Raw genomic sequence first — 115,343 nt, 5'->3', positions numbered from 1 at the left:
TAACCCGGGGCCGCTGCGCACCGTACCGGCGGCCATGTAGCCGGGGAACTCCGGGAACCGGGAACCGGCGGTCGGACGATCCAGCAGGATCGCGCGTTCGGTACCGGGTGACAGGACGCTCACGGCGACATCGACCACGACATGTCCGGGGCCGCCCTGCGGTTCGTCCTGTTCGACGACCTCGCACCTGCCGCGACCGGGTAGGACCACCTGTCTCATGCACGCCTCCACGGGAAATTCAGAGATTTCGATCGGGGATGATCCCCGATTGCGGAATGGATGCCCGAATACCATTGCCCACAGGCGGTGTTGACCGAACGTTGATTCTCAGGCACGGTAAAGCGCGTGATATCTTTGACACTGCGAAAGATGAATTTCGATCCCCGGACCATCGCACTCGTCGAGCATGATTTCGCCCGCTTCCTCGCGCGGTTCAGGCAACGCCGCCGCGTACGGAAGCCGGAAGGCGTCCCACAACACCGCAGAATCCATTTGGGCTGTGGCGACCGGCGCGTTCCCGGCTGGCTCAACTGCGATGTCGCCGGCTCCGAGTTCGACATCGATCTGGCGGCCGGCCGGCTGCCGTTCCCGGACGGCTCGGTATCGGTGGTGGTGATGCAACACGTCGTCGAGCATCTGGAACTGCACGGGCAACTGATCCCGCTGTTGCGGGAACTGCACCGGGTCTGCGCGGACGATGCCACGCTCTGGCTGTCCTGCCCAGATCTGGCCAAGGTCTGCGCCGCCTACGCCGTGGACCGGGGGCAGGCCCTGAAGGAGGACCGCTGCAGCCGTTGGCCGGACTACTCCCTCGGCGGAGCTCCCGTCCAGCACTTCATCAACGACCTCTTCCAGGCGCGCGGCAGACACCGCAACCTCCTCGATCTCGAACTGCTCGACTGGGCGCTCGGCCAGGCCGGCTTCCTCTCCGGCGAACGGATCATGGAAGCCGACCTGCTCGCCGCGCACCCCGAGTTCCCGGCACGACACGACGACGCGCAGTCTCTTTACGTGAGGGCGTGCAAGTCCCGGTAGTGGCACCACAGGTCGTAGAGAGGGATCTCCGCCGGGTCGGCCCGGGTCGGTTTGACCGGATCCGTCCAGTGAACCATCAGCGCCGGGGGGACGGCGGGGTGCACGATCCCGCCGTCCTTCGCCTGGACGCCGGGCGCCCAGGCGAAGACCTCGGCCGGAATGGTCCGGTCGCCGGTGGCGGTGCGCAGTTGATGCAGGCTGGTGTAGGGCAGCCCCGATGTGACGATGAGGTAGTTCAGGAACGGCTGCTCGTAGCCGAGCTTCATGTGCGGCGCCAGCTCGCGGGCCGCGGGAAGCGCGGCAGTGATTCCAGCCAATGAGAGCGCGCCTTTCCGGGAGGTCACGAATCCGGTGTTCGCGGCGTATTCATACTGCTTCGCCGTCAGCTTTCCGGACTTCCTGATGGATTCCAGCCAGGCGCGCCCCGGAAGGTTCGACGTGGCGGTGACGAAACCGTAATCCGCGAGGTAGTCGAAGACGAAGTCGATGTTCCGCAGGACGGCCGTGTCGCTGTCGATATAGAGAAACTCGTCGAACTCGCCCTCCCACGCGGCGAGTTTCCTGAAATGCCCTTTTCGCCGCTGGTGGAACGAGAGGCTGATCTCATCACACCGTGACAGCAGCCGCTCGTCCTCCCACACCGTGAACCCGTACCGGTCGCCCAGCGCGGCGACCTGTCCGTACTCTCCGTCGAAGGGGATCAGCCGGAGCGGAATGTCGGGGTTGGTGCGGCGGAAGCTGTTGAGGAACACGGTGACCAGCTCCACCACACGGTCGTTGGCCACGAAGTACACGCCGCGTTCGGGCATGGCGTCTCGCCCCTTCTCGTCAAGGAGTGCCGGGTCAGGAGTCGGTGCGGGCAGTTCGCGGATCAACGCGGACGGCCTCGGGGACGAAGTCGTCAGTCGTCCGAGACGAAGCCGTCCGGGCCGGCCGGGTGATCGCCCCGAAAGCGGCAAGCACACCGGCAACCGTGACCTGCGGCAATGATGGAAAGCGGTAGGACGCGCACTCGGAAAAGTCACTGAGTCGTTCGGGACGGACGGCGGCAGCGCGCTCTCCCATCCTCCGGATTGCACATGCCCAGTCAAGGGTGCGCACTACCCGACGCACCGATTCGGACACCCGGCGTAGTGGACTGCCGGCGCGGGGGACCGCGGACGTTCCCGCCATTCCCCGCATGCTGACCGACAACACGACCGCCCGGCGCGACAGCGCACGGGCATCCCCCCTCCTCAGCGCTTCCGGCTACCCGGCGCCGCCCATCCATCCGTAGGCCTTCGCGCAGGTCTCGGCGCCGGCCGCGCGCCACGGTCCCTCGACCGCCCGCCTCGACCCGCTGCCCACACCCACGGCGCCGTGGCGCGCGAAACCGCGCGAACCGGTCCGGCTCCTGCCGCGACGAGAACCTCGACCGGACCCCCGTTCCCCGCCGCGCCCGGCACCCGGTACGGGCCCAGGCCGAATGACTGGAAGAGGACGAGGCCCGGCACGGAACCCCGCACGGCTCGGGACCGGACAGGACACGGCGGGTCGCCGAACGGACCTTGCCTGGCTCCACCAGCTCGAACGGCTCAGCCGGGCCACAGCGAGCGGGCCGTCAAGGTAACGGCATTCACGCAGGTCAATGCGTGGGTGACGCCGGCAGCCAGGCGTCGCAGCACGGTCGGCCGGCGTGAAGTCGTTGCCAGGGCCCTGATGTGCGGGACGGCGGCCGTGCAGGCTACTTTGCTCGGATGAGTCTCCTTGATGATGTGGCCGAGCGCGACGGCTGGCGGTGCTGGGTGTGTGACGAAGCGGTCGACCCCGACGAGTCGGTGAACGACCCGCGGGGGCCCAGCGTCGACAGCCGGACCGCCGACCGGAAGGCCAAGGTCGCCGAGCGGCTCGCGCACCGCGGATGCAACACCCGCAAGGGCGCGGTCAAGGTGGTCATCGCCTGGCCGGACCGCCTGTACGTGGTCGAACCCGCGCCGCTGATCACCGTTGCCGGGAGGCTGGAGCGAAAGGGGGGCCGCGAGATGGTGGGCCGCTGCCCGACCAGGCGGGACGCCCAGGAGGCGGCGGACTGGCTGGTGGACCGGTTCTCCCGACTGGTACCGGGACTGCCGGTGACCGCCGACATCGAGCCGGGCGGCGGCCAGTTCCTCATCACCCTGGCCACGGGCCGCCGCTGACCAGGGATCACCGGCGCGTGCTCGCGTGGGCTGAGCCGTGGGCGTTCGGCATCGACCTGTCCACCGGCCAACTTCCCGTCGGGCGCTTGTGCAGCCGTGTGAGAAGCTCAGGCCGCTCGATCAGCACTCCGGACGAAGCCTCTGACGAGCCGCCTCAAGACGCTCGTCATAGTCGGATGCGAACAGCTCAGGAAGCGTCTTGTCGAGCGTTCCGGCGATCCTGTGGATCGGCGCCCAGACCGCCGGATCGTCGACAATCTGGCTGAGGTCCGTCATCTGGAGTTTCTCCAGCCAGTGCGACAGCACCAGCGCCTCGTCACTCGTGAGTTTGATCGTGACCCGGCCATCGCTCATGCACACCCCCTCGGCTCGGCCCACCCTCGACGCACGAACCCACTGGTCTTCGACCTTGACCAAACACATAGGGGCCCCGGCGCACAGGAACTCAGGTGCCGGTCGGCTCACTCGCGGCGGTCCCCTGTGCGAAGTTCCACGCATCTAGGACCATCTCGGAGAGGTCCGAGCGGCACGGCGTCCATCCCAGTCGTTCCCGGGCACGGGCGGAGGAGGCGACGAGCGTCGCAGGATCACCGGGCCGGCGCGGGGCGGCGACTTCGGGAAGGGGATGGCCGGTCACCTTGCGCGCCGCGGCAATCACCTCGCGCACGGAGAAGCCGTTGCCATTGCCGAGGTTGCAGACAAGGTGCTCTCCGGGCAAGGCGGCGTCGAGAGCGAGCAGATGGGCTTCGGCAAGATCCGCGACATGGATGTAGTCGCGGACACACGTGCCGTCAGGCGTGGCGTAGTCGTTCCCGTAGACGGAGATCGCCTCGCGCCGGCCCTGTGCGACCTGTAGCACCAGGGGTATGAGGTGGGATTCCGGATCGTGGCGCTCTCCGCGGGAACCGACCGCGCCGGCGACATTGAAGTACCGCAGCGACACCGCGGTGAGACCGTGAGCGGCACTCTCACCGGCGATCATGTGATCCACCGCGAGCTTGGACGCACCGTAGGGGTTCACGGGGACGGTCGGCGTGCTCTCGGAGATCACGGCGGTCGCCGGTTCCCCGTAGACGGCGCAGGTCGAGGAGAAGACGAGCGTGCCCACGCCCGCCTTGCGCATCGCCCGGATCAGGGCGAAGGAACCGAGAACGTTCGTGTCCCAGTATTTCTCCGGGTTGATCATCGATTCGCCGACCTCGGCGACCGCAGCAAGGTGCATCACCGCCGTATACGACGAATCGAGCACCTCGGCGGCATCCTGGATGCGCCCCTCCACGAACGCGGCACCAGCCGGTACTGCCTCTCGGAAGCCGGTGGACAGATCGTCCAGGACGGTAACCCGGTATCCGGTCTCGATCAGACGTGCGGCAACGACAGAGCCTATGTAGCCGGCCCCGCCGGTCACCAGGATCCGCCCCAGCAGGTTGCTCATGTGTGTACGTCGCCTCTCTCGTTCGCGGGCTTCCACAGAGGTAGCCCGGACAACTGCTCACCCACGGCCCCTCCCTTGGGCAGACGCCGAGTTGCAGCTCATCAGTATCACTGGCGAGCCCGTCCGGAGTGATAACGCTCAAGGTGTCCTCCTTCAGCCCCCCTTCAGCCGTTGAACCGACTGGGACGGGCGCGTTTCAACGTGGCACGCCACGGCTCTCCACGTGTACCGCGTCGACGGGTCAGGACCGTCGGGCACTGCGAGATCCTTGCCCCGGACCGGAAGAGGATGCCCAAGTACCAAGGGAACGTGGCCACTCACGGATATCCGGTGGAGGAGACGATGTCATGCTCCTCGCCTCCGGCATCCAGGCTTCGCATCTGCGCCTGCCACTCCGCCAGGCGGCGCCTTTCAGGGAGTTCACCGATGGCGCCGCCCAACTAGCCTGCCTCTGACGAGTGCGAGAACGACGTCACTGACAAGCCGACATTAGGACAAGCCAGTTGAAGCATGATCAGCTATCATCGAGACGTTCGATTAGCTGATGCCAACGGGGGCAAAGTGAGAAGAGCAGTCATCACAGGCGGCGCCGGGTTCCTTGGGTCACACCTGTGCGAACGCCTGCTGGACTCTGATTACGAGGTCGTGTGCCTCGACAATTTCCTGACGAGCGACCCTGACAACATCGCCCACCTTATGGATCACGAGTCCTTCCGGCTCGCCCGCGCCGATGTCACCGGGTACATCCATGTGGTGGGGGGCGTGGACGTCGTGCTCCACTTCGCGTCGCCCGCGTCGCCGATCGACTACCTCCAACTGCCCATCGAGACCCTGAAGGTGGGCTCGATCGGAACCCTGCACGCTCTGGGGCTCGCGAAAGAGAAGGGCGCTCGCTTCCTGCTGGCGTCCACCTCCGAGGTCTATGGCGACCCGCAGACCCACCCCCAGCCGGAGGACTACTGGGGGCACGTCAATCCGGTCGGTCCTCGCGGCGTCTACGACGAGGCCAAGCGATTCGCCGAAGCGATGACCACGGCCTACCGAACCCATCACGGGCTCGACACCGCGATTGTAAGGATCTTCAACACCTACGGCCCCAGGATGCGCGCCCACGACGGCAGGGCCATCCCCACGTTCATCAGGCAGGCCCTGGCCGGCGAACCCATCACCGTGTCGGGGGACGGCAGCCAGACCCGTTCCGTGTGCTACGTGGACGACCTGGCCAGAGGCCTGATCCAGTTCCTGGAGTCGGACGGTCACGGCCCCATGAACCTGGGCAACCCGTACGAGTTGTCCGTCCTCGAACTCGCGCACGAGGTGAAGCGACTCACTGGCTCGGACTCTCCCATCGAGTTCATCGCCAAGCCTCAGGACGACCCTATGATCCGGCGCCCCGACATCAGCCTTGCCGAAAGGAACCTCGGCTGGAAGCCGCAGGTCCCGCTCAAGGAAGGGCTGATCCGGACCATCGAGTGGTTCCGTCGGCACGCATCGGAAGAAGAAGGGGCCCTGGAGCGGGTTGCCGCTCTCTGACATGGACTGCACGCCGATATCGCTGGTCCTGGACATTCAAGCGGCTTCGGATCAACTCAGCCCACTCGGCCGGATGTTGCTGAAAGACGATCTTGAAGTGCTGGCTCGGACCCTGCGGGACCTGGCCTCCGTACACGGATGGAACGTCATCGATCACGGGCACTTCACCGAGTGGACCGCGTCCCGGGTGGAGAAGTACGACGAGGTTCTTGTCCTGGACAAGCTCTTCGTCGCACCCCCCGGCGGGGATGGTCCCAGGTACCATCGCGTCGCCGCACACCGGCGGCTGGCGGCCGGAGGGCGGCTGGTTCTGGATGTCTCGGGACTGCCCGACAGCCTGGCTGCCGGGGACCCCGCAGTACGCGTGGCCCTCGTGGACGATGCGGCATACAGCGGTGGCACCCTGGCCGGAGTGGTGGACCGTCTCGCCACATGCGGCTTCGTCGTCGACCGCGTGTTCGTCTCCGCGACGACCGATCGGGCACGTCAGCGGCTGGAGATGCGAAGTGGTGTGCCGATGGAGGCCTGCTTCCCCGATCCGGTCCGTGGCGACGTGATCCATGCCCACGACGTCTATCCGTGGCTTCCCCACTCGGGACGGCGCGCAGAGCCAATCGGGACGCAGGTGCCTGCGCGGCGGATCTCACCACTCCTGCACCGGGACGGTGCCTGGCTGAGCGATCCCGCGCTGGCCCAGGCACCGGCTCTGCGGAGGATTGCCGCCTCTGCGGTGGACCTGCTCCGGGACCACCTCGGCCGTGAGCCCGTGGCCGCGGATGTCGCCCTGCTGGGCAGAGATGTCGCGGTCCCCTTGCCGTCTGCCGCGGACGTGGCGGACACCACGCCTCTGAGGCAGCTTCTGGCCTCTCTCTTCTGAACGGCCCACACCCAAAGAACTTTGCATACGCAGCGCGTTCGTGAACCGGGCGCTTCACCCTCAGGGACTTCTCCATGCAAACAGCCTGGCCCCCGGCGGCTTCGGTATTCACTCTCGAAGGATTCATCTCCGCAGTTCTGAGCCGACCCGGCCACGAAGGGGGCTTCTGTTGTTGAACCAGGCCGCTTCCCACTTGCAGTTCGCCACCGACACAGGGCAGGTCCGTACCGTCCTCGTCGTCGTTCTCGACAGTCTCCGCTGGGACTCCTTCCAGGAAGCCCGGACCCCCGTGATCGACGAGGTCTGCTCGTTCACCGAGCAGCGGATGAGTTACGCCAGCTGGACTCTGCCCAGCCATTCCTGCCTCTTCTCCGGGCTGCTCCCCTGGCGCCCCGAGCCCGGCCGGGCGGCAGCCGCGACGTACCGCGACGACTTCCTGTTCTGGTCCCACCTCCTTACCGGCGATGGCAAGCACGCCGGCAACTTCCATCCGACCATGAGCCTCGCGGGCATGGCGGAGGAGTGCGGTTGGTCGGCTCACGCACGGGTGTCCATGCCGGTCCTTCGGCCTGAAGCAGGGCTGCGCCACGGTTTCCCCGACTACGTCCTGTCGCCGCAGGGCAGCGGCCTGGGTGCTCAGGTCTCCAGCATCCGGCTGGCCGACGACCGGCCGAACCTGGTGTTCATCAATGCCGCGGAGACGCACTACCCGTTCATGCTCCCCAAGTCTCGTCTGCCCAGGCTCCCCGGAGCCCACGGTGTGGCCGGCCGCGACCTCGCCGCAGGGTCCACCGGTCCGAGCGACGGCTACCTGCTGACGTTCTCCGACGACGACTACCTGGAGATGAAGGCGGCGCAGATACGGGCCGTCGAAGTGGCGGACCGCCGACTGGGCGCTGTGATCGAGCAGCTCCCCAAGCCCCTCGCGGTCGTCGTCACAGCTGACCACGGTGAACTCTTCGGGGAGGACGGCATGTTCGGCCACGGACCCTACTTCCATCCTGCCCTGTTCCAGGTGCCTCTGACGATGGGAGTGGTCTCTTGAGTACGGCAGTTTCGTTGCACTCCGCCGGGCACGGGCCGCACGACGGCTCCGGCGCCGACCCGCTGCTCTCCACTCTGGCTGCGGACGTACACGATGCGCGCGGGCGTATCGCCCCGCATTCCGTCCGCACGCCCACCGTGCGGCTTCCCTGGCTGGACACGGAGCATCGCGAGGTCTGGGCCAAGCTGGAGTGCTGGCAGGTCTCCGGCAGCTTCAAGGCCCGAGGAGCGCTGAACGCACTGGCAGGGTTCGAGCACGGTCAGATGTCGGTGACCGCCTCGGCGGGCAACCACGGCCTCGGGGTGGCCTTTGCCGCCCGGACCCTCGGCCAGCAGACTCGGGTCTTCGTTCCCGCCACGGCCTCGGAGCTCAAGGTCCGGCGGATCGCCGCAGCCGGTGCCCAGGTGACGGTGGTAGGCCGCGATCTCAAGGAAGCGACCGACCACGCAGTGGAGTACGCGCAGCGCCACAAGCTGCCGTTCATCTCTCCGTACGCCGATTGGAACGTTGCGGCGGGTCAGGGCACCTGCATGGCCGAAGCCATCGAGGACGCGGGAGACTTCGACACCGTCGTCGTACCCCTCGGCGGTGGGGGTCTGCTGAGCGGGGTCGGCGCCTACGCCGTGCAGCAGTCCCCGGACACACGGCTCATCGCCACGCATCCTGAGGTATTCAACCGGCCCTTCGGCCAGGACTCCGTAGACAACTGCCTGCGCAGGGCAACTCCGCCGACCTATGCGGACGGTCTCGCGGTGCAGCACACCTTCGCCAATCCGCTGGCCGATGTGCTGGATCGGCTGCTGGGCGAGGTCTGTTCCGTCTCCGAGAACGAGATCGTCCTCGGTATCTACGCGCTACTCCATGAGCACAGCCTTCTGGTCGAGGGAGCAGGCGCAACGACCGCAGCCGCGCTCCTGAGCGGAAAGGTGCCCGGCGACACGGGACGCACTCTCCTCATCCTGTCCGGCGGCAACATCTCCTCCTCCGCTCTGGCCCGTGCCATCGTTGCCGAGGTCCACGATGAGCATCTGCGCATCGGCCTCGGGCTCCGGCGGAATGTGCCGGTCCTGGAGAAGAACGAGGTTGCCGGGCTTCCCAGGCAGCGGGCGACGGGCCTGCCGCAGGACAGCACGGCAGTCGGCTCACCGGTGACCGGTTCCCCGGACACCCGCTGGGCAGAGCGTTCGCTGTCGCTGGACGACACAGCGGCACGGGCAGAGGACCACCAGCGCTACCTCGAAGCCGTCGCCCTGCCGAAGGGCAAGGTGGCGCACGAGGCCCTCGACCGGCTGCGGGACCTGGCGGACGACCTGGCCCAGGAGCTTCGCTCACCCGACTCCGGTCTTCCGGACGTGGCACCTGGGGCCCAGGAGGACACGCTGCGTCTGTTGCTCCGTGTGCGCGAGACGCTCACCAACGGACTGGAGTGGGCGAGCCCTGCGTACGACCAGAGCCAGCGGGTGAACTTCTACGACACCTCCGCTCAGGCCGCGGGCGGTGTCAACTACGCCCGGTACGGGACGAACGACCTGCGCACCCTGGAGCTCGGGCTCACCGAGATGCTCGGCCTGACCCACGGTGCTTCCGAACTGCTCGCCACCTCAAGCGGCATGGCCGCCTACCAGGTGGTCGAGAGCCTGCTGCTACGCCACGCGGTCGAGCCCGGCGACACGGTCGCCTATGCGCCGTACATCTACTTCGAGGCCGCGGAACAGCTTGAGGGGCTCCGCTTCCTGAACCATGTGCGCGCCGACAGCTACGACGCGGACCGGTTGGTCGAAGTCGTCGAAGAGCGCAACGCAAAGGTCCTGTTCGCGGATCCCGTGAACAATGTGGCCGGCCTTCCCGTGGTGGATCTGCACCGGCTCGCGGAGCTCACCGAGGGCAGGGACGGCTGGGCGGACCGGTGGCTGGTCGTCGACGGCACCATGATCTCCGGCGGACTGAACGTCTTCGACCTGTTCGGGAAGCCGGGGCATCCGCAGGTCCTCTACTACGAGAGCGCCAGCAAGTACGCCCAGTTCGGACTGGACCTGCAGATGGCAGGCCTCGTGGTAGTCCCCAGCCACCTCGCAGCCCCGGCCAGGACGATCCGCCGCAACACGGGCACCATCCTCTACCCGGATGCACTCGCCCGCTTCCCCCGGGCCGATCGCAGCGCCTATCTGGCCCGCATGGTCCAGATGTCGGCGAACACGCGCGTCATTGCGGATGTACTGCGCGGCGACCCCCGCATCGCCGAGCACATCCGGGTCGGCTGCGCGGACGACTGGGCGACTCGGGGCTGGGCGCACGGCGGCGCCGTGCTGACGGTCGAGTTCGGTCGTGCCGGACTGAACAACCGGGACGGTCTGGAAGCCGTCATCGAGCGCATGCTCGGCAACGCCCGGTCACGGGGAGTGCCGCTCGTCAAGGGACTCAGTTTCGGGTTCTCGACGACCCGCATCTCTGCTGCATCGGCCATGGCGCAGGGCTCGGACCCCTTCCTGCGCTTCTCCGTCGGGACGCATGACCGGCAGGAGATACGTGAGCAGGCCGCCGCTGCCGCCGACGCCGTCTTCGAGTACCTGCGCACGTTCGATGTATCGATGAGTGAGGGCTGATCCACCATGAAGAAACTTCTGGTCGTCGGTCTGGACGGCGCCACGTTCGACGTCATGGACCGCTATGTGCAGGAGCATCCGGACGGAGCTCTGGCCCGGCTCTACCGGTCGGGGACGGTACGGACGCTGAAGTCCACCCTCCCCTTCTTCACCGGTCCGGCATGGACCACCTGCATGACCGGGCTCCGCCCTGACCAGCACGGGGTGTTCCACTGGCGTGGCCGATTCGACGCCGATCGCGGAAACCGGCCGCTGGTCTCGACACGTCACCTGGAGGAGGCCTTCCTCTGGTGGTACGTGCAGCAGCAGGGCGGCCGGGTGTCGGTCACCAACTTCCCCATGGCCTACCCTGCACCGCCCACGGAAGGCGTGTTCGTGTGCGGCACGCTGTCGCTGGAGGATGCACCGGGCCAGACCTGGCCGCCCCACCTGGCGGAGGATCTGAAGGAACGTCTTCCTGGCTATCGCTACGAGATCGAGAAGGGCTTGTCGTTCGTCGACCGCCCGGCCGAGCTGCGGAAGCACATCCTCGAGGTGGGCACCAACCACCTTGCCGCCGCCGTGGACTTCGCGCAGCCGTCCGGTGCCGACCTGGCCGTGCACGTGGTCACGGTGACGGACCGCATGCAGCACTTCTTCTGGGATCACGAGGACGGTGCGGGCAGCGCCGTCCGGGATGCGTACGCCTTCGCCGACGATGCTCTCGCCAAGCTGCTCGCCCAGCAGGACTGGGACAACGTCGTGGTCGTCAGCGATCACGGGGCGGGACCGTCCCGGCAGGTGTTCCAGACCGATGACTGGCTGGTCGAACACGGCTGGGCGCAGCGGAGCGGCAACGGCTGCGAAGTGGACATGCACAGGTCCTGGGCGTATGCCGGTGAAGAGCCGGAGATCGCCATCTACGTCAACCGGCAGGACCGGCAGGGCTACGGCGTTCCGACCGAGGAGTACGCCGGGTTCCTGAAGCAGCTCCAGGACGGACTGCTGGCTCTGCGTGTGCCGGACACCGGGCAACCGGTGTTCCAGCAGGTCCTCGTCGCCGAAGACGTGTACGACGGCCCTCTCCGGGACCTGGGCCCCGACCTGATCCTGATTCCGACCGATGGAATCCACCCACGGCCTGGACTTGCGGGCACGCTGTTCACCCAGCCCGGGGGCCTGATCAGCGGTCACCGGATCGACGGCATCTTCCTGGCCGGCGGCGCTGACTTCCCGCTGTCGCCGGACCGGGCCGCGAACCGGTCGCTGGAGATGGCGGAGGTGTTCTCCGTGCTCTGCGCCGCGCAGGGCGTGGCCATCCCCGACGGCATCCCGGTCAGCCCTCTCCTTGCGGAGCTCGGCGTGCAGTACACCGTCGACGAGGGGCTGCACTGGATCGATCAGGTGGACGGGGAGCCCGCACAGCAGGCGGATTCACCGGACATGCTGCGCCGTCTCGCGGAACTGGGCTACCTGTGATGCGCGGCGGAGTGATCCGGCATGCGACCGGGGACGACCGGGCTCCGGCCCTGCGCCGCATGGCCGCGGCCGGGCCCGGCGCCACATGGCTGGATCCAGAGATCTGTCTGCGCAATCCGCTCTTCGCGGTGCGGCTGCGGCGCAGCATCCTGTTGCGCTGTTACAACGGCGACTACCACACGGACGTCTTCGATGAGGAGCGCCTGGCCGACCGGATAGCCGACGGATCGGAGCGGGTGTTGTTCTGGGGGCCCGCGGACCATGTGGCTCGCGCGGCCGAGCTGTTCCACGCCCCGGGGTGCCCCCCCGAGGAATCCCTGGACGGCCTGTCCCTCGGCACGCACACCACCCTCCCGGGAGACGGTCTCTACGGCCCGGGGCACATCGAGGTCGCGCGCACTGGCAGTACCCAAGGCGACTCGGCGGGCGCGGCAGACGCCATCCTGTGGGACCTGGGACGGGTTCTGTCGGGAGCGCGGAAGGGCGAGGCGTTCCACACGATCTCCTGCGTACCGCGCAATCGCCGTTCGGCCCACGGGATCCCCGGAGGGGCAGCCATCCATCGTCTCCACACACGGGCGGTCGGCTCTCGGCATTGGGGAGTCGCCCCTTTCTACGTGATGGCGGGTGGCTCACTGGAGGTCCTGGACTACCGGGAGTTGAGCTCCGAGGACGCCCACGTGAGCGAGGGTTTCGCAGTATGTGGCACCGTGCATGTGAGTGATGCCGAGTCCGCAGGCCTGGTGGCGGGCCTGTGTGAACTGAACGGGTTCGCCGTGGATATCCGCACGCATCAGGCGGAGCCGCTCGCACCGCTCGGTGCGGGGACGCCGGCCATGGACGGGGATCCGCACGGGCCCCGGGTGGTCCACATGGATCCGGACAACCCCGAGAGCGCCCTGGCCGAGGTCCTCACCGATCGCGGTGAGGCGTGCACCGTGGCGGTGTGCGACCTGAGCGACGAGCGCTACGTTCCATTGCAGGCCGCATTGGTCCGGAACGGGTTCCGGCTGACATACATCAGCCCACCCAAGCTGGTCCCTCTCCGGGCGCCCCGCAGGATTCCGCTGCGCGGCGGCTTCTGCCGGATTCGTACCAGTGCTCCGCTCGCCGCGCCCTACTACCTGGAGGGCGGGCCGTTGTCCGCTGCCGAAAAGACGCTCGTCGCGCAGTACCGGGACCTGCTCGGCGTCTGGAGAAAGGAAACAACCCACCATGAATGAGACCGAGACCGTCTCTGCTGCCCCTGCCGCCGTGTCCCCGTCCATTCCGGAAGAGACAATGCGTGACGCCGTGTCCGCGGTTCTCGCCGTGCGTCTGCCCGGTGGGGAGAGCCACGTACCCGACTTCACCGTCAGCGGTCCGCAGTCCACTCAGCTGGAGAGCGTCGGCGTGGACAGCCTGCTGATCGCGGAAGTCATCGTGGAGCTCGAGGAACGCCTTGAGACCCTTCTCGAACTCCGCTCCGGTACTCGGCTCGAAACGTTCGCCGACCTGCACTCCGCGCTCACCCCGGCCAGTCCGTCATGACCTCGGGACTGGGCCACGTCCGCTCCACCACTCTGTGGGAAGCAGGACGCGTGATCGGCTGGGACGCGACGACCCGGCAGGCCGAGCGGTTCAGGGAACAGGTGACAGCGGCCCGGCCATCCGCTGTTGCGGCAGCGGTGCCCACCGGACAGGCCCTGGTGACGGTGCTCGTCGCCGCGCGCGGCCTGGGATCCAACGTGGTGATCACCGGTCCCACGGTCTCCGACACCCACCTCGCCGCACTCGGTGTGGACACCGTCGTGGAGTGGCCGGACCCGTCGGGGGACTGCACCGTGCGCAGGGTCACCGGCGCCATGACGCCTTCCGTCCCCGCGGAGCCGGGGCTTTGGCTCCTCTCGTCGGGGACCACCGGCGAGCCGAAGCCGACCCACTGGCCGTGGCGCAGCCTTGCGCACGGCGAGTGGGGCAGGGGAAACGAGCACTGGGCGATCGGTTACGCGCCGCACAGCTTCGCCGGCGTTTCGGCGACGTGTCAGGCTCTGGGCCGGGCTGCCACCCTTGAGTTCGTCCGCCCGGCGGAACTGGCCGCTCCCCGGCCGGACGCCGCTCCGCTCACGGTCGCGGCGGCCACGCCGTCCTTCTGGCGGCTCGCTGCCATCGCGACCCGGGACCCCGCCGAGTTTCGCCGGGTGGACACCGTGACCATTGGCGGGGAACCCACCGACGCGTCGCTCCTGCGTCTGCTGAGCAGCACCGTCGCGCCCCGGCGCATCAAGCAGATCTTCGGAACGACGGAGCTGGGTACGGTCATCCACGTCGATGACGGACAGGCCGGACTTCCCGAGGAACTGCGGGGACGCCGGCTGCCGAGCGGCGCCGCGTTCGATGTCCGCGACGGGAAGCTGTGCATCTCGGTCGCTCCGGATGCCCCGTTCGTCGACACCGGGGACCAGGTTCGGATCGACGAAGGGCGCGTGCACGTCGTGGGAAGGGCCGGGGTGTTCGTGAACGTCGGTGGTCTCAAGGCGAATCCCTACCGGGTTGCGCAGGTGCTGCAGCAGCACGAGTCGGTCCTGGCCGCCCGGGCCTACGGGCTGCGGAACCCGCTGCTCGGCCAGGTGGTCGCCGCCGACGTCGTGCTGCGGCGAGACCGCGATCCCCTTCTTCTGATTCCCGAACTCAAGAGATACAGCGCCGGCCTGCTGGACGCCCATGAGCGCCCCCAGCGCATCAGAAGCGTCGAGAGCCTGGCGGTCGCCGAATCCGGAAAGGTTCAACTTTGAGCACATCCACCGCCGAGCGAACTGTCGTCATAACCGGTGGCACCCGCGGCATCGGTCTGGAGATCGGCCGCGTCCTGCTCCAGGAGGGCTACGGTGTGATCGCCGTGGCCCGGAACCTCACGGACGAGTACGAGGCACTGTCCGCACACCACGGCGCGCGGGCCGAATTCATGGCAGCCGACCTCAGCTCTCAGGAGGGGGTCGACTCCGTAGCCCGCCGGATCCGCTCCTGCACGGGGCTCTACGGGCTGGTGAACAACGCGGCGGTGGCGTTCAGTGGTCTCCACGCGGGCCTCCCGCGCGCGGGTATGGAATCCATGCTTGCAGTCAACCTCCTGGCGCCCATGGTCCTGTCACAGGCAGCCATCAAGGCCATGATGCGCGCGCGCACCGGACGCATCGTGACCATCAGCTCCATCTGCGCACAGCGGCCCTATCGCGGCCTCGGGGTGTACAGCGCCACCAAGGCTGCTCTGGAGGGTTTCACCCGCGTACTCGCGGCGGAAGCCGGTCCGTGGGGTATCACAGCCAACTGCGTGGCCCCGGGATTCATCGACACGGCTATGAGCGAGGGCCTCGACGAGGTGGCGCGCGACCGTATCCGGCGCCGCTCCATGCTCCCGCAAGAGACGTCGGCCGGCGATGCCGCGGCGGCCGTCTCCTTCCTCATGTCGCCTGCCGCAGGGGCAATCACCGCCGAAGTCCTCCGCGTGGATGCGGGGGCCGCCGCATGAGTTACCGTCAGAAAGGCGTTCCCGTGCGTACCCACTTCCTCGTGCTCGCCTATGAGCGGCCGAAGGGCCTGACGAGTCTGCTGGCCAGTATTCGTGCTCAGCACGGGTTCTCCGGCTCGGTCGACATCACTGTGCTCGACAATGCCTCACGCCCCCATGTGAGCGCGCTGCTGGAGGCCGCGTGCCTCACCTATGACGCCCGGTACGTACGCCACACCGAGAACGCGTTCATGCGGGGCAAGAGGCTGCTGGAAGACCTCGTGCTCGACGAAGGCCCGGTTCCCGATGTCGTCGTGCACCTCGACGACGACGTCATCCTCGAACCCGGCTGGCTCACCGAGACGACCGCGGTGCTCAGAGGCGGCCGCCACGCGGCCTGCGGATCGGTGGAGCACTGGCAGGGAGAACTCGTGTACAGCGGGCAGACGGAGCTGCGGTTCACCGAGATACCACGGCCATCGGGCGGGCAACTGCGCTGCTGGGAGTGGGAGTGGCAGCCCGTGGGCACCACCACGGGCATCGTTCCGGTGGAGTTCGCCGGTCATCGCGCAATGGCGGTACTGGGCGAGGTCGCCTCCGCAGTGCGGCACGACGAGGCGTACCGGATCGGTGGCGAGGATCTCGACTACAGCCTGGAGCTGCGTCGCGATCTCGGCAGTGACGCGCTTGCCATCGCCACGTCCGCACTGATTCAGCACCGGGCCAACGGCGAGGAGGACGCCCCGGGATTCCGGACGCCCGACAACGTGATCAGCTCATGGGAGCACTTCTATGCCAAGTGGGGATTCCTGCGGACGAACGCGTGCACCGAGGCGGGGATGACGATCGATCAGTTCGTCACGGCCGTGACCGGCAGTGGAACCGGAGCATGACGGGTCTGTCCTGGAAGGCGGTGCTGTTCGACCTCGACGACACGCTGATCGACTACTCGTCCGCTGCCGCCGTCGAGCGTGAGGGCACGGGCCGGCTGGTTCAGCCGCACCTGCCCGCCGGGGCCATGCCCGAATTCTGGAAGAGGTTCCAAGAGCACCTGGCACGCCATCATGTCGAGGTCGACACCGGCCGCGTGACCGTGGACGACTACCGCCGGCGCCGACTCCGTCACGCCTTGAAGCCGTGGTGCGAGCCGTCTCCCGAGCTCACTGTTGCCGTCGCCTCCTGCGCCGACGCGACAGCGGCACGGGTGGAACTGCACCAGGGCGTCATCGGCATCCTCAGGTCTCTGCGGTCCGCGGGTGTGCTCATCGGGATCGTCACCAACGGACCCGAAGGCATCCAGAACGCCAAGTGTGCCCGGCTCGGACTGACCGCGGCCGTGGATGCCGTGGTGACCTCGCAGGACGTCGGACGCACCAAGCCGGATGCCGCCGTCTTCCACACGGCGCTGGAGCGCTTGCGCACCCTTCCCCACCAAGCGGTCGTGGTCGGGGATTCATGGGAGAACGACGTGATGGGCGGCCTTCGGGCGGGTCTCGGCGCTGCCGTGCACATCTGCCGGCCCGACGTCCCCGTCCTGACCGCTCCTGGGCTGCTGGGACGACTTGCACATGTGGACCGCGAACTACTCGGAATACTGGAGGTACGACATGGTGGGAGCTGAGCGGGGCGAACCCCTGACTGCGACGCCCGACGTCGGCTCGCTGGGACGGCCCATGCGCGTGTGCCTTGTGTCGCCTGCGTACCCGCCCATGGTTGGCGGCATCGGCCGCAACACCTGGGATCTTGCCCGCGGCCTCGTGGATCGCGGCCATGAGGTGGTGGTGCTGGTGGCATGCAGCCGCATGCCGGAAGGCGCTGAATCCGGCACCATACGGAAGAACCTCACCGTCCACTGGCTGGAGGACGGCCATAAGAGCGCCGGGCCACTCGGGGCCTTGCCCGGGGTATCGGATCTGAGGCGCAGCCTTCGGGTCCGCCGGGCACTCACCACACTCCAGGCCGAGCGCCCGTTGGACTTGGTCGAATTCGCCAGCTGGCGAGCGCTCGGTGCCATGCACTCGATCGCGAAGGTGGCACCCCAGCTCTTGCGGGCCACCACGGGGATCGCGCAGGTCCCGAGGGACCAGGGTGGTTTGGTCGACCGGGCCCGTGACCAGATCGGCCGCTGGGTGCTGGGCGGCGCGGAATGGGTGTGCCTGGTCAAGAGCGACGTCGTGGTGGCCCCCACGACCGCGCACCTGGAGCACGTGCCCTCACAGGTCCGCCGGAGCACCAAGATCATGCCCTTCGGCGTCTCCGTGCCCGACGGCACCCCGCGCCGCACGGGCGACACCGTGCTCTTCGTCGGCCGCCTCAGCCGGCGCAAGGGCTTCGACCTCTTTGCGAAGTCGGCAGATCTGCTTCTCACCGCGAGGCCGACCGCACGGATCGTCCTGGTCGGCCAGGATCTCGTGGAGGCGACCGGCAGCACGTGGGAGCGGTACGGCGAACCGCTCAAGCGCAAGTACGGCGACCGCATCGACTGGCATCCTGAAGTCAGCGATGCCCACCTGGACGAGCTCTACTGGACCAGTGACGTGTGCGCGATGCCGTCGAGGTACGAGTCCTTCGGGCTTGTTTTCGCGGAAGCGAACCTCCGAGGCATGCCGGTGGTCGCCTGGGACACCGACTTTGCCCGCGAGGTCGGCGGAGAAGCGGCCGCACTCGCCCCCCGCTGGGATGTCCAGGCGTACGCCGACGTGCTCGGCGACACCCTGGACGCAACGACGGACGGGCGTATCGATGGCGAAGCCATCCGAGGCCTCACCAAGGATCTCTACGGCCTGGACCGCTGGGTCGAGCGCACGGAATCGCTCTACGCGACCACCGCAGCCGCATCCCGTGGCGGACACATCACCACACCGACATTCAAAGCGAAGGGCACGTGAATGCCACAGGATTTCCTCTTCGTCACCGGCGCGCCGCGCAGCGGGACCACCTACGTCAGCGACTGGCTGACTCAACTGGCTGATGCCTACTGCGTCCACGAGGTTCTCACCGACCTCCGGGGTCGCTCTGCGGAGGAGGCCTTCGCAGCACTCAACGCGTACGCATCGTCGGGGGCGGACCGGCTCGACAAGGTGCGGCAGCGGGAATTCCTCTCCTGGCCGAGCCAAGGGCTTGAGACCCGCGATCTCGGCCTCCTCGCGTGGAAGGAGCCCGTGGCGTGGGAAGGAGGCGGGTTGGACGCGGTTCCCGACCCCCTGGGCACCCTGCTCCGAACGCACTGCAGCCAGGCGGTGGTGACAGTGCGACACCCCTTCGACGTGGTCGCCTCGGGGCGTCGCCGCGAGGCGACCACGAGCAACTGGCGCCCGCTGTCGGTGGAGGCGCACTGCGCCCGCTGGCTCAGCACCCTCCAGCTGATCCGCGACCTTGAGCGGCAGGGATGTGCCGTCCTCGTGCTGCACTGGGAGGGCCTGCTGGCCGATGCGGGCGTCCAGGCGGTACGCCTGGGCGAGTTCGTGAAACGGGAGCTCCCGGCATTCGAGGGGTACGAGCGCGAGCCGGAGGAACTGGCCTCCATGCGGGCATGCGTTCATCCGGAGCGTGGACTCGTCGGTCATGCCTCCCGCACGTACCTGACAGACGCCGACAAGGAGGAGATCACTCGGCTTCTGCTGGCCGAGGCGATGGAACTTGGTTATGAGCTCCAGGAATTCTGACCGGACAGCGGCAGGGTCGGTGGGCAGCATCCACACACGAACGCAGGATGATGCCCGCCGCTCCGGCGCCACGGTGTGGCTCACCGGACTGCCGAGCGCGGGGAAGACGACGATCGCCCACGGGTTGTCCGAGCGGCTGCGTGCCGAGGGGCATCGTGTGGAAGTCCTCGACGGTGACGAGATCCGCGGGTTCCTCTCCGCGGACCTGGGTTTCTCCCGTGAGGACCGGCATACCAACATCCAGCGCATCGGTTTCGTCGCCGAGCTTCTCGCAAGCAACGGTGTCAAGGCGCTCGTCCCGGTGATCGCGCCGTTCGCGGACCGCCGCGCGGCGGTCCGCAAGCGGCACGCCGCCGAGGGCACCACTTACCTGGAGGTGCATGTCGCGACTCCGGTCGAGGTGTGTTCCGTACGTGATGTGAAGGGCCTGTACGCCAAGCAGGCGGCGGGCGAGATCTCCGGTCTGACCGGGGTCGACGACCCGTACGAGGCCCCGGAATCACCGGCCCTCCGTATCGAGTCGCACACGCAGACGGTGCAGGAGTCGGCCTCGGCCCTGCATGCGCTGCTCACCGAGAGGGGTCTGGCATGACCACGGCCGCACACCTGCACGCCGATTCCGGCTCCGCCGCCCCGTACGCGCTGTCGCACCTCGACGCGCTGGAGTCCGAGGCGGTGCACATCTTCCGTGAGGTGGCGGGCGAGTTCGAGCGGCCGGTGATCCTGTTCTCCGGCGGCAAGGACTCCATCGTCATGCTGCACCTGGCGCTGAAGGCGTTCGTGCCTGCGCCGGTGCCCTTCACGCTCATGCACGTCGACACCGGGCACAACTTCCCCGAGGTCCTGGAGTACCGCGACCGCGCCGTCGAGGAGCACGGCCTGCGCCTGCACGTGGCCTCCGTCCAGGAGTACATCGACGCGGGCAGGCTCCGCGAGCGCCCCGACGGCACCCGCAACCCGCTCCAGACCCTCCCACTGACCGAGGCCATCCAGAGCCTGAGGTTCGACGCCGTGTTCGGCGGCGGCCGCCGCGACGAGGAGAAGGCCCGCGCCAAGGAGCGCGTCTTCTCCCTGCGCGACGAGTTCTCCCAGTGGGACCCGCGCCGCCAACGCCCTGAACTGTGGCAGCTCTACAACGGCCGCCACGCCCCCGGCGAACACGTACGCGTCTTCCCCCTCTCCAACTGGACCGAGCTCGACGTGTGGCAGTACATCGCCCGCGAGAACATCGAACTCCCCGGCATCTACTTCGCCCACGAACGCGAGGTGTTCCTCCGCAACGGCATGTGGCTCACCGCCGGCGAGTGGGGCGGCCCCAAGGAGGATGAGACACCCGAGAAGCGCCTCATCCGCTACCGCACCGTCGGTGACATGTCCTGCACCGGCGCCGTCGACTCCGACGCCGCCACGCTCGACACCGTCATCGCCGAAATCGCCGCCTCCCGCCTCACCGAGCGGGGCGCGACCCGCGCCGACGACAAGATGTCCGAAGCCGCGATGGAAGACCGTAAGCGTGAAGGGTACTTCTGACATGACCAGCGCCACCGATCAGGTCGCCGGGCTCGACGACCTCGCGACGACCACGCATCTGCGTTTCGCGACCGCCGGTTCCGTTGACGACGGCAAGTCCACCCTGGTGGGCCGGCTGCTGCACGACTCGAAGTCGGTCCTGACCGACCAGATGGAGGCCGTCGAGGCCGCATCGGCCCGCCGCGGCCAGGTAGCGCCCGACCTCGCGCTCCTCACCGACGGCCTGCGCGCCGAACGCGAGCAGGGCATCACCATCGACGTCGCCTACCGCTACTTCGCCACCGCCCGCCGCCGGTTCATCCTCGCCGACACCCCCGGGCACGTGCAGTACACCCGCAACATGGTTACCGGCGCCTCCACCGCCGACCTGGCCGTGGTCCTCGTCGACGCCCGCAATGGCGTCATCGAACAGACCCGCCGCCACGCTGCCGTCGCAGCCCTCCTGCGGGTCCCCCACGTCGTCCTGGCCGTCAACAAGATGGACCTCGTCGCATACGAGGAGAGCGCCTTCGCGGCCATCGCCGAGAAGTTCACCGCATACGCCTCGGACCTGGGCGTCCCCGAGATCACCGCGATCCCGATCTCGGCACTGGCCGGGGACAACGTGGTCGAGCCGTCCGCGAACATGGACTGGTACGGCGGCCCCACAGTGCTGGGCCACCTGGAGACGGTCCCGGTCAGCCACGGCCTCACCGCCTGCCCGGCCCGCTTCCCCGTCCAGTATGTGATCCGCCCGCAGTCTGCCGAGCACCCCGGCTACCGCGGCTACGCGGGCCAGATCGCCGCCGGCGTTCTGCGCGTCGGCCAGGCCGTCACCGTCCTGCCCTCCGGCCGGACCTCCGTCATCGAGGGCATCGACGCCCTCGGCGAGAGCGTCGACATCGCCTGGGCCCTCCAGTCGGTGACCCTGCGCCTCACGGACGACATCGACGTCTCCCGCGGCGACCTGATCGCGCCGTCCACGAGTGCCCCGGCGACCACACAGGACGTCGAGGCGACGGTGTGCCACATGGCGGACCGGCCCCTGGTCGTCGGAGCCCGGGTACTGATCAAGCACACGACGCGGACGGTGAAGGCGATCGTGAAGGAGATCCCCTCCCGGCTGACCCTCGACGACCTGACCCAGCACCCGGATCCCGGGCAGCTCGTCACCAACGACATCGGCCGCGTCGTCGTCCGCACCGCCGAGCCCCTCGCGCTCGACGCCTACGCCGACTCGCACCGTACCGGGTCCTTCCTGCTCATCGACCCGGCCGACGGAACCACGCTGGCGGCCGGCATGGCGGGCGAGTCCTTCACCTCCCGGGCGCGGACGGTCACCCCGGCGGACGAGGAAGGGTGGGGCTTCCAGAGATGACCGGCAGACACAGCTGCCCGGTACCGGTCGAAGAGCACGACGGCATTCCGGCCCCGCCGTGGTCCTGCCGGGGCAGCGTGGCCGCCGGGCCAACGAGAGGACGCCCTCCCATGCTTGCCGGCACCCTGCGCCGCGGCCTGGCCGCCGCAGCCCTCTCCTTCCTCGGATTGGTGGCCACCGGCTGCGGCTACGGATCCGCCGCGGAGCCCACGGAACACGACCGCAGTCAGGTCACCGGTGGCGGCAAGAAGATCGACGGTCTCGACACGGTCAGGATCGGCTACTTCCCCAACCTGACGCACGCCACTGCGCTGATAGGCCGCCGACAAGGCCTTCTCCAGAGGGAACTGGGCGGCACCGAGTCCGAGTACTCGGTCTTCAACGCCGGCCCGTCCGAGATCGAGGCCATCAACAGCGGCTCTCTCGACATCGGCTTCATCGGCCCCTCGCCCTCGATCAACGCCTACATGAAGTCCAGTGGCAGGAACCTCCGGATCATCTCCGGTGCCGCCTCGGGCGGCGTGAAGTTCGTCGTCAACCCCGACAGGATCAAGTCGCTGGACGACGTCAGGGGCAAGCGCATCTCCACCCCGCAGAAGGGCAACACCCAGGACGTCGCGTTCCTCAACTGGATCTCCGAGAGGGGCTGGAAGGTCGACCCCGAGAGCGGCAAGGGCGATGTCTCGGTATTCCGCACGGACAACAAGGTCGCGCCCGCCGCTTACAAGTCCGGATCGATCGACGGCGCCTGGGTGCCGGAACCGACCGCGTCCCAGCTCGTCGCCGAGGGCGCGAAGGTGCTGATCGACGAAGCCGCCTTGTGGCCGGACGAGAGGTTCGTCGTCACGAACCTCATCGTCTCGCAGACGTTCCTCAAGGAACACCCGGACGTCGTCGAGGCCGTCCTGCGCGGCACAGTCAGGACGACCGCCTGGATCAAAGCCAACCCCGACACAGCGAAGGCCGCAGCGAACACCCAGCTCAAGGCCGACACCGGTAAGGAGTTGCCGGCGGACATCCTAGCTCCGGCGTGGAAGTCCATCCGGTTCACCTACGACCCCCTGGCAGCCACCCTCACCACGGAGGCGGAGCAGGCCGTCAGGGTCGGTCTGCTGGACGAGCCCGACCTGCAGGGCGTCTTCGACCTCAGGCTGCTGAACAAAGTCCTCAAGAACGAAGGACGGCCGCCGGTCCAGGACGCCGGCCTCGGCATCAAGTAACCGGCCCCGGATCACGTTCCCAGGAGATGACGAACCCCATGGCCACCACCTTCACCAAGGCTGCCTGCGGCATCGGCACAGCCGGCCCGGCCGCGCAGATCGAGCACGTCTCGAAGTCCTTCTCCGGCCCGGCCGGATCCCAGCTCGTCCTGGACGAAATCAGCCTCGATGTCGCTTCCGGCGAGTTCGTCACCATCCTGGGGGCCTCAGGGTGCGGCAAGTCCACCCTGCTCAACCTGGTCGCCGGCCTCGACAAGCCGTCCGCCGGCGCCATCGGGACGCCCGGCGGCCGCCCGGCCTTGATGTTCCAGGAGCACGCCCTGTTCCCGTGGCTGACCGCGGGCAAGAACATCGAACTCGCCCTGCGCCTGCGCGGTGTGGCCAGGACCGACCGTAAGCCCGAGGCCGAGCGCCTGCTGGAGCTCGTCCGGCTCGGCGGCGCGTACGGCAAGCGCGTGCACGAGCTGTCCGGCGGCATGCGCCAGCGCGTCGCCCTGGCCCGCGCGCTCGCCCAGGACAGCCAACTCCTGCTTATGGACGAGCCGTTCGCGGCCCTGGACGCCATCACACGGGACGTGCTGCACGGCGAGCTCACCCGCATCTGGGAAGAGACGAACCTCTCGGTCCTGTTCGTCACCCACAACGTCCGCGAGGCCGTCCGACTCGCCCAGCGCGTGGTGCTCCTCTCCTCCCGCCCCGGACGGGTCGCGAAGGAGTGGACCGTGGACATCCCGCAGCCGCGCCGGATCGAGGACGCGGATGTCGCCGAGCTGTCCCTTGAGATCACTGAACACCTGCGTGGGGAGATCCGCCGCCATGGCCAGCACTGACACCACCTCCGAGGCACCCGCCCGGCGGAAGGGCGACGACCTCGCCGGCCTGGAAGCGGGCCTCGACGCCCTCGACACGATCCAGATCCGCCGTACGCCGGTCCGCGAGGTCCTCGTCAAAAAGGTCCTGCCTCCGCTGCTGGCCGTCGGCCTGGTGCTGGTGGTCTGGCAGATCCTCGTCGCGACGAAGGTCACCGACGAGACGAAGCTCCCCGCCCTGTCCGCGGTCTGGGACAGCCTCAGAGACATGTGGCTCAAGGGAACCCTGCTGGACGTCGTCTGGACCAGCGTCTCGCGCGGCATGCTCGGATTCCTCCTCGCCCTGGCCATCGGCACGCCGCTCGGCCTGCTCGTGGCCCGGGTGAAGTTCGTGCGCGCCGCGATCGGCCCGATCCTCCAGGGCCTGCAGTCCCTGCCGTCAGTCGCCTGGGTGCCACCGGCTGTGCTCTGGTTCGGCCTGAACGACGCCATGATGTACATGGTGATTCTGCTGGGGGCGGTGCCGTCCATCGCCAACGGCCTCGTCTCCGGCATCGACCAGGTCCCACCACTGTTCCTGCGGGCCGGCCGCACGCTGGGCGCCACCGGCCTGCGCGGCGCCCGGCACGTGGTCATGCCGGCGGCCCTGCCCGGTTACCTGGCCGGTCTGAAGCAGGGCTGGGCCTTCTCGTGGCGCTCCCTGATGGCCGCCGAGATCATCGCCTCCTCCCCCGACCTCGGCCTCGGCCTCGGCCAGCTCCTGGAGAACGGCCGCAACAACATCGATCTGCCCGGCGTGTTCCTCGCGATCATCCTCATCCTCGTCGTCGGCATCGCCATCGACCTCCTCATCTTCAGCCCGATCGAGCGCTACGTACTCCGCAGCCGCGGCCTGCTGGTGAGGAGCTGACCTGCCGCGCTGTCCGAGTGCCGTTCTCGTGCGTGCCGGCCGAGGCGGGCTATCGCTGTGACCCGCGGCTTCGGGCCTGGCCCCACGGGCGAAAGGTGCCGGATGCGTTCGGCATTACTGTCACCGGCCGGCCTGGCGAGCCGCGCCGGCCGCCGTGGGAGCGCGCAGGTGCCTCTGCTCCGCTACAGAGACGTCCGCGACCAGTAGGAACGCCGCTCCTGCGGCGACGGCGCCAATGGCGAGCGCCTCTACGACTGGACGGCCCTCGCCGTGCAGGTCAAGGGCGAGAGCCGGCCAGCCGCTTCACGCACATCACCGAATCTGTAAGTCAGTCGTCCTTCTTCACAGGCTCCAGGATCGCCACGCACTCCACGTGATGCGTCATCGCGAAACATGTGGAACAGGAACGTGTGGAAGGAGTCGCAGGTCAACGGCCCACACGAGAGAATCGGGACAAACTGACCGTGTGCGTTACGTGCACTGCGTGCGTTACGTGCGGCTTCTTGACGCACGAGGCACCCAGCCTGCCATTCAAACATTGAGCGTTTTCAGCGTTGCCTTTCCAGGGTGAGGATGGATTTGGCGATGACGCTCATGCGGTTGGGGCTGGTACGGGATCTCCGGAAGATCTGCCATGACTTCAGTCGTGCCATGCCTCGTTCGACGGGTGCATGGGCTGCGGACAGGCCCGGTTTACGGTCTGCTTGGTGGTTGTGAGTTCGCCGCCTGGTGGGCGGCGCTTGGCGGTGGTGACCCAGTCGGCGGCGCATATGTAGGCCATGTCGGCGAGGATCGGGACGCCCTGCCGCGCACAGATCCGAAGGATCTTGTGGGTGCGGGCGGCTGTCAGATCGTGGGTCCGGCCCGGCAATGCCGGCGACAGCCAAAGGATCTCTCCGCCGGGGTCTGTGACGACCTGCACGTTCACCCCGTGCCGCTTGCACTTCGAGGAGTAGTCGGCCCTGCCGTCACCGACGCGGTCGCACTCCGCGAGCGTGCCGTCCAGGAGAACGAAGTCCGGATCGTGTGCGCGCAGCGTCTTCAGCAGGCCCGGTGCCTGCTCGGGGAGCAGCCCGGTGACCGCAGTGACGTGGGCGTGAGCGGTGCCAACCGATATCCCGAAGGCCGAGGCGATATGGGCCAGGGTCTCGTGGCGGCGCAGGTACACGAGTGCGATCAGCGCACGCCGTTGCGGCGGGAGTTCGCACCGGCGGTCACCTTCACGGGTGACGATGAGCCTCTTCCAACCTGACGGGTGGTTGGGCTGGCAGCCCCGGCGGCGGGCATGAAGAAAGCTCCTGGTAGACGGGTTCACGACCAAGATCACCAATCCGCCAGGAGCTTTCGCGTGCTCGTCTACCCGTCCGGCATCGATCTGTCCAGCCGCACTCTGAGGCATCTCTCCGGTCTTCTCGCAGGTCACCGTCGTCGGATCGGTTCACGCTGGCGTCGCCTGACCCGTGGCCGGCAGGCCCTGCTCGTCCTGGGCCACCTGCGCTGCGGCGACACCTACGCCCGTCTTGCCGCAGGCTTCCGCATCGGGATCGCCACGGCCTACCGCTACATACGCGAGGCCGTCGACCTCCTGGCCGCTCTCGCGCCCACGCTGGAACACGCCATGACGACCGTCCACAAGAAGGCGTACGTGATCCTTGACGGCACCGTGCTCCCGATCGACCGCATCGCCGCCGACCGGCCGTACTACTCGGGGAGGAAGAAGCACCACGGGATGAACGTGCAAGTCCTCGCCGATCCCACCGGCCGCCTGATCTGGGCCTCGGACGCACTGCCGGGAGCCACACACGCCCTGACCGCGGCACGGCTCCACGGCATTCCCGCCGCCCTCGCCGAAAACGACATCAAGTGCTGGGCCGACAAGGAGTTCCAGGGTGCCGGCCCTGCGATCCGTGTCCCGATCCGGGGCAAGCACCTGCGCGGCTGGCGGCGACGTCACAACCGCGATCACACCAAGATCCGCAGCCTCGGCGAACGCGCCATGGCCATCCTCAAGTCCTGGCGGCTCCTGCGGAAACTCCGCTGCAGCACCACCCGGATCGCCTCCCTCGTCGAGCCGTCGTCGCCCTCGAACTCGCCACCTGATCAAGACGGAAGGGACTCGATGAGTATCGTGACCCACTCAACCAGGGCGTGAGGCAGGTCGAGTGCGGCAGGATACGGAACCAACAGGGCTCCTGCGTTTTTGAGTTGAGATGTCGAACACCTCCCTCAACGGCACGGGAGCCCTGTTCGTTGTGCACTCCGACCCCACACCGCCCTGTCACCCGATCAGTGACAACGCTGAAAAGGCTCAATCTTTGCGCGACGAACCTCTATCCAGTCGTTGAAATGGTGCATGGGAACTCCTCGCTACACCGGCGGACGGCAAAGGAACCGACCTTCCGTCGGTACTTGCTGAGGGCCTGCTTCGCTTCGCGCGAGAAGCCCTGAGCGGAGGCTGTCTGGCCGAACTGCGGTCTCCAGCTTGCCAGTGCGCTCCAGGACGACAGCCATGCAACGGAGGGCCTCGGCACTCACGATCGCCTTGAAGGTGACCGGGGGACTCGTGCGGTCCCAGCGGCCTGTGCAGTAGTCGGTCACGAAGGCGGAGGCGTCCTCGATGAACGCCAGCACGCGAGGTTACTCATCGCCTGAGAGGGGCCGGCCCAGCCGGGCGGCGATGTCTTCAGGGGTCGCCAAGGGTAGGGCTCCAAGGGGACGAGGTGGGTTACAAGCCGTCAGAACGGCTGCTGCCTGCGGCTGTTGCCAGCTACCGTGTGTACTCACGGGCCTCACCCGAGGCCCGTGCTACCCCGGAACCCTTACCGGGAGGACTGTGCATCTTGCAGTTCAAAACTGAGGAGAGAACCACATGAAGAACGGCCCGTAGCCGGTGACATAAGGGAGCCGGGCGGAATAGTGACCCCCAGGCTCCAGTCATCCAGTTAAGGACGTGGTTATTCATGGATACCTAAGGAGATAAAAGAAATGACTGTTATTGCCCCACCTAGTCCACCCGCCCCTACTTTCCCGCCCCATAGATGGTGGGCCATTGCCGTATGCCTCGCGTTGGGTGCAGTCTGCGGCCTTGGGGCCGTCGTACTACTACTCGCGCTAAAGGCTTCTGTATTGGCCGTTCTGGCAGGAGGGTTCGGGGTGTTCAGTGCAGGCACCGCGCTCTTCGTGAACCTTGCTAAGGCAGGTGGCCTGGTCTGCTGACGGCGGCCCCGGGACACCCAGTCCCGGGGCCGAAAGCGTCTGGGTTACTGAGGTTGAACTCGGGATGTCATGCTGCTGGCCCGGCGGGTCTAATGGTCAGGGCGGTCTCGGTGAGACAGCCGTCTATGAGGTGGCTGCGGTACTGGATGTGTCGCAGGCCGCGCCGGACGGCCCGGACGACGTGTTCCGGGGTGCTGAAGGCGACGTGCGAGAGTCATCCGCGCCGTAGAAGTGACCAGATACCTTCGACGGGGTTGAGGTCGGGTGCGTAGGGCGGCAGGTAGTAGATGGTCAGCCAGTCGCGGGTTTCGGCGAACTCTCAGACCCCGGCCCCGGACGTTGCCCCATCAGTATCACAGTTGTCCCAAATGAGCACTATGGGGCCGTCGAGCTGTTGGTGGGCGGCGATCAGCAGGTCCCGGTAGTCGCGCCAGGAGAAGCCTTTGCGCCCGTCACGCTTGCCGTCGTCGCGGCGGGGCCGATAGATCAGCCTCGACCGGTGGCCGGGTTTGTAGCAGGCCAGCGCGGCAATGGAGATGCGTCTGCGGGAACGGCCGCGGACCCGGACCACCGGGTCCGGCCGCGTGGCGACCATGTCTTTAGGTGCGGCGGCATCATGGAGAAGCCGGCTTCGTCCTCGAAGACCAGCCAGGCCCCACGGGCCGCCGCTAACCTTCCGCGCGGGGCCACACCTCCCTGACCCACCCCACGGACCGCATCGTCGTCCCGCTCCACGGCGCGACGGGCCGGCACCTGACAGGACCAGCCGTTACGCACCAACAGTTTCCGCACACCCTGGATCGTGTACGTCAGATGGAAGCGTCGGCCGATCAACGTCTTCACGCGGCTCAGAGTCCAACGCTGGTCCTCCCAGCCATGCGCGGCCAGCCCCTTGGCCAGCTCCGCCTCCAGCTGAGCGAACTGCCGATCGCTCAGCCTCGGCAGGGACGCAGGCCCCTGCGACCGCAAGTATCGAGGGCGGCCCTCGGCCCACGCGTGACGCCATCGCTGGACCGAACGGACACTGACCCGCAGATCTCTGGCGATCGCTGTACTGCCCTCACCCCGGGGCCAGGCGTACCCGCCGAGAACGCCGAACGCGTCTTTGAACCTTCGTCCGGCTCAAGGACGCCCGCTTCCGCGACCGCGAGGCCACCGGGCTGGGCTGCAATCGCACGCGAACTCACCCACCACCAAGGCACTTTCGTCCTCGTCCCCTCCGCCACCGGCGCATGCGTCCAACTGCGCCTTCCCCACCCGCCTCCTCCGGTCAAGAATGAACCCACCTCACCTACACCCTGACCAGCTGGAGAAGCCACACCATGGCCGATCATGAGCATGCCCCCTGGCGTTAGCGCGACTACGAGCGCTGAGGCCGCGGACGAAGGTGCGCGACATCGCGGGAACCGCGTTCGGGGAGTTCCTGTCTCCTGCCCTGTCACCGAATCGGACAAGATCCAGAGTTGTGTTGGGGTCGGTCAGGCTCGCCCGGACTACCAATCCGGCAGACTGCCGGTTCGAAGGCGGGCAGCAACGGGGAGACAGTTCCTGGGAGTCCTGGTCGTCTAGCACGCTTTGCGCCGTACCCGCGGATAGGGTGGGCGGCCCGGGAGCGAGGAGGAAGACCATGGCGCTGACCACGTCGCTGGCCGGCAGGGTCCGGAACACGAGCCTGCCGAAGAGTCATGCCCTGCTGCCGCTCCTGGAGGCAGTGGTCAACGCGATCCAGGCGATCGACGCGCGGTTCGGTGACGATACCGAGTCCGGTCGCCTGAGGATCAGGATCCGCCGCAGCCCGCAGGAAGCACTCGACTTCAGCCACGCCGGCCCGGGGCGTGCGGCTCTGAAACCCATCGTGGGCTTCACCGTCGAGGACAACGGGGTGGGCTTCACTCCGGAGAACATGACATCGTTCGAGACCTTGGACAGCGACCACAAGGCCGACATGGGCTGTCGCGGCGTGGGACGCCTTCTCTGGCTGAAGGCGTTCGACAGGGTCTCCATTCGCAGCACCTACGAGGACGAAGCCGGACGCCTCGACGGGCGGCAGTTCCGCTTCTCCGTTCAGGGAGAGGTCGAGCTGGACCCGGAGGCGGACCTGCCGGCCGAGGTCGGCGCGGTCGTGAGCCTCGATGGGTTCAAGAAGCCCTACCAGCAGAGCGCGCTGAAGTCCGTCGATGCCATCGCCCGTGAGGTTTTCGAGCACTGCATCTGGTACTTCCTGCGTCCCGGCGGCGCGCCCCACATCATGGTGGCCGATGACGACGGGGCGGTCTCGCTCAACAGTCTCCTGCACGACTTCGTCTATTCCGACCTGCAAAGGACTTCGATAGACGTCAAGGGTGAGAGGTTCGACATGGTGAGCCTTCGCCTGAAGTCCTCGCCGCGGAATCACGCGCCACGGCTGTACTGGTGCGCTGCGAACCGTGTGGTGCTGGAGGAGAACCTCACCAGCAAGGTGCCCGGACTCTATGGGAGGCTCAAGGACTCGGAGTCCTCCCCGTTCACGTACGTCTGTTATCTGTCTTCAGACTTCCTGGACAGCCACGTGCGCGCCGACCGTACGGCCTTCGACATCAGCGAACAGGCACAGGGCACGCCTCTGATCGAGGACGTGTCGGTGGACGAAATCAGGGAGAGCGTGCTCAAGGAAGTCGAGCGGATCCTCGCCGGACCGCTCAGCGCAGCGCGCGAGGAGGGCAAGGCCCGGGTCCACGAGTTCGTCAGCAACCGTGCCCCGAGGTACCGGCCCGTCCTTTCGCGGCTGGAGCCGCTCGGCGTGACCGTGGACCCGTCCATCAAGGATCAGGAACTGGAACTGCTGCTCCACAGCAACCTCCAGAAGCTCGAAGCGTCCGCGCTCGCCGAGGGCCATGCGGTCTTGGGCCAAGCAAATTCCGCCCCACCGGAGGGGTAGGACGATCGGTTGGCCCGGTACCTGAATACGGTGACCGATATCAACCAGTCCGACCTGGCCGCCTACGTCTCACGTCGACGGTCGATCCTCGACGTGCTCCAGCGGCTGGTCGAGGTGGATGACCAAGGCAAGTACAGCAGAGAGGATGCGATCCACTCGCTGCTGATGCCGATGCGGACCGACTCCAATGAGGTCGGCACCGATGCCTCGAACCTGTGGATTATCGACGAGCGGCTCGCGTTCCACGACTACCTCGCCTCAGACAAGACTCTCAAAAGCATGCCGATAACGGGTTCCGATTCGACGAGGGAGCCCGACCTGCTCGCGACCCGGCTCGTAGGCTCGCCGGTCCTGGCCTCGGAGGGGCAATCGCTGCCGCTGCCGTCCATCGTCGTGGTCGAAGTCAAGCGGCCGATGCGCAATGACGCCTCGGAGGACAAGGACCCCATCCAGCAGTGCCTGGACTACGTCAAGCGTGTGCGCGCCGGCGGAGTGAAGACCGCGCTCGGGCGGCCGATCCCCCCTACGCGTGAAGCACCTGCCTTCTGCTACGTCCTCGCCGATCTGACGAAGACGATGGTGGACAGATGCGAGTACGCGACTCTGCGGGCTACCCACGACGGCATGGGCTACTTCGGTTTCAACGAACCGCTCAAGGCATACATCGAAGTGGTGAGCTTCGACCGCCTCGTCAACGCCGCTACCGAACGCAACCGGGCGTTCTTCGACAAACTCGGGCTCCCCTCCAGTTGATCAGCCAGCGGGGCCCTCAGATTGGGTGTCGGTTTCAGCCGGTGTTATCTGGGCTGCGAAGGCAGCCTCGGCGGCCAGCTCATACAGAACGCCCCCTCGCCGGAGGTGACCATCCGAGGATGGGCAGCAGAGCGAGGCAGCTCGATGCGCTGGAGCACCCAGTTGCGGGCCCACCCCAATGCCGGGCTTCGTGATGAACGAGCGACATGGCGCCCGCAGTTCTGCTGTGGTAAGCCGGACGGCGGAACTCTAGGCTTCCCAGGCGGCCAGGGCAGACGCAGGGGGCGAGTTCGAGTGGTTGGTGCCGGTCGGCTCGACGGTCGTCTGCGTCCACCGGCATTCGGCCGGAACGGTCTCCCCTCGGCTGGCCTTCGTGACGGCGGACCGTGACCGGCCCCGTGGCCGATTGGCACTGCAGGCGCGTGCATGTGCGCGGGCGGAGGCCGGGTACGCTCGATCACCCTCCCGGGACTGCTGCGCCTTGCACCTCGGCAAGTGCTTCGCTGAGACGACGGCGCACCGGCTTCCCGTACTGGAGGTACAAGCCGAGGATCAGCGCCGGCGGCATCGTCCGGTATCTGAACCACCGGGGATGACGCGGCGGCGCGATTCCCTCGGCGTTATTGCACTGAGAGCAAAGGAGGCCGCGGACGAGGCCGGTCTCATGACAGTGGTCGATCAGTGCGTCAGCGTGAAACGAGTGCCCGCATCCGGCGCAACGGCCCGCTTGCCAGGCAACAAGCAGCTCGACCGGGTCCTCGTCGGGCAACGGCACCGCCCTCGGGTACGGCCAGGAGTGGCAGGCAGGTGGCTGGGTGGCCCAAAGCCGACGTTCGTTCTGCTGCTCTACCGTCAAATGGACACACCCGCTGGAGACGTCGCGGAGATACCCGTGCGGGTAGTCCATGGTGTCCTGCCATTCTTCATCGTTGAGGTGGCGGGCACATCCGCCAAGGCCAGGCAGCGGCCATGACTGGCACTGCCGGATCCCGTCGCTCAAGGGCCTGCCGCACCGGGCCTCGGCAGAGTGCAGCCCAGCTGCTCGCCGCTCTTGTCGGGTCCGTGCGACCAAAGCGAGATGGCGGGCTCGCTCTGGTGTTATCTTCGGTTCGCGAGGGGGCGGGACCGTAATGCGTGAACTCATGCGGGCAACTCCTGGAGCGGCGACAACTGGCGCACATCCATCCCACCACTCGCCACTGACAACGGGTCCACAGTCACTCACAGAGCGTGAAGCAGGGGCTGCGACCGTCGGCAACCACACCCTTCGCTCCCCTCCAGTCTGCCCTGCCCTGCCCGGTTCGGGTGGGAGGTGTCGTGTTTCCGTCCGACATGTCAGTCCTCAGTGCCACAGTGGGCGCAGCACACCCAGCACCCCTTTTTCGAGGAGCCGACCGTGACCCAGAGCACCACCTTCCGCACCAGCACCAGCACCAGCACCAAGCAGGACACCCTCGCCGACCACATTGGGGAGTACCTCAGCCGGGTCTCCCGCGCACTCCGGAACTTGGCCGACTCAGCTGACCACGCCGCGAAGATGGTACGGAAGGCGGACGCGGCACGGCGAAGCTGAACCAGCACACCCAGGTAGGCCAGCAGACGTGCTCTCCGTGGCCAGCTAGGCCCCGGCCGAAGGAATGGCAGGCGGCCGTCGGCTACCCGGCAACGGCATGGTCCAGCCCGGAGTAGAGGGCACGTGTCCACGCCGGTGCTCGGGGGCGAGGTCCAGGTCCAGGTCCAGGTCCAGGTCCAGGTCCAGGTCCAGGTCCACGAGCATGCGGACCGGACCGTCCGTGCACAGCAACGCGCCTCACAGCTCGAACAGGACATCGCCGCGCGAAAGCAGGCAGGAGTACAGCTCGGTCCGGAACGCCATCACCGCCGCGAACGTGTCCCGTTGAACCCCGTGCTCAACCCATTCCACGATCTGGCCACCACGCGCCGCGCCGACCTCTCCTCGCACGATCAGGCCCCGGCCTCACGGACACACCGTGAACAGCGGAAACCCTCAACTAATTCGGGCCCGTTCGACGGCGGACCAAAACGTCAGGCTCAGCTCCGAGCAGCGCTCCACACGGTGGTCCTCGCGCCCCCGATGTCAGCGCGGCGGGATACCGTCCTCATCACGCTGAGGTGAGGGGAGAACCATGACGAGGAACGCCCGGGCCGAGCAGCTGTGGGAGTACGGCCGGTCCGTGCTGGAGGGGGCCCGGTCGGAGCAAGTCCTGCGCATGGCACGGCAGGTAAGCGCCGTGTCGTACACGAGCGCGCGGGAGTACGCCGGCCGCTCGCTCTTCGAGTTGCTGCAGAACGGCTACGACGCGCATCCGAGGAACCGCCGCGACGGACGGGTCCACCTCCTGCTGGACGAGGCGGAGGGCGAGTGGGGGACGTTGTACGTCGCCAACGGCGGCACGCCCTTCACCTGGCGGGACGTCGAGCGGGTCTGCGAGCTCGCACAGAGCTCGAAGGAAGTCGGCGAGGGCATCGGGAACAAGGGCGTCGGGTTCCGCAGCATCCTGCTGATCAGCGAGGCACCCGAGATCTACAGCGCAGACCCCGACAGCCCGCTCGGCCCGGAATTGGACGGGTACTGCTTCCGCTTCGCGCAGAAGGTCGACGTGGAGGAGTTCCTCGCCGGTGAGGACAACGCCCACGAGGCGGCCGCCAAGTATCCACCGCTCCAGGCTCCCCTGCCGCTGGACGATGTGCCCGCGACCTGTCGGCAGCTCGCCGCCCAGGGGTACGTAACCATCGTCCGACTGCCCTTGCTGAGCGAGGCCGCCCGGGCCGAGGTCCGGCTGCGGATGCGCGAGCTCGCGGAGGCGAAGGTACCCGTGATGCTGTTCCTCGACCGGCTCGCTGGCCTGACGCTGGAGCGGCGGGCCGCCGGTGGCGAGGCAGCCGAGTTGGACGACCGCCACGAGGGGCACGAGCGGCACGAACTGACCCGCTCCGAGGAGCGCTTCGCGGTTGCGCAGGACGACGCCGGGCACGGGTTCCCCGTCTCCTGCGCGACCGTGGACCTGGGGCCGTCCGGCACCTTTCTCATAGCCCGGGGCACCGTGGAGAAGGAACGGCTAAACCGCGCCCTCGCCGAGGCCGTGGGTTCCGGGCTCCTCGACGACACGTGGCAGAAGTGGAAGCGGTCCGCCGTCGTCGAGGTCGCGCTCCCGCTGCCCGCCCCGCGCCGACCGCGACGCGGGCAGACCTACACCTTCCTGCCGATGGGCGAGGACCAGACCGCGCCGTTCCCGGGGCACATGAACGCTCCGTTCTTCACCAAGTTCGACCGTACCGGGCTCCCGTCCGACAACCCCCTCAACGTGCTGCTGCTCGATGCGGTCGCCGAGACCTGCCTGGCGGCCGCCGCTCTACTGCGTACTGTGCCCGAGCCCTCCACGCGGCAGCTAGCCGTGGACCTGGTGAGCTGGGAGAGCGAGAAGAGCTCGGCGGGACGGCTCCGCGCGGCGGCCCGGCGCGTGCACGGCAGCGAACTCGCCGACGTACCACTCGTGCCCGTCCTCGCCGCGGACGGCGCCCCACCAGAGGCGGGCTGGGCCCCGCCCCAGGGGGCGGTCCTGTGGTCGGACCTCGACCTGACCGTCCTCACGACACACCGCGCGCACGAGGCCGGGATCGTAGTGGCGGACCCCGAGATCGGCGGCGACCGGCTGAAACGTCTGGCCACCCTGTGCAAGGCCCTCGCCTGCCCCTGGGAGCCGGGCCCGGAGATCCTCGCCGCGTACGTGGAACGGATCGTCGGGGGCCTTCCCCTCCCCCGGCCCGGTGAGTCCCCCGAGCAGTGGAGCGCGCTCTACGAGGACCTGGCCGCCCTCTTCGAAGACGACGGGCACGTCCTGCACGGCAGGCAGTTGCTGCTCGCGGAGGACTGCACACTGCGGCACACCAACCGTCCCCTCGACAGGGCAGGTACGGCCACAAGCACGCGTACACAGGGCAAGCCGAGCGATCAAGGTGCCCGCCGCGAGGCGTTCTTCCAGCCGGTGCGTACGGAGGCGAACCAGACCGAGGCCCCGTCCGTCCCCGCCCTGCTCGGCAAGCGACTGTTCTCCCTACACCCGGGGCTGGTCTGGAAGGACCGCGGCGAGGGTACGCGCGGGCGGGCCGCCCGCGCCTTCCTCGAGCAGGAGGGGCTCGTCCGGCCGTACGACACAAGGGGCCTGCTGGACCACGTACGGCAGGCGCTCAGCACGAGCACCGATCGCCGACTGCGGCTCCAGACCCTGCGGTTCGTCTTCCGGCTGTGGCAGCCGCGGCACTCCCTGGGCGGAACAGAGACCTCCTCGCTCGGACTGTACGTACCTTCGGCGGACGGCCCGCTGATCGGGGCGAGCGGCGCCGGGTTCGGCCAGGGCTGGGGCCGCTCTTCCGTCGGTGAGGACCTGGCGGCGGTGGTCGCCGCCGGGCAGGACGTGTCGAAGAGCCTCAAGGCGATCGCCGGACGTCTCCTCGCCGCGCCGGAGGAGTTCGCCAAGCGAAGCGAGACCACGGAGGAATGGAGGGCGTTCCTGCTGGAGGCAGGGGTAACCGACGGACTGGTCCCTGTCAGGTCCCGAGACGCATTGAGCCGGGTGGAGCAAGGCCAGAACCTCACCGCTCGGCGGCTTGTCCGCATGGCGAAGGTGTCTGCTGAAGTGCAGGCCCAGTGGGAGCCGTACGTCCGCGACTGGTCCCGTGCCTACTACCCCCGGACGCCGTACCGGGGAACCCCCGCCTGGCGGCTCCCCGGCCAGGACGTCGTCGGACGCCTCGGCCAGGAGGCCCAGCTGGCGTACGCACGGCTCGTCCTGCACGGCCTGGCCAACTGGGACGACACAAGGTTCACCAGCGTCTGGACCAGTGCCGGCAGCCAGAGTTCCCGGGACACGGAACGGGTCCCGACCCCGCTCGGCGCCTTCGTCCGGGAGCAGCCGTGGCTCCCGGTGCGGGGCCGCGACCGGGCCGTCCGGTTCGTCCGGCCGGCCGACGCCTGGCACTGCCCGCTCGGCTTGGAGGAGGAGCCCTCGTACGCGCCGACGGTCGACCATCGGCTGCGTCACCTCCCGGAACGCGGGAAGGCGGGCGACCGCCTGCGGGAGATGCACCTGCCGACCTGGGACGACCCCCGGGACAGCGACCGCCTCATCGCCGCACTGGGACGGCTCGCGGCGGAGGGCGCGCTGGGGGCCGAAGACCGGCCCGCCGCACAGCGCGCCAACGAACGCGCCTGGAGGCACCTCGTACGGCGTCCCCGTCCCGCACTGCCCGAGGGCGCCAGTCTGCTCGCCGAGTCCGGGGACCGGCTGATCAGCGTACCGCTGTGCGCCCTGAACGGCGAGGAGAGCGACGGCGATGGTAGTGCCGGGACCGTGCTCTACGTCAGCGGCGAACGCGACGGCCTGACCGCCCTGCTGGTACGGGAGATGGCACGCCCCCTGCTCACCCTTCCCGGTGTCTCGGCGGAGGCCGCCAAGCTGCTGGCGGCCGAACACCCCGCCACCGTCCGGCACACCGACGACCTGATGTTCACGGTGACCGTGGACGGCGCACGGGTGGACCCTGCGGCCATGGGAGAGCCACTGGTCCAGCAGCTGCCCTGGCTCACGCTGGCCGTGGGCATCCTCTGCGACCACCTGGCGCGCGGCCCCCGGGCCAGTGAGGCCGAGCTGAGCGAGCTGACGTCCCTGGTCCGGAGCGTACGTCTGCACCGCTACCGCTCCTGGGACATAGAGCTCGACGGCGGGCCCGTGACGTTGCCGGGCCGCCTCGGCGGAGTGCTGCCACTGCCCGATCCGAAGCATCCGCTCGTCCTCGCCCCGGCAGGCGAGCCGGGCTGGTTGGAGACCACCCGCATCGTGGTGGCGGTCGCCGAGCTGCTGGGACGGCGAGAATTCGGCGACCGGCTGCGCCTCGCCGCCCACCAGCTCGCCTCCCGCCACGCCGACCTGCGCGACCCGGGCCAGGAGGAGCTCGCCGACGTCCTGGAAGTCACCGTCCACCAGGTCGAGGAGACAAGCCGCCGGATCGACGGGGCCATCGGCGTGATCCTGGAACGCTGTCAGCCCTTCCTCGTCCACCTGCTCGGCACGGAGGCGGCGAACTCGCTGTTCCTGCCGCCGCCGGGCAACACCCGGGAGTTCCAGGCGCACCTCGAGGAGTACGCCGCCGAGCTGCCGGTGCCCGTATCCGAGTTCATCGCCAGGGTCCGCGCGGCCCGGGGTACGGACGAACTGCGGCGCGACCTGGGCATCGGATTCGCCGAGCTGAACAACACCCTGCGCGCGATGAGCCCGCCCATGGAACCGGTCAGCCACGCCGATGAGCACGAGGAAGCGCTCCGCTCCTACCTGGACCTGCGCAAGAAGGAGCTCGTCAACCGGCTGCGCTGGGCGGTGCTGGAGGACTTCGACGCGCGCCGTCCGATGCCCGACTGGCCCTCGGTTCGGACCCTGGACTGGATCAACGCGCCAGAGGCATGGGAGTACACCATGGACACGGCCGACACGGGGAGTTTGGAAGTGCACGTGGAGGAGCAGTTGGCGCTCCGCCTGGGCCGCCCGGTGCCGTTGCCTAGGTCGGGCGAACGCCTGCCCGCCCCTGACCAGGTACGCGGCGCGAACCTCCGTACGATCACCGGCCTGGCCGCCGACCTCGCGGTGCTGGTCAGGGCTGCCGGACACCCGTTGCCCACGGCCCTGACCGGAGCCGAGCCCGCCGAGGAGGTCACCGCGCGGCTGGAAGCAGCGGGCGCGCTGGACTTCCGCCCCCTGTCCCCCACCGACGTCGTCGGCTGGCTTGCCGCCCTCGGCCAGTGGCCCGACGGGATGGCGATGGCGACGGATCCCGAACGGCACGGGCTGTCCGAGGGCGACCTGGACCGGGTGCGCAACGCGGCGGAACACGAGCGCCGCGAACGGGAGCGCAAACGGCGGTCGATTTCCTTCGGAGGCCGCGCCTTCGACGTGTACTCCGGCGACTTCACCGCCCTCACCCGCGAACTCGACAGGGTCCTGCAGAGCGGCTCGGCGCCGGGCATCACCGCCGCCGGGCCGCTCCGCTTCACGGACCCCCGTCCTCAGGCCGGGCGTACCCAGGCCACCGGTCGCACGCGCGGATGGCGGTACGGAGGCGGCACGGACAGCGGGCTGACCACGGCCCAGCGGGAGGCCATCGGCTACGTGGGCGAGTGGTACGCGTACCAGTGGCTGTGCGCGCGCTACCCGGACAGCATGGACGAGACCGGCTGGGTGTCGGGCAACCGCCGCAAAGCCTTCCCCGGCCCGTACGGCGACGACGGCCTCGGCTTCGACTTCCGGGTCGGCTCCGGCAGCCGACCCTACCTGTACGAAGTGAAGGCGGCCGGGGGCGAAGGCGGCCGCTTCGAGCTGGGAGAGAGCGAAGTCCGCGCGGCCCGCCAGCACGCGGGCAACGACCGCTGGCGCCTCCTTGTGGTCACACACGCCCTCACCCCTCACAAGATGGCCATCCAGATGCTCCCCAACCCCTACGGAAAGCGCGGCCGGGGCCGCTACCGCGAGGAGGGCGGGGCACTGCGCTTCTCGTACCTGCTGTGACCTTGACGTTTACTCCGACGCAAGGGGAGCTGGGGTTAAACGCCAAGAAGGTCCAGGACCACGTCACCGTCTGCCGCGACATGCTCGCCGCTCGCTCCCTCTGTCGGTGCTCGGTCACTCCCTGGGCGGGCTCATCACCGCCGATCGCCACCGGCCACGATGGCGGGACCCGGCCGGTGGTGGCCACAGGCCCAAGCCGGCGGATCCGGACCGGGCGCGCGGGCGACGCGGCCGCCTGGGAGGCTCCCTCGCCGGACACGGTCGGCTTGTCAGCCTGGCTCTGGACTCCGACCAATTCGATCGGCGTGTTCCGGCCCCGGGGCGCTCCAGCACTGCCGCCAGTACCATCTGTTCTGCGATTGAGCCCATTTCGTCTTGATCAGGTGGCGAGTTTGAGGGTGACAACGGCACGGATGACGGCAGTGATCCAGGTGGAGCTGCAGCGGAGCCTTCTTACGAGCTGGTGCGCGATTCAGGAGAAGAGTGCGAGCTGCTCCTCCTCCGGAGCTTGCGCGAGGCCAGGCTCCTCCGCGTATTCCGGGTCCGCATCAACCGGTTCGGTGTTTGCGGCGTCCGCGATCACGCCCAGCACCTCCGCCACTCGCTGGTCATCGGCGCCGCCTTCTACCTCGGCGGGGGAGGGCTCCTCAGCCTCTCCCTCGGTGACCGTCGGCAGTACGTAGTGCTGGGCGAGGCTCGCCAGATGCAGGGGCAACGGAAGCGACAGTGCGTCCAGGTAGTCGGGAGCTTGGCGAAGTTGGTGCACCGCGAGGGCAAGGGCTTCGGGCGAATCACCGGCGTCCTCGTGGCAGCCCAGAACCGCAATTTCCACCAGCCCCGGGTTCCATGCGGGGATGTGCGTATCGATAGTGGGTTTGCCTCTGTTGGGTCCCTGTCGCAGAGGGCGGGGGGCAATCTTGTCAGCCTCGACGGCGGAGTCCCGGAAGGTGCCGGCCTTCGGAGTGGTGCTGTAGAAGATCCGCCCTGAGGACCGAGGTGCGTCCTCGTCCTCCACCCAGAGGCCCTGGGGCAGGCCGTTGACATCGCCGGGAGCCGCGTTACCCCACCACTGTGGGGTCTCCCTACCTGCAGCGGTACGTACACGAATCAACCGGAGATCGGGGTCAAGTCCCGCTGGCTGGGCGTGCCCGGTCTTGATCAGGTCCTTTTCGATTCGGCCGTCCTGGAGCCAGGGCCAGTGCAACCTGCTGTTCTGAGAATGGGTCAGCAGTGCGGTGGGACGACCGCGGAGTGAGCGAACCATCTTCTGAAGGTAACGGGCGGTGGTCCTGCGCTGCTCGTCCATGTTCTGCTGCCAGACACCGTACGAACGCTGCGGGGGTACGGCAGCTACCGCTTCAGTGTTCCTGGCGGTACCGGGCTCAACCTCTGCGAGTTCACTCACCTCCGGAATTTCGGCAGTCCTGACCAGGCCGAGGAGGAAGTGGGAGTAGGGAATCCAGCGTCCCTTCTGCTCGTCCCAGCCGGTGACTGCCGCCAGACCGCTGCCCGGTGCGAGCGGTGTGACCATGACGGCCACAGGGGTGTGGCGAGGAAGGCGCGTGGGGCCGTCCTTTCGTCGCTTGACCATGTACGTGGCGACGTAGCGCAAGGTCTCGGGGAGGGTCTGGCCGAGCGTGTGCTCAGGCAGGACGCGGACGCCGAACTGGCGCAGGGCGTCCTCCCATCCCGAACGGACCCGGTGCATGAGGTTCTTCTCGGTGTTGTGTCCCTTGGCCTTCTTGGGGACCAGCGCGAACTGCGTAAGAACACCGGCGTCCGCGCAGCCCAGCCGGAGCGCGTACTTGGGGTCGTCCAGCGGGTGGGCGAAGTCCTGTCGGCGGTCGATCTCCACAAGTGCGAAGCCGGGGTGGAGCAGGTCGGCTCCGTCGGCTGCCAGGAATGTCTCGGCCGCCTTGCGCCGGGTTCTAATGCCCGCCTCCAGGGCCTTGCCTCTCGGCCGCGCTTTGGCGTCGATGCGCAGGGTGTCGGTAATTCCGCCGGTGGCGCGTAGGCAGCGCAGACGGAGGGTGAGTTCGGATGATTTCCACTCGAGGATGACTGCGCTTCCGGGTGCGGCCCGCTCGTACTCTTCCTCGGCGCTGGCGGCTGCTGGACGTCCGCCGTCGCCGTCCAGCCCGAGGACATCAGTGAGAGCCTCGATGGCCGCCTCCCGGAAAGAAGGGCTCTGCCACACCAGCCGTGCTTCGACCAGGCCAGCGTCTCCCGTCCGCTCGAACGCCTCGGCGGGCTCTTGTCCCTTGTTGATCCTGGCAGCCACCGCAAGGGCGGTCCGGCGGGCACGGGCTTCGCGTTCCGCCTCGGCGTCCTTCTCCGCCGCTTTCGGCTTGGGCCGGACGTTCGCAGGAGAACTGCTGCCGACGCTGGCCCGGCTGAGGGCAGGAACCCGACGCATCTGCTCGGGCAACGCCTGTTCGGCCCATTCAACGATCTGTGAACGCTGGTGTGACATCAGGCCGGTACCGACGCCGTGCGCACCCAAATGTGTGCTGTGCACGACCGAGGCACGGGTGCCCTCTCCGTCGCCGATCCATTCCTCGGGTTCGGTAAGCAGTCTGACCGGGTCGGGGAAGGGCCGGTTGAGCGCCAGCCTGCCCAGAATCTGAGCTGGTCCGTTGTTCTTCCAGGCGTAGCCCTGGCTGGTGCGGTCCCAGGTCAGACGTGCCACCGCGTAACGGTCGCTGGTGGGCGTTCCTGACAGCCAGGGGATGCCCGGCAGCAGATAGACGGATGTGTCGCGCCCGGATGGCAGCCGCAGCCGCTGCTTCTTTGGGTCGAGGCGAGTTGCCCAGCGGCGTACTCCGGTGTGCAGGTGGAGCCGGGGCCGGGGGTCGAAGGGGACAGTGTGCAGCGAAATGTTGATCACGATGGAGAACCACCATTTCCGCCCCTTGACTACGTGTGAGAGAGGCTGGGAGAGGAGCTCTGCTCCCTGTTGGCGCGGGCCACGCGGTACGGCCCGGAAGTGCAGACTTCCGGCGCTGTGTTCGTAGGGGCCGAGGGCGAGGATGCGCCGGGCCAGGGCGTCGGTCGCGAGTTGGTACTGCCGGTCACGTGGGGCGGCGGTTCCGCCACCTTCGGTTGTGGGGCAACCTAGGAGGTCGACAGTGACGTCCTGCCATCGCGGCGGGCTTGAGTGCAGCGCTGTGTATGCGTTCAGGACTGCGCGGTGGTGCTCGGGTTCGGGGCGCAGGTCCTGGAGCCAGGCACCGTTGAGCCGGTCCAGTGTGTTGCCGGGGAGCGGGTGTGGGACGTCGTACGGGGCGTAGAGCCAGAAGTCCTCGGCCAGCTGACGCGGGTCGCGAGGGCGGCCTCGCACGATCAAGTCGGGGGCGAGGCTCTGCAGGACTCCGTTGAAGCGGGCGACGGGCGCGGTTCGGTATGGCTCAGCCTTGGGAGCGCGGCCGAGGTTGCAGAGTTCCAGAACACTTTCGTGCCACTGCTCAGGGAAGGGCAACGTGCGGTAACGGGCGGTCCAGGGGGCGGCACCAGGCTTGAGGAGGTAGGCGGCCCTGCTGGTCTCGCGATATTTCGCGGCCATGGTCTTCACAGTCTCCTTGCAGTTCTCGGCGAGTCAGTTTCCGGCGCTCAAGCCGCACAGGGCGTCGTAGAGCGGGTGGTAGAGCGTGCGCACCAGGGCCGGGTCGGCGGGGTCGGGAAACGATTCGGGGGCGGTCTCCGCGTCGAAGTAGGGCGCGAGGACGTCACGGAGTTTGATGAGCAGACCGTCGTCGTTGCGTCGGCGTCCGCTCCGGGTCGCAGCGGTGGGCGGGGCTCCGGCCTCGGCGAGTGCGGGTGCGAAGGCCGCGTCGACGAACACCACTCGTGCGGGCACTCCTCCCCGCACCAAACGGCCGATGACCTGCCAGATGGTGACGAGCTGGTCCCAGGCGAAGGATGTCTTCTCCACGTCGCTGAGCCGGGAGTAGATGTACCGCCGGGATAGCAGGCGACGCCATTCCTGGCGGGCTGCGAGACGGAAGCCGAGCCCGGCGGCATCCAGCTCTGCCGCGTCGGCCACGAGCTTGCCGAAGGTTCCTGATTCGAGACCCGGCTGGTCGCGGACAAACCTGGTGACCCAGTCGTTGACGGCGAAAACGGCGAGCGAGAGGTCGTCGGGTCGCGGGTGGGGGCGGGCGAGGAAGAGAACCGTGCCGAAGGCGGCCTTGTGGCTCTGATTGAGGATGTTGTGACCGCGCTCGATTGCCATCAGCGGGGCGACCAAGACTTCGGCGTCGTCGTCCTTGGCGAAGGCAGCCAGGTCACCACGGCGTACGGCAGAGGCAACTGTGGTGTCACCCGTGGCTGTGTCGCCGGGGCCTGTGTGATCGAGCTCGGCCTTGTCGGAGGCCAAAACTCGAACTTTTCCGCGCCAGCGCGGCATGCGTTCGAGGAGGTCGGCGGCGATCCTGGCGTCCTGGTAGCTGCCGACCAGGAGCAATGCCCGCCGGCGTTCGCCGTCCTCGATTCGGCGCAGTTCTCTATCGAGGAGCGATGCGCTGCCCGGGGCCGACTTCCCGAGCTGGGTGACCATCTGGGCCAGGATCCGTTCACGGGTATCGAGTTTGGCTCCGGAAAGCGTGAGCGGGGCCCCTTCGCCGTCGTAGAGGAACAGAGTCGTGAAGCGGGTCTGCCGGATGGAGTCGACCGCAGCCTGGTGGGGTTTGAGGATCGCCTTGACCGGGGCCATGACGTGGGCTCGGGTCGATGTCCCGGCCCAGCTGGTGCCGGACATGAGCAGCACGTGGGGTCCTAATCGCCCCGCTGCGGGGTCGGCCCCGAGTTCGGGAAGGTTGAGTAGCAGTTCCCGACCGACGCCAGCGCAGCGGAAGAAGCGGAGGGTGCCGCTGCGCTGTTCGTCACCGTCCGGCCCTCGCTCTGGGTCTTCGGGCAGGTACTGGAATCCGAGGACATTCCCCATCGGGGCTTCTGGCACTACTGGTGCGTAATCCAGGGGCGGTCTGCGGGACAGTTCGTTGTCGGCGGTGTCCAGGTGGAGAGCGGCCTCGGCCTGGGGCCACAGAAAGGTGACGCGTTCGAGTCGCTGGTGCAGTGCGGCCAGTACCAGGGTGAATTCGAGGCGCCGCCCCTCACGCTCCAGCCAGGGCTCGCTGCCCCAGGTGTCCACGGGGTCGCGGGGAGGTTTCCCCGGCTCGGGTGCCTCTTGGCGCAGTGAACCGTCCAGCAGGGGCGATCCGGTGAGTAGGTCATCGAGAAGGGAGCGGACGCGTTGGCTGGTCACCGCCTGGTCAAGGTGGTGGAGTAGGTCTCCGGCCCTGCGGATCAGGGTGTCGGTGAGGTCGTTGTGCGGGCCCCGATCACCGATCGGGTCGTCGCGGAAGGCGTCGAGGGCCTCGGTCACGGTGGTGCGGCGGGGGTCCCACGGCTCAGTGCCCGGTGTCCGCGGCATGGATGTGAGGCCCTCGGGCTCGTCGTCGGAGTCGTAGACCTCGGCGTCGGAGGCAATCCCGTCGGGGAGGGAACCATCGGCGCGCGGGCGCGGGTACCACTCGTTGACGAGTTTCTCCTGGAGTGTCCAGGCACTGAAGTACTCGATGTCCGCCCACCGACGGAGGTCGTCGTCGGTGATCAGCCTGCGGTAGAGGCGATTGGCGGCAACGTGCACGAGGTCCAGGGAGGCTGACCAGCGTTCGACATCACGCGCCGAGAGCGGCAAGCGGCCCTGCCGGGCGAGCTCGTCGATCTTGTGGATGCCGAGTCGGTCAAGCCAGGATTCCGGACCACGCACGATCAAAGTCGCGGACGGGGCGAAGGCAGTGTCGAGCTGCATCTGTACGCGGTCTGCCTCGTCAACGATGACGATGTCGCTACGCAGGCAAGCGAGTTCGAGGTGTCGCAGACGTTCGGTGTTGAGGTGGTTCGGAACGGCACTCTGCAACAGGCTGGCAGGGTTCGCCACCCAAATCAGGGCATCGACCAGATCTCGGTCAGTGGCGTGCCGGGGGCAGACGCTCCACACCGGACAGCCGTGGTCGAACGGGGAAGCCTTCGGCTCCGCCGCTTTCGTCCTTCCTTCCGCGGGCTTCTCGTTCATGTCGTGCCGATACACGGGCATCTGGATGTTCCCGGCGACGGTCCGAGTGGGCTCTTTGACGGGGCTCAGTTCCGTGCATGGGGCGTCGACGTAGCGGAGGGGTTCAGCCGCTTCCAGTCCGCGCTGCGCGTCGAGTACGCACACTGTGCTCAGGATGTCGAAGGCTGGATCGTCGTGCTGAAGCAGAGATGCCTGGCCGCGTGCGGCAAGCCGGCGGTGTAGCCGGGAGGCATGCTGCTCGCGGGTCGTGCCGCCGATGACAGGAGCTGCATTCAGCCCGAGGTCCTGGAACTGGGCGACCAAGGTGAGCTGTTCTGCGACGTCACCGACGACCAGAGTCGTACGCAATCCCTTCCGGGCACCCCAGACGGCGATGAGATTCATCAGGGTGCTCTTCCCTGCACCCACCATGCCGACCAGGTGGAGCAGCCGGTCCAGGGGCAAGACCGTCGTCTTCTCGAAGCGCAGCCCATCGGCAGTCAGGACGTCGAGTTGCAGATCCTCCAAGCGTCGCACCCAATGGGCGGAGGGGAGGCCGCGAGCAGTCTCAGTCTCCTCCATCCAGCGTGCGGTTTCGGCGAGTTCAGCCAGTGGGATGTCCAAGGGCTGGCCCGTGGTCTCGGGGAGCCGGCTCAGGTCGTGTCCGGTCGCTGGCGGAAAGCACAGCTGCTCGGGGATGGTCACGGAGGCTGGCCGGTGCCGCTCGGTAAACCGGGACTGACCTGCTGGGGCAAGCTGCAGCTGGCGCTGGTCGAAGTCTGGAAGCTGGGACAGTGCGCGCTCAAACCTGTCGAAGCGGTCCCCTGCGACTGTCGGCTCGACCCGCCGGGCCGGTCCTTCTCCGGTTGGGAGCCGATATCCGCGGAGCCTTTCGGGCAGATGAACATACGTATTCAGGCACTGATGCCACATGCGGCGACGGCGCAGCTTCCATAGCAGGTGACGTGCTGCCCCCAGGCGGGCGTTCTGTGCTGGGGTGGACGCGATGCCCGCGGCCGCAGCGAAGGGGTAGCCACCCAGGAGGGTGTAGACACCCCGGGCGTCGCGGGACGGGTCGAGACCCTCCATCAGATAGAGGCCGAGTTCCACCTGGCACAGCAGAGAGGGGCTGACATCTTGATATTCGAGGGGCCAGAGGGGCTCCAGGGCTTTGGCCAGTGGCTGGTACCACTCGCTGCTATTACGCACGGTCGGTTCCGTTCGTCGGTGCGGGGTCCGTCAGGTGGGGGTCGTTTGTCCCACGGAGCCGGGCGGTGGCGAATGTGACTAGCCGGTCGTCGGTGAGCAGAGGAAGGCCCTCGGCTGAGAGGGGGCGGTTGCGCCGGTACGTGCCGATGTAGTCGCGGTGGGATTCGACTTGTTCGCGGGGGACCACCCAGCACGATTCGTCGTACGGCGGCTCTGGGCGGACGGGTTTCGCGGACCTGCCGAGCAGGCCGGGATGCTTCCAGTCCTTGACGTCGATGGCCCAGACGTACCCGTCGGGGAAGGTCACGCGCAAGTCGTAGGCGTCGAAGCCGGGCCATAGCTGAACCTCCAGCCCGAGGGCGCTCAGCCGGGCCTCCAGTTCCACCTCGGCACGCCCCGGGCTGGTGACGAACTGCCGCAGTGGCCGCACCAGCTGAAGCAGTCCAGCCGCTTCGGTCCCGCCCAGTGTCCGTCCATGCGGGGGCGCTCCCCTGCGCCGGCACCGATCCCGCTCGCACCACCACGTTCCGCCGACTACCGGCGTGAGCATGGTCAAACAGCGACCGCAGGTTACGTAGGTGCCCTCAAATTCGTAGGAGGCCGGAACTGGCGCATAGCACTGGTCCAGGAGCTCCTGTACCGGGGCGAGGAACAGGTCGGTGTCAGTCTCGAATCGTTCTACTCCGGTGAGTACCGGACGCTCGACCAGAAGTCTCCGAAAGGCTACGTAGGACTCGGGCGACGACGCCTTGCGGCAGAGGCGCATCGCCGTGTGGACGACCTCCCGGTCGAATTGCGCGGCGCCTGCGTCCTTGCCTCTGATCCACCACTCGTGGCAAAGCTGTGTGGGAACCAGCGCCTCTGGATCCACCAGGTAGTCGTCCGGCCCGAAGGCATCCGGCGGCAGGTCGAGGGGCCAGTCCTCCAGAGGGCGGGTGTGGCACCAGAAGAGCAGTTCGGGGAGGCTACGGGGTACCCCCTCAGCACCCCTGAGGAGGCAGGCGAGGACGGTCCGGTCGAGCGCGCGCTGGGCTTCGGCCGGGTAGGGCAGTTTGAACGAGGAGAGGGATCCGAGGTCTGCGAGTTGGATGACCGCGCCGGCCAGCGTGCGGACCAGGCGCACGTCGGGGAAATCGAGCCAGTCGCCTCGGTGGGTGGCGTGTGCGTCGGAGGCGGTGGTCATCGGGGTCCCTCCTTTTTCGTGGCTAGATGCTCGATGCCCGGGTGGCACCATTCGAGGGCCTCGCAACTGCTGCAGTATCGGCCTGGATTGGCCGAGTAGTCCTGATCCTCAACCCAGGGTTGGGCGAGCTGCGCGATCACGTCTCTTGCTTCGTCGACGGTCCCTGGGCGCGAGGGGTCCAGCTCCTCAAAGGTCACGTCGTCGGTGTGTAGTAGTTCGAGCTCGACCCTGGAACGCGTCACGTCACCGCCCAGGACTCCTGCGGCCAGCATCACCACGCCTAGCGCCAGCTGGGGGTAGCGCGACAACAGCGACTCCCCCTCGTAGAGGTATCGGCTCGCGGTCTTGGTCTCCCGCCAGATCCAGCCCCCGCGGCGGGTGTGGAGCAGATCGGGGGTGGCTATCAGGATGAGATCGAGTTCAGGGTCGTAGCAGACCGCCTGGTACTGAACACGCACTTCCTCCTCTGCGGCGAGGCCGTCCAACGGACAGTAGAAGGCGTGCTGCTCGAGCATGGCGGCGCCGTCGAGTGCTTCCTTCCCGCTCAGGTGCAGGACGCCCGCGCCCCAAGACGCCGGATCTACAGGACCAGGGAGCACCTGACACGCCTGGTAAGGCGTGATGCCATGCCGTTGATTCAGGATGTCGTCGACCACGCGGCCACGTCGCACTTCTGGACTCTCGGGTTTCGCGGATCGCAGTTTGAGCTGCCGAGTCGCGTGATACTTCGCCGGACAGTCCCGATAGGCGCGCAGATCGGTGACCGAGAGACTGCGCCGAGGGCGCTTGCGCTCAGGAGAGGTGATCCTCAGCAGTTCCGGGGTGCGCGGGAGGGCACTGCAGCCACTTAGCGCCTTGCAGTCGACACAACTGCTTCCGGGATGGGTCCCGGTCCCATCGATGGCCTGGCGCAACGCAGGCCACCCCTCCGCTGTGAAATGCTGCCGGGCCTCATACCTGTTCCAGTCGAGCAGCTCGTTGTGCTTGCCGTCTCCACAGCCGAATTCGATGACCCTGACCTTCTCAGGCAGGGCGGTGCGGAACTGCGGGAGTTCATGGAAGGGGACTGGAATGTGCCGTTTCCGCCAACCTCCACCCGCCGGCCGCCCGCGTGCCGCGACGTAGGCGGCTGCAGCCTTCTCCCCCTTAGGGCGATCTTCCTTGGCAGCGCCGAAGCTGAGCAACCACAGTTCCCTCGTGGAGTCGTCGAGGGCCGCGTAGCGGCGTCCCCAAGCGGTCATCTCGTAGGTGTCCACACCTCGCTCGTCAACCGGCCCAGGATCCTGGCCGAGCACCCACATGTCACGGACCGGGACGCTGAGCGGAAGGTGCGCGGCCTGGCGGGCGCTCTGGTCCGCCACCCGGGCCGCCAGATAACGCCGGACCGCTTCGGCTGACCATGACAGCAGCAAGGGGTGCGCTTCCCGCCGACGGTAAAGCCCGAAAGTTCCCTTCGTTCGCTGAAGTTCTCCGATCACCCACTCCAGGTCGTTGCCCTCGTGTTCAATCAGGTCGAGCGCATCCATGAAAACCTTGAGCGTGAAGTCCTGTAAACGCTCGCCGTGTTCAGGGGGATTGGGATCGGGAACCAACATCGGGCGGGCGTCACTGCCGCGCTTCGTGGGGCAATCTCGGGGGTCAAGCCGCGCCGCACCGAGGTTCGTACGCACCAGTCTGATGTCACCGATCGTCCCGGCGGGGCGAGGCCAGCTGCTCATGCTCTCCTCCAAGCCATACGACAACGACGTCCAGCGGACATCACATAGATAGCCGGGTTTCGACTGCCTCCAGCATGACACAGAAACGCTGTGAACTCAGTCCATGCATGAAACACACTCCGTCCGTTTTACACTTACAACATCCGTCGATCAACGACCTGGCGGAAACCGGAACCCTGCCACCGGCGCGGACCTCTCTGCGTGTCGGATGCGGGACGCTTCAAAGGCAAGGGGCGGGCATGAAAAAGGACGAGGTGCTGGGCGGTCGATACAAACTGCTCAGGCACCTGGGCAGCGGCGGCATGGCCGTCGTCTGGCAGGCGGAGGACCTGCAGAACGGGGGCCTGGTAGCCGTCAAGTGCCTGCGCACGAGAAGCGAGCTCCTGGACTCACTCGACGAGGACGAGGCGCACAGCGAGCTGCGGCGCATGCGAGGCCGTTTCCGGCGTGAGGGCTCCCTCCTCGGACGGCTGCGCAACAGAAGCATTCCTGAGCTGTACGACCAAGGCGCCCACGCCTCCGAGCCCTACCTCGTGATGCGCTACGTCGCTGGCAAGCCCCTACACCTCTTCCTCGACCAATACACCCCCACGAACGAGGTCAGCGCGGCCATCGGGGTTCAGATCGCCGAGGCTCTGGCCTGCGCGCACGACCTGCCGGTAGTGCACCGCGACCTCAAGCCGTACAACTTGATCATCGACGAGAACGGCGTGGTCGTCCTTATCGACTTCGGCATCGCCAAGCCGCTCTGGCCTGGCGTCACGGACTACACCCAGCATGGTTCCACTGTAGGAAGCAGGGGGTATGAGGCACCAGAGCAGATCCTGGAGCGCCAGATCACGCCGAAGACCGACTTGTACGCGCTCGGCTGCGTCCTCTATCACTTGCTGACCGGTCATCCGCCCTTCTCCGGGGACGGTCTGAAGCACCAGCACGTGCACGCCGAGCCGATCTCGCCGACCTGCCATGTCGGGCACATCCCAGCGGAGCTAGACGAGCTAGTCCTGAAGTTGCTGGCGAAGGAGCCGGAGGACCGGCCGGAGTGCGCTCGCACGGTCGCGGAGGTCCTGCGGAGGCACGCTCCTCGCCCCGGTGACGCTGCCCCTTCCCCTCGGCTGGAACCGGACCCCACGCGCCCATTGCGACTGCCGGACGAATACGATCTGCCCGCCGAGCCGGTGACAACAGCACCCGTAATCAAGCCGAGCGGCAGGCGCCGCGGTTCTGTGTTCCTCAGTCGCCGAATGTTTCAGGAGGTAGTTGCCGAAGCCGAGGCCGAGATCGAATCCGGTGATCCCGCTAGCGCGGTGGACAAGCTAGTAGAGCTGCTGCCCGCCGCACGGCGGGACTGGGGCATCTTCGATCCGCGGGTCCGGGCGGCCTTGCGCGTAGCCGCGAACGGTATGCGTATCGCGGGGCGCTGCAAGGAAGCGATCGCACTCTACGAGGCACTGGCCGTGCGAGCTGAGGGCAGCGGGAGTCCGGACGATCTGGCCGACCACCTGGAAGGGACTCTAGGCGCGGCGGAGTGCCGCATCCCTTTCGGTGACCTGCTCCCCGCCGCGGCGGCGCGGGCCGTGGTACTCGGAGAGTTGGCCCGCGTCACAGGCCCTCGTGCCCGAGTGCTGGAAGAGCGGTGCCGCGAGGTTGGCATCGAGCTTGAGGAGTTGGGCTTTGAGGCGTAGGAAGGGTGGTGTTGTGCCAGTGCCCTCCACACCCCCCTCTGCGACACGGGGTGGCCGCCTCATCGGCGCAGCTTTCCGCCCGCGAGCCCGTCCCCGAGACCCCGAATAAGGCCCTCGCCCACCGCTGCCAGGGAGCGGAATGCTTCCTCAAGTGCCAGCAGTTCCTTGAAGGCTGCCCCGTACTCCCGCTGCTCGGCGAGAGAAAGCTGCAGCACCTGCAGTTTGCGTACGTCGATACGGGCCGAGCTGGAAGTGTGGGAGCCGGCCTGTCGCGCGTTTGCCGGAGCACGCAGGCAACCTGCGAGGAACCAGGGATCGAGGATCTCAGGATCCGGTCGCAACGCGTAGAGCTGGGGTCCCAGCACCATGGGCGTGTCTTCTTGGACCCAGACGCGATATGCCCGCTCGACACCCGCCACGATGACATCCCCGGGCTCGGCCACAGTGAGCGATCCAGCGCTGAGGCCCTCCTCCACCTCGGCTGCTGCCAGCCAGCTCCCCGGCCAGACTCCCAGGATGAGGTCGGGAACGCTAACGACCGGCACCGCACCGTCCGGTAGTGCGTCGCGGTGTAGGAGCTCGCTGGGAAGCGTCTGCCCTTGCCATAGCTTGAGCGCGCGAGCGCGGTCCAGGTCCGAGACCGTGACAGTGGACGCAACGTCGTCGTCCGCCGACAGGGCGATCGCCGCAAGGGACCGGGAATAGCTGCGCACCTCGTCGAGCAGGCCGTCCAGGCGGTCCCAGGATTCATGGAGCTTGGCCTGGGCCTCCATCGCCGTCTCTGGTACATGGCGGGCGGGCGTGAGATCTGTCTGCTCGTCGAGTAGGTCCATCACGGGGATGATGACGCACCCCTCCGGCAGGTGCTCCTTCGCTCCCCTCCTATGTTCCCCAGACCAAGAATGAGCGTGCACCGCATCGAGTACGCGTCCGCTCAACTTCGGCCAGTCGATGCTCTGAGCTCTCCGGGACGCCCCCCGCGAAGTGGCCGCGTCAAGCAAGAACAGACCGTCGCCGGAAACCGGCCCGCCGGCGGTTGATGGTGCCTGGAGAATCCACAACTGTAGTGAGACGCTGTGTGGTTGCGCGGCCCCGGCCGGAAGCGCAACCACTCCCCGCAAGACGCCCGTGCGCAGCAGCGCACTGCGAATACGCCTGCCCGCACGCCGGGAGGCTACCGCCGGCGGCAGGAGAAGGACGGCCACACCGCCGGATGCAAGTCTCGCCAGTGCGTGCTCGATCCAGGCAAGTTCGGGCTCGGTCCTCGGCGGCAGTCCGTAGACCCAACGGGGATCAGTGGCCAGTTCCTCGTGACCCCAGTCGCGCGCGTTGAACGGAGGGTTACACACAACGATGTCGGCCTGTTCGGCATCCTGTGGGTCTGCGCGAAGCGAGTCGCCTGCCCTGATCTCGGCGACTGCACCGCCCCTGCATGCCCGGGCGAAACCCAGGCGGGCCGCCGCTAGCGCGGCAAGCACAGGATCGACGTCGGTCCCGAGAAGGACCAAAGCCGCGGAGTCAGCCTCCGCCCCGTGCTCTCTCATACCCTCGTCAGCAGCCAGGAGCAGCCCACCGACGCCACATGCGGGGTCGAGTACGACCGTTCGCATACTCCTGCCCCCGGCCCCGTCGGCCCTGACGGCCAGAGCGATGTCCACCATTAGCTGACCAAGTTGATTTGGAGTCGTGCTGACCTGCCGCACATGAACATCGAGCCAGCGCGACAGCAGGAAGTCGAAGGTCTCGCGGCCTCCCTCGTAGCGTGCGGCGTCGACCGTTTCATCCGCTACCTGGGCGGCCTCTTGTGGAAGGGAGGACTGCACAGGAACCGCCTGGTCCACGCCATCCGCGGCGAGGAGGCGCCGACCGGCTTCCGCAAGCGCCGCGCCCATCACCGCACGGTCTCCCAGAACCTCGTAGAGCGGCCACAAACGCTCCCGCAGCCGGATCCGCTCGATCTTCCCGTTCGCGTGGAGCCATTGTTCGACGTCGGCTAGGGAGAACTGCGGGCTGGCATCCGTCCCACCGACAGGAGTCGGGAACGAATCGTGCCGGCGCCGCCAGTTGCTTACTGCTGCTCGACCAACACCCGCGATCCGTGCGATTCCAGCCAGTGTGACGGGCGCATCGATGGCGTTGGGCATGCGATTCTCCGAGCTCGGGGCGATTTTCGGACGGGTTTGGCGTGCGTACCATCACCGTAGTCCAGCCAACCAGGCAGGGCAATCATTGACTGAGTTCACAACACCTCACCCCTGCAAAGCCCCTCCCGCATGGCCATCATCACGCGGCGAACGACTCACAGATGGAGTCGACTATTGATCTTTAACCTGTGCGGCGCGGACGTGGGTCCGTTGACTTCTTCGTTCGTCGTCTCGCGGAGCCTGATTTCTGACCGTGTGCACGTCGCTGTAAACAGCCGTGCGGCACGTCTCATTCGAACGAAGATCCTCTCATGATCCCCGGAATTTCTGCGGAAGCGACGGGCATTGCCTCTCAGGCAGCATGCCCGGGGAACCGCAGGAGGACGACATGCACGGGGACCTCAACGAGCGACAGCAGACCGTGCTCGACTGGGTGGGCCAGGGGTGTCCCGACGGAGTCTGGCCGGACAGCACTTTCAAGGTCAGCGCTCAGGCACTGCAGAGTCGCGGACTCATCAGAATCACCAAACGCCGAGGGCATTGGAGTGCCAACCTGACTGACAAAGGGCGGCAGCATCTCACCGACCGCGGCATCTGCCCCGTCGAGCAGAACGCTGCACCACCCGCGCAGCCCAGCCGCAAGCCGGCACCGCCACGCCCCAAGCCCGCACCCAGGGCCCGTACGAATTACACAGACCAACTCCTCGAAGACCTGGCCGCGAACGACGGCTGCCTCATCAAGCCCATCGAACCCGGCCCACACGCAGTGAATTGGACATCACGGGTGAACACCGCCCGCAAGTCCGGCAAGATCCCGCGCACACAAGAGCTCTACGCATACCGCACCCATCGCGGCTACGAAATCAAACTCGCCGACATCCCCGCCTGGCGGCTCGCCGAACTCACCCCGCTCCCCGTTCCGGCCAGACTCACCAAACCCCACTCCCTCGTGGCCGCCCTCCAGCAACGGCCACAGCCCATGGGGCTCACCAAATCCATCCAAGGCCGAGCCCTGCGCATCATTCAGGCCCTCATCATTGCCACCGAATCACAAGGCCATAAGGCAGCACTCGGGACCACGCAAGGCGCTCCCCCACCCCACCGTCGCCGCAGCGCACCACCGCACTTCACCATCACCGCCCAAGGCGAAAGCGTCGGATTCCTCGTCCTTCAAGAACAGGACCGCAGCGAACACATCCCCACCGACAAGGAACTCGCCGACGCCAAGAAGCACTCATGGATGCGCATCGCCCGCTTCGACTACACCCCCTCAAACCGCCTGCGCTTCATCCTCCGCGGCGGCAGCGCGCACCGTGCGAGCGAATGGGCCGATGTCCCCGACAGGCCACTGGAAGACCAACTCGCCGAAATCGCACAAGAAGTCGACCTCCGCGGCAAAGCCGCAGAACACAAACGCCTTGCAGACCAGCAAGCCAGGGAAGCCCAGCAGAGGCGCTGGGAAACCGCCATGGAGGAAGCGCGCACCGCATACGCCTACGCCTATCGCGTCAAGCACCTCGAAGAACAAGCAGACGCCTGGCACCAGACCAAGCGCCTGACCGAATACGTCACAGCAGTACGCGACCACGCCACATCGCTGCCACCCGGACAGGAAAGAACAGAGATCGAGGCGTGGCTCGCCTTCACGGACGCCCGGCTCCAGCACCTCACCGAGTCCGCCGCAGCGCCGAAGCTGCCCACCCCACCCAAGCCCAGCGCCGACGACCTCAAGCCATTCCTCGGCCACTGGAGCCCTTACGGACCCCGTGCCTACTGAGCCTTAAATCAGGCCATATCGAGCACCGGTTCACCAAGAGGCGGTAAAGAGGGAGCCCCCTCAAGCCGCACTCGACACACCGCCACCTGCAGGTATGACCACCTGACGCCTCATCAGGACGTGCGTCAAACGTGCGTCAGACGTGCGTCACGTGCGTCGAATATGCGTCAAGATATCGCCCGTAACGCACACAACGCACATAACGCCCACTCGGCGAAACCGCAGGTCAGACACCCTTCGCGGCCGGTTCAAGGATCGCGACGCACTCCACGTGATGCGTCATCGGGAACAGGTCGAACGCCCGCAGCGTCCGCACCTTGTAGCCGCCCTCCGCGAAGTACGCCAGGTCCCGCGCCAGCGCCGCCGGGTCGCATGCCACGTACGCGATCTTGCGGGCCCCGAGCCCCGAGAGGCGCTTGACGACCTGCTTGCCCGCTCCCGCGCGCGGCGGGTCCAGGACGATCAGGTCGCACTCGGTGATGCCCGTGCGGGGCAGGATCTGGTCGACCTTGCCGTGCTCGATGCGGACCCGCTCCAGGTCCTTGAGGTTGTGGCGGGCGTCCTCGACCGCGCGCTTGCCGGACTCGATGCCGAGCACCGCGCCCTTCTCGCCGATGCGCTGGCCGATGGCGCCGGCGAAGAGGCCGACACCGCAGTAGAGGTCGAGCGCCGTGTCGTTCTTGCGGGGCAGCAGGCCCTGCATGACCGCGCGGACCAGGGTGTCCGCGGCCTGCGGGTGGACCTGCCAGAAGCCGCCGGAACCGACGCGGTAGGTGCGGTCGTCGGCGCGCTCGCGGACGAAGCCGCGGCCGTGGACGCGGTGCACTCCGCCGTCGCGCTCGTCGACGCGCAGCACCGAGACGGGCTTGTCGAGCTCGACCAGCGGAAGACGGCCGCCCTCGCGCGGGGTCAGGATGACCTGGCGGTCGTTGGAGCCGGTGGCGGCGATGGCCTCCACCGTGGCCATCTGGGGCCAGTCCTGCTTCTCGATGCCGAGCTCGGTGACGCCCGGTGCGGCGATCATGCACTGGTCAATGATCTCGATGTCGTGCGAACGGTGCTTGCGCAGGCCGACGCGGCCGTCCTCGTCGATGGCGTACTGGACGCGGGTGCGCCAGGCGGGCACCTCGCCCGGCGGGAGCTTGTCGCCGTCGGCCGGCATGACGGTGCCGTCCCAGCCCGCCTCTTCCGGGGTGAGGCCCGCGAGGCGCTGGAGCTGCTCGGCGATCACTTCGCCCTTGAGCCGGCGCTGGGCGCCCGGCTTGGCGTGCTGCCAGTCGCAGCCGCCGCACTTGCCGGGGCCCGCGAACGGGCACGGGGCCTTCACGCGGTCCTTGGACGCCTCGATGATCCGTACCGCGTCGGCGCGCAGGAAGCGGGAGTCGGTGGCGCCGTCGGTGACCTTGGCGACGACCGTCTCGCCGGGCAGCGTGTGGCGTACGAACAGGACCTGGCCCTCGGAGGTGCGGGCGATGCAGTGACCGCCGTGGGCGACCGGGCCGACCTCGACCTCGTACTCACGTCCTACGAGCGACTCCCCGGCCTGCGCTGCCTCGGACTGCGTTCCCTCGGCCGGCGTCTCTGCGGCCTGCGATTCCCCGGTCTGCGGCGAAGTGGATTCGTTCTGCATGAGGGGATGGCTCCAGAGATCAAGGGGAAGAGGGGGACGGGCGCGAAGGAAAGCGGCCGGACAACAACCTACGAGTCTACGTGGGTGTCGTCCGGCCGCTTACCAGGAACGGATATCGCAGGAACAGCTACGGGGTGTCAGCCCTTGTTCGTCGGTTCCTTGGGCTTGCGCTCCACGGGGCCCCGCCGCACCGAGCCCGGGGCGTTCCAGTCCGCGCGCTTGCGGGCGCGCTTCTTGGCCGCTTCGGAGGACTCCAGCTGGTACGGGACCGAGGTGACCATCACCCCCGGGGTGAAGAGCAGCCGGCCCTTGAGCCGCAGGGCGCTCTGGTTGTGCAGCAGGTGCTCGTACCAGTGGCCGACGACGTACTCCGGGATGTAGACGCTCACGACGTCGCGCGGGCTCTCCCGGCGCAGGCCCTTGACGTACTCGATGACCGGGCGGGTCACCTCGCGGTACGGCGAGTCGAGGATCTTGAGGGGGACGTTGATGCCGCGCCGCTCCCAGTCCTCCTTCAGCGCCTTCGTCTCGGCCGGGTCGACGCTGATGGAGAGCGCCTCCAGATGGTCCGAACGGATCAGCTTCGCGTAGGCGAGCGCGCGCAGGGTGGGGCGGTGGAGCTTGGAGACCAGGACGATCGAGTGGACCCGGGAGGGCCGGACGGTCTCGTCGGACGGGGTCTCGTCGGCGGCGATCTCCGCGGCCACCCGGTCGTAGTGCTTACGGATCGCGGTCATCGTGCCGTAGAAGATCACCATGCCGAGCAGCGCGACCCAGGCGCCGTGCGTGAACTTCGTGGCGAGGACGACGACGAGCACCAGGCCGGTGAAGAAGGCGCCGAAGGTGTTGATCGCGCGGGAGCGGATCATGTGGCGGCGCTTGGCCGGGTCCTTCTCCGCCCGCAGGTGGCGGTTCCAGTGCCGCACCATGCCGGTCTGGCTGAGCGTGAAGGAGACGAAGACGCCGACGATGTAGAGCTGGATCAGCCGGGTCGAGTCGGCTCCGTAGATGACGACCAGCAGGATCGCGGCGCCGGCCAGCAGCACGATGCCGTTGGAGAAGGCGAGCCGGTCACCGCGGGTGTGCAGCTGGCGGGGCAGGTAGCGGTCCTGGGCCAGGATCGAGCCGAGGAGCGGGAAGCCGTTGTACGCGGTGTTGGCGGCCAGGAAGAGGACGAGGGCGGTGGCCGCGGCGAGGATCACGAAGAAGAACGTTCCGTCGCCGAAGACCGCTGCCGCGACCTGGGAGATCACCGGGTCCTGGACGAAGCTCGAACCGACCGGGGTCCCGTTGTTGATCAGGTCCTCCGCCGGGTTCTCGGCCATCTTCACATCGGTGGCCATGGCCAGCCCGATGATGCCGCAGAACATGGTGACGGCCAGCAGGCCCATCGCCGCGAGGGTGGTGGCGGCGTTCTTGCTCTTGGGCTTACGGAAGGCCGGGACGCCGTTGCTGATCGCCTCGACGCCGGTGAGGGCCGCACAGCCGGACGAGAACGCGCGCAGCAGCAGGAAGACCAGGGCGAAGCCCGCCAGGCCCTCGTGCTCGGGCTTGATCGTGTAGTCGGCGGTCGGGGCGTGCATGGTCTCGCCGAGGACCAGTCCGCGGAAGGCGCCCCAGCCGATCATGATGAAGACGCCGGCCACGAAGAGGTACGTGGGGATGGCGAAGAGCTTGCCGGACTCCTTGACGCCGCGCAGGTTCATCAGGGTCAGCAGCACGATGGCGGCGACGGCGCAGGCCGTCTTGTGCTCGACGACGAAGGGGATCGCGGAGCCGAGGTTCTCCACCCCGGAGGCGATCGACACGGCGACGGTCAGGACGTAGTCGACCAGCAGCGCGCTGGCCACGGTCAGGCCGGCCTTCGGGCCGAGGTTGGTGGTCGCGACCTCGTAGTCGCCGCCGCCGCTCGGGTACGCGTGCACGTTCTGCCGGTACGAGGCGACGACGGTGAACATCAGGACCACGACGGCGACCGCGATCCACGGGCTGAAGTGGTAGGCCGACACGCCCGCGATGGACAGCACGAGGAGGACTTCTCCGGGTGCGTACGCCACCGAGGACAGCGGGTCGGATGCGAAGACGGGGAGGGCGATGCGCTTGGGGAGGAGTGTCTCCCCCAGCTTGTCGCTGCGCAGGGCCCGTCCGATCAGGATCCGTTTGGGCACGTCGGTCAGTTTGGACACGCTGAGGATCGTAAGGGTTCCGTATGGGAGCCGCCCACGCACCACCCCCATGGCCCCGCAATCTCCTGCACTCGCACGGGAAAGCCACGAAATCCTTAACGGAATCCTTGCACCGCGACCCCCGAATGGGCGTCCGAACGGGCTGCGGGGTCTTCGCTTTGCTTTGGCGGCCCGTGGATAAGCACACTCGAATGAGGCAACGCACCCGGCGCCGCTTAAGCTCATCCTGGGCAACGGGACGAACCGTTGCCCCATTGTTTGCCCGGCCAGCCGAGGAAAGAGTGTGAGCAGGGTGTTTTCGCAGGTCAGCCGGACGATCAGGACTGCGAGGTAGGCGCAAGGTGCACATCGTCATCATGGGCTGCGGGCGAGTGGGGGCCGCTCTCGCGCAGACCCTGGAGCAGCAGGGGCACACGGTCGCCGTGATCGACCAGGACCCCACCGCGTTCCGGCGCCTCGGCTCCGGCTTCGGCGGACGTCGCGTCACCGGAGTCGGTTTCGACCAGGACACCCTCCGTGAGGCGGGGATCGAAGAGGCCGGTGCGTTCGCCGCGGTGAGCAGCGGCGACAACTCGAACATCATCGCCGCCCGGGTGGCGCGCGAGATGTTCGGCATCGAGAACGTCGCGGCCAGGATCTACGACCCCCGGCGTGCCGAGGTCTACCAGCGTCTCGGCATCCCCACCGTCGCCACCGTGCGCTGGACCGCGGACCAGATGCTGCGCCGGCTGCTGCCGTCGGGCGCGGAGCCGCTGTGGCGGGATCCGAGCGGGGGTGTGCAGCTCGCCGAGGTGCACACCACACCGTCCTGGATCGGCCACAAGATCAGCACCCTCCAGGAGGAGACGGGCGTCCGCGTGGCCTTTCTCACCCGGCTGGGCGAAGCGATTCTGCCGTCGTCGCAGACGGTGCTGCAGGAGGGCGACCTCGTCCACGTGATGATGCGTACGGACGAGATCGCGAAGGTCGAGGCGGCCTTCGCCGAGGGCCCCGAGGAGGGCGGTCACTGATGCGTGTCGCGATTGCCGGGGCCGGTGCGGTGGGCCGTTCCATCGCGGCCGAGCTGCTGGAGAACGGTCACGAGGTGCTGCTCGTCGACAAGGCGCCGACGGCCATCTCGGTGGAGCGGGTGCCGATGGCCGAGTGGCTGCTGGCGGACGCCTGCGAGATCACTTCGCTGGACGAGGCGGCGCTGCAGCGCTGCAATGTCGTGATCGCGGCGACCGGCGACGACAAGGTGAACCTGGTCGTCTCGCTGCTCGCCAAGACGGAGTACGGCGTGCCGCGGGTCGTCGCCCGGGTGAACAACCCGAAGAACGAGTGGCTGTTCAACGAGTCGTGGGGCGTCGATGTGGCGGTCTCCACGCCGCGCCTGATGTCGGCCCTGGTCGAGGAGGCGGTGAGTGTCGGCGATCTGGTCCGGCTGCTGCGCTTCAGCCATGGTGACGCCAACCTGGTCGAGCTGACCCTGCCCCCGGAGTCGGCGCTGGCCGGCACCCGGGTCGGGGAGGTGGCCTGGCCGGAGGACACCTCGCTGGTCACGATCATCCGCGGTCAGCGCGTGCTGACGCCGAACGTGGAGGAGAGCCTGGAGGCCGGTGACGAGCTGCTGTTCGTGGCTGCTCAGGCGCGCGAGGAGCAGCTGGAGGATCTGCTGTCGGTGCGCCGGGGCGACCCGGAGAGCTGAGCGGGACTTCGTGTGAGCGTGAGAGGGGCCTGTTACCGCCATCGGCGGTAACAGGCCCCTCTCACGTGAAGTGGCTCAGAACTGCTGGCCGCGGGCCGCTTCGGCGGCGGCCGCCTTGCGGGCCTTCTCGGCCTGCTCCTCGGCCTCCATCTCGGCGAAGACGTCGATGGGCGGCGGCGCCTTGGCGAGGAAGACCCAGGTGAGGTAGACCGCCAGCAGGAACGGCGGGATCTTCAGGGCGACCAGCACCCAGCCGAACTGGGTGGTGTCGGCCCACCAGTACAGCGGGAAGAGGATCGCGCACTTGGCGAGCAGGATCAGCCCCCAGGCGTAGCTGGCCTTGGCGTACGCCTTCTTGCGGCCGGGGTTCCTGGTGCGCCAGGAGAGGTTCTCCTTGAACACCGGGCCCAGGATCAGACCGATCAGCGGCAGCCCGGCCAGGGTGGTGACCAGGTAGGCGAGGGCCAGTCCGAGCGTGTAGATCATGCCCGGGAGGTAGAAGTCCTTGGCGTTGCCGGTCATCTTCGCGAAGACCACGCCGAAGGCCACACCGAAGACACCGCTGAAGGCGTGCTTGACGGTGTCCCTGCGGATCAGCCGGACGGCCACGAGCACCAGCGAAACCGCAACGGCCGCGATGGCCGAGTTCGTCAGGTTCTTGTCGATGGTGAAGATCGTGACGAAGAGCAGTCCGGGCAGGACTGTCTCCACCATGCCCCGGATGCCGCCGAAGGCCTCGAAGAGCGCGGCCTCGGTGACTGCTCTGGCGTCGGCGTCCTGCTGGTCGGTGGTGCGGTCCGTATCGGACGTCGGCTTGTCGAGAGACGTCACCGGCTACTCCTTGCCGAGCGGTCGGAGTTCGTATTTGGGGTTGAACAGCACCCGGCGCCCGTGGCTCATGGCGATGCGGCCGGAGGCGATGAGCTTGCGGCCCGGCTCTATGCCCACGATGGAGCGGCGGCCGAGCCAGACCACGTCGAGCGGCGCGGTGCCGTCGAAGAGCTCCGCCTCCAGGGCGGGCACTCCGGCGCGCGGTCGCAGGGTGACCGTCCGCAAGGTACCAGTGACCTTCACGATCTGGCGGTCGCTGCACTCGGAGATCCGGGTGCAGCCCGATGCCTGCGAGTCCTCCTCCAGCTCCTCGCACTCCAGGTCCTCCTGGGAGCTGGAAAGCCGGTCGAGCATCCGCCGGAAGCGCCCGGACGGCCGCTCGGCCCTCTGGGGCTTCTCGAAACGAGGAACAGCACTCATACCCGAAGGGTACCGGTCTCCGGGGCCACTGGCGGGTGGCCGCCGTCTCACTCGAACGGGTTACGCGGGTACACCGGTGCGGCACCCGCGGAGGGGCTCAGGCGCGCTCGAAGCGGTATCCCATGCCCGGTTCGGTGACGAAGTGCCGAGGATGCGAGGGGTCGGCCTCCAGCTTGCGCCGCAGCTGGGCCATGTAGACCCGCAGATAGTTGGTCTCGGTGCCGTACGAGGGTCCCCAGACCTCCTGGAGCAGCTGCTTCTGGCTGACGAGGCGGCCGCTGTTGCGGACCAGGACCTCCAGCAGGTGCCATTCGGTCGGGGTGAGCCGTACGTCGCGTCCCTCGCGGTGGACCTTCTTGGCCGCGAGGTCGACGGTGAAGCCCTCGGTCTCCACGATCACGACCTCGTCGCCGCCGTCCTGGCCGACGGGCTCGGCGCGGCGCACCGAGGCGCGCAGCCGGGCCAGCAGTTCGTCCATCCCGAACGGCTTGGTGACATAGTCGTCGGCCCCGGCGTCCAGGGCCTCGACCTTCTCGTCGGAGGTGTGGCGGGCCGAGAGCACCAGGATCGGCACCCGGGTCCAGCCGCGCAGCCCCCTGATCACCTCGACGCCGTCCATGTCGGGCAGCCCCAGGTCCAGGACCACGACGTCGGGGTGGCGGGTGGCGGCGAGCTGCAGGGCGGTCGCCCCGTCGGGCGCCGCGTCCACCTCGTACTTGCGCGCCTTCAGGTTGATCACGAGGGCGCGTACGATCTGCGGCTCGTCGTCGACCACAAGCACCCGGGTCATCGCGGTCCTGCCTTTCTGCTGTACGTCTGGTCTGTGCGTGGGTCCGCTGTATGTCCCGCGTACGTCGCTGCCGTGCGCGGGTCCGCGGTATGTCTCGCGTACGACTCTGCCGTGCGCGGGTCCGCGGTATGTCTCTTGAGCGACTCTGCTGTACGTGCGTCCGTTGTATGTCTCTCGTACGTCTCTGCCGTACGTGCGTCCGCGGGGCTCTCCGCGATCACGAGGTGACCCGCGCGGGCAGGTCGGAGTCGACCGGAACATATCCCGAGGCCGCCTTGAGCGTCAGGACCATGGTGAGACCGCCGCCCGGGGTGTCCTCGGCGTCCAGCGTGCCGCCCATCGACTCGACGAAGCCTCGGGCCACGGCGAGCCCCAGGCCCACTCCGGCCCCGCGCGGGGCGTCACCGTAGCGCTGGAAGGGCTCGAAGATGCGTTCCTTGCCCTCGTCGGGGACGCCCCGGCCGCGGTCGGCCACCCGTAGCTCGACCCGGGTTCCGAGTGCGCTGGCGGCGACGGTGACGCGGTCGCCGTAGGGGCTGTACTTGACGGCGTTCTCGACGATGTTGGCGACGGCCCGCTCCAGCAGTCCGGGGTCGACGGCGACCATCGGCAGTGTCTCGGGGATGTCCAGCTCGACGCTGTCCTCGGGGACGCCGCCCAGGGCCATGGGCACGACCTCGTCGAGATCGATCTCGCGGATCAGCGGGGTGACGGTGCCGGTCTGCAGGCGGGACATGTCGAGGAGGTTGCCGACGAGGTGGTCGAGGCGGTCGGCGCCGTTCTCGATGCCTTCGAGGAGCTCCGCCTCGTCGTCGTCGGACCAGGCCACGTCGTCGGAGCGCAGGGAGCTGACTGCGGCCTTGATGGCGGCCAGGGGCGTCCGCAGGTCGTGGCTGACGGCTGCCAGCAGCGCGGTCCTGATCCGGTTGCCCTCGGCGAGCCGGCGGGCTTCCTCGGCCTCACCGACCAGCCGCTGGCGGTCCAGGACGACGGCGGCCTGGGCGGCGAAGGCGCCCAGCACGCGGCGGTCCTCGGCGGGCAGGACCCGGCCGGAGAGGGCTAGGGCCATGTGGTCGCCGACGGGCATGTCCACATCCGCGTCCTCGGGCCGGGCGACCGGCGCCGGTCCGACGCTGCCGGCGCAGGTCCACGGCTCGACGTCGCTCTTGCGCTCCAGCAGGGCGACGGACTCCATGGCGAAGGTCTCGCGGACCCGGTCCAGGAGCGCGTCCAGGGTGGTCTCGCCGCGCAGCACGCTGCCGGCGAGGAAGGACAGGATCTCGGACTCCGCGCGCAGCCTGGCGGCCTGGTGGGTGCGGCGGGCCGCGAGGTCGACGACGGAGGCCACCGCGACCGCCACCGCGAAGAAGATCACGATGGCGACGAAGTTCTCGGGGTCCTGCACGGTCAGGGTGTGGGTGGGCGGGGTGAACCAGTAGTTCAGGAGCAGCGAGCCCACGGCGGCCGACGCGAGGGCGGGGCGCAGCCCGCCGAGCAGGGCTGCGGCGACGGTCATGAAGAGGAAGAGCAGGACGTCGTTGGCGAGCCCCGGACCGTTCTCCAGGCCCTTGAGGAGCAGGGAGAGGAGCGCCGGTCCGCCCACGCCGACGACCCAGCCCCAGATGATGCGGGCCCGGCCCAGCCGGACGCCGCGGGCGATGGGCAGGCCGCGGCCCTTGGCGACCTCGTCGTGGGTGACGATGTGGACGTCGAGGTCGGTGCCGGACTCGCGGGCGACGGTGGCGCCGACGCCGGGTCCGTAGATGTACTGCCAGGCCTTGCGACGGCTGGAGCCGAGGACGATCTGGGTGGCGTTGACGCCCCGGGCGAATTCGAGGAGGGCCGAGGGTATGTCGTCGCCGATGACGTGGTGGAAGCTGCCGCCGAGGTCCTCGACGAGGGTGCGCTGGACGGTCAGTTCCTTGGGCGAGGCCGAGGTCAGTCCGTCGCTGCGGGCGATGTAGACGGCGAGGATCTCGCTGCCGGAGCCCTTGGCCGCCATCCGGGCGGCGCGGCGGATGAGGGTTCGGCCCTCGGGGCCGCCGGTGAGTCCGACGACGATGCGTTCGCGGGCCTGCCAGGTGGTGCGGATGTTGTGCTCGCCGCGGTACTGCTGGAGGTATTCGTCGACCCGGTCGGCGACCCACAGGAGGGCCAGCTCGCGCAGGGCGGTGAGGTTGCCGGGGCGGAAGTAGTTGGAGAGGGAGGCGTCGATCCGGTCCGGCTTGTAGATGTTGCCGTGGGCCATGCGGCGGCGCAGGGCCTGGGGCGACATGTCGACGAGCTCGAGCTGGTCCGCGCGGCGGACCACTTCGTCGGGCACGGTCTCGCGCTGGCGTACGCCGGTTATGGACTCGACGACGTCGCCGAGGGATTCCAGGTGCTGGATGTTGACGGTGGAGACCACGTCGATGCCGGCCTGGAGGAGTTCTTCGACGTCCTGCCACCGCTTGGCGTTGCGGGAGCCCGGCACATTGGTGTGCGCGAGTTCGTCCACCAGGGCTACCGCCGGAGCGCGCTCCAGGATCGCGTCGACGTCCATCTCGGTGAAGACGGCGGAGCGGTACTCGATCTCGCGGCGCCGGATCTGTTCGAGGCCGTGGAGCATGACCTCGGTGCGCGGGCGGTCGTGGTGCTCGACGAAGCCGACGACGCAGTCGGTGCCCCGCTCCACACGGCGGTGTGCCTCGGAAAGCATCGAGTACGTCTTGCCGACGCCGGGTGCCGCACCGAGGTAGATCCGAAGTTTGCCGCGCGCCATGGCCCCATTGTCTTCCCGAAGCCGGCTGTCTTCACTTCACTGGAACCGGCGGCGGCCGATGCGGCTGCCACTGTCGAAACTACCCCGCGAATTTCCGGCATATCGGGCGGGGGGTGAAGGTGCGGTCCGTATTGACGTAATTCTGATGCCCCCGCCGGTGGATTCCGCCCGCCCCGGCCGAGGACGCTCCGGACGGGGCGGGCGGGGTCCGTCAGTGGTGGAAGAGCCGCAGGCCGGTGCGTACGAGCGCGATCCCGTGGGCGCGGCAGGCCTCGGCCACCTCGTCGGAACGGATCGAGCCGCCGGGCTCCGCGATGCAGGTCACCCCGTGGCGCTGTGCGTGGTCGACGTTGTCCCGGAAGGGCAGCGAGCCGTCCGACACGAAGGCGACCCCGGTCAGCCGGCCCAGCCACTCGGCGCGCAGCGCCGCGTCCAGCTCCGGCGGCTCGCTGCCGAGGGCCTCCTGGCAGCGGTCCCGCTCGTCGGCGGTCAGGTCCCCCTCGACGAGCCGGATCTGCCAGTTGATCCTCTCCTGGCGGCGGACGCCGGTGCGGAAGGCGAGGTCGCGCACGAGCGGATGCCTGCGGAGCCACCAGGTGTCCGTCCTGGCGCCGGCCAGCCGGGTGCAGTCCACCCGGGACTGCTGGCCCGCGCCGATGCCGAGGGCCATTCCGTCCTTGAGGTAGCAGACGGCGTTGGACTGGGTACGGCGCAGCACGACGAGCCCGAGCAGCAGGTCCCTGCGCGAAGCGGCCGGTACGTCACCGGTCACGGTGTCCGCGATCAGCGTCTCGGACACGGGCACGGGGTCCCGCTCCTGGGAAAGCCGCAGGCCGAAGACCTCGCGGGACTCGGCGGCGGGGGCGGTGAATCCCGGGTCGGCCTCCATGACCAGGAAGGCGCCGTTCTTCTTCCGGCTCAGCGCGTCGGCCACGCCCGGCGCGTACCCGGGGGCGACGATCCCGTCGCAGACCACCCGGGTCAGCAGCTCGGCCAGCTCGGCGTCGACCTCGTGGGAGACGGCGGCGAAGTCCCCGTACGACGACTTGGGGTCGCCGTCCCGGGCCCGCAGATACGCGCTGGTGAGCGGTCCGACGGTGGCGGGATCGACGCCGTGGAGGCGGGCGACGGCCTCGTCCACCGGACCGGCCAGCGCCGCCCCGGCGGGCGAGACGTGCTTGAACGAGGCCGCGGCCGGCACGCCGAGCACGGCGGCGGCCTCATGGACGAGCTGCCAGGCGTTCAGCGCGTCCAGCCAGTTGATGTACGAGGGGACGCCGTTGATCACCCGGAGCGGCGAGCGCCCAGGATGCAGGGGAGCGGCTTCGGCCGCGGTCTGCTGGGGGTTCATTCCGTAACGCATGCGCACAGGTGGCACTCCTGGTCGGACGGGCCGACGGAGCGCCCAGGCGGTCGGCGGCTCCTCCGTGGAGGGTCGCTCCCCGGTGGTGATCCACCCTCGCCAGTCGCGACAGGAGCGATCCTACGGGCTTGCGGAGAAGCAGGGTGCCGCTTCCCCGCAAGCCCGCGGGCCGCCCGGCGCACCGGCCGCGACTCCCCTGTCAGTGCTCGATGATGTGCCCGTCGCTGAGCTCCAGCACCCGGTCCGCGAGGCCGAGCAGCTGGGCGTCGTGGGTGGCGACGAGTGCGGTGACGCCCTCGCTGTGCACGACGGCGCGCAGCAGCTCCATCACCGCCAGGCCGGTCTCCGCGTCGAGCTGCCCGGTGGGTTCGTCGGCGATCAGCAGGGCGGGCCGGTTGGCGAGTGCGCGGGCGATCGCCACGCGCTGCTGCTGGCCGCCGGAGAGCTCCCCGGGTCGCTGGGCGGCGTGGTCGGCCAGACCCACCAGGGAAAGGAGCAGCGACACCCGCTCCTCCCGTTCGCGCGGATCGGCCTTGCGCAGCCGCATGGGTACGCCGACGTTCTCCGCCGCGGTCAGGATCGGGATCAGGCCGAACGACTGGAAGATGAAGCCGAGCCGGTCGCGGCGCAGCTCCAGCAGCCCGTTCTCGCCGAGCGTGGAGAGCTCGGTGCCGTCCACGGTGATCCGGCCGCTGTCGGGGCTGTCGAGCCCGCCGACGAGGTTGAGCAGGGTCGTCTTGCCGGAGCCGGAACGTCCCTTGAGCGCGACCAGCTCACCGCGCGGCACCTCGAAGGACACGCCGCGCAGCGCGTGCACGGCGCCGGCGCCCGTGCCGTAGGAGCGGCGCAGGTCCTCGATCCGGACCATGGGGCTCTCGGCGACGGCCGTGCCGCTCTCCCCGCCGGTGCTCGTGGCGGCGGCTGTCTCGGTCATGTCGCTCCCCGTGGGTCCTCGGTCCTGTCGGCCGCCAGTATGTGCATGCGGCACGGGGCCGGGCAATGCCCGGGTCCGAACCCGGGCAGCGTCCCCGTCCGGCCGGCACCGCTGTGACCTGCGCACTCCGCCGGCCGGGCGCCCCGCCCCAGAGACGCGTACAGGCCGGTGGGCCGTACCCCGCGAAAGGGGATACGGCCCACCGGCCTGTACGTGCGGGTGCGGGTCAGCGCACCTCGGTGATCTCGGGGCCGCGCTGGAGGCCCGCCATGCCGCCGGAGAACTTCGAGCCCTCCTGCTCCTCCTGCTGGACACCCTCGGGCACCATCTGGGCGTCGTTGGGGAGCTTGAGGACGATCGGGTCGCGCGGGGCCATCGGGCCCTCGCCACGGACGACCACGGTGTCCCGGAAGACCGTCTCCAGGAGTCCGGCGGCCTCCGGCTGCACGGCGCCCTGACCGGAGATCACTCCGCGCAGGAACCACCGCGGGCCGTCGACGCCGACGAAGCGCACCAGCTGCACGCCGTTCGTCCCGTCGGGAAGCTGTACGGGGACCTGCGCACGCAGCTCCCAGCCCAGCGGGCCCTCGACCTCGTCGATGATGCCGCCCTGCTGGGTGATACCGGAGGCGATCTCCTCGCGGACCTCGCCCCAGATGCCCTCCTTCTTGGGGGCCGCGAAGGCCTGCAGCTGGATCGCGCTGTCGCGCAGCACGACCGTGGCCGCGACGATCGCGTCACCGGCGACCTCTACGCGCAGCTCCATGCCTTCGACGCCGGGCACGAAGACGCCGCCCAGGTCGACCCGGCCCTCGCCGGGCTGGGAGACCTCGTCGATGTCCCACGGCCCGTCCGGGCGTGGAGCCGGCGGAAGGTTCGTCCGGCGCGACCCGCTCCCGGCGCCGTCGAGCCCGTCGACGACCTGCTCGGCCTCGCGCGCTTCGTCCGCCGTGTCCTCGGCGGAACCACTGTTCTTGCGACGTCCGAACACGTCACTGTCCTTCCCGGTCGGATTCGACCGAAGCGTAGCTGTTCCCGCCCTGGGGAACCCCGCCCCGGACGCCATCAACATCAACGGCGGCATGACCGCCGGTGGACCCGAAGCCCCCTTCGGCCCGCGCCGAACCGGGAAGCTCCGACACTTCGTGGAAGCGCACCTTCTCGACCTGCTGCACGACCAGTTGGGCAATCCGGTCGAACCGCTCGAACCGCACGGACTCGCGCGGGTCGAGATTGATGACGATCACCTTGATCTCTCCACGGTACCCGGCATCAACCGTCCCCGGGGCATTCACCAGGGCTACTCCGCAGCGTGCGGCGAGACCGGACCGGGGGTGCACGAACGCGGCGTACCCGTCCGGCAGGGCGATCGAAACTCCGGTGGGCAGCACGGCCCGCTCTCCCGGTGCGAGCTCGGCGGCCTCGGTCGTCACGAGATCGGCTCCGGCGTCGCCGGGATGCCCGTACGCCGGAATCGGCACGTCCGGGTCGACCCGGCGGATCAGGACGTCCACAGGGTGGCGCATCAGGGATTCACCTCGAAGGCGCGGGCGCGCTTGACCTGATCGGGGTCGGCCATCGCCGCCTGGATCTCGGCCGGGCGGCCGTTGTCGATGAAGTGGTCGACCTTGACCTCGATGAACAGGGCCTCGGCCCGCACCGCCACCGGCCCGTCCGGGCCGCCGATCCGGCCGGTCGCCCTGGAGTAGATCTTCCGGCCGTGCACGGCGGTGATCTCTGCGTCGAGGAACAGCACGGTGTCGACCGGCACGGGGCGGACGAAGTCGGTCTCCAGCCGTCCGGTCACCGCGATCACCCGCAGCAGCCAGTTCAGCGAGCCGAGCGTCTCGTCCAGCGCGGTGGCGAGCACCCCTCCGTGTGCGAGGCCCGGGGCACCCTGGTGGGCGGGCTGGACGGTGAACTCGGCGGTGACGCCGACACCCTCGCCGGCCCGCGCCTGGAGGTGCAGCCCGTGCGGCTGTCCCCCGCCGCAGCCGAAGCAGTGTTCGTAGTGCGCGCCGAGGAGCTCACCGGGGGCCGGGGCGTCGGGATGCCGGACCGGTTTCACCGCGTCGGCCGGGGGCTTCAGAGCCGCAGATGTTCCACTCACAGCCGCAGACCTTACCCGCGCGGGTAGCCGCAGGTCGCGCCGTGCCAAGCTTGGGCGCATGCAGCCTTCCACCCCGCCCTTCGACGAACGTCTCACCGCACCCCGTTCGTGGTGGCTGATCGCCGCCCTGGTCGGCCTCGCGTGCGCGCTCATGCTGCTCCCGCTGGGCACCCTCCCGCTGCTTGCCGGTCTGGCGGGCGGCACGGCCCTGTCGGCGGTCGCGGTGAGCTCGTACGGCTCCGCCCGGATCAGGGTGGTGGCCGGCGCCCTCGTGGCGGGCGACGCGCGGATCCCCGTCTCGGCGCTCGGCGAGGCCGAGGTGCTGGATGCCGAGGAGGCGCGCGCCTGGCGCTCGTACAAGGCGGACACCCGGGCCTTCATGCTGCTGCGCAGCTACATCCCGACGGCGGTGCGCGTGGAGGTCACCGATCCGCAGGACCCGACCCCGTACGTCTATCTGTCGACGCGCGAGCCGCAGGCACTGGTGGCCGCGCTCAAGTCGGCCGTCCAGGCCTGACCGGGCGCTGCGGAGCCCTCAGCGCGCCTGACGCCCCTCAGAAGTCCTTCGGGTCCTCGGGCAGGGCCGGGTGAGGGAGCGCGGGGCGCTCCAGCGGCGGGAGTTCCGGCAGACGGTCCCAGGGGATCCGGTGCTCGCGCAGATCCTTCCTGATCCGTTCGGCAACCTTTCTGGTGTCGCGCCGGTTCATCATCGCGCCGACCGCGGCGCCGATCATGAACGGAATCAGATTCGGGAGATCGCGCAGCGTGCGCTTCATGATCTGCTGGCGCAGCTCGCGCTTCATCTGCCCGCCGAGCGCGGCGTTGACCGTCGCAGGACGGGTCACCTCGATGCCGCGCTCCTCCGTCCAGGACGTGAGGTAGGCGGTGGAGCGCCTGCCGATGCCGCCCGGCGGGCGCAGCCCGTAGACCTCGTGCAGCTCGGCGACGAGCTTGATCTCGATCGCGGCCACGCCGCTGATCTCCGCGGCCAGCTCGGCCAGCATGGCCGGCGGTACAGGCATCATGGCCGCCGCGCCGATTCCGGCGCCGACGGTGGCGGTGGCCCTGCTCGCGCCGACGATGAGCCGGTCGGCGAGCTCCTCGGGCCCGAGGCCCGGAAACTGCTTGCGCAGGGTGGCGAGGTCGCGCACAGGGACGCGGGGAGCGATATCGATGATCAGGTCGGCGATATGACCGATCGCGGCCTTGGCGCTCTCCCCGCCCTTGCGTACGCCCCGTTTCATTGAACTCAGACGGCCTGCCCCGGTCACGGGCTCCGTCCTGCCGACCTGTTCGGCCCTGTCGGCCGTGTCGGCTTCCGCAGCCGCCTCGATGGCCGCGACAGCTGCTTCGACTGCTTCGAGCGAGGCCTGCAGGCCTCGCCCGTCGTCCTGTTCGCCCGGCGTGGGTGGCAGGGCGGACGGCTCGGCAGGCGCTGCTACGCCTTCTGCCGGGCCTGCACCGCCCTGTTGCGCCGCCGGCCCCTTCTTGCGCCGGTGACGCCGCTTCCGGAACGGTCTGTCCCCTGCCACGGCCGACCGGACCTCAGTCGCAGTCGCGGCAGATCGGCTGGCCGTTCTTCTCGCGGGCCAGCTGGCTGCGGTGGTGCACGAGGAAGCAGCTCATGCAGGTGAACTCATCGGCCTGCTTGGGAAGGACCCTTACGGCCAGTTCCTCGTTGGACAGGTCTGCGCCGGGCAGCTCCAGTCCTTCTGCCGCGTCGAACTCGTCGACATCGACGGCTGACGCCGTCTTGTCGCTCCGGCGCGCCTTGAGCTCTTCAAGGCTGTCCTGATCGACGTCGTCGTCGGTCTTGCGTGGGGTGTCGTAATCCGTTGCCATGTCGCTCTCCCCCTCTGGGTGTCTGCGGTGTCTCAGCGCACGTAACGCGTGAGAGGCCGGACTTGTGCCCGACCCGAGGCGGAGATTTTGCCTCACATCAAGGTCTGTTACTCAATCGACACCCAAAAGGACCGCTCGAGAGTGATCGGCTTGGGTGGCGATGGGGACCGTACACGGTCCCGGTGGCGCCCTGCGCAGGCGCCACCCCGTGTACTTCCCGTGATATCGACCCCCGAAAACCCCGACTTTCGCCGGATTTCCGGTGGGATCCCTGATCACGGAGCGTGGACAGGTGGAAATTCGCTCCTGTGATCGATCACACACGGATCCCTCGGGTTCAGGTCCCGAAAATTCCGCTCAAAGCGAACAAAATAATCCGTGCGTGAATCGCTTCACCCAGCCTCTCAGACCGGCAGTGAGACGCGCATCACAAGACCACCGCCTTCGCGGGGCTCCGCGATGATACGGCCTCCGTGAGCGCGCGCCACGGACCGCGCGATCGACAGGCCGAGCCCGACACCCTTGTCGCTGCCCGTTCGCTCCGTGCGCAGCCGCCTGAAGGGCTCGAAGAGGTTGTCGATCTCGTACGCGGGCACCACCGGTCCGGTGTTCGTGACGACCATCAGGGCCTGCCCGGGCATGAGCTCGGTGGTGACCTCGACCCAGCCGTCCTGCGGGACGTTGTAGCGCACCGCGTTCTGTACGAGGTTCAGCGCGATCCGCTCCAGCAGGACGCCGTTGCCCTGGACAACGGCCGGGGCCAGCACGGCGCGCATCACCACGCCCTTGGTCTCGGCCTCGCCCCGCGCCTGGTCGAGCGCACGGGAGGCGACCTCGGCCAGGTCGACGGGTTTGCGCTCGACGATCTGGTTGTCGCTGCGGGCGAGCAGCAGCAGGCCCTCCACGAGCTGCTCGCTGCGTTCATTGGTGGCCAGCAGTGTCTTGCCGAGCTGCTGCAGCTCCGGTGGTGCCTGCGGATCGGCGAGGTGGACCTCCAGCAGTGTGCGGTTGATCGCCAGGGGCGTGCGCAGCTCGTGCGACGCGTTGCCGACGAACCGCTGCTGCGCGGTGAAGGCCCGCTCCAGCCGCTCCAGCATGTCGTCGAAGGTGTCGGCGAGCTCCTTGAGCTCGTCGTCCGGCCCGTCCAGCTCGATGCGGCGCGACAGGTCCGTGCCGGCCACCCGGCGGGCGATGCGGGTGATCCGGCCCAGCGGCGAGAGCACCCGTCCCGCCATGGCGTAGCCGAAGGCGAAGGCGATGACGCTCAGGCCCACGAGGGCCAGCAGCGACCGGTTGAGGAGCGTGTCGAGTGCCTGCTGGCGCTGATGGTTGACGCAGGAGTTCATCGCCGAGTTGACGGCGCTCGGCGAGGTCCCCTGCCCCAGCAGGTTGCAGACCTCGCTGGACACCTGGCCGTCGACGATCTTGAAGGGCAGCTCACTGCCCACGTGCAGGGCCTGGGCGGCCAGCATGTAGATGATCGACAGCAGCAGGATGCCGGCGATCAGGAACATGCCGCCGTACAGCAGGGTGAGCCTTATCCGGATGGTCGGACGCAACCAGGGGTACGGGGGCTCCTGCTGTTTGGGCTCCCAGGTGGGTTTGGGGGGCGCCGCCGCGGGCGGCGGGACAGTGGGCACCGGCGTCAGATCCGGTATCCGGAGCCGGGCACGGTGACGATCACCGGGGGCTCACCGAGCTTGCGCCGCAGCGTCATGACGGTCACCCGGACGACGTTGGTGAACGGGTCGGTGTTCTCGTCCCAGGCCTTCTCCAGGAGCTGCTCGGCCGACACGACGGCACCCTCGCTGCGCATCAGGACCTCCAGCACCGCGAACTCCTTGGGTGCGAGCTGGACCTCCTGCTCGCCCCGGAAGACCTCGCGGCGGTTGGGGTCGAGCTTGATCCCGGCGCGCTCCAGGACCGGCGGAAGCGCGACAGTCGTACGGCGGCCCAGTGCCCGCACCCGTGCGGTCAGCTCGCTGAAGGCGAAGGGCTTGGGCAGATAGTCGTCGGCACCGAGTTCCAGGCCCTCCACCCGGTCGCTGACGTCCCCGGAGGCGGTGAGCATGAGCACCCGGGTCGGCATGCCCAGCTCGACGATCCGGCGGCAGACGTCGTCGCCGTGCACCAGGGGGAGGTCCCGGTCCAGGACCACGACGTCGTAGTCGTTGACCTCGATGCGCTCCAGGGCCGCGGCACCGTCGTACACGACGTCGACGGCCATGGCCTCGCGGCGCAATCCGGTGGCCACCGCATCGGCGAGCAGCTGCTCGTCCTCCACGACGAGTACGCGCACGGCGCTTCCTTCCTTAGAACTTCTCAGCAGATCTTCACAACGGAACGTCACGCCGTCCGGAACGGACCGGCGGATCGTGCCGGACGGACCGGTGGTCCGTGATCGGGGCCGTGCCTGGGCGCGGCCTGTGCGGCACCATCCTGCCCGTAACGCGTATAAACCGGCGGTAAGACGGCGCGGCCCGACCTGCGGCTTCAGGGAATTCACCGGATTCCCGGGCCAGTTGAGGTTTCCCTGAGGGTTGGCCCGGGGAGGACGAATTCACACCCGCGATCACGTCTTGTATGTGGCGTGCCACAGGCCCCTCCGTCCCCCGGAGAGTTGCGTGATCACCCGCCCTACCGCCTCGGCGGAGGGAAACCCGGGCACACCCCCGTGCCACCGACCCACGATGAGGGGGCGCTTCATGGACGCTTTCACCGCAGGTCTGCTGCAACGCATCAAGACCACCGAGTCCGACCTCACGAAGGCACGCGAGACGGGCGACGACTTCCTTGCGGACGTCGAGCAGGGCGAGCTGGACGACCTGCACCGCCTCGCTGCCGAGCACGGCGTTCACATCGGCGCCGCAAGCGTCTGAGCCGTCACGAGAGGGCCCCGCAGTGCCATACCGGCGCTGCGGGGCCTTCCTCGTTCCCGGGGCGCTCAGGGCCTGCTCAGCGGCCCTGACGCGGCCGGGCTCAGTCGTGCCAGGCGCCCAGTTCCTCCAGAAGTGCCTGGAGGGGTTCGAAGACGCCCGGTGCCGCGGCGAGGGTCAGGCCGCCGTCGGCGGGCAGCCCGGGCCGCCCGCCGGTCAGCGCGCCCGCCTCCCGGGCGATGAGGTCACCGGCGGCCAGATCCCACGGGTGGAGGCCGCGCTCGTAGTAGCCGTCGAGCCGGCCCGCCGCCACGTCGCAGAGGTCGATCGCGGCCGATCCGCCGCGCCGGATGTCCCGCAGCCGGGGGATGAGGGCGCGCGCCACATCGGCCTGGCGCGCCCGGACGTCGGCGACGTAGTTGAAACCCGTCGCCACGAGGGCCTGCCCGAGCGGCGGGGCCGGCCGGCAGCGCAGGGCGGCGCCTTCCCCGTACGCCCCGCCCTTCGCGAACGCACCGCCGCCGAGGACGGCGTGGTACGTCTCGCGGCGCATCGGGACCTCCACCACGCCCACGACCCGCTCGCCGTCCCGTTCCGCGGCGACGGAGACGGCCCAGGTCGGCAGCCCGTACAGATAGTTCACGGTGCCGTCGAGGGGGTCGATCACCCAGCGGACGCCGCTGCTCCCCTCGGAGCTGGCACCCTCCTCGCCCAGGAAGCCGTCCTGCGGGCGGCGCTCGGCCAGGAAGCCGGTGATCAGCTTCTCCGCGGCGATGTCCATCTCGGTGACGACGTCCACCGGGCTGGACTTGGTCGCGGCCACCCCCAGATCGGCGGGGCGGCCGTCGCGCAGCAGCTCGCCGGCGCGGCGGGCGACGTCCAGGGCGAGGTCGAGCAGTTCGGACAGCAGGGGGTCGGTCACGGCGCTCCCAAGGGGTGTGAGGGGTACAGGTCGGCTGCGGCGTGTCAGGCGTACGGGCTGTCGGCACCCGCGGCGGCCGGCTTGGGCGCACGGGCCGGGCAGCAGCCGGCCGGGCAGAGGTCGTGGCTCGCCCCGAGCGCGCCGAGCGCGCAGCGCTCACGGCCGCGGCCCTGTTCGGTGGCGGCGCGTTCCAGGACCAGATCGCGCACGGCGGCGGCGAACCGCGGATCGGCGCCGACGGTCGCGGAGCGGCGCACCGGCAGGCCGAGCTCGGCGGCCTTCGCGGTGGCCTCGGTGTCGAGGTCGTAGAGGACCTCCATGTGGTCCGAGACGAAACCGATGGGCGCCATCACCACGGCGGGGACACCGTCAGCGTGGAGCGACTCCAGGTGGTCGCAGATGTCGGGCTCCAGCCAGGGGATGTGCGGGGCGCCGCTGCGCGACTGGTAGACGAGCTGCCAGGGGTGCTCGACGCCGGTCCGCTCGCGGACGGCCTCGGTGATCAGCCGTGCGACATCGAGGTGCTCGGCGACGTACGCGCCGCCGTCACCGTGTGCCTCCACCGGGCCTGAGGAGTCCGCCGCCGAGGTGGGGATGGAGTGCGTGGTGAAGGCCAGGTGGGCCCCCGCCCGCAGGTCGTCGGGCAGGTCCGCCAGGGAGGCGAGAACCCCCTCCACCATGGGCTCGACGAAGCCGGGGTGGTTGAAGTAGTGCCGCAGCTTGTCCACACGCGGCACCGCCAGCCCCTCCGCCTCCAGGACCGCCAGTGACTCGGCGAGGTTCTCGCGGTACTGCCGGCAGCCGGAGTACGAGGCGTAGGCGCTGGTCGCCAGGACGGCGATACGGCGGTGCCCGTCCCGGACCATTTCGCGCAGGGTGTCGGTCAGGTAGGGCGCCCAGTTGCGGTTGCCCCAGTACACCGGAAGATCGAGTCCGTGTTCCGCGAAGTCCTTGCGCAGGGCGTCGAGCAGCATCCGGTTCTGGGCGTTGATCGGGCTGACGCCGCCGAAGAGGAAGTAGTGCTTGCCGACCTCCTTCAGCCGCTCCTCGGGGATGCCCCGGCCACGGGTCACGTTCGCCAGGAACGGGACCACCTCCTCTGGGCCTTCGGGGCCGCCGAAGGAGAGCAGCAGCAGGGCGTCGTAGGGAGCGGCATCGCGCAGATCGGACATGACATCGATCCTGCCACCCGTCCCCGGCGCCGCTCCCACCGACATCCGCCCCCGCGCGTCCGGCGGGAATCCCGCTGCCGGGTGCGGTGACCCGCCCGTAAGCTGTATCGGCCACGTTCACCCCTGACATCGCGTGTGACCACGCCGTAGCGGAGTTCCCCTTGCCCAGTCCCTACCGCGCGATCTTCGCCGCCCCCGGCTCCAAGGGGTTCTCCTCGGCCGGCTTCTTCGGCCGGATGCCGCTGTCCATGATGGGCATCGGCGTGGTGACGATGGTGTCCCAGCTGACCGGCCGGTACGGGCTGGCGGGTGCGCTGTCCGCGACGCTGGCGATGTCGGCCGCGGTGGTCGGGCCGCAGATCTCCAGGCTGGTCGACCGGTACGGACAGCGCCGGGTGCTGCGTCCGGTCACGCTCGTCGCGCTGGCGGCCGTGGCCGGCCTGCTGGTCTGCGCGCAGCAGCGGCTGCCGGACTGGACCCTGTTCGTCTTCGCCGCCGGCGCGGGGTGCGTGCCCAGTGTCGGGTCGATGGTCAGGGCGCGCTGGGCGGAGATCTACCGCGGCTCCGCGCGCCAGCTGCACACCGCGTACGCGTGGGAGTCGATCGTCGACGAGGTGTGCTTCATCTTCGGCCCGATCATCTCGATCGGGCTCTCCACCGCCTGGTTCCCCGAGGCCGGCCCGCTGCTCGCCGCCGGGTTCCTGCTGGTCGGCGTCTTCTGGCTGACCGCGCAGCGGGCCACCGAACCGGTGCCGCATCCGCACGCCCGGCACACCACCGGATCCGCACTGGGTTCGCGCGGGCTTCAGGTGCTCGTGGTCACCTTCGTGGCGACCGGCGCGATCTTCGGGGCCGTCGACGTGGTGACGGTGGCCTTCGCCGAGGAGCAGGGCCACAAGGCGTCGGCGAGTCTCGTGCTGGCCGTGTACGCGCTCGGTTCCTGTCTCGCCGGAGCGGTCTTCGGCCTGCTGCACCTCAAGGGCAGGGCGTCCACCAGGTGGCTGGTGGGAGTGTGTGCGATGGCCGTGAGTATGATCCCCCTCCAACTGGCCGGGAGCCTGCCGTTCCTGGCCGTGGCGCTCTTTGTCGCGGGTCTCGCCATCGCACCGACGATGGTCACCACCATGGCTCTCGTCGAACAGCACGTACCGCGCACCAGACTGACCGAGGGCATGACCTGGACCAGCACCGGGCTGGCCGTCGGCGTGGCGCTCGGCTCCTCGGCCGCCGGCTGGGTGGTCGACGCGTCCGGGGCGGAGGCGGGGTACGCGGTGCCCGCCGTGGCGGGAGCGCTCGCGGCCGCGGTGGCGATCCTGGGGCACCGCCGGCTCACAGGGCCGGCTCCTACGGAAGGGCGCGGGGAAGATGACCGACACCTACGCACGGACGACGGCGAGCACGTGGCGTAACTGGGCGGGGAACGTCACCGCCCGTCCGGAACGTGCCGTGTCCCCCGCGTCGGTCGACGAGCTGGCCGAGGCACTGCGCAGGGCGTCCGAGGACGGTCTGAAGGTGAAGCCGGTGGGCACCGGCCACTCGTTCACCGCGACCGCTGCCACCGACGGGCTGCTGATCCGCCCCGATCTGCTCACCGGCATCCGGGAGATCGACCGTGCGGCGATGACGGTGACCGTCGAGGCCGGCACTCCGCTGAAGCGGCTCAACACCGCGCTGGCCCGCGAGGGCCTCTCGCTCACCAACATGGGCGACATCATGGAGCAGACGGTCGCCGGGGCGACCTCGACCGGCACCCACGGCACCGGGCGCGACTCGGCATCGATATCCGCGCAGATCCGAGCCCTGGAGCTGGTCACGGCGGACGGCACACTGCTGACCTGCTCGGAGAGCGAGAATCCCGAGATCTTCGCCGTCGCCCGGATCGGGCTCGGCGCCCTGGGCGTCATCACGGCGATCACCTTCGCCGTGGAGCCGGTCTTCCTGCTGACGGCCCGTGAGGAGCCGATGACCTTCGACAGGGTCACGGCCGACTTCGACCAGCTGGTGACGGAGAACGAACACTTCGAGTTCTACTGGTTCCCGCACACCGGCAACTGCAACACCAAGCGCAACAACCGGAGCGCGGGCCCCGCCGCTCCGCCCGGAAAGGTCAGCGGCTGGATCGAGGACGAGCTCCTCTCCAACGGCCTCTTCCAGGTGGCCTGCTCGCTCGGCCGGGCGGTACCCGCCGCGATCCCCTCGATCGCCAGGCTCTCCAGCCGCGCCCTGTCGGCCCGCACGTACACGGACATCCCGTACCAGGTCTTCACCAGCCCGCGCCGGGTGCGGTTCGTGGAGATGGAGTACGCGCTGCCGCGCGAGGTGGCCGTCGAGGCGCTGCGCGAGGTCAGGGCGATGGTCGACCGCTCGCCGCTGCGGATCAGTTTCCCGGTGGAGGTGCGCATGGCCCCCGCCGACGACATCGCGCTCTCCACGGCCTCGGGCCGCGAGAGCGCGTACATCGCCGTCCACATGTACCGGGGCACGCCCTACCAGGCGTACTTCACCGCGGTCGAACGGATCATGACCGCGCACGGCGGCCGGCCGCACTGGGGCAAGGTCAACACCCGTGATGCCGAGTACCTGGCCGAGGTGTACCCGCGCTTCGGCGAGTTCACCGCGGTACGGGACCGGCTGGACCCGGACCGCCTCTTCGCCAACGACTACCTGCGCCGGGTCCTGGGCGACTGACCGTCCGGGCGGTCGCGCCCCGCACCGGGGAGCGACCGCCCGGCCCGCTCACTGCCCGGTGTCCGTGCCGGCCGGTGCCCGGTCCTCCTGGGCAGGGGCGCTGCCGGTACCCGCCGGGTCGGGGGCCGTGCTGCTGCCGTCGCCCGTGGTGGCGGGGGCGGGAGGGGCCGGCGGAGCCGTGCCGTCCCCGGCGGAGCCCGACGGCGTGGGCGTGGGCGTGGTTTCGGCCGTGGAACTGCCGCTGGGGTCCGGCTGCGGGCTCCGGCTCCGTCCGCCCTGCGGGTCGGTGCCGGGCGTGGCCGTGCCGTCGTCGCCGGCCGGGTCCGTCCCGTCCTGCCCCGGAGCGGTACTGCCGGACGGCGCCGGTTTCGACGGTGCCGAGCCGCGCTCGCCGCGCACGACGGAGCCCACGGTCGTTCCCCCGCCGCCGCTCAGGTCGTTGCCCGAGACCAGTTCGAAGGTGGTGATCCCGGCCATCGAGACCACGAACACCACGGCCGCCCCGAGCGCCGAGCGCTTCCAGCCGCGGATCCGGGTGCCGTGCACGGTCGCCTGCGAGAACGCGTCGTCCCCGGCCTCCGGGCCCGCCGCGTTCCGCCGGGTCCCGTCGAGGGACGCGATCAGCTGCGTACGGCCGGGGTCCGCGGTCACCTTGCGCAGGACCGTGGTCGCGTCCACCGGTCGCAGCACGGTCGTGTCGTCCGCGCCCTGCGCCGCGGCCGCGGGACCGGCCTGCCGCAGGACCGTGGTGGCGTCCACCGCGCGCGGCAGCGCGGCGGCGTCGGCCGAGCCGGCCGCCTCGCGCACCGCAACCCGCGTCCCAGTAGTACCCCACATCACATCCGTGTCCCAGCCCTCACGCGTCTCGCGCGTCTGCACGGTCACCTCGCGGCCCGGCTGCTTCGCCTGGACGGTGACCTCGCGGATCTGCTCGCCCGTGCGGCGGAAGAAGTGCTGGAACACCGAACCGCCGCAGGTGGCCACGATGCTCATCACCCCGGCGCCGAGGATCGTTCCGTACACGCCCAGTTGGGAGGCCGCCACCGCCGCGGCGACCGCCGCTACGGCACTGCCCGCGACCTGGGGCAGGCTCAGATCTATCCGCCTCTCCTTGGGTTCTATGTCACTTTCCGGCTTCTGCACCATTTCCAGCCCTTGATTGACATCTCTCCCACCATGCAACAACAAGGGACATTTGAGCGAAGCGGATAGTTCCGGTTGCGGTGATTCTGTGAAGCAGGCCACGCGTCACGGGCATTTCGCGTCCAGCCGGGTAGTTCAACTCCCGCACCTCACGAGAACTTCGGCGGCGCGGCGGTCCACCCACATGGCCCGAATGGAGTACTGTGGCGAGCCCTGGGGCCGGACTCCCGCGTGGATGTCCGAGCTCTTCGGGAGGGGGGCCGAAGGAGGCACTCGATCCGGCGGCGCCGCGGCATCGCACGGAGGCCAGTTACACGGAGTGACCATCGGTCACTTTGCGTTGCGCAAGAGGCCACCGTGTCATACCGGCGATCCAGGGCTCACGCCCGACACGCCGGGCAACACGGCAATGTTGTGGCAGGCTGCACCCGGGCAGGCCACACTCGACTAGCGGAAGCAGCGACGCACGTGACGTCGGCAGGCACCACCCGGGAGGTCCCCATGCCCGAACTGCGTGTCGTGGCCGTCTCCAACGACGGCACACGACTGGTGCTCAAGGCTGCGGACAGCACGGAGTACACGCTTCCGATCGACGAGCGGCTGCGAGCCGCCGTGCGCAACGACCGCGCGCGGCTCGGCCAGATCGAGATCGAGGTGGAGAGCCACCTCCGCCCCCGCGACATCCAGGCCCGGATACGAGCCGGCGCCTCCGCGGAGGAGGTCGCTCAGTTCGCCGGAATTCCGGTCGACCGTGTCCGCCGCTTCGAGGGCCCCGTGCTCGCGGAGCGCGCCTTCATGGCCGAGCGGGCCCGGAAGACTCCCGTGCGCCGTCCCGGCGAGAACACCGGCCCCCAGCTCGGCGAGGCGGTGCAGGAGCGACTCCTGCTGCGCGGCGCCGACAAGGAAACCGTCCTGTGGGACTCCTGGCGCCGCGACGACGGCACCTGGGAGGTCCTCCTGGTCTACCGGGTCGCGGGCGAACCACACTCGGCGAGCTGGACCTACGACGCGCCGCGCAGGCTGGTCCAGGCCGTCGACGACGAGGCACGCTCGCTGATCGGCGAGACGGACGACGTCGCGGCACCCGAACCCAGCTTCCCGTTCGTCCCGCGGATCGCCCGGCTGCCCCGCGACCGGCCGCTGGACCGCGCGCTCGACCGTCAGATCGAGCGTCCCGCCCCGCCTCCGCCCCCGGAGCCGGAGGAACGCATCGGCGGGGTCACCGCGAGCGAGCGCGATTCGCTGACCAGCCTGCTGGAGGCGGTACCGAGCTTCCGCGGCGACATGGTCGTACCGGAACGGCCGGCACCGCCCGAGCCCCCGGCGATCGAACCCGCCGCGCACGGGCCCGAGGTGGAGGAGCCGCCCGCCCCTGCCGCGTCGGCGGGCGCCGGTTCCGCCTATGCCGATGTCCTGATGCCGCGCGCGGTCGCCGGTCACCGCGACCGGCTGACCGGCACGACGGACCGCCAGGCCGAGGCGGACGGCGTCCGGCCCGGCCGCCGGGCCGCGGTGCCCAGCTGGGACGAGATCGTCTTCGGCACACGCCGTAAGAAGCAGGACTGAACCGGGTGGAAGCAGCATGACGGGGGTCCGTACGCATCCGCGTACGGACCCCTGCCCGCTGCCCAAACGGAACTCATTGCCCCGGTTCCGTCCGGTCGTCCCCTTACTGCCGGTCGTCCCCTTACTGAGGGTCGGGGCCTGTCGCGACCGGGCGCGACTCGTCGCTCGACCACTGCGACCAGGAACCGGCATAGAGGGCGGCACGATACCCGGCGATCTCCAGCGCCAGCACCTCATGGGCCCCGGAGACTCCCGAGCCGCAGTAGACACCGATGCCGGCGGAGTCACCGGTGGCGCCCAGGCCGGAGAACCGGGAGGCCAGGTCCTCGGCGGAGAGGTACCGGCCGTCCGGGCCCACGTTCTGCCCGGTCGGGGCCGAGACCGCACCGGGAATGTGCCCGGCGACCCGGTCGATCGGCTCCACCTCGCCCCGGTAGCGCTCGCCGGCCCGCGCGTCGAGCAGCAGCCCCGAGCGGGCCAGTGCGGCGGCGCCGTCCGCGTCCAGCAGGGGCAGCGCGCCCGGCACGGGGACGAAGTCACCCTCCGCGGGGACCGGGATCTCCTTCGACAGCTCGCCCGTCCACGCGGCGAGACCGCCGTCCAGCACCCGGACGTCACGGTGTCCCGTCCAGCGCAGCAGCCACCAGGCACGGGCCGCGGCCCAGCCCTGGCCACCGTCGTACACGATCACCGAACTGTCGCGGCCGACTCCGGCGCGGCGCATCACCGCACCGAATTCCGCCGGATCCGGCAGCGGATGACGGCCGCCGTCGCCCGCCGGGCCGGCGAGCTCCGCTTCGAGATCGACGAAAACCGCGCCGGGGATGTGCCCGGCCTCGTAGTCGGGGCGGCCGTGCGGGCCGCCCAGTTGCCAACGTACGTCCAGGAGCACCGGCGGACGTGGCCCCGCCGACTCGCTCACACATTCGGATGCGGAGATGATGGGCTTCATGGGTGCCATCCTCGCGCAGGGGCCTGCCCATCCGTAACAACGGCGAAACGCCCGTACCGCCACAAACCGGACCTCCTCTGTCGAGATCACGGAAAAAGCGGCGCGGCCGAGGCGCGTCACGCGCCGGGTGGTGCAAGCATCTGCACGGGGCGCACACATCCCGTACCGCACAACGGCGCGCCGGCCCCGTTCCCCCCGTACGGCCACCACGATGGTCCGAGGAGAGTGACGATGACCGAGGCTGCCGCTCGGCGTACACCCGGAACACCTTGCTGGGTGAGCCTGATCGTGCACGGCCTGCACACGACCCAGAACTTCTACGCCGAACTGTTCGGCTGGGAGTTCGGGCCAGGCCCCGAGCAGCTCGGCCCGTACGTACGGGCGCTGATCGACGGGAAGGAGATCGCCGGCATCGGGCAGCTGCCCCCCGACCGGCACCTCCCGATCGCCTGGACGACCTATCTGGCCACCGACGACGCCGATCTCACGGCGGAGTCGATCCGCGCCTGCGGCGGCACGGTCGGCGTCGGGCCGCTCGACGCGGGAGAGGCGGGCAGGATGGCCGTCGCCTCCGACCCGAGCGGGGCCGTATTCGGGATCTGGCAGGCAGCCGCACACCGCGGCACCTCGCTCGCCGGTGCGCCCGGCACGCCGGTCTGGAACGAGCTGGTGACCCGGGAGACATCGACGGTCGCCAAGTTCTACCAGGCCGTTTTCGGCTACGAGACCGAGGCGGTCGTGTCGGCGGACTTCGACTACCAGACCCTGCATCTGGACGGCCACCCGGTGGCGTCGCTGCACGGGGTGGGTCACACCCTGCTGCGCGACCGCGGACCGCACTGGATGACGTACTTCGAGGTCGCCGACACGGACGAGGCCGCGCAGCACGTGGTCGAACTCGGCGGGCACATCCTCCAGCCCCCCAGGGAGGGCTCCAGCGGCAGGGTGGCCACGGTCGCGGACCCGGAGGGCGCGGTGTTCACGATCGTGCGGTCGGCGGGGCGCTGAGCCCTTGGCTCACCGGTCCTGGGTACGCGCCTCCGGAGCCTTGACGGTGATCAGCAGCGCCGCGGCCAGACAGGCGAGCAGCGTGCCCCCGACCGCCCACCAGAGGGCGGTGTGGTAGGCGCGGACGATCGCGGCGGTCACATCGCCCGGGCTCGCGACATGCCGCATCTCGCCGGTGACGACGGTGTTCAGCAGCACCGTTCCCAGAGTCAGGCCCAGTTGCTGGCCCGCTGTGACAGCCGCGGAACGCTCTCCGGAGAGCTCCGGGCCGGCTGCCTCGGTCGCCGTGGCCAAGACGGGCATGAAGGCGAGGCCGGTGCCGAAGCCGGTGAGGAGCAGGCCGGGCAGCACCTGGGTGACGTAGGCGCCGCCCGGTTCGATGCGGGTCAGGAGCGCCAGGCCGACGGCCGTGATCGCCAGACCGCTCACGATCAGGACGCGCGGCTCGACCCGGGGCAGCAGGCGGGCGGACACCTGGGTGGAGCCGATCACGACGGCGGCGACCATCGGCACGAAGGCCAGACCGGCCCCGAGGGGTGTGTAGCCGTAGACGACGAGCAGCAAGTAGTCCACGGCCACGAACGAGGCGATGACCCCGAAGCCGGCCAGGAGCACGGCGAGGAAGCAGCCGAGGCGGTCGAGGCCCGTGACGCCCGGCCCCGCGGGGAAGGGGTCCGTCCGCACGGTCCGGCGCCAGAGGAAGCCGGCGAGCAGGAGGGTGCCCACCGCCGACGCGGCCAGGACCAGCGGGCTGCTCCAGCCGTGCTGATCAGCCTGTGCGAAGCCGTAGCCGAGGGCGAGGAGTCCGCCGGTGCCGAGCAGCATCCCGCCGGTGTCCGAGCGGGCGTCGGTGCGGACCGGGCGCTCGTGCACCAGGGCCGCCGCGCCGATCAGGACGAGTACGGCGAGGCCGGCGCCCACGCACAGGGACAGCCGCCACGTCAGGAACTCCGTCAGCCACCCCCCGGCGAGCAGTCCGAGTGCCGAGCCGCCTCCGGCGATCGCGGCGAAGATGCCCAGGGCCCTGCGCCTTTCCTTCGGGTCGGTGAAGCCCGTCGCCACCAGGGCCAGCGCGGCAGGTGTCAGCAGCGCGGCCGAGGCGCCCTGCAGGACGCGGGCGAGGATCAGCAGGCCCTCACCGCCCGGCAGGCCGCCCAGCAAGGAGGCCACCGCGTATCCGACGAGGCCGGTCACGAAGGTACGCCTGCGCCCCAGCCGGTCCGCGAGGTGCCCGCCGACCAGCAGCAGGCCTCCGAAAGAGAGCGTGTACCCCAGGAACAGGGGTCTCCCGACGTTGTCGCTCACACCCAGGTCGGCCATGAGGGACGGCAGCGCCAGGTCGAACGACGCCGCGTCGAGCAGCACCAGCACCTGGGCCAGGGCGATCACCATCAGCCCCCACCAGCGCCGGGGGTCGGCAGGCGCCGGGTCCTGGAAGTGGGTGGGCGGTGCCGGAAACGGCTGCCAGGCGTGGGAGGGGGTGGGCGGTCCGAATCCGGGGGGCGGAGTGAACTGTGCCGGGGCCGTCGGGGCGTACGCGGGCGGTGGGGGCAGCGGCTGCCCGGCCTTGGCCAGCAGATCCGGCCGCACCGCCGGAGCGTCCACGGGCAGGTCGGGGGCGTAGTCCAGCAGCTGGGCCGCATGGCGTCCGAGCTGCGCCAGCACGGCGCCCGGCAGCCATTCGGCCGCCGAGTCCTGCGCCGTGCGCGCGGCCACTTCCCGCAGGGCCGGCCTCTTGGCCGGATCCTTGTCCAGACATGCCCGTACGAGGTCGGCCAGCGCCGGGGGCACACCGGTGAGGTCGGCCTCGTCCTCGGCGATCCTGAAGAGGTGCGCGGGCAGGCCGGTGTCCCCCGCGCCGAAGAGCAGGCGCCCGGTGGCCGCGTAGACCAGGACGGCTCCCAGACAGAAGACGTCGCTGGCCGGGGTGAGTTCGAGGCCGCGGACCTGCTCCGGCGACATGAAGCCGGGGGAACCGATCAGCATGCCGGTGCGGGTGTGCAGGCTGTCCCCGGCGAGGCTGTCCATGGCGCGGGCGATACCGAAGTCGATGACGCGGGGTCCGTCGACGGTGACGAGGACGTTGGACGGCTTGAGATCGCGGTGGATCAGGCCCGCCTCGTGCACCGCCTGCAGCGCGAGGGCGAGGCGGTTGGCGAGGGTACGGACCGAATGCTCGGGCAGCGGGCCGAAGTCCTGGGCGACGACGGTGCTCAGGTCGGGCCCGGGGATGTACCGGGTCGCCACCCAGGGGACCGCGGCCTCGGGGTCGGCGTCGAGCACCTCCGCGGTCCAGCTGCCACCCACCCGGCGCGCGGCGGCCACCTCGCGGGCGAAGCGCCTGCGGAACTCCTGGTGGCCGGCGTACTCGGCCTGCACGACCTTGACGGCCACCGTGCGTCCGGCTTCGGAACGGCCCAGATAGACCAGCCCCATGCCCCCTTCGCCCAGCCGGGCGATCAGACGGTACGGGCCGATGCGGGCCGGATCTTCAGAGGTCAGCGGTTTCACGGACAGTAAGATAGGCCAACTATCCGACGGAGGCGGGTGATCAGACGAATCACCCCCCAAAGTCCACTTGGCTCAGCCGGAGTTGACCGGAAGGACATCCGGCGACAGCGCGCCCGCGTGTGCGGCGGCGCTGGTCATGCGGCGGCGGTGGTGGCTGCGGCAGAGGACTTCGTAGCCGACGTCCTTCGCCGGGCGGTCGACGTCGCCGACGACGACCTGCGCACCCTCGACGACCATCTCGCCGCCCACCGTACGGGCGTTGTGGGTGGCGCGGGCGCCGCACCAGCACAGGGCCTCCACCTGGAGGGCCTCTATCCGGTCGGCGAGCTCGATCAGCCGCTGAGAGCCGGGAAAGAGCCTGGTGCGGAAGTCCGTGGTGATACCGAAGGCGAAGACGTCCAGGCCCAGATCGTCCACGACGCGGGCCAGCTGGTCGATCTGTTCCGGGGCGAGGAACTGCGCCTCGTCGACGATCACGTAGTCCGCCTTGCCGCCCTGGGAGAGCTGGCCGACGAGGTACGCGTACAGGTCCATGCCCTCGGCGGCCTCCACCGCCTCGGTGACCAGGCCCAGCCGGGAGGACAGCTTCCCCTCCCCCGCCCGGTCGTCACGGGTGAAGATCACGCCCTGGAGCCCGCGTGCCGACCGGTTGTGTCCGATCTGCAGGGCCAGCGTGCTCTTCCCGCAGTCCATCGTTCCGGAGAAGAACACAAGCTCGGGCATGAGGGGTCGAGCACCTTTCGGAACGGGGGAAGACGGGAGGGAAGGGTGACGCAAAGGGTTACGAGCGTACTTCGAGGAGCGGGACGAGCTGCTCGACGGGGGTCATCGAGCCGTGCATGCCGACCATCGCGGACTCGTGCGGCTCGTTGACGGAAGCGGTGATCACCACGTCGTCGTGGGCCGCGGCGACCACGTCGCCGATCCTGCCGAGCACCCGCTCGTCGATCCTGGGACCGAACCAGCCCGCTTCGACGGCCTCGTCCCGGCTCGCCACCCAGAACTGCTCGCCGAGGACCTCGCGCCAGACGGTCAGCACATCGGCCTCGGCGCCCGGGACCGCGTACACATGGCGGGCGCGCCCCTCGCCGCCGAGCAGCGCGACGCCCGCGCGCAGCTCCCAGTCCTCGTCGAAGTCGATCCTGGACTGCTCGTCGAACGGGATGTCGATCATTCCGTGGTCGGCGGTGATGTACAGCGCCGACCGCGGCGGGAGCTGTTCCGCGAGACGCCGGGCCAGGCCGTCGACGTACATCAGCTGGCCGCGCCAGGCGTCGGAGTCGACCCCGAAGCGGTGGCCCTTGCCGTCCACTTCGCTGTAGTACGTGTAGACGAGCGAGCGGTCCCCGGCGGCCAGCCGCTCGGCGGCGACGTCCATCCGTTCCTCGCCGGTGAGCCGGCCGAGGAACGAGCCGCCGCTGAGCGCGACCTTGGTCAGCGGGGTCTGCTCGAAGGCCGGGGCGGACACCTGTGCGGTACGCACGCCGGCCGCGTCGGCGAGCTTGAAGACGGTGGGGTACGGCTGCCAGACCTTCGGTTCGGTCCAGGGCCTCCAGCGGAGCTGGTTCATCAGCTCGCCGGTCTCCGGATTGCGGGCGGTGTACCCGGGAAGGCCGTGCTCGCCCGGCGGCAGTCCGGTGCCCACCGAGGCCAGCGAGGTCGCGGTGGTGGCCGGGAATCCCGCGGTGATCGGGCGGCCCGTGCCGCCGCGCGACGTGGGCAGGAGGGAGTGCAGGAAGGGCGCCTCGTCGGGATGGGACCTGATCTGCTCCCAGCCGAGACCGTCGATCAGGAAGACGCAGTTCCGGTCGGCGGGGGTGAGCTCGGGGATCGCCGCCGTGAAGCCGGGAACGCCCTGCCCCGCCACCAGCGTGGGCAGCAGATCGGCGAGCGATCCACTGCCGTACTCCGGGACGGGGGCGGTGTCGACGGGCAGCAGCACAGGGTCCTGCCAGGCCGGCTGGACCATCAGCGGCCGGCCGCCGGGGTCGCGGCCGTGGCCTCGGAGAGCGCCTGGGCGAAGGCGAGCGTCTGGCGCACGGTGTCGGGGCCGTCACCGGCCTCGCTGACCCGCAGGCTCAGGTCGTCGGCGGTGGAGCTGCCGGTGTAGCCGTGGTCGGCCTCGCAGTTGGGGTCGCCGCAGGCGGCGGGCTCCAGGTCGATCCGGGAGACCGCGCCCCAGCCGATGGTCAGGACGACCTCGCGCGGCGGCGTGCCCGGGACGTACTTCTCCGGGTTGGCCACGACCCGGCTGACCACGACCGAGGAGATCCGGTCGAGCTTGACCGATTCGGTGGAGGTGGTGGCGTACGGCGTCGGGGAGCTGGTGTCGGCGTTCTGCTCGTCCGTGTGGCTGACGATGAAGCGGGTGTCCGTGAGCACCAGGACCGTGACGTGGCGGCGCACCTCGTTGGAGTCGAAGGTGGTCTCCTGGTGCACCAGGTACGAAGCGACCGGCTCACCGCCGACGGCGGCCTCCACCGCCTCGGCCACGAGGGCCGGGTAGTAGCCGCTGCGCTCGATCGCCGCGCGCAGCCCCTGGGTCGTCGTACCGGTCTTAGCCATGGGCACCATCCTACGGGGGGCCGATGACTGCCGGGGACGTCACGGCGCCCCTGTACGGACGGGGTCCAGGGGGACGCGAGCCGGAGCCTGTCAGTAGTTGGAGAGGCGGCGGGGGCCGAGGTCGGTCCGGGCCGGCGGCGGTGAGAGCCGGACGCTCGCCCCGAGGACGGTCAGCCCCTGGGTGGCGACCACGACCGGTTCCAGGGCGATGGAGACCACCTCGGGGTGGTCGTCGACCAGCCGGGAGACCCGCAGCAGCAGTTCCTCCAGCGCGTCGGTGTCCACGGGGGCCGAGCCGCGCCAGCCGAAGAGGACGGGGGCGGCCCGGATGGACCGGATCAGTTCCGCCGCGTCGCGGTCGGTGGCCGGAACCAGGCGGTGGGCGGTGTCGCCGAGGAGTTCGGAGGGTGCGCCCGCCAGGCCGAAGGAGAGGACGGCGCCGGCGGCCGGGTCGATGGTGGCCCGTACGACGGTGTCGACACCCCGCGGGGCCATCGCCTGCACGACGGGCCGCAGCTCGGCGGGCTTGCCGAGAAGGTCGGTCAGCTCGCCGTACGCCCGGCGCAGCGCGCTCTCGCCCGCGATGTCCAGGCGGACGCCGCCCAGGTCGGCGCGGTGGCGCAGATGGGGTGCGGTGGTCTTCAGCGCCACCGGGTAGCCGAGCCGCGCCGCCGCGGCGACGGCCTCCTCCGGGCCGGGGGCGGGCAGGGTCGGCCGGACGGCGATGCCGTAGCAGGCCAGGAGTTCGCGGGCCTCGTCGTGTTCCAGGGGCCGGCCGCGCGGGTCGGGGTCCGGGCCGAGCAGGGTGTCGATGAGGGCGGCCGCGGCGGGCTCGTCGATGGTGTCGTCGAGGAACTCGGGCACCTTGCCGGGTACGGCGGCCTGGCGCCGCCACTGGGCGTACTTCACGGCCTCGGCGAGCGCCCGGACGGCGCGTTCGGCGGCGGGGTAGGCGGGGATCCGGCCGGGGACGCGGGGGGTTTCGGGGTCGGCGGGGGCCGGGTCGGTGGCGTTCGCGGCGGTGGGTGTGCCCGGTCCGGCGGGGGCCGGGCGGGACGCGGGGGGCGCCGCCGCCGGGCGCTGCCGGGCGACGGTGCCGGTGGCGGCGGCCAGGGCCTCCGCCAGGCCGCCGATCTCCACATGGACCACGGCCACCGGTTTGGCCGGCCCGGTGGCGGCGGCCGCGTGCAGGGCGGTGGCCAGGACCTCGCCGTCGCCCGACTCCGCCTCGCCGTCCTCGCCCACCCAGGGGATCGCCGTCACGATCACCGCGTCGCAGCCCCCGTCGGCCAGCGCCTCGGCGAGCGCGTCGCGGAAGTCCTGCGGGGTGGCGGCGGTGGTGAGGTCGCGGGGCGGCCGCGGGCGCAGCCCCTCGGCCAGGCAGGCGTCGTACGTGAGCAGGCCGAGGGATTCGGAGTTGCCGAGGATCGCGACCCGGCCGCCGGCGGGGAGCGGCTGGTCGGCCAGGAGCAGGCCGGCGTCGACCATCTCGGTCACCGTGTCGACGCGGATCACGCCCGCCTGCCGCATCAGGGCGGAGACCGTGGCGTCCGGGATCCGGCTGACGGGTACCGCGTGGCCGGGCGGGGTGGAGCCGCTGTGCCGGGCGCCCTTCACCACGACCACCGGCTTGACGGCCGCGGTGCGGCGGGCGAGGCGGGTGAACTTGCGAGGGTTGCCGAGCGACTCCAGGTACAGCAGGGCGACATCGGTGTCGGGGTCCTCGTACCAGTACTGGAGGAAGTCGTTGCCGGAGATGTCGGCTCGGTTGCCGGCCGAGATGAAGGTGGAGAGCCCCGCGCCGCGCCGGTAGAGCCCGGAGAGCAGGGCGATGCCGATGGCGCCGGACTGGGTGAACAGGCCGATGCGCCCGGAGGCGGGCCGTTCGGGTGCGAGGGAGGCGTTCAGCCGGACGGCCTCGGAGTTGTTGATGACGCCGAAGGCGTTCGGGCCGATGATCCGCATGCCGTACGAGCGGGCCTGGCGCACCAGTTCCCGCTGGCGTTCGCGGCCCTCGGCGCCCCACTCGGCGTATCCGGCGGAGAGGACGACCAGGCCCTGGACGCCGTGTTCCCCGCAGTCCGCGACGGCTTCCGGGACCCGGTCGGCGGGTACGGCGACGACGGCGAGGTCGACCGGTTCGCCGATCTCGCCGAGGGAGCGGTGGGCGGGGACGCCGTCGATGGTGCCCTGGTCGGCTGCGAAGGCGCTGTTCACGGCGTAGGTGCGGCCGGTGAAGCCCGCGCCCAGGAGGTTGCGCAGGACCGTGCGGCCGACCCCGCCGGGGGTGCGGCCGGCGCCGATGACGGCGACGGAGCCGGGGGCCAGCAACCGTTGTACGGACCGGGCCTCCGCCCGCTGCTCACGGGCGCGCTGGACGGCCAGGGACTCGGCGGTCGGTTCCAGGTCCAGGGTCAGATGGACGGAGCCGTCCTCGAAGCTGCGCTGCTGGGTGTACCCGGCGTCCCGGAACACCTTGATCATCTTGTTGTTGGCGGGCAGCACCTCGGCGGCGAAGCGCCGGATGCCGCGTTCGCGGGCGACGGCCGCGATGTGTTCGAGCAGGGTCGATGCCACGCCGCGGCCCTGGTGCGCGTCCTGGACGAGGAAGGCGACCTCCGCCTCGTCGGCCGGCGCCGAGGCCGGCCTGCCCTGTGCGTTGATCCGGTCGAAGCGGACGGTCGCGATGAACTCACCGCCCACCGTGACGGCCAGTCCCACCCGGTCGACGTAGTCGTGATGGGTGAAGCGATGGACGTCCTTGGCGGAGAGCCGGGGGTAGGGAGCGAAGAAGCGGTAGTACTTCGACTCGTCGGAGACCTGCTCGTAGAAGCTGACCAGCCGGTCGGCGTCGTCCGTGGTGATGGGCCTGATGCGCGCGGTGCCGCCGTCGCGGAGCACCACGTCCGCCTCCCAGTGATCGGGGTAGGCGTGATGCGGACTCTGCTCCGGAGAGGGCTGCATGGGCAAAGCCTACGGCCGTCCCACCGGTCGCGTGGGTGCCGGGGCCGGGGCAGTCTGGGGGTGGCCGATCGCCGCTGTGGCGCGGGCTGCGGACGGCCCGCGGGTCGGCCGGAGCACCACGCACCACATGAGAGACTGGTCTAGACAACCATTGATTCGTGAAGGGCAGAACCATGGCTGAGCGCCGCGTCAACGTCGGTTGGGCCGAGGGCCTGCACGCCCGCCCCGCTTCCATCTTCGTCCGTGCCGCCACGGCCTCCGGCGTTCCCATGACCATCGCGAAGGCCGATGGCAACCCGGTGAACGCGGCCTCCATGCTCGCGGTGCTCGGTCTCGGTGCGCAGGGCGGCGAGGAGATCGTGCTCGCGTCCGAGGCGGACAACGCCGAAGCCGCTCTGGACCGTCTGGCCAAGCTGGTCGCCGAGGGGCTCGAGGAGCTTCCGGAGACCGTCTGATTCCGTCCGGTCACGACCGCCGGAATTTCTGCGAAAGAGCCGCGGCACCCTTAATGGGGAGCCGCGGCTCTTTCGTTCACGCAGGCACCGGATCCCGAGGATCCGTCGGCTCGAATTCGAGCAGCCGAAAGAAAGCCCGGCGGAATGCCTATTCTTTGTATACGGCCCAATTGTTAATGACGGCCGCTCGGGGTGTTTACGGCATGTTGCGAAGTCCTCACCCGGCCGGTACGGGTCGCGGCTCCATCCGGCCGGCCGGGGCGGCGCAGCCGGTGCGCGACAGTGGCCCGCTCGGCGTGCTGGGCGGCCAGGGCCCTCGCCCGCTCCGCGTCACCGCGCACCACGGCGTCCACGATCGCCCCGTGCTCGGCCCAGGAATCGGCCGGGCGGGCCGGCTGTTCGACGGTGTACATCCAGGCGATCTTGTGCCGGAGCTGGGTGAGCAGTGCGATCAGGCCGGGGCTGCCGGAGGCCTGGGCCAGCGTCTCGTGGAACCAGCCGCCCAATGAGCGCAGGTCCTCGCCCTCGCCCCGGCGGGCCCGCTCCTGGCCGAGCCTGACCAGGCCGCGCAGCACCTTGAGGTGCGCCTCGGTGCGGCGCTGGGCGGCACGGGCCGCACCGAGCGGCTCCAGCAGCATCCGGACCTCCAGGAGGTCGGCGGCCTCCTGTTCGGTGGGTTCGGCGACGCAGGCGCCGGCATGCCGGCGGGTGACCACGAATCCCTCGGACTCCAGGGTGCGCAGCGCCTCCCGTACCGGGACGCGGGAGACCCCGTAACGCCGTGCGAGCACCTCCTCGGTGAGTCGGCTGCCGCGTTCGAAGACACCGGAGACGATGTCGTCACGGATTGCCGTGCATACCGAATGCGCCGGAATGCGCATGTCCGAACCTCCGCCTTAATCCCCGCGAAACGCGGCCGATCGACGCCTGTCCTGTGACTCTATTGCAATGCGGTCGCATTTCCGATGCCGGGCGGAAATTCATGAATATCTTTTGGTCACGGACAGGTTCGGGAACGGGTCGCGCGGACTGCTCCGGCAGGGGTACGACGAAGGCCCCGGCGCGATGCCGGGGCCTTCACCGAGGAGCTTCGGGTCCGTCAGACCGTGACGCCGTGGGCGCGCAGGTAGGCGACCGGGTCCATGTCCGAACCGTACGAGGGCGTGGTGCGGGCCTCGAAGTGGAGGTGCGGGCCGGTGGAGTTGCCGGTGGAGCCGGAGAGGCCGATCTGCTGACCGCCGCCGACGGCCTGGCCGACGGATACGCCGATCGAGGAGAGGTGGCCGTACTGCGTGTACGTACCGTCCGTCATCCGGAGCACGATGTTGTTGCCGTACGCGCCGCCCCAGTCGGCCTCGACGACCGTGCCGGCGCCCACGGCGACGACGCTGCTGCCGGACGCGGCGTGGAAGTCGATGCCCGAGTGGCTGCCGGAGGACCAGAGCGCGCCGCTGGACTTGTAACCGGTGGACACGTAGGAGCCGGCGACGGGGAGCTGGAAGGAGCCCAGGCGGGTGCGCTCGGCCGAGCGGGCGGCACGCGCCTTCGTCTCGCGGGCCTCCTCGGCGCGGGCGGCCGCCTTCGCCTTCGCGGCGGCCTTGGCCTTCGCCGCCGCCTTCTTCTTCGCCTCGGCCTTCTTCTTGGCTTCGGCCTCGGCCTTGGCCTTCTTCTCGGCGGCGACGTCGGCCTGGTGCTGCTGGGCGTCCGCCTGAGCGTCGATCCGGTCGGCGAGGGTGCTCTCGATGGAGATGACCTGGGAGAGGCCGGTCTCGCCCACGGAGGGGGCCTCGGCGTCGGCGGCGAGGGCCGGAGAGGCCAGTGAGCCGATGACGCCGGTGGTGGCGAGAGTCGCGATGCCGACCGCCTTCGCGCCGCGGCGCGTCAGACGGCTCGGGGCACGGTGCTTCCCGGTGGCACGGGTGAACGCCATGAAGTGGCTGGTCCTTTCCTTCCTTCTCGCCTACCGGGTTAGCTGACGGGTTCGGAGCAGGAAGGTCTCCTACGGATCCTTCGGCCTCAAGAGGCTCAGGGATCCGATTCACCCCAGGGACTGCGTGGGTCCCCGGCTCCCCTGGCTCGCGCCGGACGGGGACTCGGCGATGGCTGCCCGGTACGTCGCGGATGCGGCATACGAGTGACAGACAGCGGAGCCGACGCTAAGCGGGGGCCCTTCCCCTCACCAAACGGACAGGCGGTTTTGTAGCGCATCCCACAGGGCAGACAGGCAACCTCTCCAATAAATCGGACAAAAGGGAAGGCTCCGGCGGAGTTTGATCCGCCGGAGCCTTCCCTTTGCCCCGATATCAGGCGAAACGCGCGTCAGCCGGTGACGACCGACACCTCTCCGATGCCGAGCGCCCTGACGGGCTCCTCGATCTGCGAGGCGTCGCCGACCAGCACCGTGACCAGGCGGTCGCCCGGGAACGCGCTGACCACGGCCGCGGTCGCCTCGACCGTGCCGGTCTCGGCGAGGCGCGCGTACAGCTGCGCCTGGTAGTCGTCCGGGAGGTGCTGCTCGACCTGGTCGGCGAGGGTGCCGGCGACGGAGGCAGCCGTCTCGAACTTCAGCGGGGCGACCCCCACGAGGTTCTGCACGGCCGTCTCGCGCTCGGCGTCCGTCAGCCCCTCGGCGGCCAGCTTCCGCAGGACCTTCCACAGGTCCTCCAGCGCCGGGCCGGTGGACTCGGTGTCCACGGAACCGCTGATGGCGAGCATCGCGGCGCCGGTCGCCCCCGTCGCGGAGTCGGGGGCCGCGGAGCGCAGCACCTGGGCGAAGGCCCGCACGCCGTAGGTGTAGCCCTTCTCCTCACGCAGCACCCGGTCGAGCCGGGAGGTGAGCGTGCCGCCCAGGCAGTACGTGCCGAGCACCTGGGCCGGCCACACGCTGTCGTGCCGGTCGGGGCCGATCCGGCCGATCAGCAGCTGCGTCTGCACCGCGCCGGGGCGGTCCACGATCACCACACGGCCGGTGTCGTCGGCGGTGATCGGCGGGACGGGGCGGGACTCGGCGGTGTTGCCCGACCAGTCACCGACGGTGTCGGCGAGCAGCGCGTCCAGGTCGATCCCGGTGAGATCGCCGACGACCACGGCGGTCGCGGTGGACGGCCGGACATGGGCGTCGTAGAAGGCGCGCACGGCCGCGGAGTCGATCCGTTCCACGGTCTCCTCGGTGCCCAGGCGCGGACGCGACATGCGCGCCGTGGCCGGGAAGAGCTCCTTGGAGAGCTGCTTGGCCGCGCGCCGGGCCGGATTGGCCTGCTCGTGCGGGATCTCGTCCAGCCGGTTGCGCACCAGCCGCTCGATCTCGCTGTCGGCGAAGGCCGGCGCCCGCAGCGCCTCGGCGACCAGGCCGAGCGCCTTGGCGAGCCGGGAGGCCGGAACCTCCAGGGAGACCCGGACGCCGGGGTGGTCGGCGTGGGCGTCCAGGGTGGCGCCGCAGCGCTCGAGCTCGGCGGCGAACTCCTCGGCGCTCCGCTTGTCGGTGCCCTCGGACAGGGCGCGCGACATGATCGTGGCCACGCCGTCCAGGCCCTCGGGCTCGGCGTCCAGCGGGGCGTCGAGGAAGATCTCGACGGCGACGACCTGCTGGCCGGGGCGGTGGCAGCGAAGCACCGTGAGGCCGTTGGGCAGGGAGCCGCGTTCGGGTGCGGGGAAGGCCCAGGGCCTGGCCGTGCCGGGGGCGGGCTGCGGGTGGTACTCCATCGAAACTCCAGTCGCGGCAGCGTCGGTCACTGGTCCGCCCCTTCGTGCGCGTCGGTGTCGGTGGCGGCGCCGTCTTCCGCCTCTTCGGCGGATTCGGCCGACTCGACCGGCTCGTAGACCAGTACCGCCCGGTTGTCGGGCCGCAGCTGGGCCCTGGCGGCCGCCTTGACCTCTTCGGCGGTGACGTCGAGCACCCGGTGCACGGCGGTCAGGGCGAGCTGCGGGTCGCCGAACAGCACGGCGAACCGGCACAGTTCGTCCGCGCGGCCCGCGACCGTACCGAGACGGTCCAGCCACTCGCGCTCCAACTGTGCCTGCGCGCGCTCCATTTCCTCGGGCGTGGGGCCTTCCTCGGCGAACCGGGCCAGCTCCTCGTCGACCGCGGTCTCGATCTGCGCCACCTCCACGCCGCCGGACGTCTTGACGTCCAGCCAGCCGAGCGAGGGCGCGCCGGCCAGCCGGAGCAGCCCGAACCCGGCCGCGACGGCGGTCCGGTCACGGCGGACCAGGCGGTTGTGCAGCCGGGACGACTCGCCGCCGCCCAGCACGGTCAGGGCGAGGTCCGCGGCGTCGCACTCGCGGGTGCCGTCGTGGGGCAGCCGGTAGGCGGCCATCAGCGCACGCGCCGGCACCTCCTCGCGGACCTCCTCGCGCAGCTGTCCGCCGATGCTCCCGGGCAGCGCACCGTCGCGCGGCGGCTGCTTGCCGTCGTGCGACGGGATGGAGCCGAAGTACTTCTCGATCCAGGCGAGCGTCTGCTCGGGGTCGATGTCACCGACGACCGACAGCACCGCGTTGTTGGGCGCGTAGTACGTACGGAAGAAGGTCTGCGCGTCCTCGAGCGTTGCGGCGTCCAGATCTGCCATGGAGCCGATCGGGGTGTGGTGGTACGGATGGCCCTCCGGGTAGGCGAGAGCGGTCAGCTTCTCGAACGCGGTGCCGTACGGGACGTTGTCGTAGCGCTGGCGGCGCTCGTTCTTGACGACGTCGCGCTGGTTCTCCATGGACTCCTCGTCGAGCGCGGCGAGCAGCGAGCCCATCCGGTCCGCCTCGAGCCACAGGGCCAGCTCCAGCTGGTGCGTGGGCATCGTCTCGAAGTAGTTGGTCCGCTCGAAGCTGGTGGTCCCGTTGAGGGAGCCGCCGGCGCCCTGGACCAGCTCGAAGTGTCCGTTCCCCTTGACCTGGCCGGAACCCTGGAACATCAGGTGCTCGAAGAGGTGAGCCAGACCGGTGCGTCCCTTGACCTCGTGGCGCGAACCGACGTCGTACCAGAGGCACACCGCGGCGACCGGGGTCAGATGGTCCTCGGAGAGCACCACGCGCAGGCCATTGGCCAGACGGTGCTCGGTCGCTGTCAAGCCGCCGGAGCCGGCCTGGGCTGTGGCCGTGTGACCCATGGGCATGTACGTCCCTTCGATCGCGATACTGGATGTGATGCGAGACCTGCCACTGTAAGCAAGCGCACCGGCACCTGGCGAAGTTCCCGTGCGGCGAAAGTTCGCGGGAAAGAGCGTCCCGGCCTCTTCAGGACACGTGGAGAACACCCTTTGGGACGGGTCGAGGTCGGGGTTGTCAGTGGCGCGGTCCACAATGGTGCGCGTCAGAACCTGAGGTTGCCCGAACAGAATCCGTGAAGGAGTCGCAGCAGCGATGGCCCGCCGCAGCACGAAGACCCCGCCGCCGGACGACTTCGAGGAGAAGATCCTCGACATCGACGTCGTCGACGAAATGCAGGGCTCCTTCCTCGAGTACGCGTACTCGGTGATCTACTCACGGGCCCTGCCTGACGCCCGTGACGGCCTGAAGCCGGTGCACCGCCGCATCGTCTACCAGATGAACGAGATGGGCCTGCGCCCGGAGCGCGGCTTCGTGAAGTGCGCCCGTGTGGTCGGCGAAGTCATGGGTAAGTTGCACCCGCACGGCGACGCGTCGATCTACGACGCGCTGGTGCGGATGGCCCAGCCGTTCTCCATGCGGCTTCCCCTCGTCGACGGACACGGGAACTTCGGCTCCCTCGGCAACGACGACCCGCCGGCCGCCATGCGGTACACCGAGTGCCGGATGGCCGACGCGACGTCGTTGATGACGGAGTCGATCGACGAGGACACCGTCGCCTTCCAGTCGAACTACGACGGCCAGGAGCAGGAGCCGGTCGTCCTCCCGGCCGCCTATCCGAACCTCCTGGTCAACGGCACGACCGGGATCGCGGTCGGCATGGCGACCAACATGCCGCCGCACAACCTGGGCGAGGTCATCGCCGCCGCCCGCCATCTGATCAGGCATCCGGGCGCGGACCTGGAGACCCTGATGCGGTTCGTCCCCGGTCCCGACCTGCCCACCGGCGGCCGGATCGTGGGCCTGAGCGGCATCAAGGACGCCTACGCGGCCGGCCGCGGCTCGTTCAAGATCCGCGCCACGGTCGCCGTGGAGAACGTCACGCCGCGCCGCAAGGGCCTGGTCGTCACCGAACTGCCCTTCACCGTCGGCCCGGAGAAGGTGATCGCCAAGATCAAGGACCTGGTCTCGGCGAAGAAGCTCCAGGGCATCGCGGACGTCAAGGACCTCACCGACCGCTCGCACGGACTGCGTCTGGTCATCGAGATCAAGAACGGCTTCGTCCCCGAGGCCGTGCTGGAGCAGCTGTACAAGCTGACGCCGATGGAGGAGTCCTTCGGCATCAACAACGTGGCGCTGGTCGACGGACAGCCGCTCACCCTGGGCCTCAAGGAGCTCCTGGAGGTCTACCTCGACCACCGCTTCGAGGTGGTGCGCCGGCGCAGCGAGTTCCGCCGGACCAAGCGCCGCAACCGGCTGCACCTGGTCGAGGGCCTGCTCGTCGCGCTGATCGACATCGACGAGGTCATCCGCCTCATCCGCTCCAGCGACAACTCGGCGCAGGCGAAGGAGCGGCTCATCGAGCACTTCTCGCTGAGCGAGATCCAGACCCAGTACATCCTGGACACCCCGCTGCGCCGGCTGACCCGGTTCGACCGGATCGAGCTGGAGAGCGAGCGGGACCGGCTCAACGCCGAGATCGACGAGCTGACCGCGATCCTCGAATCGGACTCCGAGCTGCGCAAGCTCGTCTCCTCGGAACTGGCTGCGGTCGCGAAGAAGTTCGGCACGGACCGGCGCACGGTGCTGCTGGAGTCGGCCGGTGCGCAGGTCGCCTCGGTGCCGCTGGAGGTCGCGGACGACCCCTGCCGGGTGCTGCTGTCCTCGACCGGTCTGCTGGCGCGGACGGCCAACGACGACCCGATCGTCTTCGCCGAGGACGCCAAGCGTGCCAAGCACGATGTGATCGTGTCGGCGGTACCGGCGACCGCGCGCGGCGATGTCGGCGTGGTGACGTCCACCGGGCGGCTGCTGCGGCTCGCGGTGATCGATCTGCCGCAGCTGCCGGACACCCATGCGGCTCCCAGCCTCTCGGGCGGGGCGATGGTCTCGGAGTTCCTGACGCTGGAGGCGGACGAGGAGGTCGTCTGCCTCACCACGCTCGACGAGTCCTCACCGGGGCTCGCGATCGGCACCCTCCAGGGCGTCGTGAAGCGCGTGGTGCCCGACTACCCCGCCAACAAGGACGAGCTGGAGGTCATCACCCTCAAGGACGGTGACCGCATCGTCGGTGCGGCGGAGCTGCGCACCGGCGAGGAGGACCTGGTCTTCATCACCTCGGACGCCCAGCTGCTGCGCTATCCGGCGGCGCAGGTGCGCCCGCAGGGCCGTCCGGCCGGCGGTATGGCGGGGGTCAAGCTCGCTGCGGGCACGGAGGTGCTCTCGTTCGCCGCGGTGGATCCGGCGGTGGACGCCATGGTGTTCACGGTCGCGGGTTCGCACGGCACGCTGGACGACTCGGTGCTGACGTGCAAGCTCACACCGTTCGACCAGTATCCGCGCAAGGGCCGGGCCACCGGCGGGGTGCGCTGTCAGCGGTTCCTCAAGGGTGAGGACGTGCTGGTGTTCGCCTGGGCGGGTGCCACGCCCGCCCGCGCCGCGCAGAAGAACGGCACGCCGGCCACGCTGCCCGAGCCCGATCCGCGGCGCGACGGTTCGGGGACGCCGCTGGAGAGCCCGGTCGCGGTGATCGCCGGGCCCGTGTAGGCCGCCGGCGCGGCGGGTCCGGCGGCTATGCGCCGTCGTCGCCGGGCTGTTGTACGTAGCGCAGGACGCCCCACATGGATCGATCGTGTGCGGCGTCCTGCGGCGTTTCCTGCCCGGCCTCCCCCGGGGTCCGGCAGCCCTCCAGCTCCTTGCGCAGGGCCTGCGCGTCGATGCCCGAACCGATCAGCACCAGCCGGGTCAGACGCGGTTCGCCCCGGCTCCAGCGCTGCGGGGCGAACCTGAGGAACCTGCCGACGGCGTGCAGCGCGTACGCGTTGTCCACGTCACCGGTGCCGAAGTCGACGTACCCCTTGATCCGGTAGAGACCCTCGGGCCGGGAGTCCAGGAACGCCATCAGCCGGCGTGGGTCCATCGGCACGTCGGCGGTGAAGTCGACGCTCTCGTACGCCGTGTGCAGATGCTCCCCGTGCTCCTCACCGGTCTCCCGCGCCCGCTCCTCCAGGTACAGGTCCTCGAAGGTGAGCTGCCGCGCCTTCTCCTCGCCGTCGGGGCGCAGCGCCGGATCGAAGAGCAGCTCCGGGTCGATCCGACCGTACGTGGCGGGGATGACGGCAGCCGTACTGCCGGTGGCGGCCACGGCCTCCCGGATCCGCGCCCGCTCCCCCTCGCCGGCCCGGTCCGTCTTGTTCAGCACGACGAGGTCGGCCACGGCGAGATGGCGGCCGATCTCCGGATGGCGCTCCCGGGTGGCTCCGAACTCGGCGGCGTCGACGACCTCGACCAGTCCCCCGTACACGATGTGCGGGTTGTCGGTGGCCAGGATCATGCGGACGAGTTCCTGCGGCTCGGCGAGTCCGCTCGCCTCGATGACGATCACGTCGAGCCGGGCGGCGGGCCGGGTCAGGGTCTCCAGGTAGGTGTCCAGCTCGCTCGCGTCGACCGCGCAGCACAGGCAGCCGCCGCCCAGCGAGACGGTCGAGCCGACCTGCCCGGAGACGGTCATGGCGTCGATCTCGATGGATCCGAAATCGTTGACGATCACGCCGATCCGGTTGCCCGCGCGGTGGCGCAGGAGGTGGTTGAGCAGGGTCGTCTTGCCGGATCCCAGGAATCCCGCGAGGACGATGACCGGGATCTGCGGGCTGCGGGGCGGGGACGACGGGCTCAACGGGGGCCTTCCTGCGGTTCAGACTGCCGGGACCGGCTGCGGCGGGGGCGGACCGATGTAGCGGGCCGCCGGGCGGATGATCTTGGAGTCCTCCGCCTGCTCCAGGATATTGGCGCTCCAGCCCACCACCCGCGCCGCGCAGAAGGTCGGCGTGAACATCTCGCGCGGCAGCCCGCACAGTTCCATGACCACACCGGCGTAGAACTCCACGTTGGTGTGCAGCTCACGTCCCGGCTTCAGCTCGGCGAGAATCGCCTCGACCTGCCGTTCCACCTCGACGGCGAAGTCGACGAGCGGTCCGCCGAAGCTCTGGGCGATGTCCCGCAGCATGCGTGAGCGCGGGTCCTCGGTGCGGTAGACCGGGTGTCCGAAGCCCATGATCCGGTCGCCTGCGAGGACCCGCTCACGGATCCATCCGTCGATGCGCCCGGGGGTGCCGATGGCGTCCAGGGTGTCGAGGGCGCGGCTGGGCGCGCCGCCGTGCAGCGGCCCGGAGAGCGCGCCGACCGCGGCGACCAGGCAGGCGGCGACGTCCGCGCCGGTGGAGGCGACGACGCGTCCGGTGAAGGTCGAGGCGTTGAAGCCGTGGTCGACGGTGGAGATCAGATACTGCTCGACGGCCCTGACCCGGGCGGCGTCCGGTACGGAGCCGGTCAGCATGTAGAGGTAGTTGGCCGCGTACGGCAGGTCGTCGCGCGGTTCCACGGGATCGAGGCCCTGGCCGAGCCGGTACAGGGCGGTCAGCACGGTGGGGACGGCGGCGCACGCGGCCAGGGCGTCGCCGCGGCGCCGGCCCTCGTCGATGTCGTACACCGGCCGGAAGCCGGCCGAGGCGCCGAGCAGGGAGAGCGCCGTGCGCAGCCCGGCGAGCGGACCGGACGCGGCGCCCGCCCGGGCTATGGCGGGCAGGGCGTCGCGGACCTCGGCGGGCAGCCGGCGCAGTGCGGCGGTGCGGACGGCAAAGTCTGCTCGGGCGGCCTGTCCGGGGAGCTCGCCCTCGGTCATCAGGTACCAGACGTCCTCGAAGCTGCGGGTCCGCGCGAGTTCGATCGCCGAGTACTGGCGGTAGTGGTAGAAGCCCTCGCGGCCCCGGACGTCGCCGAGGGCCGTATCCGTGACGACGACGCCTGCGAGGCCTCGGGGGACGTCGAGCGGTGATCCGGCGGTCGTGGTCGTCATTGCTTCCTCCATGGACGTTCCGGCAACTACTGGCATTGATTCGACTGTCCATGCTTGACTTAAGTTCTGTCAATGTTGATTGAATCAATATGGATACGGTGGACGGCATGACGGATCAAGCAGGCGCGGACGGCCTCCCGGAACCCCCGGCGCAGCGGCTCACCACACGGGAGACGGCCGAGCGCCTGGGCGTGAAACCCGAGACCGTGTATGCGTACGTGAGCCGGGGCCAGCTGAGCAGCAACCGCGCCCCCGGCGGCCGCGGCAGTACCTTCGACGCGGCGGAGGTCGACGCCCTGGCGCGGCGCACGGGGCGCAGGGAGCCCGCGTCCCCCGCCGGTGAACTGGCCTTCCGTACCGGCATCACGCTCATCGAGAGCGACCGCTACTACTTCCGGGGCGTGGATGCCGCCGAGCTGGCCGGGCGCCATCCGTACGAGGAGGTCGCCGAGTGGCTCTGGACCGGTGAGCTGCGGCCGGGCATCCGGTTCACGGCGCCGGCCGAGGCGCTTGCCGCGGCCCGCCGGACGGTCGGCGCGCTGCCGGCACACTGCGGCCCGACGGACCGGTTGCGGGTGGCGGTCGTCGCCGCCGCCACTGCCGATCCGCTGCGCTTCGACCTGTCGCGCGAGGCGGTGCTCGGCGGTGCGCGAAGCCTGATCCCGACCCTGGTCGCGGCGCTGCCGGCGGCCGGCGGAGGCGGCGGATCCGGCGATGCGGCCAGACCGGACACCGCGGAGACCACCGCGCCCCCCGGACTGGCACGACAGCTGTGGCCGAAACTCACCGCCCGCCCGGCCGGTGAGGCATCACTCGCCGTACTGGACACCGCGCTGGGGCTGCTGATCGACCACGATCTGGCCGCCTCCACCCTGGCGGCCCGGGTCGCAGCCTCCGCCCGCGCCCATCCGTATGCGGTGGTCTCGGCGGGACTCGGAGTGCTGGAGGGGCCGCTGCACGGCGCGGCCAGCGGGCTGGCGCACCGCATGCTGGCCGAGGTTCTGGAACGCGGCGGCGCGGCCCCGGTGGTCGCGGACCATCTGCGTACCGGCCGCCGGGTACCGGGACTGGGCCACCGGCTGTACACCGGCGAGGACCCCCGGGCGCGGGCGCTGTTCGACCTGCTCGCGCGGATCCCGCAGGCGGCGCCGGCCCTGGCCGCCGCCCGCGACGTGGTCGCCACGACCGCGCGTCACAGCCCGCTGCACGCCAACGTCGACCTGGCGCTCGCCGTGCTCTCGGTCTCCTCGGGCATGGCGGCGGAGGCGGGCGAGACGGTGTTCGCGATCTCCCGGACGGCCGGCTGGATCGCGCATGCACTCGAGGAGTACGGGGAACGCCCGCTGCGAATGCGCCCCAGTGGGCACTACACCGGTCCGCGGCCGCCCCAGCCCCTCCCCGTCGCAGCAGGGGCACCATCGCAATAGACGGTTCCCCTGGCGCAAAATGACGACGCTCAGCGGGAAGCGCCGCGCGGAGGCTGGGCGGTGGAACCCCGCACCACCAGTTCGGGCTCGAAGAGCAGCTCGTCGGACGGCACCGCGCGGCCTCCGATCTGTACGGACAGCAGCTCGACGGCGGCGCGCCCCATGGCCTCGATCGGCTGACGGACGGTGGTGAGCGGCGGCTCGGTGCAGTTCATGAACGCCGAGTCGTCGTAGCCCACGACGGAGACGTCCGCCGGCACCGAGAGGCCCCGGCGGCGTGCCGCGCGCACCGCTCCCAGGGCGAGCGGGTCACTGGCGCAGATGAACCCGGTGACACCCTCGTCCAGCAGCCGCGAGGCGGCCGCCTGCCCGCCCTCCAGTGAGAACATCGCCCTGGCCACCCACTCGTCCGGCACGCTCGTGCCGGACTCCGCGGCGAGCGCGCGGGCGGCGGCCAGCTTGCGCTGCGAGGGCACGTGGTCCGAGGGGCCGAGCACGAAGCCGATGCGCTCGTGGCCCAGCGAGACCAGATGGCGCCACGCCTGCTCGACGGCGACGGAGTCGTCGCAGGAGACGCCGGGGAAGCCGAGACGGTCGATGGCGGCGTTGATGAGGACCACCGGGATCTTGCGGTCGGCCAGCACCTTGTAGTGATCGTGCGGGGCATCGGCCTGGGCGTAGAGGCCGCCGGCGAAGACCACGCCCGACACCTGCTGCTGGAGCAGCAGCTCGACGTAGTCCGCCTCGGAGACCCCGCCCTTGGTCTGGGTGCACAGAACCGGGGTCAGGCCCTGCTGCGCGAGCGCACCGCCGACCACCTCGGCGAAGGCGGGGAAGATCGGGTTCTGCAGCTCGGGCAGGACCAGGCCGACCAGCCGGGCCCGTTCGCCGCGCAGCTGGGTCGGGCGCTCGTATCCGAGGACGTCCAGCGCGGACAGGACGGCCTGCCGCGTGGCGTCGGAAACGCCCGGCTTGCCGTTGAGCACCCGGCTGACCGTGGCCTCGCTGACTCCAACCTTCTGTGCCACTTGAGCAAGTCGTCGCGTCATGAGTGCAAGATTAGCGCAAGAAACGCAAGCCGATTGCGTGGAGTGAGAAACAAGACGATTTTCGGAAAGCACCGGAATGCCCTCTACCGTTTCTGTGATGAGCGCCCCACCGCCCACCGCCAGGAGGCCGCGCCGGCTCGGCTGGCCCCGCCGGGTCTTCTCGCAGGTCCTGCTGATGCAGCTGGCCATCGCCACCGGCGTCACCGTACTCGCCACCGGTCTGTTTCTGGCACCCCTCAGCGCCCAGCTCGACGACCAGGCGATGCGCCGGGCCCTGGCGATCGCACAGAGCACGGCCGCCCAGCCGCGCCTCGCCGAGTCCCTGCTCACCACGGAACCGGCCCTCGGCGGCCCCGTCCAGTCCGCCGCCGAACGCATCAGGCGTGCCACGGGCGCCGAGTACGTCGTCGTGATGGACCGCCGCGGGGTGCGCTGGTCGCATCCCGACAGCGGCCGGATCGGGGAAGTCGTCTCCACCGATCCCACCGAGGCGCTCGCGGGCAAGGAGGTCATGGAGATCGACAGCGGCACGCTCGGCCGCTCGGCCCGGGGCAAGGTGCCGCTGCGCGACGGATCGGGACACATCGCAGGCGCGGTCTCGGTCGGTATCGCGTACGACAGCGTCCGCGCCCGGCTCCTCGCGGCGATTCCCGGCCTGTTCGCCTATGCGGGCGGGGCACTGGCCGTAGGGGCGCTCGCCGCCCTTCTCATCTCGCGGCGTCTGCAGCGCCAGACCCATGACCTGGCCTTCTCCGATATCTCCGCGCTGCTGACGGAGCGAGAGGCGATGCTGCACAGCATCCGGGAGGGTGTCGTCGCGCTCGACCGGACCGGCCGCATCCGCCTCCTGAACGACGAGGCGCAGCGGCTGCTCGGGATCGGCCCCGAGGTGTCGGGCCGTCCGCTGGCCGAGGTCCTCGGGGCCGGGCGGACCACCGATGTGCTGGCCGGTGATGTGGCGGGCGAGGATCTGCTGACCGTGCGCGGGAGCCGGGTGCTGCTCGCCAACCGGATGCCGACGGCCGACGGCGGGGCCGTCATCACCCTCCGCGACCGTACCGAGCTCGAACATCTGGGCCGCGAACTCGACTCCACCCGCGGACTGATCGACGCGCTGCGCGCCCAGGACCACGAACACGCCAACCGGCTGCACACCCTCCTGGGGCTGCTGGAGCTGGAGCTGCACGAGGACGCGAGGGAATTCCTCACCGAGGTCGTCGGCGTCCACCGGGCCACCGCCGAGCAGATCACCGAGAAGGTCCGCGAACCGCTGCTGGCCGCCCTGCTGGTCGGCAAGGCGACGGTCGCCGCGGAGCGCGGCGTCGCGCTGCGCATGGCCCCCGGCGCCCCGCTTCCCGACCGGCTCGTCGACCCGCGCGGGCTCGTGACGATCGTCGGCAACCTGGTCGACAACGCCCTGGACGCGGCCGCCGGTTCGGACGGCGCCCTGATCGAGGTGGGACTGCGGGCCGAGGGCCGTACGGTGGTGCTGCGGATCCGTGACAGCGGTCCCGGCGTTCCGGCCGGACAGCGCGCGTCGATCTTCACGGAGGGCTGGTCGACCAAGGAACTGCCGGCCCACGGCAGGCGCGGTCTGGGGCTCGCGCTGGTGCGGCGGCTGGCCGAGCGGCAGGGCGGCAGCGTGGTGGTGGACGGGGCGGACGGGGGCGGGGCCGAGTTCACCGTGGTGCTGCCGGAGGCCATGACCGAAGCGGTATCCGACAAGACAGGAGCGGCTCAGTGATCGAGGTCCTGATCGTCGACGACGACGTCCGGGTGGCCGGGATCAATGCCGCCTACGTGTCGAAGGTGCCCGGCTTCCGGGTGACGGCACAGGCGCACTGTGCCGCCGACGCCCTAGCGGCGGTCGAGGCCGGCGGGGTGGACCTGATCCTGCTCGACCACTACATGCCCGACCGCAGCGGACTGGACGTGGTGCGCGAGCTGCGCAGGCTCGGTCACCGCACCGACGTGATCATGGTGACGGCCGCGCGCGACGTCGCCACGGTCCGGGAGGCGATGCGCCAGGGCGCCCTCCAGTACCTGGTGAAGCCGTTCACGTACGCGGGACTGCGGACCAAACTGGATGCGTACGCGGCTCTGCGGCACACCCTGGAAGGCGGCGGCGAGGCCGAACAGGGCGAGGTGGACCGGCTCTTCGGCGCCCTGTGGACGGCGGGCGAGCCCGGCCTGCCGAAGGGCCACTCGGCGACGACGGCCGAACTGGTCCGCACGGCACTCCGCGACGCCGACGGCCCGCTCTCCGCCCAGGAGGTCGCGGAGAGCGCCGGAATGAGCCGGCAGACCGCCCAGCGTTATCTGAAGCTGCTGGAACGGTCCGGACGGGTACGGCTGACCCTGCGGTACGGGGAGACGGGGCGTCCGGAACACCGCTACGCCTGGGCCGGCGGCGGCCTGGCCTGAGACGGTACGGCCACCGGCCGCACGGTCAACCCGACCACCGGCCGGTACGACCACCGGCCCGCACAGCCACCCCGACCACCGGCGGTCCCTGTCGCCCCGTCACACCGCGCCGGCTCCGGTCAGCGCACGGACCTCGGTCTCGGCGTGCTTGGCCGCGTCCGGCGGCTCGGACGCGGTGACCGTGCCGATCCAGCCGGCCAGGAACCCCAGCGGGATGGAGACCAGGCCGGGGTTCTCCAGGGGGAAGAGCTGGAAGTCCGCCCCGGGGAAGAGCGAGGCGGGGCTCCCGGACACGACCGGGGAGAGCAGGACGAGCAGCACCGCGGGGATCAGTCCGCCGTAGACCGACCAGACCGCCCCGCGCGTGGTGAAGTTCCGCCAGAACAGCGAGTAGAGCAGCACCGGCAGGTTCGCCGAAGCGGCGACCGCGAAGGCGAGGCCCACCAGGAACGCCACGTTCAGGTCCTGGGCGAGCAGCCCCAGGCCGATGGCGGCCACCCCGATGCCCGCGGCGGCCACCCGCGCGACGGCGACCTCGCTGTGCAGCTTGGAACCCGGGCGCCTGAGCGACGCGTACAAATCGTGGGCCACGGACGCGGACGAGGCGAGTGTGATGCCGGCGACGACGGCGAGGATGGTCGCGAACGCGACGGCGGCGACCACCGCGAACAGAAACGTTCCCCCGGTGGAGCCCTCGCCACCGCCGAGCACCAGCGCCAGCAGCGGAACGGCTGTGTTCCCGGCGGGATTCGACTCCCGTACGTCCGCCGAGCCGACCAGCGCCGCCGCCCCGAATCCCAGCACGATCGTCATCAGGTAGAAGCTTCCGATGAGGCCGATGGACCAGACGACCGACCGACGTGCCGCACGGGCGGTGGGCACGGTGTAGAAACGCGACAGGATGTGCGGAAGGCCCGCCGTACCGAGCACCAGGGCCAGCCCGAGGCTGACGAAGTCGATACGGGCCGTCCAGCTTCCGCCGTAGCGCAGGCCGGGCGAGAGAAACCTCTTGCCGTACCCGCTGCGGTCGGCTGCGGAGTTGAGCAACTCGTTGACATTGCCGTGGAAGTGGACCAGGACGAGGACGGTGAGCACGACCGTGCCCGCCATCAGCAGAACGGCCTTGACGATCTGGATCCAGGTGGTGGCACGCATCCCGCCGAGCGACACATAGACCACCATGAGCGCGCCGACCCCGATGACGGTCCAGGACCGGGCCGCGCCGCTCGTCCCGCCGAGGAGCAGGGCCACCAGACTTCCCGCGCCGACCATCTGCGCCACCAGGTAGAGCACGGAGACCGTGACGGAGGACGTCCCCGCGGCGATCCTCACCGGGCGTTCCGCCATCCGGGCCGCCACGACGTCGGCGAGGGTGAACCTGCCGCAGTTACGGACGAGTTCCGCGACGAGCAGCAGGACGACGAGCCAGGCGACCAGGAAGCCGACCGAGTAGAGCATGCCGTCGTAGCCGAAGAGGGCGATCAGACCGGAGATTCCGAGAAACGATGCAGCCGACATGTAGTCGCCCGCGATGGCGAAACCGTTCTCCATGGGGGAGAACAGGCGGCCCCCGGCGTAGAACTCCTCGGCCGAACCGTGCCTGTTGCGGCTCACCCAGGTGGTGATGCCCAGAGTGACGGCGATGAAGGCGCTGAACAGCAGGAGCGCCAGGGTCTGGTGGTTGCCGCTCAACGCCCGATCCCCCGCGTCATTTCCTGGGTGTCCCAGCGCAGATCGAGCGCGGCGCGGTCCCTGCGCAACCGCGCGTGCCGCGCGTACGCCCCGGTAAGCAGGAACGTCGTCAGGAACTGCCCGAGTCCCGCGACCATCGCGACATTCACCGCCCCGGCCACCGGACGGGCCATCAGTCCGGGAGCGGTGACCGCCGTGACGACATAGGCGAGGTACCAGACGAAGAAGGCGAGCGTGGCGGGGACGACGAAGCGCCGATACCGGCGGCGCACTTCCTGGAAGGCCTCGCTGCGCTGCACCTCCAGATAGATGTCCGCCGCGCTGTGGCCGGATTGCGGTACGGCGGGGCCGGGAATCCCGGCGGGCGCGAAGCTCCCCGTACCGTCCAGTTCCCCCCATCCGGAGGCCAGCGCGTCGTACCACGGGTCGTCGAGTCGCATTGCTGCGGACTCACGCCCTGCTTCCTTCTCCACCGAACAACTCCCCTGGTCCACGGACCACTTCGGCCGCGTACCCAAGAATGGGCAGATCGGGAAGATCCCGGGCACTTCATTCGCGAGACTTCACCTCTTCAGGTGAAGGATGTCCCGGGCGGCCGTGCGAGTCCTCGAACGTACGCGTAGCGGACCGCCTGGGCCCGGTCGCGCAGTCCTGCCTTGGCGAAGAGGTTGTTGATGTGGCTCTTCACGGTCGCCTGCGAGATGTGCAGGCTGCGCGCGATCTCCGCGTTGGACATCCCCTCGGCGATCAGGACGAGCACTTCGGCCTCACGGGGAGTCATCCCGTCGGGGAGCTCCGGCTCCGCGCCCCCTCCCCCGCCGGCGGGCAGCGGCCCAGCGGTGACCTGCTCGAGCAGCCGTCGCTGCACGGTGGGCGAGAGCGCGGCCTCGCCCGAGAGCACGGTCTGGATGGCCCGCACGATCTCGTCGCCGCCGGCGTCCTTGGTGAGATATCCGCGGGCACCCGCCCTGAGCGCGGGGAAGAGCGAGTCGTCGTCCGCGAACGTCGTGAGCACCACGACCTGGGTCCCGGGGAAGTCCCTGCGGATACGCCGCGTCGCCTCCGCCCCGTCGCAGCGGGGCATCCGCAGGTCCATCAGGACCACGTCGGGAGAGAGCTCGGCCACCAGGGCAACCGCCTCCTCCCCGTCCTTCGCCGATCCCACCACCTCGATTCCGGGCAGCAGGCCGAGCAGCATGACGATCCCCTCACGGACCACCGACTGGTCGTCGGCCACCACCACCCGCGCGCTCACGCGGGCACCCGCAGACTCACCACGAAACCCTCCTCGCCGGGACCGGCCTCCAGCGTGCCTCCCAGCAGTTCGGCGCGCTCCCTCATCCCCAGCAGACCGTATCCGGAGCCACTGACAGCGAGATCACCCCCGGAACCCCGCCCGCCCGAGTCCGTGACGTCCAGAGCGATCCCCTGGGGCAGATACTCCAGCCTGATCAGCACCCTGGCCCCCGGCGCGTGCTTGCGGACATTGGTCACTGCCTCCTGCGCCACGCGCCGGACGGTCTGGGAGGCCTCGGCGGTCAGCGACCGCTGCTCCCCCTCCACCCGGACCTCGGCGGGCTCGCCGGCCACCAGCTGCCGCAGGAAGTCCTCCACCGGCGTCACCTCACCACGCAGCGCGGAGAGCGCCTGGCGGGTCTCCGCAAGCCCCTCACGGGCCATGGAGCGGGCCGCGACCACCCGCTGCAGGACCTGGTCCCGGAACTGCCCAGCCGGCTCCCTCTCGATCAGCAGCCGCGCCGCCTCGAGATGCACCAGCTGAGCGGAGAGGCTGTGCGCGAGCACGTCGTGGATCTCCCGGGCGATCCGGGACCGCTCGTCCAGCGCCGCCGTCTCGGCCTCCGCCACCCGGGCCGCCCGCTCCTGGGCCAGGAGCCGTTGCGCGCTTCCACGGGCCTCGGCGTCCAGGCGGAGCACATAACCCGCGAGGCACAGTCCCGCAGTGGTCACGGCGGTGGTCAGCCAGTCGTCGGTGTTCACCAAAGCGTAGGCGCCGAGCGCCACCGCAGTGGACGGGACGGCCGCCGAGAGCGGCAGCCGCTCAAGAGCGGTGACCGCGCAGCCGCACCAGAGCACCGCGGCGGGCACGGCGGCCCCGGCCTGCTGGGCCCCGAACGCCGCCAGCATCAGCAGGACGAGCAGGCCCAGGGACGGCCACAGGCGGTTTTCCAGGCTGGTCCGGAAGAAGGCCACCGCAAGCAGGCCGCAGCCGAGGACTCCGAGAACGCCGACCACGATCTCCCAGGGGCCGAAGAGCCCGCCCGTGAAGGTGCCCCAGAGCATCAGGGTGAGCAGCCCGGCCCGCACGGACCAGGCGATCACGGTCCGTGAGTGGGCACGGTTGTCCCGCGCGAGGGCCTCCCTCGACGGCCAGCTCGTCCAGTCAGCGGGCGTCACACGCGGTCCTTCCGGGCCGGACGGACCGGCATACCGCCGGCGGGGCCGCCGTACGACGGCGGTATCCGAGCGGACCGCCGGGCCATCATGCCGCTGCGCGCCAGCAGAGTCACCGCGAGAGCCATCATCAGTGCGGGACTGCCCTGATGTATACCCAGCGCCACCGCGACCCCGTAGAGAGCCGCACGCAGCGCCAGACCTCCGGTCCAGACGAGGACCGTGGCTCTGGTGCCCCTGCTCCACAGGGAGCCGTCCTGGGCCCGCCAGAGCCGGGCCGTCCACGCCCAGCCCGCGCCCGTGACGAGGCCCACGACCAGCTCGGCGCCCAGGACTGCGACGGACAGTGTCCGGTGGTGCGGATCCACGAGTCCGGGCTCGCGCAGAGCCAGGACGAGCAGAACACCGGGCAGGACCCACCAGCGCCGGTCGCCGGAGACCCGCTGCGCCGAGCACTGACGGACCACGACGAGAGCGATGACCGCGACGATCACCAGGACATTGACGAGCCCGGACATGGGCGCCTCCGAATTGCGAGAAGTTCTACGACTTCGACGCTACGGAGAAGGCCAGGTCAGGGGATCGGCTCCAGGGTGGATCGTGGGTGGAGCCGTTGTCTCCACCCACGGGTGCAGACAACGGCTCCGGTCCGGCCGGGCCCGGCCGGGTTCAGGCGTCGATGCGCGAGCGGTCCAGCGTGGCCGCCGAGCTGGTGATGAACTCCTTGCGGGGGGCCACTTCATTGCCCATCAGCAGGTCGAAGACCCGCTCGGACGATTCCAGGTCACCGATGTTGATGCGCCGCAGCGTGCGGTGGCGCGGGTCCATCGTCGTCTCCGCCAGCTGGTCGGCATCCATCTCGCCCAGGCCCTTGTAGCGCTGGATCGAGTCCTTGTACCGGACGTTCTTGCGCTGGAGCTCCATCAGACGCTGGCGGAGCTCGCCGTCCGAGTACGTGTAGATGTACTTGTCCTGGCCCTTCTTGGGCTGGACCAGTTCGATCCGGTGCAGCGGGGGTACCGCTGCGAAGACCCGTCCGGCCTCGACCATCGGCCGCATGTAGCGCTGGAAGAGCGTCAGCAGCAGGATACGGATGTGAGCGCCGTCCACATCCGCGTCGACCAGCAGAACGATCTTGCCGTACCGGGCGGCGTCGATATCGAAGGTCCGCCCGGACCCGGCACCTATGACCTGGATGATCGCGCCGCACTCGGCGTTCTTCAGCATGTCCGAGACGGATGCCTTCTGAACGTTGAGGATCTTGCCCCGGATCGGCAGCAGTGCCTGGAACTCGCTGTTCCGGGCCAGCTTGGCGGTGCCGAGCGCGGAGTCGCCCTCCACGATGAACAGCTCGCTGCGCTCCACGTCGTCGCTGCGGCAGTCGGCGAGCTTCGCCGGCAGCGAGGAGGTCTCCAGAGCCGTCTTGCGGCGCTGCGCGTCCTTGTGCTGGCGAGCCGCGATGCGCGTGCGGGCCGCCGCAACCGCCTTCTCCAGGACCGCCCTGGCCTGGGCCTTCGCGTCCCGCTTGGTGGAGGTCAGGAAGGTCTTGAGCTCCTTGGCGACGACATTGGCGACGATCCGGTTGGCCGCCGAAGTGCCGAGAACCTCCTTCGTCTGCCCCTCGAACTGCGGCTCCGCCAGCCGTACGGTCACGACCGCGGTGAGGCCCTCCAGGGCGTCGTCCTTGACGATGTCGTCCTCGGCGACGCGCAGCATCTTCGCGGAGCGGAGCACTTCATTGACCGTCTTGGTCACGGAGCGTTCGAATCCGGTGACGTGGGTGCCGCCCTTGGGGGTGGCGATGATGTTGACGAAGGACTTCAGGTTGGTGTCGTACCCGGTGCCCCAGCGCATGGCGATGTCGACGACCAGCTCCCGGGTGACCTCGGTCGCCGTCATGTGCCCGCGCTCGTCGAGGACGGGGACGGTCTCCTTGAAGGTGCCCTGCCCGGTCAGGCGCAGGACGTCGCAGACGGCCTTGTCCTGGGCGAGGTACTCGCAGAATTCGCTGATCCCGCCGTCGAAGCGGAAGGTCTCCTCCGTCTTGCCCTCTCCGTTCAGCCCACGCTCGTCGCGCACGACAATGGTGAGGCCGGGCACGAGGAAGGCGGTCTGGCGGGCCCGCTGGTAGAGCGTCTCCAGGTTGAGCTTGGCGTCCTTGAGGAAGATCTGCCGGTCGGCCCAGTACCGCACCCTCGTGCCGGTACGCGCCTTGGGGACCCGCTTGCCCTTGAGCAGGCCGTTGGCCGGGTCGAAGGGACTGTCCGGCCCCTGTTCGGTGAACATACCCGGAACTCCGCGCCGGAAGCTGATCGAGTGGGTCGCGCTGTTGCGGTCGACCTCGACGTCCAGCCTGGCGGAGAGAGCGTTGACGACGGAGGCGCCCACACCGTGCAGACCGCCGGACGCGGCGTACGAGCCACCGCCGAACTTGCCTCCGGCGTGCAGCTTGGTCATCACGACCTCGATGCCGGACAGGCCGGTCTTGGGTTCCACGTCGACGGGGATGCCCCGGCCGTTGTCCCGGACCTCGACGGAGTTGTCGTCGTGGAGGATGACCTCGATGTGGTCGCAGTACCCGCCGAGGGCCTCGTCGACGGAATTGTCGATGATCTCCCAGAGGCAGTGCATGAGGCCGCGGCTGTCGGTGGACCCGATGTACATGCCGGGGCGCTTGCGAACCGCTTCGAGCCCCTCGAGTACGAGCAGGTGCCGCGCGGTGTAGTTGGAACCGTCTCGGTCTGCTCCGGTCAGCAGCGCAGTGGACGGCACGGACGTATCGGCGGTCACGCGGTTCGCTCCTCGCTGAATTTCAATTGGGGCCCAGTGGGTAACGGGCTCGGCTTCGGTTGCCGCTGAGAGGGTACCGAGGCCTGGTAGAGCGGGTGTAACGCCACCCTCGAAGAACCCTCACACTAGTCCAGCTTCGCATGCACGTTCGATCCCTCCTTGGAGTGACGCGAACATCACGTTCCCTTCCAGGCATGAACCATTTAGGCTCCGGGCACGTCCTCATAAACAACCGGCAAGCCGGCCGGCCGGACGACCAAGCCAAGCAACGCGAAACCGTAGCGCCACGCAATACGGCACATTCGCCGCGAACCGGCAACAGACAGCCATCCTGAGAAGAATTTTCGAAGAAAAGCCACGAGCGGGAACGTTTTCGGCCTGGTTGGATGTTGACCCTGGTACGACAGCTCGTCGAGCTAGAGAAGAGGCGACGTGACTACTGTTCTGACCCCCGCGAGCCCGCTGACCGCAGCAGACCGCTGTGACCGTTGCGGCGCCCAGGCATACCTGCGCGTCGTCCTGATCAGCGGCGGTGAACTGCTCTTCTGCGCCCACCACGGTCGCAAGTTCGAGCCGGAACTCAAGAAGATCGCCGCGGAAATACAGGATGAGACGGATCGGCTGACGGCCGTGCAGGCCCAAGCCGCCGAAGAGGAACAACACTGACACCTCGCATCCACGACGAGC

Annotated in this window: 88 protein-coding genes, 4 pseudogenes and 2 riboswitches (1 of these 94 only partly in view); of the genes and pseudogenes, 42 read left to right on the top strand and 50 right to left on the bottom strand. The window is 69.4% G+C overall.

The annotated features are described in order from the left end of the window. A protein-coding gene (locus OG782_RS28750; protein ID WP_406455784.1) for a Gfo/Idh/MocA family oxidoreductase crosses the window boundary here: on the bottom strand, positions 1-219 show its 5' end (the start). 1,773 nt of this gene lie to the left of the window's left edge; the window shows 219 of its 1,992 coding nt (coding positions 1-219); its start codon is at positions 217-219; its stop codon lies off the left edge, out of view. Between the two features lie 150 nt (positions 220-369). On the opposite strand from OG782_RS28750, the gene OG782_RS28745 reads away from it, so the two are divergent. After that, on the top strand, positions 370-1,035 hold the full coding sequence (locus tag OG782_RS28745; protein WP_406455782.1) for a methyltransferase domain-containing protein: 666 nt from the start codon (positions 370-372) through the stop codon (positions 1,033-1,035). Here the strand turns inward: OG782_RS28745 and OG782_RS28740 are convergent. Beyond that, entirely contained in the window at positions 1,008-1,844 is an 837-nt protein-coding gene (locus tag OG782_RS28740) for a hypothetical protein (RefSeq protein ID WP_406455780.1), read from the bottom strand. The two genes, OG782_RS28745 and OG782_RS28740, sit on opposite strands and share 28 nt — an antisense overlap. 927 nt (positions 1,845-2,771) lie before the next feature. Between OG782_RS28740 and OG782_RS28735 the strand changes: the two genes are divergently transcribed. Then, entirely contained in the window at positions 2,772-3,212 is a 441-nt protein-coding gene (locus OG782_RS28735; protein ID WP_406455778.1) for a hypothetical protein, read from the top strand. 120 nt (positions 3,213-3,332) lie between these two features. Here OG782_RS28735 and OG782_RS28730 read toward each other — a convergent pair whose 3' ends face one another. Further along, positions 3,333-3,566, bottom strand: coding sequence for a hypothetical protein (locus OG782_RS28730; protein WP_406455776.1), 234 nt, complete (start codon positions 3,564-3,566; stop codon positions 3,333-3,335). 91 nt (positions 3,567-3,657) lie between these two features. Continuing rightward, positions 3,658-4,647, bottom strand: a complete 990-nt coding sequence (gene galE / locus OG782_RS28725) for a UDP-glucose 4-epimerase GalE (protein ID WP_406455774.1) — start codon at positions 4,645-4,647, stop codon at positions 3,658-3,660. A 510-nt stretch (positions 4,648-5,157) separates the two neighbouring features. Here galE and OG782_RS28720 point away from each other — a divergent pair. The 19 genes from OG782_RS28720 to OG782_RS28630 all read left to right on the top strand — a co-directional run bounded on the left by OG782_RS28720 (position 5,158) and on the right by OG782_RS28630 (position 25,141). Then, complete coding sequence (locus OG782_RS28720; RefSeq protein ID WP_406455772.1) at positions 5,158-6,180, top strand: UDP-glucuronic acid decarboxylase family protein; 1,023 nt, start codon at positions 5,158-5,160, stop codon at positions 6,178-6,180. Positions 6,181-6,277: 97 nt separating this feature from the next. Beyond that, entirely contained in the window at positions 6,278-7,057 is a 780-nt protein-coding gene (locus tag OG782_RS28715) for a hypothetical protein (RefSeq protein WP_406455770.1), read from the top strand. A gap of 169 nt (positions 7,058-7,226) precedes the next feature. Then, positions 7,227-8,102 carry a hypothetical protein gene (locus tag OG782_RS28710; RefSeq protein WP_406455768.1) on the top strand — a complete coding sequence of 292 codons (876 nt, stop codon included), beginning with the start codon at positions 7,227-7,229 and terminating at the stop codon, positions 8,100-8,102. Beyond that, complete coding sequence (locus OG782_RS28705) at positions 8,099-10,705, top strand: pyridoxal-phosphate dependent enzyme (RefSeq protein ID WP_406455766.1); 2,607 nt, start codon at positions 8,099-8,101, stop codon at positions 10,703-10,705. The genes OG782_RS28710 and OG782_RS28705 overlap by 4 nt, the downstream gene beginning before the upstream one ends. A gap of 6 nt (positions 10,706-10,711) precedes the next feature. After that, positions 10,712-12,163: an alkaline phosphatase family protein gene (locus OG782_RS28700; RefSeq protein WP_406455765.1), complete on the top strand. Its 1,452-nt coding sequence runs from the start codon at positions 10,712-10,714 to the stop codon at positions 12,161-12,163. Continuing rightward, positions 12,163-13,386, top strand: a complete 1,224-nt coding sequence (locus OG782_RS28695; RefSeq protein ID WP_406455763.1) for a hypothetical protein — start codon at positions 12,163-12,165, stop codon at positions 13,384-13,386. Before OG782_RS28700 ends, OG782_RS28695 begins: the two co-directional genes overlap by 1 nt. Then, on the top strand, positions 13,379-13,693 hold the full coding sequence (locus OG782_RS28690) for a phosphopantetheine-binding protein (protein ID WP_406455761.1): 315 nt from the start codon (positions 13,379-13,381) through the stop codon (positions 13,691-13,693). Before OG782_RS28695 ends, OG782_RS28690 begins: the two co-directional genes overlap by 8 nt. Further along, positions 13,690-14,937 (top strand): AMP-binding protein, encoded by a 1,248-nt coding sequence (locus OG782_RS28685; protein ID WP_406455760.1) that lies wholly within the window; start codon positions 13,690-13,692, stop codon positions 14,935-14,937. Before OG782_RS28690 ends, OG782_RS28685 begins: the two co-directional genes overlap by 4 nt. Continuing rightward, positions 14,934-15,671: an SDR family NAD(P)-dependent oxidoreductase gene (locus OG782_RS28680; RefSeq protein ID WP_406455758.1), complete on the top strand. Its 738-nt coding sequence runs from the start codon at positions 14,934-14,936 to the stop codon at positions 15,669-15,671. The genes OG782_RS28685 and OG782_RS28680 overlap by 4 nt, the downstream gene beginning before the upstream one ends. Before the next feature lie 23 nt (positions 15,672-15,694). Then, on the top strand, positions 15,695-16,543 hold the full coding sequence (locus OG782_RS28675) for a glycosyltransferase (protein ID WP_406455756.1): 849 nt from the start codon (positions 15,695-15,697) through the stop codon (positions 16,541-16,543). Continuing rightward, entirely contained in the window at positions 16,540-17,271 is a 732-nt protein-coding gene (locus OG782_RS28670; RefSeq protein WP_406455754.1) for an HAD family hydrolase, read from the top strand. The genes OG782_RS28675 and OG782_RS28670 overlap by 4 nt, the downstream gene beginning before the upstream one ends. Before the next feature lie 88 nt (positions 17,272-17,359). Beyond that, complete coding sequence (locus OG782_RS28665) at positions 17,360-18,538, top strand: glycosyltransferase family 4 protein (RefSeq protein WP_406455752.1); 1,179 nt, start codon at positions 17,360-17,362, stop codon at positions 18,536-18,538. After that, positions 18,539-19,315 (top strand): hypothetical protein, encoded by a 777-nt coding sequence (locus tag OG782_RS28660; RefSeq protein ID WP_406455750.1) that lies wholly within the window; start codon positions 18,539-18,541, stop codon positions 19,313-19,315. Then, positions 19,296-19,907, top strand: coding sequence for an adenylyl-sulfate kinase (cysC, locus tag OG782_RS28655; protein WP_406455748.1), 612 nt, complete (start codon positions 19,296-19,298; stop codon positions 19,905-19,907). The genes OG782_RS28660 and cysC overlap by 20 nt, the downstream gene beginning before the upstream one ends. Beyond that, positions 19,904-20,845, top strand: coding sequence for a sulfate adenylyltransferase subunit CysD (cysD, locus tag OG782_RS28650; RefSeq protein WP_406455746.1), 942 nt, complete (start codon positions 19,904-19,906; stop codon positions 20,843-20,845). The genes cysC and cysD overlap by 4 nt, the downstream gene beginning before the upstream one ends. 1 nt (position 20,846) lies before the next feature. Next, positions 20,847-22,202: a sulfate adenylyltransferase subunit 1 gene (locus tag OG782_RS28645; RefSeq protein WP_406455744.1), complete on the top strand. Its 1,356-nt coding sequence runs from the start codon at positions 20,847-20,849 to the stop codon at positions 22,200-22,202. 110 nt (positions 22,203-22,312) lie between these two features. Next, the gene (locus OG782_RS28640; RefSeq protein ID WP_406455742.1) at positions 22,313-23,422 is read left to right on the top strand and encodes an aliphatic sulfonate ABC transporter substrate-binding protein; all 1,110 of its coding nucleotides are present in this window, start codon (positions 22,313-22,315) and stop codon (positions 23,420-23,422) included. Between the two features lie 38 nt (positions 23,423-23,460). Next, positions 23,461-24,252, top strand: a complete 792-nt coding sequence (locus OG782_RS28635) for an ABC transporter ATP-binding protein (protein WP_406459329.1) — start codon at positions 23,461-23,463, stop codon at positions 24,250-24,252. Continuing rightward, positions 24,239-25,141, top strand: a complete 903-nt coding sequence (locus OG782_RS28630; RefSeq protein ID WP_406455740.1) for an ABC transporter permease — start codon at positions 24,239-24,241, stop codon at positions 25,139-25,141. Before OG782_RS28635 ends, OG782_RS28630 begins: the two co-directional genes overlap by 14 nt. A 548-nt stretch (positions 25,142-25,689) precedes the next feature. On the opposite strand, the pseudogene OG782_RS28625 reads toward OG782_RS28630, so the two are convergent. Continuing rightward, positions 25,690-26,462: pseudogene (locus tag OG782_RS28625) on the bottom strand (transposase family protein). A gap of 27 nt (positions 26,463-26,489) precedes the next feature. Between OG782_RS28625 and OG782_RS28620 the strand changes: the two are divergent. Continuing rightward, positions 26,490-27,212: pseudogene (locus OG782_RS28620) on the top strand (transposase family protein); the annotation flags it as partial. 1,212 nt (positions 27,213-28,424) lie between these two features. On the opposite strand, the pseudogene OG782_RS28615 reads toward OG782_RS28620, so the two are convergent. Together OG782_RS28615 and OG782_RS28610 are read right to left on the bottom strand one after the other, a co-directional pair. Then, positions 28,425-28,975: pseudogene (locus tag OG782_RS28615) on the bottom strand (transposase). Between the two features lie 50 nt (positions 28,976-29,025). Beyond that, positions 29,026-29,404 (bottom strand): annotated as a pseudogene (locus OG782_RS28610) (winged helix-turn-helix domain-containing protein). Positions 29,405-29,984: 580 nt separating this feature from the next. Between OG782_RS28610 and OG782_RS28605 the strand changes: the two are divergent. Continuing rightward, positions 29,985-31,274 carry a hypothetical protein gene (locus OG782_RS28605; RefSeq protein ID WP_406455738.1) on the top strand — a complete coding sequence of 430 codons (1,290 nt, stop codon included), beginning with the start codon at positions 29,985-29,987 and terminating at the stop codon, positions 31,272-31,274. Between the two features lie 30 nt (positions 31,275-31,304). Beyond that, complete coding sequence (locus OG782_RS28600) at positions 31,305-32,027, top strand: hypothetical protein (protein ID WP_406455736.1); 723 nt, start codon at positions 31,305-31,307, stop codon at positions 32,025-32,027. A 457-nt stretch (positions 32,028-32,484) separates the two neighbouring features. On the opposite strand, the gene OG782_RS28595 is transcribed toward OG782_RS28600, so the two are convergent. Next, positions 32,485-32,934: an endonuclease domain-containing protein gene (locus OG782_RS28595; RefSeq protein WP_406455734.1), complete on the bottom strand. Its 450-nt coding sequence runs from the start codon at positions 32,932-32,934 to the stop codon at positions 32,485-32,487. Between the two features lie 489 nt (positions 32,935-33,423). Between OG782_RS28595 and OG782_RS28590 the strand changes: the two genes are divergently transcribed. Both OG782_RS28590 and OG782_RS28585 read left to right on the top strand, forming a co-directional pair. Then, positions 33,424-33,600 carry a hypothetical protein gene (locus OG782_RS28590; protein ID WP_406455732.1) on the top strand — a complete coding sequence of 59 codons (177 nt, stop codon included), beginning with the start codon at positions 33,424-33,426 and terminating at the stop codon, positions 33,598-33,600. Between the two features lie 574 nt (positions 33,601-34,174). Continuing rightward, the gene (locus OG782_RS28585; protein ID WP_406455730.1) at positions 34,175-39,604 is read left to right on the top strand and encodes a sacsin N-terminal ATP-binding-like domain-containing protein; all 5,430 of its coding nucleotides are present in this window, start codon (positions 34,175-34,177) and stop codon (positions 39,602-39,604) included. Positions 39,605-40,076: 472 nt separating this feature from the next. On the opposite strand, the gene OG782_RS28580 is transcribed toward OG782_RS28585, so the two are convergent. The 4 genes from OG782_RS28580 to OG782_RS28565 are packed head-to-tail and all read right to left on the bottom strand — an operon-like array spanning position 40,077 to position 49,769. Continuing rightward, positions 40,077-43,166, bottom strand: coding sequence for a pPIWI_RE module domain-containing protein (locus OG782_RS28580; protein WP_406459327.1), 3,090 nt, complete (start codon positions 43,164-43,166; stop codon positions 40,077-40,079). A gap of 33 nt (positions 43,167-43,199) precedes the next feature. After that, entirely contained in the window at positions 43,200-46,868 is a 3,669-nt protein-coding gene (locus tag OG782_RS28575; RefSeq protein WP_406455728.1) for a hypothetical protein, read from the bottom strand. Next, positions 46,861-48,051 carry a hypothetical protein gene (locus tag OG782_RS28570; RefSeq protein WP_406455726.1) on the bottom strand — a complete coding sequence of 397 codons (1,191 nt, stop codon included), beginning with the start codon at positions 48,049-48,051 and terminating at the stop codon, positions 46,861-46,863. The genes OG782_RS28575 and OG782_RS28570 overlap by 8 nt, the downstream gene beginning before the upstream one ends. Beyond that, entirely contained in the window at positions 48,048-49,769 is a 1,722-nt protein-coding gene (locus tag OG782_RS28565) for a PD-(D/E)XK nuclease family protein (RefSeq protein ID WP_364889890.1), read from the bottom strand. Before OG782_RS28565 ends, OG782_RS28570 begins: the two co-directional genes overlap by 4 nt. Before the next feature lie 239 nt (positions 49,770-50,008). Between OG782_RS28565 and OG782_RS28560 the strand changes: the two genes are divergently transcribed. Continuing rightward, positions 50,009-51,454, top strand: coding sequence for a protein kinase domain-containing protein (locus OG782_RS28560; protein ID WP_406455724.1), 1,446 nt, complete (start codon positions 50,009-50,011; stop codon positions 51,452-51,454). A 59-nt stretch (positions 51,455-51,513) separates the two neighbouring features. Here OG782_RS28560 and OG782_RS28555 read toward each other — a convergent pair whose 3' ends face one another. Further along, positions 51,514-53,598, bottom strand: coding sequence for an N-6 DNA methylase (locus OG782_RS28555; protein WP_406455722.1), 2,085 nt, complete (start codon positions 53,596-53,598; stop codon positions 51,514-51,516). Positions 53,599-53,986: 388 nt separating this feature from the next. On the opposite strand from OG782_RS28555, the gene OG782_RS28550 reads away from it, so the two are divergent. Next, positions 53,987-55,375 (top strand): hypothetical protein, encoded by a 1,389-nt coding sequence (locus tag OG782_RS28550; protein ID WP_406455720.1) that lies wholly within the window; start codon positions 53,987-53,989, stop codon positions 55,373-55,375. Between the two features lie 226 nt (positions 55,376-55,601). On the opposite strand, the gene OG782_RS28545 is transcribed toward OG782_RS28550, so the two are convergent. Next, on the bottom strand, positions 55,602-57,005 hold the full coding sequence (locus OG782_RS28545) for a class I SAM-dependent RNA methyltransferase (protein ID WP_406455718.1): 1,404 nt from the start codon (positions 57,003-57,005) through the stop codon (positions 55,602-55,604). 137 nt (positions 57,006-57,142) lie between these two features. After that, a complete protein-coding gene (locus OG782_RS28540; protein ID WP_406455716.1) occupies positions 57,143-59,191 on the bottom strand; it encodes an APC family permease in 2,049 nt (682 codons plus the stop codon). A gap of 341 nt (positions 59,192-59,532) precedes the next feature. On the opposite strand from OG782_RS28540, the gene OG782_RS28535 reads away from it, so the two are divergent. Both OG782_RS28535 and OG782_RS28530 read left to right on the top strand, forming a co-directional pair. Further along, complete coding sequence (locus OG782_RS28535) at positions 59,533-60,201, top strand: TrkA family potassium uptake protein (RefSeq protein WP_026242838.1); 669 nt, start codon at positions 59,533-59,535, stop codon at positions 60,199-60,201. Further along, positions 60,201-60,878 (top strand): potassium channel family protein, encoded by a 678-nt coding sequence (locus OG782_RS28530; protein WP_406455714.1) that lies wholly within the window; start codon positions 60,201-60,203, stop codon positions 60,876-60,878. Before OG782_RS28535 ends, OG782_RS28530 begins: the two co-directional genes overlap by 1 nt. A 75-nt stretch (positions 60,879-60,953) precedes the next feature. On the opposite strand, the gene OG782_RS28525 is transcribed toward OG782_RS28530, so the two are convergent. From OG782_RS28525 to OG782_RS28485, 9 genes are all read right to left on the bottom strand, one after another. After that, positions 60,954-61,709, bottom strand: coding sequence for a DUF3159 domain-containing protein (locus OG782_RS28525; protein WP_406455712.1), 756 nt, complete (start codon positions 61,707-61,709; stop codon positions 60,954-60,956). A 3-nt stretch (positions 61,710-61,712) separates the two neighbouring features. Then, positions 61,713-62,129 carry an OB-fold nucleic acid binding domain-containing protein gene (locus tag OG782_RS28520; protein WP_406455710.1) on the bottom strand — a complete coding sequence of 139 codons (417 nt, stop codon included), beginning with the start codon at positions 62,127-62,129 and terminating at the stop codon, positions 61,713-61,715. Between the two features lie 97 nt (positions 62,130-62,226). Continuing rightward, positions 62,227-62,919 (bottom strand): response regulator, encoded by a 693-nt coding sequence (locus OG782_RS28515; RefSeq protein WP_266783821.1) that lies wholly within the window; start codon positions 62,917-62,919, stop codon positions 62,227-62,229. A gap of 217 nt (positions 62,920-63,136) precedes the next feature. Further along, positions 63,137-65,680 carry an ATP-binding protein gene (locus OG782_RS28510; protein WP_406455708.1) on the bottom strand — a complete coding sequence of 848 codons (2,544 nt, stop codon included), beginning with the start codon at positions 65,678-65,680 and terminating at the stop codon, positions 63,137-63,139. Positions 65,681-65,891: 211 nt separating this feature from the next. Then, positions 65,892-67,043, bottom strand: a complete 1,152-nt coding sequence (locus tag OG782_RS28505) for a phosphoribosylaminoimidazolecarboxamide formyltransferase (protein WP_406455706.1) — start codon at positions 67,041-67,043, stop codon at positions 65,892-65,894. Positions 67,044-67,076: 33 nt separating this feature from the next. Beyond that, positions 67,077-67,160, bottom strand: a riboswitch (ZMP/ZTP riboswitch). Between the two features lie 82 nt (positions 67,161-67,242). After that, entirely contained in the window at positions 67,243-67,977 is a 735-nt protein-coding gene (locus OG782_RS28500; protein ID WP_406455704.1) for an ABC transporter ATP-binding protein, read from the bottom strand. 226 nt (positions 67,978-68,203) lie between these two features. Continuing rightward, entirely contained in the window at positions 68,204-68,968 is a 765-nt protein-coding gene (locus OG782_RS28495) for a DUF3710 domain-containing protein (RefSeq protein ID WP_406455702.1), read from the bottom strand. A gap of 1 nt (position 68,969) precedes the next feature. After that, complete coding sequence (dut, locus tag OG782_RS28490; RefSeq protein WP_018520583.1) at positions 68,970-69,503, bottom strand: dUTP diphosphatase; 534 nt, start codon at positions 69,501-69,503, stop codon at positions 68,970-68,972. After that, on the bottom strand, positions 69,503-70,087 hold the full coding sequence (locus OG782_RS28485; protein ID WP_406455700.1) for a PaaI family thioesterase: 585 nt from the start codon (positions 70,085-70,087) through the stop codon (positions 69,503-69,505). Before OG782_RS28485 ends, dut begins: the two co-directional genes overlap by 1 nt. A 58-nt stretch (positions 70,088-70,145) precedes the next feature. Here OG782_RS28485 and OG782_RS28480 point away from each other — a divergent pair, with 58 nt between their 5' ends. Beyond that, the gene (locus OG782_RS28480) at positions 70,146-70,604 is read left to right on the top strand and encodes a DUF3093 domain-containing protein (RefSeq protein ID WP_406455698.1); all 459 of its coding nucleotides are present in this window, start codon (positions 70,146-70,148) and stop codon (positions 70,602-70,604) included. A gap of 37 nt (positions 70,605-70,641) precedes the next feature. On the opposite strand, the gene OG782_RS28475 is transcribed toward OG782_RS28480, so the two are convergent. The 4 genes from OG782_RS28475 to OG782_RS28460 form a co-directional block, all read right to left on the bottom strand. Next, positions 70,642-71,619: a hypothetical protein gene (locus tag OG782_RS28475; protein WP_406455696.1), complete on the bottom strand. Its 978-nt coding sequence runs from the start codon at positions 71,617-71,619 to the stop codon at positions 70,642-70,644. Positions 71,620-71,632: 13 nt separating this feature from the next. Beyond that, the gene (locus OG782_RS28470; protein ID WP_003965732.1) at positions 71,633-71,929 is read right to left on the bottom strand and encodes a DUF4193 domain-containing protein; all 297 of its coding nucleotides are present in this window, start codon (positions 71,927-71,929) and stop codon (positions 71,633-71,635) included. Positions 71,930-72,333: 404 nt separating this feature from the next. Then, the gene (locus OG782_RS28465) at positions 72,334-73,569 is read right to left on the bottom strand and encodes a sensor histidine kinase (protein WP_406455694.1); all 1,236 of its coding nucleotides are present in this window, start codon (positions 73,567-73,569) and stop codon (positions 72,334-72,336) included. A 5-nt stretch (positions 73,570-73,574) separates the two neighbouring features. Further along, the gene (locus tag OG782_RS28460) at positions 73,575-74,228 is read right to left on the bottom strand and encodes a response regulator transcription factor (protein ID WP_024490544.1); all 654 of its coding nucleotides are present in this window, start codon (positions 74,226-74,228) and stop codon (positions 73,575-73,577) included. Between the two features lie 406 nt (positions 74,229-74,634). Here OG782_RS28460 and OG782_RS28455 point away from each other — a divergent pair, with 406 nt between their 5' ends. Next, positions 74,635-74,808 (top strand): hypothetical protein, encoded by a 174-nt coding sequence (locus tag OG782_RS28455; protein ID WP_406455692.1) that lies wholly within the window; start codon positions 74,635-74,637, stop codon positions 74,806-74,808. A gap of 100 nt (positions 74,809-74,908) precedes the next feature. Here OG782_RS28455 and OG782_RS28450 read toward each other — a convergent pair whose 3' ends face one another. Together OG782_RS28450 and OG782_RS28445 are read right to left on the bottom strand one after the other, a co-directional pair. Continuing rightward, positions 74,909-75,727: an inositol monophosphatase family protein gene (locus OG782_RS28450; protein ID WP_406455690.1), complete on the bottom strand. Its 819-nt coding sequence runs from the start codon at positions 75,725-75,727 to the stop codon at positions 74,909-74,911. Between the two features lie 44 nt (positions 75,728-75,771). After that, positions 75,772-76,899, bottom strand: a complete 1,128-nt coding sequence (locus tag OG782_RS28445) for a ferrochelatase (RefSeq protein WP_406455688.1) — start codon at positions 76,897-76,899, stop codon at positions 75,772-75,774. Positions 76,900-77,060: 161 nt separating this feature from the next. Here OG782_RS28445 and OG782_RS28440 point away from each other — a divergent pair, with 161 nt between their 5' ends. Together OG782_RS28440 and OG782_RS28435 are read left to right on the top strand one after the other, a co-directional pair. Beyond that, complete coding sequence (locus tag OG782_RS28440) at positions 77,061-78,308, top strand: MFS transporter (RefSeq protein WP_406455686.1); 1,248 nt, start codon at positions 77,061-77,063, stop codon at positions 78,306-78,308. After that, on the top strand, positions 78,265-79,587 hold the full coding sequence (locus tag OG782_RS28435) for a D-arabinono-1,4-lactone oxidase (RefSeq protein ID WP_406455685.1): 1,323 nt from the start codon (positions 78,265-78,267) through the stop codon (positions 79,585-79,587). Before OG782_RS28440 ends, OG782_RS28435 begins: the two co-directional genes overlap by 44 nt. Before the next feature lie 48 nt (positions 79,588-79,635). Here the strand turns inward: OG782_RS28435 and OG782_RS28430 are convergent, their stop codons facing one another. Next, the gene (locus OG782_RS28430; protein WP_406455683.1) at positions 79,636-80,733 is read right to left on the bottom strand and encodes a hypothetical protein; all 1,098 of its coding nucleotides are present in this window, start codon (positions 80,731-80,733) and stop codon (positions 79,636-79,638) included. Positions 80,734-81,231: 498 nt separating this feature from the next. Between OG782_RS28430 and sepH the strand changes: the two genes are divergently transcribed. Continuing rightward, complete coding sequence (sepH, locus tag OG782_RS28425; RefSeq protein ID WP_406455681.1) at positions 81,232-82,296, top strand: septation protein SepH; 1,065 nt, start codon at positions 81,232-81,234, stop codon at positions 82,294-82,296. A 121-nt stretch (positions 82,297-82,417) separates the two neighbouring features. Here sepH and OG782_RS28420 read toward each other — a convergent pair whose 3' ends face one another. Then, a complete protein-coding gene (locus OG782_RS28420; protein ID WP_406455679.1) occupies positions 82,418-83,248 on the bottom strand; it encodes a sulfurtransferase in 831 nt (276 codons plus the stop codon). 231 nt (positions 83,249-83,479) lie between these two features. On the opposite strand from OG782_RS28420, the gene OG782_RS28415 reads away from it, so the two are divergent. Next, positions 83,480-84,256: a VOC family protein gene (locus OG782_RS28415; RefSeq protein ID WP_406455677.1), complete on the top strand. Its 777-nt coding sequence runs from the start codon at positions 83,480-83,482 to the stop codon at positions 84,254-84,256. A gap of 9 nt (positions 84,257-84,265) precedes the next feature. Here the strand turns inward: OG782_RS28415 and OG782_RS28410 are convergent, their stop codons facing one another. From OG782_RS28410 to OG782_RS28390, 5 genes are all read right to left on the bottom strand, one after another. Further along, entirely contained in the window at positions 84,266-86,767 is a 2,502-nt protein-coding gene (locus tag OG782_RS28410; protein ID WP_406455675.1) for an MDR family MFS transporter, read from the bottom strand. 72 nt (positions 86,768-86,839) lie between these two features. After that, a complete protein-coding gene (locus OG782_RS28405; protein WP_406455673.1) occupies positions 86,840-87,490 on the bottom strand; it encodes a thymidine kinase in 651 nt (216 codons plus the stop codon). Between the two features lie 58 nt (positions 87,491-87,548). Then, complete coding sequence (locus OG782_RS28400) at positions 87,549-88,736, bottom strand: alkaline phosphatase family protein (protein WP_406455671.1); 1,188 nt, start codon at positions 88,734-88,736, stop codon at positions 87,549-87,551. Continuing rightward, positions 88,736-89,332, bottom strand: a complete 597-nt coding sequence (locus tag OG782_RS28395) for a DUF5998 family protein (RefSeq protein WP_406455669.1) — start codon at positions 89,330-89,332, stop codon at positions 88,736-88,738. The genes OG782_RS28400 and OG782_RS28395 overlap by 1 nt, the downstream gene beginning before the upstream one ends. 90 nt (positions 89,333-89,422) lie before the next feature. Further along, on the bottom strand, positions 89,423-92,296 hold the full coding sequence (locus OG782_RS28390) for a GNAT family N-acetyltransferase (protein WP_406455667.1): 2,874 nt from the start codon (positions 92,294-92,296) through the stop codon (positions 89,423-89,425). A gap of 173 nt (positions 92,297-92,469) precedes the next feature. On the opposite strand from OG782_RS28390, the gene OG782_RS28385 reads away from it, so the two are divergent. Then, entirely contained in the window at positions 92,470-92,751 is a 282-nt protein-coding gene (locus OG782_RS28385) for an HPr family phosphocarrier protein (protein WP_406455665.1), read from the top strand. Positions 92,752-92,924: 173 nt separating this feature from the next. On the opposite strand, the gene OG782_RS28380 is transcribed toward OG782_RS28385, so the two are convergent. From OG782_RS28380 to OG782_RS28365, 4 genes are all read right to left on the bottom strand, one after another. Then, positions 92,925-93,632, bottom strand: a complete 708-nt coding sequence (locus OG782_RS28380; protein WP_406455663.1) for a GntR family transcriptional regulator — start codon at positions 93,630-93,632, stop codon at positions 92,925-92,927. A gap of 218 nt (positions 93,633-93,850) precedes the next feature. Continuing rightward, a complete protein-coding gene (locus OG782_RS28375) occupies positions 93,851-94,681 on the bottom strand; it encodes a M23 family metallopeptidase (protein WP_406455661.1) in 831 nt (276 codons plus the stop codon). Positions 94,682-94,693: 12 nt separating this feature from the next. After that, positions 94,694-94,860: riboswitch (cyclic di-AMP (ydaO/yuaA leader) on the bottom strand. Positions 94,861-95,070: 210 nt separating this feature from the next. Further along, positions 95,071-96,453 (bottom strand): M16 family metallopeptidase, encoded by a 1,383-nt coding sequence (locus OG782_RS28370; RefSeq protein WP_406455659.1) that lies wholly within the window; start codon positions 96,451-96,453, stop codon positions 95,071-95,073. 26 nt (positions 96,454-96,479) lie between these two features. Beyond that, a complete protein-coding gene (locus tag OG782_RS28365) occupies positions 96,480-97,856 on the bottom strand; it encodes a M16 family metallopeptidase (RefSeq protein ID WP_406455657.1) in 1,377 nt (458 codons plus the stop codon). Between the two features lie 247 nt (positions 97,857-98,103). On the opposite strand from OG782_RS28365, the gene OG782_RS28360 reads away from it, so the two are divergent. Then, the gene (locus OG782_RS28360) at positions 98,104-100,554 is read left to right on the top strand and encodes a DNA topoisomerase (ATP-hydrolyzing) subunit A (RefSeq protein WP_406455655.1); all 2,451 of its coding nucleotides are present in this window, start codon (positions 98,104-98,106) and stop codon (positions 100,552-100,554) included. A gap of 25 nt (positions 100,555-100,579) precedes the next feature. Here OG782_RS28360 and OG782_RS28355 read toward each other — a convergent pair whose 3' ends face one another. Both OG782_RS28355 and OG782_RS28350 read right to left on the bottom strand, forming a co-directional pair. After that, entirely contained in the window at positions 100,580-101,683 is a 1,104-nt protein-coding gene (locus OG782_RS28355; protein ID WP_406455653.1) for a CobW family GTP-binding protein, read from the bottom strand. Between the two features lie 18 nt (positions 101,684-101,701). After that, positions 101,702-102,862: a citrate synthase/methylcitrate synthase gene (locus tag OG782_RS28350; protein ID WP_406455651.1), complete on the bottom strand. Its 1,161-nt coding sequence runs from the start codon at positions 102,860-102,862 to the stop codon at positions 101,702-101,704. A 107-nt stretch (positions 102,863-102,969) separates the two neighbouring features. Between OG782_RS28350 and OG782_RS28345 the strand changes: the two genes are divergently transcribed. Beyond that, positions 102,970-104,289, top strand: coding sequence for a citrate/2-methylcitrate synthase (locus OG782_RS28345; protein WP_406455649.1), 1,320 nt, complete (start codon positions 102,970-102,972; stop codon positions 104,287-104,289). Positions 104,290-104,318: 29 nt separating this feature from the next. Here the strand turns inward: OG782_RS28345 and OG782_RS28340 are convergent, their stop codons facing one another. Next, complete coding sequence (locus tag OG782_RS28340; RefSeq protein WP_406455647.1) at positions 104,319-105,338, bottom strand: LacI family DNA-binding transcriptional regulator; 1,020 nt, start codon at positions 105,336-105,338, stop codon at positions 104,319-104,321. A 97-nt stretch (positions 105,339-105,435) separates the two neighbouring features. Between OG782_RS28340 and OG782_RS28335 the strand changes: the two genes are divergently transcribed. Beyond that, a complete protein-coding gene (locus tag OG782_RS28335; protein WP_406455645.1) occupies positions 105,436-107,082 on the top strand; it encodes an ATP-binding protein in 1,647 nt (548 codons plus the stop codon). Then, entirely contained in the window at positions 107,079-107,762 is a 684-nt protein-coding gene (locus OG782_RS28330; RefSeq protein WP_406455643.1) for a response regulator, read from the top strand. Before OG782_RS28335 ends, OG782_RS28330 begins: the two co-directional genes overlap by 4 nt. Before the next feature lie 99 nt (positions 107,763-107,861). On the opposite strand, the gene OG782_RS28325 is transcribed toward OG782_RS28330, so the two are convergent. The 6 genes from OG782_RS28325 to OG782_RS28300 form a co-directional block, all read right to left on the bottom strand. Next, positions 107,862-109,454, bottom strand: a complete 1,593-nt coding sequence (locus OG782_RS28325; protein WP_406455641.1) for a cation acetate symporter — start codon at positions 109,452-109,454, stop codon at positions 107,862-107,864. Beyond that, positions 109,451-109,894: a DUF485 domain-containing protein gene (locus OG782_RS28320; RefSeq protein WP_406459325.1), complete on the bottom strand. Its 444-nt coding sequence runs from the start codon at positions 109,892-109,894 to the stop codon at positions 109,451-109,453. The genes OG782_RS28325 and OG782_RS28320 overlap by 4 nt, the downstream gene beginning before the upstream one ends. 131 nt (positions 109,895-110,025) lie before the next feature. Beyond that, positions 110,026-110,709, bottom strand: a complete 684-nt coding sequence (locus OG782_RS28315; RefSeq protein ID WP_406455639.1) for a response regulator — start codon at positions 110,707-110,709, stop codon at positions 110,026-110,028. Further along, positions 110,706-111,869, bottom strand: a complete 1,164-nt coding sequence (locus tag OG782_RS28310; RefSeq protein ID WP_406455637.1) for a sensor histidine kinase — start codon at positions 111,867-111,869, stop codon at positions 110,706-110,708. Before OG782_RS28310 ends, OG782_RS28315 begins: the two co-directional genes overlap by 4 nt. Then, complete coding sequence (locus tag OG782_RS28305) at positions 111,866-112,384, bottom strand: DUF1453 domain-containing protein (protein ID WP_406455635.1); 519 nt, start codon at positions 112,382-112,384, stop codon at positions 111,866-111,868. The genes OG782_RS28310 and OG782_RS28305 overlap by 4 nt, the downstream gene beginning before the upstream one ends. 151 nt (positions 112,385-112,535) lie before the next feature. Continuing rightward, complete coding sequence (locus tag OG782_RS28300; RefSeq protein ID WP_406455633.1) at positions 112,536-114,656, bottom strand: type IIA DNA topoisomerase subunit B; 2,121 nt, start codon at positions 114,654-114,656, stop codon at positions 112,536-112,538. Positions 114,657-115,088: 432 nt separating this feature from the next. Between OG782_RS28300 and OG782_RS28295 the strand changes: the two genes are divergently transcribed. Then, positions 115,089-115,322, top strand: coding sequence for a hypothetical protein (locus tag OG782_RS28295; RefSeq protein ID WP_024489001.1), 234 nt, complete (start codon positions 115,089-115,091; stop codon positions 115,320-115,322). Positions 115,323-115,343 lie beyond the last annotated feature (21 nt).

This window comes from Streptomyces sp. NBC_00876, from assembly GCF_045207435.1.
In the GTDB taxonomy this organism is placed as follows: domain Bacteria; phylum Actinomycetota; class Actinomycetes; order Streptomycetales; family Streptomycetaceae; genus Streptomyces.
The sequence above is the reverse complement of the archived record's forward strand: the minus strand, read 5'-3'. Positions and strand labels throughout refer to the sequence as shown.

Excerpts from the sequence above, each read along its gene's own strand:
- OG782_RS28645 (WP_406455744.1), top strand. The coding sequence starts at position 20,847 with ATGACCAGCGCCACCGATCAGGTCGCCGGGCTCGACGACCTCGCGACG.
- OG782_RS28570 (WP_406455726.1), bottom strand. The coding sequence starts at position 48,051 with ATGACCACCGCCTCCGACGCACACGCCACCCACCGAGGCGACTGGCTC.
- OG782_RS28720 (WP_406455772.1), top strand. The coding sequence starts at position 5,158 with ATGATCAGCTATCATCGAGACGTTCGATTAGCTGATGCCAACGGGGGC.
- OG782_RS28390 (WP_406455667.1), bottom strand. The coding sequence starts at position 92,296 with ATGCAGCCCTCTCCGGAGCAGAGTCCGCATCACGCCTACCCCGATCAC.
- OG782_RS28585 (WP_406455730.1), top strand. The coding sequence starts at position 34,175 with ATGACGAGGAACGCCCGGGCCGAGCAGCTGTGGGAGTACGGCCGGTCC.
- OG782_RS28395 (WP_406455669.1), bottom strand. The coding sequence starts at position 89,332 with ATGGCTAAGACCGGTACGACGACCCAGGGGCTGCGCGCGGCGATCGAG.
- OG782_RS28635 (WP_406459329.1), top strand. The coding sequence starts at position 23,461 with ATGGCCACCACCTTCACCAAGGCTGCCTGCGGCATCGGCACAGCCGGC.
- OG782_RS28400 (WP_406455671.1), bottom strand. The coding sequence starts at position 88,736 with ATGGTCCAGCCGGCCTGGCAGGACCCTGTGCTGCTGCCCGTCGACACC.
- OG782_RS28690 (WP_406455761.1), top strand. The coding sequence starts at position 13,379 with ATGAATGAGACCGAGACCGTCTCTGCTGCCCCTGCCGCCGTGTCCCCG.
- OG782_RS28545 (WP_406455718.1), bottom strand. The coding sequence starts at position 57,005 with ATGCAGAACGAATCCACTTCGCCGCAGACCGGGGAATCGCAGGCCGCA.
- cysC (WP_406455748.1), top strand. The coding sequence starts at position 19,296 with ATGAGCTCCAGGAATTCTGACCGGACAGCGGCAGGGTCGGTGGGCAGC.
- OG782_RS28560 (WP_406455724.1), top strand. The coding sequence starts at position 50,009 with ATGAAAAAGGACGAGGTGCTGGGCGGTCGATACAAACTGCTCAGGCAC.
- OG782_RS28435 (WP_406455685.1), top strand. The coding sequence starts at position 78,265 with ATGACCGACACCTACGCACGGACGACGGCGAGCACGTGGCGTAACTGG.
- OG782_RS28380 (WP_406455663.1), bottom strand. The coding sequence starts at position 93,632 with ATGCGCATTCCGGCGCATTCGGTATGCACGGCAATCCGTGACGACATC.
- OG782_RS28305 (WP_406455635.1), bottom strand. The coding sequence starts at position 112,384 with ATGTCCGGGCTCGTCAATGTCCTGGTGATCGTCGCGGTCATCGCTCTC.
- OG782_RS28345 (WP_406455649.1), top strand. The coding sequence starts at position 102,970 with ATGACGGATCAAGCAGGCGCGGACGGCCTCCCGGAACCCCCGGCGCAG.
- OG782_RS28360 (WP_406455655.1), top strand. The coding sequence starts at position 98,104 with ATGGCCCGCCGCAGCACGAAGACCCCGCCGCCGGACGACTTCGAGGAG.
- OG782_RS28740 (WP_406455780.1), bottom strand. The coding sequence starts at position 1,844 with ATGCCCGAACGCGGCGTGTACTTCGTGGCCAACGACCGTGTGGTGGAG.
- OG782_RS28700 (WP_406455765.1), top strand. The coding sequence starts at position 10,712 with ATGAAGAAACTTCTGGTCGTCGGTCTGGACGGCGCCACGTTCGACGTC.
- OG782_RS28420 (WP_406455679.1), bottom strand. The coding sequence starts at position 83,248 with ATGAAGCCCATCATCTCCGCATCCGAATGTGTGAGCGAGTCGGCGGGG.
- OG782_RS28455 (WP_406455692.1), top strand. The coding sequence starts at position 74,635 with ATGGACGCTTTCACCGCAGGTCTGCTGCAACGCATCAAGACCACCGAG.
- OG782_RS28335 (WP_406455645.1), top strand. The coding sequence starts at position 105,436 with ATGAGCGCCCCACCGCCCACCGCCAGGAGGCCGCGCCGGCTCGGCTGG.
- cysD (WP_406455746.1), top strand. The coding sequence starts at position 19,904 with ATGACCACGGCCGCACACCTGCACGCCGATTCCGGCTCCGCCGCCCCG.
- OG782_RS28605 (WP_406455738.1), top strand. The coding sequence starts at position 29,985 with ATGGCGCTGACCACGTCGCTGGCCGGCAGGGTCCGGAACACGAGCCTG.
- OG782_RS28415 (WP_406455677.1), top strand. The coding sequence starts at position 83,480 with ATGACCGAGGCTGCCGCTCGGCGTACACCCGGAACACCTTGCTGGGTG.
- OG782_RS28735 (WP_406455778.1), top strand. The coding sequence starts at position 2,772 with ATGAGTCTCCTTGATGATGTGGCCGAGCGCGACGGCTGGCGGTGCTGG.
- OG782_RS28555 (WP_406455722.1), bottom strand. The coding sequence starts at position 53,598 with ATGCCCAACGCCATCGATGCGCCCGTCACACTGGCTGGAATCGCACGG.
- OG782_RS28695 (WP_406455763.1), top strand. The coding sequence starts at position 12,163 with ATGCGCGGCGGAGTGATCCGGCATGCGACCGGGGACGACCGGGCTCCG.
- OG782_RS28500 (WP_406455704.1), bottom strand. The coding sequence starts at position 67,977 with ATGACCGAGACAGCCGCCGCCACGAGCACCGGCGGGGAGAGCGGCACG.
- OG782_RS28640 (WP_406455742.1), top strand. The coding sequence starts at position 22,313 with ATGCTTGCCGGCACCCTGCGCCGCGGCCTGGCCGCCGCAGCCCTCTCC.
- OG782_RS28365 (WP_406455657.1), bottom strand. The coding sequence starts at position 97,856 with ATGCCCATGGGTCACACGGCCACAGCCCAGGCCGGCTCCGGCGGCTTG.
- OG782_RS28480 (WP_406455698.1), top strand. The coding sequence starts at position 70,146 with ATGCAGCCTTCCACCCCGCCCTTCGACGAACGTCTCACCGCACCCCGT.
- OG782_RS28510 (WP_406455708.1), bottom strand. The coding sequence starts at position 65,680 with ATGGCGCGCGGCAAACTTCGGATCTACCTCGGTGCGGCACCCGGCGTC.
- OG782_RS28550 (WP_406455720.1), top strand. The coding sequence starts at position 53,987 with ATGCACGGGGACCTCAACGAGCGACAGCAGACCGTGCTCGACTGGGTG.
- OG782_RS28370 (WP_406455659.1), bottom strand. The coding sequence starts at position 96,453 with ATGGAGTACCACCCGCAGCCCGCCCCCGGCACGGCCAGGCCCTGGGCC.
- OG782_RS28340 (WP_406455647.1), bottom strand. The coding sequence starts at position 105,338 with ATGACGCGACGACTTGCTCAAGTGGCACAGAAGGTTGGAGTCAGCGAG.
- OG782_RS28565 (WP_364889890.1), bottom strand. The coding sequence starts at position 49,769 with ATGAGCAGCTGGCCTCGCCCCGCCGGGACGATCGGTGACATCAGACTG.
- OG782_RS28350 (WP_406455651.1), bottom strand. The coding sequence starts at position 102,862 with ATGACGACCACGACCGCCGGATCACCGCTCGACGTCCCCCGAGGCCTC.
- OG782_RS28430 (WP_406455683.1), bottom strand. The coding sequence starts at position 80,733 with ATGGTGCAGAAGCCGGAAAGTGACATAGAACCCAAGGAGAGGCGGATA.
- OG782_RS28530 (WP_406455714.1), top strand. The coding sequence starts at position 60,201 with ATGCGTGTCGCGATTGCCGGGGCCGGTGCGGTGGGCCGTTCCATCGCG.
- OG782_RS28685 (WP_406455760.1), top strand. The coding sequence starts at position 13,690 with ATGACCTCGGGACTGGGCCACGTCCGCTCCACCACTCTGTGGGAAGCA.
- OG782_RS28385 (WP_406455665.1), top strand. The coding sequence starts at position 92,470 with ATGGCTGAGCGCCGCGTCAACGTCGGTTGGGCCGAGGGCCTGCACGCC.
- OG782_RS28580 (WP_406459327.1), bottom strand. The coding sequence starts at position 43,166 with ATGGCCGCGAAATATCGCGAGACCAGCAGGGCCGCCTACCTCCTCAAG.
- OG782_RS28405 (WP_406455673.1), bottom strand. The coding sequence starts at position 87,490 with ATGCCCGAGCTTGTGTTCTTCTCCGGAACGATGGACTGCGGGAAGAGC.
- OG782_RS28520 (WP_406455710.1), bottom strand. The coding sequence starts at position 62,129 with ATGAGTGCTGTTCCTCGTTTCGAGAAGCCCCAGAGGGCCGAGCGGCCG.
- OG782_RS28665 (WP_406455752.1), top strand. The coding sequence starts at position 17,360 with ATGGTTGGCGGCATCGGCCGCAACACCTGGGATCTTGCCCGCGGCCTC.
- OG782_RS28470 (WP_003965732.1), bottom strand. The coding sequence starts at position 71,929 with ATGGCAACGGATTACGACACCCCACGCAAGACCGACGACGACGTCGAT.
- OG782_RS28595 (WP_406455734.1), bottom strand. The coding sequence starts at position 32,934 with ATGGACTACCCGCACGGGTATCTCCGCGACGTCTCCAGCGGGTGTGTC.
- OG782_RS28660 (WP_406455750.1), top strand. The coding sequence starts at position 18,539 with ATGCCACAGGATTTCCTCTTCGTCACCGGCGCGCCGCGCAGCGGGACC.
- OG782_RS28320 (WP_406459325.1), bottom strand. The coding sequence starts at position 109,894 with ATGCGACTCGACGACCCGTGGTACGACGCGCTGGCCTCCGGATGGGGG.
- OG782_RS28515 (WP_266783821.1), bottom strand. The coding sequence starts at position 62,919 with ATGACCCGGGTGCTTGTGGTCGACGACGAGCCGCAGATCGTACGCGCC.
- OG782_RS28630 (WP_406455740.1), top strand. The coding sequence starts at position 24,239 with ATGGCCAGCACTGACACCACCTCCGAGGCACCCGCCCGGCGGAAGGGC.
- OG782_RS28670 (WP_406455754.1), top strand. The coding sequence starts at position 16,540 with ATGACGGGTCTGTCCTGGAAGGCGGTGCTGTTCGACCTCGACGACACG.
- OG782_RS28745 (WP_406455782.1), top strand. The coding sequence starts at position 370 with ATGAATTTCGATCCCCGGACCATCGCACTCGTCGAGCATGATTTCGCC.
- galE (WP_406455774.1), bottom strand. The coding sequence starts at position 4,647 with ATGAGCAACCTGCTGGGGCGGATCCTGGTGACCGGCGGGGCCGGCTAC.
- OG782_RS28505 (WP_406455706.1), bottom strand. The coding sequence starts at position 67,043 with ATGCGTTACGGAATGAACCCCCAGCAGACCGCGGCCGAAGCCGCTCCC.
- sepH (WP_406455681.1), top strand. The coding sequence starts at position 81,232 with ATGCCCGAACTGCGTGTCGTGGCCGTCTCCAACGACGGCACACGACTG.
- OG782_RS28730 (WP_406455776.1), bottom strand. The coding sequence starts at position 3,566 with ATGAGCGATGGCCGGGTCACGATCAAACTCACGAGTGACGAGGCGCTG.
- OG782_RS28375 (WP_406455661.1), bottom strand. The coding sequence starts at position 94,681 with ATGGCGTTCACCCGTGCCACCGGGAAGCACCGTGCCCCGAGCCGTCTG.
- OG782_RS28445 (WP_406455688.1), bottom strand. The coding sequence starts at position 76,899 with ATGTCCGATCTGCGCGATGCCGCTCCCTACGACGCCCTGCTGCTGCTC.
- dut (WP_018520583.1), bottom strand. The coding sequence starts at position 69,503 with ATGCGCCACCCTGTGGACGTCCTGATCCGCCGGGTCGACCCGGACGTG.